At 56.3% G+C, this 113,530-nt stretch carries 114 protein-coding genes, 2 tRNA genes, 1 other RNA gene and 1 other annotated feature (2 of these 118 cut by a window edge); of the genes, 63 read left to right on the forward strand and 54 right to left on the reverse strand.

Translation table 11 applies throughout. The features are described from left to right. A protein-coding gene (locus ACQUTD_RS08895) for an aldose epimerase family protein (protein ID WP_473274995.1) crosses the window boundary here: on the reverse strand, positions 1-193 show its beginning. Its footprint begins 692 nt before the window's first position; only the first 193 of its 885 coding nucleotides appear in the window; it begins with the start codon at positions 191-193; the stop codon falls past the left edge of the window. A gap of 83 nt (positions 194-276) precedes the next feature. Beyond that, complete coding sequence (gapA, locus tag ACQUTD_RS08900; RefSeq protein WP_072568225.1) at positions 277-1,272, reverse strand: glyceraldehyde-3-phosphate dehydrogenase; 996 nt, start codon at positions 1,270-1,272, stop codon at positions 277-279. Positions 1,273-1,613: 341 nt separating this feature from the next. Between gapA and msrB the strand changes: the two genes are divergently transcribed. Both msrB and ACQUTD_RS08910 read left to right on the forward strand, forming a co-directional pair. After that, positions 1,614-2,027, forward strand: coding sequence for a peptide-methionine (R)-S-oxide reductase MsrB (gene msrB, locus ACQUTD_RS08905; RefSeq protein ID WP_318364656.1), 414 nt, complete (start codon positions 1,614-1,616; stop codon positions 2,025-2,027). 42 nt (positions 2,028-2,069) lie between these two features. Continuing rightward, positions 2,070-2,348 (forward strand): YeaC family protein, encoded by a 279-nt coding sequence (locus tag ACQUTD_RS08910; RefSeq protein WP_072569434.1) that lies wholly within the window; start codon positions 2,070-2,072, stop codon positions 2,346-2,348. 50 nt (positions 2,349-2,398) lie between these two features. Here the strand turns inward: ACQUTD_RS08910 and chiD are convergent, their stop codons facing one another. The 4 genes from chiD to sppA form a co-directional block, all read right to left on the reverse strand. Beyond that, a complete protein-coding gene (chiD, locus tag ACQUTD_RS08915) occupies positions 2,399-3,652 on the reverse strand; it encodes a chitinase ChiD (RefSeq protein WP_473274835.1) in 1,254 nt (417 codons plus the stop codon). A gap of 165 nt (positions 3,653-3,817) precedes the next feature. After that, positions 3,818-4,456 carry a bifunctional nicotinamidase/pyrazinamidase gene (pncA, locus tag ACQUTD_RS08920; protein WP_473274834.1) on the reverse strand — a complete coding sequence of 213 codons (639 nt, stop codon included), beginning with the start codon at positions 4,454-4,456 and terminating at the stop codon, positions 3,818-3,820. Positions 4,457-4,466: 10 nt separating this feature from the next. Next, positions 4,467-5,483, reverse strand: a complete 1,017-nt coding sequence (gene ansA, locus ACQUTD_RS08925) for an asparaginase (RefSeq protein WP_318364682.1) — start codon at positions 5,481-5,483, stop codon at positions 4,467-4,469. Between the two features lie 55 nt (positions 5,484-5,538). Further along, positions 5,539-7,392, reverse strand: coding sequence for a signal peptide peptidase SppA (gene sppA / locus ACQUTD_RS08930; protein ID WP_318376680.1), 1,854 nt, complete (start codon positions 7,390-7,392; stop codon positions 5,539-5,541). A 163-nt stretch (positions 7,393-7,555) separates the two neighbouring features. Between sppA and ACQUTD_RS08935 the strand changes: the two genes are divergently transcribed. From ACQUTD_RS08935 to ACQUTD_RS08945, 3 genes are all read left to right on the forward strand, one after another. Then, entirely contained in the window at positions 7,556-8,107 is a 552-nt protein-coding gene (locus tag ACQUTD_RS08935) for an NAD(P)H nitroreductase (RefSeq protein WP_072568230.1), read from the forward strand. A 117-nt stretch (positions 8,108-8,224) separates the two neighbouring features. Continuing rightward, complete coding sequence (selD, locus tag ACQUTD_RS08940) at positions 8,225-9,268, forward strand: selenide, water dikinase SelD (RefSeq protein WP_318364663.1); 1,044 nt, start codon at positions 8,225-8,227, stop codon at positions 9,266-9,268. A 4-nt stretch (positions 9,269-9,272) separates the two neighbouring features. Further along, complete coding sequence (locus ACQUTD_RS08945) at positions 9,273-11,207, forward strand: DNA topoisomerase III (protein WP_473274832.1); 1,935 nt, start codon at positions 9,273-9,275, stop codon at positions 11,205-11,207. A gap of 210 nt (positions 11,208-11,417) precedes the next feature. On the opposite strand, the gene gdhA is transcribed toward ACQUTD_RS08945, so the two are convergent. Beyond that, complete coding sequence (gdhA, locus tag ACQUTD_RS08950) at positions 11,418-12,761, reverse strand: NADP-specific glutamate dehydrogenase (RefSeq protein WP_473274831.1); 1,344 nt, start codon at positions 12,759-12,761, stop codon at positions 11,418-11,420. A gap of 236 nt (positions 12,762-12,997) precedes the next feature. On the opposite strand from gdhA, the gene ACQUTD_RS08955 reads away from it, so the two are divergent. Then, on the forward strand, positions 12,998-13,282 hold the full coding sequence (locus ACQUTD_RS08955; protein WP_072568235.1) for a DUF1496 domain-containing protein: 285 nt from the start codon (positions 12,998-13,000) through the stop codon (positions 13,280-13,282). Between the two features lie 3 nt (positions 13,283-13,285). Here the strand turns inward: ACQUTD_RS08955 and xthA are convergent, their stop codons facing one another. Next, a complete protein-coding gene (gene xthA, locus ACQUTD_RS08960; protein ID WP_473274993.1) occupies positions 13,286-14,092 on the reverse strand; it encodes an exodeoxyribonuclease III in 807 nt (268 codons plus the stop codon). 444 nt (positions 14,093-14,536) lie between these two features. Here xthA and ACQUTD_RS08965 point away from each other — a divergent pair, with 444 nt between their 5' ends. From ACQUTD_RS08965 to ves, 7 genes are all read left to right on the forward strand, one after another. Continuing rightward, positions 14,537-15,757: a bifunctional succinylornithine transaminase/acetylornithine transaminase gene (locus ACQUTD_RS08965; RefSeq protein WP_473274830.1), complete on the forward strand. Its 1,221-nt coding sequence runs from the start codon at positions 14,537-14,539 to the stop codon at positions 15,755-15,757. Then, positions 15,754-16,788, forward strand: a complete 1,035-nt coding sequence (astA, locus tag ACQUTD_RS08970) for an arginine N-succinyltransferase (RefSeq protein ID WP_473274829.1) — start codon at positions 15,754-15,756, stop codon at positions 16,786-16,788. The genes ACQUTD_RS08965 and astA overlap by 4 nt, the downstream gene beginning before the upstream one ends. Further along, the gene (gene astD, locus ACQUTD_RS08975) at positions 16,785-18,263 is read left to right on the forward strand and encodes a succinylglutamate-semialdehyde dehydrogenase (RefSeq protein ID WP_473274828.1); all 1,479 of its coding nucleotides are present in this window, start codon (positions 16,785-16,787) and stop codon (positions 18,261-18,263) included. Before astA ends, astD begins: the two co-directional genes overlap by 4 nt. Next, positions 18,260-19,585: an N-succinylarginine dihydrolase gene (gene astB, locus ACQUTD_RS08980; RefSeq protein ID WP_473274827.1), complete on the forward strand. Its 1,326-nt coding sequence runs from the start codon at positions 18,260-18,262 to the stop codon at positions 19,583-19,585. Before astD ends, astB begins: the two co-directional genes overlap by 4 nt. Positions 19,586-19,594: 9 nt before the next feature. Next, positions 19,595-20,563, forward strand: coding sequence for a succinylglutamate desuccinylase (gene astE, locus ACQUTD_RS08985; RefSeq protein ID WP_473274826.1), 969 nt, complete (start codon positions 19,595-19,597; stop codon positions 20,561-20,563). Between the two features lie 333 nt (positions 20,564-20,896). Next, on the forward strand, positions 20,897-21,379 hold the full coding sequence (gene spy / locus ACQUTD_RS08990) for an ATP-independent periplasmic protein-refolding chaperone Spy (protein ID WP_072568242.1): 483 nt from the start codon (positions 20,897-20,899) through the stop codon (positions 21,377-21,379). A gap of 305 nt (positions 21,380-21,684) precedes the next feature. Continuing rightward, positions 21,685-22,242, forward strand: coding sequence for an environmental stress-induced protein Ves (gene ves / locus ACQUTD_RS08995; RefSeq protein WP_072568243.1), 558 nt, complete (start codon positions 21,685-21,687; stop codon positions 22,240-22,242). A gap of 28 nt (positions 22,243-22,270) precedes the next feature. On the opposite strand, the gene cho is transcribed toward ves, so the two are convergent. Together cho and nadE are read right to left on the reverse strand one after the other, a co-directional pair. Continuing rightward, positions 22,271-23,146, reverse strand: coding sequence for an excinuclease Cho (gene cho, locus ACQUTD_RS09000; RefSeq protein WP_072568244.1), 876 nt, complete (start codon positions 23,144-23,146; stop codon positions 22,271-22,273). Between the two features lie 184 nt (positions 23,147-23,330). Beyond that, on the reverse strand, positions 23,331-24,158 hold the full coding sequence (gene nadE / locus ACQUTD_RS09005) for an ammonia-dependent NAD(+) synthetase (RefSeq protein WP_318364674.1): 828 nt from the start codon (positions 24,156-24,158) through the stop codon (positions 23,331-23,333). Positions 24,159-24,414: 256 nt separating this feature from the next. Between nadE and osmE the strand changes: the two genes are divergently transcribed. The 7 genes from osmE to chbG all read left to right on the forward strand — a co-directional run bounded on the left by osmE (position 24,415) and on the right by chbG (position 30,225). Continuing rightward, positions 24,415-24,756 (forward strand): osmotically-inducible lipoprotein OsmE, encoded by a 342-nt coding sequence (gene osmE, locus ACQUTD_RS09010; RefSeq protein ID WP_318376694.1) that lies wholly within the window; start codon positions 24,415-24,417, stop codon positions 24,754-24,756. A gap of 289 nt (positions 24,757-25,045) precedes the next feature. Beyond that, positions 25,046-25,363 (forward strand): PTS sugar transporter subunit IIB, encoded by a 318-nt coding sequence (locus tag ACQUTD_RS09015; RefSeq protein WP_318364675.1) that lies wholly within the window; start codon positions 25,046-25,048, stop codon positions 25,361-25,363. Between the two features lie 80 nt (positions 25,364-25,443). After that, complete coding sequence (gene chbC / locus ACQUTD_RS09020; protein ID WP_473274825.1) at positions 25,444-26,802, forward strand: PTS N,N'-diacetylchitobiose transporter subunit IIC; 1,359 nt, start codon at positions 25,444-25,446, stop codon at positions 26,800-26,802. A gap of 55 nt (positions 26,803-26,857) precedes the next feature. After that, on the forward strand, positions 26,858-27,205 hold the full coding sequence (gene chbA, locus ACQUTD_RS09025) for a PTS N,N'-diacetylchitobiose transporter subunit IIA (RefSeq protein ID WP_072568249.1): 348 nt from the start codon (positions 26,858-26,860) through the stop codon (positions 27,203-27,205). A 15-nt stretch (positions 27,206-27,220) separates the two neighbouring features. Beyond that, positions 27,221-28,060 (forward strand): transcriptional regulator ChbR, encoded by an 840-nt coding sequence (gene chbR, locus ACQUTD_RS09030; RefSeq protein ID WP_099458763.1) that lies wholly within the window; start codon positions 27,221-27,223, stop codon positions 28,058-28,060. A 45-nt stretch (positions 28,061-28,105) separates the two neighbouring features. Beyond that, complete coding sequence (locus ACQUTD_RS09035) at positions 28,106-29,452, forward strand: 6-phospho-beta-glucosidase (protein ID WP_318376696.1); 1,347 nt, start codon at positions 28,106-28,108, stop codon at positions 29,450-29,452. Positions 29,453-29,463: 11 nt separating this feature from the next. Further along, the gene (chbG, locus tag ACQUTD_RS09040; protein WP_473274824.1) at positions 29,464-30,225 is read left to right on the forward strand and encodes a chitin disaccharide deacetylase; all 762 of its coding nucleotides are present in this window, start codon (positions 29,464-29,466) and stop codon (positions 30,223-30,225) included. Between the two features lie 160 nt (positions 30,226-30,385). Here the strand turns inward: chbG and katE are convergent, their stop codons facing one another. After that, positions 30,386-32,644, reverse strand: coding sequence for a catalase HPII (katE, locus tag ACQUTD_RS09045; protein ID WP_318364680.1), 2,259 nt, complete (start codon positions 32,642-32,644; stop codon positions 30,386-30,388). A 228-nt stretch (positions 32,645-32,872) separates the two neighbouring features. On the opposite strand from katE, the gene cedA reads away from it, so the two are divergent. Further along, positions 32,873-33,115, forward strand: coding sequence for a cell division activator CedA (gene cedA / locus ACQUTD_RS09050; RefSeq protein WP_072568253.1), 243 nt, complete (start codon positions 32,873-32,875; stop codon positions 33,113-33,115). A gap of 19 nt (positions 33,116-33,134) precedes the next feature. On the opposite strand, the gene ACQUTD_RS09055 is transcribed toward cedA, so the two are convergent. The 4 genes from ACQUTD_RS09055 to hxpB all read right to left on the reverse strand — a co-directional run bounded on the left by ACQUTD_RS09055 (position 33,135) and on the right by hxpB (position 36,924). Continuing rightward, a complete protein-coding gene (locus tag ACQUTD_RS09055; protein ID WP_473274823.1) occupies positions 33,135-34,526 on the reverse strand; it encodes a cation:dicarboxylate symporter family transporter in 1,392 nt (463 codons plus the stop codon). 131 nt (positions 34,527-34,657) lie between these two features. Continuing rightward, the gene (locus ACQUTD_RS09060; protein ID WP_072568255.1) at positions 34,658-35,248 is read right to left on the reverse strand and encodes a metal-dependent hydrolase; all 591 of its coding nucleotides are present in this window, start codon (positions 35,246-35,248) and stop codon (positions 34,658-34,660) included. A gap of 95 nt (positions 35,249-35,343) precedes the next feature. Further along, positions 35,344-36,105 carry a 2-dehydro-3-deoxy-D-gluconate 5-dehydrogenase KduD gene (kduD, locus tag ACQUTD_RS09065; RefSeq protein ID WP_473274991.1) on the reverse strand — a complete coding sequence of 254 codons (762 nt, stop codon included), beginning with the start codon at positions 36,103-36,105 and terminating at the stop codon, positions 35,344-35,346. A 150-nt stretch (positions 36,106-36,255) separates the two neighbouring features. Continuing rightward, complete coding sequence (gene hxpB, locus ACQUTD_RS09070; RefSeq protein WP_473274820.1) at positions 36,256-36,924, reverse strand: hexitol phosphatase HxpB; 669 nt, start codon at positions 36,922-36,924, stop codon at positions 36,256-36,258. A gap of 137 nt (positions 36,925-37,061) precedes the next feature. Here hxpB and ACQUTD_RS09075 point away from each other — a divergent pair, with 137 nt between their 5' ends. Next, the gene (locus ACQUTD_RS09075) at positions 37,062-37,598 is read left to right on the forward strand and encodes a YniB family protein (protein ID WP_473274819.1); all 537 of its coding nucleotides are present in this window, start codon (positions 37,062-37,064) and stop codon (positions 37,596-37,598) included. Between the two features lie 122 nt (positions 37,599-37,720). Here the strand turns inward: ACQUTD_RS09075 and ACQUTD_RS09080 are convergent, their stop codons facing one another. From ACQUTD_RS09080 to pfkB, 3 genes are all read right to left on the reverse strand, one after another. Then, positions 37,721-38,581: a fructosamine kinase family protein gene (locus tag ACQUTD_RS09080; protein ID WP_473274818.1), complete on the reverse strand. Its 861-nt coding sequence runs from the start codon at positions 38,579-38,581 to the stop codon at positions 37,721-37,723. 105 nt (positions 38,582-38,686) lie between these two features. Then, complete coding sequence (gene ghoS, locus ACQUTD_RS09085) at positions 38,687-38,986, reverse strand: type V toxin-antitoxin system endoribonuclease antitoxin GhoS (protein ID WP_473274817.1); 300 nt, start codon at positions 38,984-38,986, stop codon at positions 38,687-38,689. A 109-nt stretch (positions 38,987-39,095) separates the two neighbouring features. Continuing rightward, positions 39,096-40,028 (reverse strand): 6-phosphofructokinase II, encoded by a 933-nt coding sequence (gene pfkB / locus ACQUTD_RS09090; protein WP_072568261.1) that lies wholly within the window; start codon positions 40,026-40,028, stop codon positions 39,096-39,098. Between the two features lie 292 nt (positions 40,029-40,320). Between pfkB and ACQUTD_RS09095 the strand changes: the two genes are divergently transcribed. Together ACQUTD_RS09095 and ACQUTD_RS09100 are read left to right on the forward strand one after the other, a co-directional pair. Continuing rightward, complete coding sequence (locus ACQUTD_RS09095; RefSeq protein ID WP_072568262.1) at positions 40,321-41,079, forward strand: DUF481 domain-containing protein; 759 nt, start codon at positions 40,321-40,323, stop codon at positions 41,077-41,079. 273 nt (positions 41,080-41,352) lie between these two features. Beyond that, entirely contained in the window at positions 41,353-41,586 is a 234-nt protein-coding gene (locus tag ACQUTD_RS09100) for a hypothetical protein (RefSeq protein ID WP_318363115.1), read from the forward strand. 71 nt (positions 41,587-41,657) lie between these two features. Here ACQUTD_RS09100 and ACQUTD_RS09105 read toward each other — a convergent pair whose 3' ends face one another. Further along, positions 41,658-43,109 carry a flagellin N-terminal helical domain-containing protein gene (locus ACQUTD_RS09105; protein WP_473274816.1) on the reverse strand — a complete coding sequence of 484 codons (1,452 nt, stop codon included), beginning with the start codon at positions 43,107-43,109 and terminating at the stop codon, positions 41,658-41,660. A 303-nt stretch (positions 43,110-43,412) separates the two neighbouring features. On the opposite strand from ACQUTD_RS09105, the gene fumD reads away from it, so the two are divergent. From fumD to selO, 15 genes are all read left to right on the forward strand, one after another. After that, positions 43,413-43,628, forward strand: coding sequence for a fumarate hydratase FumD (gene fumD, locus ACQUTD_RS09110; RefSeq protein ID WP_072568265.1), 216 nt, complete (start codon positions 43,413-43,415; stop codon positions 43,626-43,628). Positions 43,629-43,841: 213 nt separating this feature from the next. After that, positions 43,842-45,770 carry a threonine--tRNA ligase gene (thrS, locus tag ACQUTD_RS09115; protein ID WP_318363113.1) on the forward strand — a complete coding sequence of 643 codons (1,929 nt, stop codon included), beginning with the start codon at positions 43,842-43,844 and terminating at the stop codon, positions 45,768-45,770. 3 nt (positions 45,771-45,773) lie between these two features. Next, the gene (gene infC, locus ACQUTD_RS09120) at positions 45,774-46,316 is read left to right on the forward strand and encodes a translation initiation factor IF-3 (protein WP_072568267.1); all 543 of its coding nucleotides are present in this window, start codon (positions 45,774-45,776) and stop codon (positions 46,314-46,316) included. Between the two features lie 91 nt (positions 46,317-46,407). Beyond that, positions 46,408-46,605 (forward strand): 50S ribosomal protein L35, encoded by a 198-nt coding sequence (gene rpmI, locus ACQUTD_RS09125; RefSeq protein ID WP_001124225.1) that lies wholly within the window; start codon positions 46,408-46,410, stop codon positions 46,603-46,605. A 46-nt stretch (positions 46,606-46,651) separates the two neighbouring features. Next, a complete protein-coding gene (gene rplT, locus ACQUTD_RS09130; protein WP_045442118.1) occupies positions 46,652-47,008 on the forward strand; it encodes a 50S ribosomal protein L20 in 357 nt (118 codons plus the stop codon). Positions 47,009-47,126: 118 nt separating this feature from the next. Next, positions 47,127-47,250: a sequence feature (Phe leader region), on the forward strand. Continuing rightward, complete coding sequence (pheM, locus tag ACQUTD_RS09135) at positions 47,132-47,176, forward strand: pheST operon leader peptide PheM (RefSeq protein ID WP_001386830.1); 45 nt, start codon at positions 47,132-47,134, stop codon at positions 47,174-47,176. It overlaps the preceding feature by 45 nt. Before the next feature lie 63 nt (positions 47,251-47,313). Then, entirely contained in the window at positions 47,314-48,297 is a 984-nt protein-coding gene (gene pheS / locus ACQUTD_RS09140) for a phenylalanine--tRNA ligase subunit alpha (protein ID WP_072568269.1), read from the forward strand. 14 nt (positions 48,298-48,311) lie between these two features. Beyond that, complete coding sequence (gene pheT, locus ACQUTD_RS09145) at positions 48,312-50,699, forward strand: phenylalanine--tRNA ligase subunit beta (RefSeq protein WP_473274809.1); 2,388 nt, start codon at positions 48,312-48,314, stop codon at positions 50,697-50,699. A 4-nt stretch (positions 50,700-50,703) separates the two neighbouring features. Further along, positions 50,704-51,003 carry an integration host factor subunit alpha gene (gene ihfA / locus ACQUTD_RS09150; RefSeq protein ID WP_006820203.1) on the forward strand — a complete coding sequence of 100 codons (300 nt, stop codon included), beginning with the start codon at positions 50,704-50,706 and terminating at the stop codon, positions 51,001-51,003. A gap of 101 nt (positions 51,004-51,104) precedes the next feature. Further along, positions 51,105-52,085 carry a vitamin B12 ABC transporter permease BtuC gene (gene btuC, locus ACQUTD_RS09155; protein WP_473274807.1) on the forward strand — a complete coding sequence of 327 codons (981 nt, stop codon included), beginning with the start codon at positions 51,105-51,107 and terminating at the stop codon, positions 52,083-52,085. Between the two features lie 36 nt (positions 52,086-52,121). Continuing rightward, complete coding sequence (locus ACQUTD_RS09160; protein ID WP_072568272.1) at positions 52,122-52,673, forward strand: glutathione peroxidase; 552 nt, start codon at positions 52,122-52,124, stop codon at positions 52,671-52,673. Next, positions 52,673-53,422: a vitamin B12 ABC transporter ATP-binding protein BtuD gene (btuD, locus tag ACQUTD_RS09165; RefSeq protein ID WP_473274804.1), complete on the forward strand. Its 750-nt coding sequence runs from the start codon at positions 52,673-52,675 to the stop codon at positions 53,420-53,422. Before ACQUTD_RS09160 ends, btuD begins: the two co-directional genes overlap by 1 nt. Positions 53,423-53,499: 77 nt before the next feature. Further along, positions 53,500-53,964, forward strand: coding sequence for an NlpC/P60 family protein (locus ACQUTD_RS09170; protein ID WP_473274802.1), 465 nt, complete (start codon positions 53,500-53,502; stop codon positions 53,962-53,964). Positions 53,965-54,287: 323 nt separating this feature from the next. Continuing rightward, entirely contained in the window at positions 54,288-55,001 is a 714-nt protein-coding gene (locus tag ACQUTD_RS09175) for an EAL domain-containing protein (protein ID WP_473274799.1), read from the forward strand. Between the two features lie 61 nt (positions 55,002-55,062). After that, on the forward strand, positions 55,063-56,505 hold the full coding sequence (selO, locus tag ACQUTD_RS09180) for a protein adenylyltransferase SelO (RefSeq protein ID WP_473274795.1): 1,443 nt from the start codon (positions 55,063-55,065) through the stop codon (positions 56,503-56,505). A gap of 178 nt (positions 56,506-56,683) precedes the next feature. Here the strand turns inward: selO and aroH are convergent, their stop codons facing one another. After that, on the reverse strand, positions 56,684-57,730 hold the full coding sequence (gene aroH, locus ACQUTD_RS09185; protein ID WP_473274794.1) for a 3-deoxy-7-phosphoheptulonate synthase AroH: 1,047 nt from the start codon (positions 57,728-57,730) through the stop codon (positions 56,684-56,686). A 177-nt stretch (positions 57,731-57,907) separates the two neighbouring features. Continuing rightward, positions 57,908-58,741, reverse strand: a complete 834-nt coding sequence (gene ppsR, locus ACQUTD_RS09190) for a posphoenolpyruvate synthetase regulatory kinase/phosphorylase PpsR (RefSeq protein WP_072568278.1) — start codon at positions 58,739-58,741, stop codon at positions 57,908-57,910. 333 nt (positions 58,742-59,074) lie between these two features. On the opposite strand from ppsR, the gene ppsA reads away from it, so the two are divergent. Further along, positions 59,075-61,453 (forward strand): phosphoenolpyruvate synthase, encoded by a 2,379-nt coding sequence (gene ppsA, locus ACQUTD_RS09195; RefSeq protein ID WP_473274792.1) that lies wholly within the window; start codon positions 59,075-59,077, stop codon positions 61,451-61,453. A gap of 64 nt (positions 61,454-61,517) precedes the next feature. Here the strand turns inward: ppsA and rprA are convergent. Further along, an RNA gene (rprA, locus tag ACQUTD_RS09200) (antisense sRNA RprA) lies at positions 61,518-61,625 on the reverse strand. A 180-nt stretch (positions 61,626-61,805) separates the two neighbouring features. Next, complete coding sequence (gene ydiK, locus ACQUTD_RS09205; protein ID WP_473274791.1) at positions 61,806-62,909, reverse strand: AI-2E family transporter YdiK; 1,104 nt, start codon at positions 62,907-62,909, stop codon at positions 61,806-61,808. Between the two features lie 201 nt (positions 62,910-63,110). On the opposite strand from ydiK, the gene ydiJ reads away from it, so the two are divergent. From ydiJ to ldtE, 10 genes are all read left to right on the forward strand, one after another. Continuing rightward, complete coding sequence (ydiJ, locus tag ACQUTD_RS09210) at positions 63,111-66,167, forward strand: D-2-hydroxyglutarate dehydrogenase YdiJ (protein ID WP_473274790.1); 3,057 nt, start codon at positions 63,111-63,113, stop codon at positions 66,165-66,167. Continuing rightward, positions 66,164-66,574 (forward strand): 1,4-dihydroxy-2-naphthoyl-CoA hydrolase, encoded by a 411-nt coding sequence (menI, locus tag ACQUTD_RS09215; RefSeq protein ID WP_072568281.1) that lies wholly within the window; start codon positions 66,164-66,166, stop codon positions 66,572-66,574. The genes ydiJ and menI overlap by 4 nt, the downstream gene beginning before the upstream one ends. Positions 66,575-66,775: 201 nt before the next feature. Beyond that, a complete protein-coding gene (lpxP, locus tag ACQUTD_RS09220) occupies positions 66,776-67,690 on the forward strand; it encodes a kdo(2)-lipid IV(A) palmitoleoyltransferase (RefSeq protein WP_318363102.1) in 915 nt (304 codons plus the stop codon). Between the two features lie 881 nt (positions 67,691-68,571). Then, positions 68,572-68,940 carry a Fe-S cluster assembly scaffold SufA gene (gene sufA, locus ACQUTD_RS09225; RefSeq protein ID WP_318363101.1) on the forward strand — a complete coding sequence of 123 codons (369 nt, stop codon included), beginning with the start codon at positions 68,572-68,574 and terminating at the stop codon, positions 68,938-68,940. Between the two features lie 8 nt (positions 68,941-68,948). Beyond that, complete coding sequence (gene sufB, locus ACQUTD_RS09230) at positions 68,949-70,433, forward strand: Fe-S cluster assembly protein SufB (protein ID WP_072568284.1); 1,485 nt, start codon at positions 68,949-68,951, stop codon at positions 70,431-70,433. 9 nt (positions 70,434-70,442) lie between these two features. After that, the gene (gene sufC, locus ACQUTD_RS09235) at positions 70,443-71,189 is read left to right on the forward strand and encodes a Fe-S cluster assembly ATPase SufC (RefSeq protein ID WP_473274786.1); all 747 of its coding nucleotides are present in this window, start codon (positions 70,443-70,445) and stop codon (positions 71,187-71,189) included. Further along, positions 71,164-72,435, forward strand: coding sequence for a Fe-S cluster assembly protein SufD (gene sufD, locus ACQUTD_RS09240; RefSeq protein ID WP_473274785.1), 1,272 nt, complete (start codon positions 71,164-71,166; stop codon positions 72,433-72,435). Before sufC ends, sufD begins: the two co-directional genes overlap by 26 nt. Beyond that, the gene (gene sufS, locus ACQUTD_RS09245) at positions 72,432-73,652 is read left to right on the forward strand and encodes a cysteine desulfurase SufS (protein ID WP_473274784.1); all 1,221 of its coding nucleotides are present in this window, start codon (positions 72,432-72,434) and stop codon (positions 73,650-73,652) included. The genes sufD and sufS overlap by 4 nt, the downstream gene beginning before the upstream one ends. Before the next feature lie 12 nt (positions 73,653-73,664). Then, positions 73,665-74,081: a cysteine desulfuration protein SufE gene (gene sufE, locus ACQUTD_RS09250; protein ID WP_473274783.1), complete on the forward strand. Its 417-nt coding sequence runs from the start codon at positions 73,665-73,667 to the stop codon at positions 74,079-74,081. A gap of 99 nt (positions 74,082-74,180) precedes the next feature. Next, entirely contained in the window at positions 74,181-75,188 is a 1,008-nt protein-coding gene (gene ldtE, locus ACQUTD_RS09255; RefSeq protein WP_473274781.1) for a L,D-transpeptidase LdtE, read from the forward strand. Positions 75,189-75,251: 63 nt separating this feature from the next. On the opposite strand, the gene ACQUTD_RS09260 is transcribed toward ldtE, so the two are convergent. The 9 genes from ACQUTD_RS09260 to mdtK all read right to left on the reverse strand — a co-directional run bounded on the left by ACQUTD_RS09260 (position 75,252) and on the right by mdtK (position 82,294). Next, positions 75,252-75,488, reverse strand: a complete 237-nt coding sequence (locus tag ACQUTD_RS09260) for a major outer membrane lipoprotein (RefSeq protein ID WP_007374746.1) — start codon at positions 75,486-75,488, stop codon at positions 75,252-75,254. A gap of 308 nt (positions 75,489-75,796) precedes the next feature. Continuing rightward, complete coding sequence (gene pykF / locus ACQUTD_RS09265) at positions 75,797-77,209, reverse strand: pyruvate kinase PykF (RefSeq protein WP_072568290.1); 1,413 nt, start codon at positions 77,207-77,209, stop codon at positions 75,797-75,799. A gap of 7 nt (positions 77,210-77,216) precedes the next feature. Continuing rightward, complete coding sequence (ynhH, locus tag ACQUTD_RS09270) at positions 77,217-77,450, reverse strand: protein YnhH (protein WP_473274777.1); 234 nt, start codon at positions 77,448-77,450, stop codon at positions 77,217-77,219. Between the two features lie 173 nt (positions 77,451-77,623). After that, entirely contained in the window at positions 77,624-78,802 is a 1,179-nt protein-coding gene (locus ACQUTD_RS09275) for an MFS transporter (RefSeq protein WP_318373252.1), read from the reverse strand. An 18-nt stretch (positions 78,803-78,820) separates the two neighbouring features. After that, positions 78,821-79,612: an inositol monophosphatase family protein gene (locus ACQUTD_RS09280; protein WP_473274775.1), complete on the reverse strand. Its 792-nt coding sequence runs from the start codon at positions 79,610-79,612 to the stop codon at positions 78,821-78,823. Positions 79,613-79,729: 117 nt separating this feature from the next. After that, entirely contained in the window at positions 79,730-80,503 is a 774-nt protein-coding gene (locus tag ACQUTD_RS09285) for a DeoR family transcriptional regulator (RefSeq protein WP_473274773.1), read from the reverse strand. Positions 80,504-80,601: 98 nt separating this feature from the next. Next, a tRNA-Val gene (locus ACQUTD_RS09290) sits at positions 80,602-80,678 on the reverse strand. 15 nt (positions 80,679-80,693) lie between these two features. Further along, positions 80,694-80,770 (reverse strand) — tRNA-Val (locus tag ACQUTD_RS09295). Between the two features lie 150 nt (positions 80,771-80,920). After that, positions 80,921-82,294, reverse strand: coding sequence for an MdtK family multidrug efflux MATE transporter (gene mdtK / locus ACQUTD_RS09300; RefSeq protein WP_072568294.1), 1,374 nt, complete (start codon positions 82,292-82,294; stop codon positions 80,921-80,923). A gap of 223 nt (positions 82,295-82,517) precedes the next feature. Between mdtK and ACQUTD_RS09305 the strand changes: the two genes are divergently transcribed. After that, positions 82,518-83,150, forward strand: coding sequence for a riboflavin synthase subunit alpha (locus ACQUTD_RS09305; protein ID WP_318363092.1), 633 nt, complete (start codon positions 82,518-82,520; stop codon positions 83,148-83,150). Positions 83,151-83,186: 36 nt separating this feature from the next. Here the strand turns inward: ACQUTD_RS09305 and cfa are convergent, their stop codons facing one another. After that, the gene (gene cfa / locus ACQUTD_RS09310) at positions 83,187-84,335 is read right to left on the reverse strand and encodes a cyclopropane fatty acyl phospholipid synthase (RefSeq protein WP_318363091.1); all 1,149 of its coding nucleotides are present in this window, start codon (positions 84,333-84,335) and stop codon (positions 83,187-83,189) included. Positions 84,336-84,635: 300 nt separating this feature from the next. Beyond that, entirely contained in the window at positions 84,636-85,820 is a 1,185-nt protein-coding gene (punC, locus tag ACQUTD_RS09315; RefSeq protein ID WP_473274772.1) for a purine nucleoside transporter PunC, read from the reverse strand. Positions 85,821-85,933: 113 nt separating this feature from the next. Between punC and punR the strand changes: the two genes are divergently transcribed. Beyond that, the gene (gene punR, locus ACQUTD_RS09320; RefSeq protein WP_473274771.1) at positions 85,934-86,845 is read left to right on the forward strand and encodes a DNA-binding transcriptional activator PunR; all 912 of its coding nucleotides are present in this window, start codon (positions 85,934-85,936) and stop codon (positions 86,843-86,845) included. Between the two features lie 16 nt (positions 86,846-86,861). Here punR and purR read toward each other — a convergent pair whose 3' ends face one another. Next, entirely contained in the window at positions 86,862-87,887 is a 1,026-nt protein-coding gene (gene purR, locus ACQUTD_RS09325) for an HTH-type transcriptional repressor PurR (protein ID WP_072568299.1), read from the reverse strand. 294 nt (positions 87,888-88,181) lie between these two features. On the opposite strand from purR, the gene cydH reads away from it, so the two are divergent. Together cydH and ACQUTD_RS09335 are read left to right on the forward strand one after the other, a co-directional pair. After that, the gene (gene cydH, locus ACQUTD_RS09330) at positions 88,182-88,274 is read left to right on the forward strand and encodes a cytochrome bd-I oxidase subunit CydH (protein WP_199775924.1); all 93 of its coding nucleotides are present in this window, start codon (positions 88,182-88,184) and stop codon (positions 88,272-88,274) included. A 172-nt stretch (positions 88,275-88,446) separates the two neighbouring features. Beyond that, a complete protein-coding gene (locus ACQUTD_RS09335) occupies positions 88,447-89,613 on the forward strand; it encodes an MFS transporter (RefSeq protein WP_473274768.1) in 1,167 nt (388 codons plus the stop codon). A gap of 54 nt (positions 89,614-89,667) precedes the next feature. Here the strand turns inward: ACQUTD_RS09335 and ACQUTD_RS09340 are convergent, their stop codons facing one another. Beyond that, positions 89,668-90,510 (reverse strand): NlpC/P60 family protein, encoded by an 843-nt coding sequence (locus tag ACQUTD_RS09340; RefSeq protein ID WP_473274767.1) that lies wholly within the window; start codon positions 90,508-90,510, stop codon positions 89,668-89,670. A gap of 328 nt (positions 90,511-90,838) precedes the next feature. On the opposite strand from ACQUTD_RS09340, the gene grxD reads away from it, so the two are divergent. Then, positions 90,839-91,186: a monothiol glutaredoxin 4 gene (gene grxD / locus ACQUTD_RS09345; protein WP_072568302.1), complete on the forward strand. Its 348-nt coding sequence runs from the start codon at positions 90,839-90,841 to the stop codon at positions 91,184-91,186. A gap of 36 nt (positions 91,187-91,222) precedes the next feature. On the opposite strand, the gene rnt is transcribed toward grxD, so the two are convergent. The 4 genes from rnt to ACQUTD_RS09365 all read right to left on the reverse strand — a co-directional run bounded on the left by rnt (position 91,223) and on the right by ACQUTD_RS09365 (position 94,222). Further along, a complete protein-coding gene (rnt, locus tag ACQUTD_RS09350; RefSeq protein ID WP_072568303.1) occupies positions 91,223-91,879 on the reverse strand; it encodes a ribonuclease T in 657 nt (218 codons plus the stop codon). 100 nt (positions 91,880-91,979) lie between these two features. Beyond that, positions 91,980-92,387 (reverse strand): lactoylglutathione lyase, encoded by a 408-nt coding sequence (gloA, locus tag ACQUTD_RS09355; protein WP_072568304.1) that lies wholly within the window; start codon positions 92,385-92,387, stop codon positions 91,980-91,982. An 87-nt stretch (positions 92,388-92,474) separates the two neighbouring features. Further along, complete coding sequence (gene nemA, locus ACQUTD_RS09360) at positions 92,475-93,569, reverse strand: alkene reductase (RefSeq protein WP_321987381.1); 1,095 nt, start codon at positions 93,567-93,569, stop codon at positions 92,475-92,477. Between the two features lie 53 nt (positions 93,570-93,622). Further along, entirely contained in the window at positions 93,623-94,222 is a 600-nt protein-coding gene (locus tag ACQUTD_RS09365; protein WP_318376297.1) for a TetR/AcrR family transcriptional regulator, read from the reverse strand. Positions 94,223-94,320: 98 nt separating this feature from the next. Between ACQUTD_RS09365 and ACQUTD_RS09370 the strand changes: the two genes are divergently transcribed. The 3 genes from ACQUTD_RS09370 (at position 94,321) to sodC (ending at position 96,108) form a co-directional block, all read left to right on the forward strand. Beyond that, complete coding sequence (locus ACQUTD_RS09370) at positions 94,321-94,560, forward strand: DUF1289 domain-containing protein (protein WP_318373261.1); 240 nt, start codon at positions 94,321-94,323, stop codon at positions 94,558-94,560. A gap of 49 nt (positions 94,561-94,609) precedes the next feature. Beyond that, positions 94,610-95,506, forward strand: coding sequence for an aldo/keto reductase (locus tag ACQUTD_RS09375; protein WP_473274764.1), 897 nt, complete (start codon positions 94,610-94,612; stop codon positions 95,504-95,506). Positions 95,507-95,586: 80 nt separating this feature from the next. Then, positions 95,587-96,108 carry a superoxide dismutase [Cu-Zn] SodC gene (sodC, locus tag ACQUTD_RS09380; RefSeq protein ID WP_473274760.1) on the forward strand — a complete coding sequence of 174 codons (522 nt, stop codon included), beginning with the start codon at positions 95,587-95,589 and terminating at the stop codon, positions 96,106-96,108. On the opposite strand, the gene ACQUTD_RS09385 is transcribed toward sodC, so the two are convergent. From ACQUTD_RS09385 to ACQUTD_RS09395, 3 genes are read right to left on the reverse strand one after another with little or no spacing between them, the layout of a single operon-like run. After that, positions 96,101-98,113: an FUSC family protein gene (locus ACQUTD_RS09385; RefSeq protein WP_473274757.1), complete on the reverse strand. Its 2,013-nt coding sequence runs from the start codon at positions 98,111-98,113 to the stop codon at positions 96,101-96,103. The two genes, sodC and ACQUTD_RS09385, sit on opposite strands and share 8 nt — an antisense overlap. A gap of 2 nt (positions 98,114-98,115) precedes the next feature. Continuing rightward, a complete protein-coding gene (locus ACQUTD_RS09390; RefSeq protein ID WP_473274755.1) occupies positions 98,116-98,967 on the reverse strand; it encodes an efflux RND transporter periplasmic adaptor subunit in 852 nt (283 codons plus the stop codon). Next, positions 98,964-99,209: a DUF1656 domain-containing protein gene (locus ACQUTD_RS09395; RefSeq protein WP_072568312.1), complete on the reverse strand. Its 246-nt coding sequence runs from the start codon at positions 99,207-99,209 to the stop codon at positions 98,964-98,966. Before ACQUTD_RS09395 ends, ACQUTD_RS09390 begins: the two co-directional genes overlap by 4 nt. 193 nt (positions 99,210-99,402) lie before the next feature. Here ACQUTD_RS09395 and slyA point away from each other — a divergent pair, with 193 nt between their 5' ends. Next, positions 99,403-99,843 (forward strand): transcriptional regulator SlyA, encoded by a 441-nt coding sequence (gene slyA, locus ACQUTD_RS09400; RefSeq protein ID WP_072568313.1) that lies wholly within the window; start codon positions 99,403-99,405, stop codon positions 99,841-99,843. A 51-nt stretch (positions 99,844-99,894) separates the two neighbouring features. Here slyA and slyB read toward each other — a convergent pair whose 3' ends face one another. Beyond that, entirely contained in the window at positions 99,895-100,362 is a 468-nt protein-coding gene (slyB, locus tag ACQUTD_RS09405) for an outer membrane lipoprotein SlyB (RefSeq protein WP_072568314.1), read from the reverse strand. 278 nt (positions 100,363-100,640) lie between these two features. Here slyB and anmK point away from each other — a divergent pair, with 278 nt between their 5' ends. The 4 genes from anmK to tyrS all read left to right on the forward strand — a co-directional run bounded on the left by anmK (position 100,641) and on the right by tyrS (position 104,313). Further along, positions 100,641-101,774, forward strand: coding sequence for an anhydro-N-acetylmuramic acid kinase (gene anmK / locus ACQUTD_RS09410; protein WP_318363082.1), 1,134 nt, complete (start codon positions 100,641-100,643; stop codon positions 101,772-101,774). Positions 101,775-101,877: 103 nt separating this feature from the next. Beyond that, a complete protein-coding gene (gene mliC / locus ACQUTD_RS09415; protein WP_318363081.1) occupies positions 101,878-102,201 on the forward strand; it encodes a C-type lysozyme inhibitor in 324 nt (107 codons plus the stop codon). Between the two features lie 56 nt (positions 102,202-102,257). Further along, the gene (gene pdxH / locus ACQUTD_RS09420) at positions 102,258-102,914 is read left to right on the forward strand and encodes a pyridoxamine 5'-phosphate oxidase (protein ID WP_473274753.1); all 657 of its coding nucleotides are present in this window, start codon (positions 102,258-102,260) and stop codon (positions 102,912-102,914) included. 124 nt (positions 102,915-103,038) lie between these two features. After that, complete coding sequence (gene tyrS / locus ACQUTD_RS09425; protein ID WP_473274752.1) at positions 103,039-104,313, forward strand: tyrosine--tRNA ligase; 1,275 nt, start codon at positions 103,039-103,041, stop codon at positions 104,311-104,313. A gap of 84 nt (positions 104,314-104,397) precedes the next feature. Here tyrS and gstA read toward each other — a convergent pair whose 3' ends face one another. From gstA to ACQUTD_RS09475, 10 genes are all read right to left on the reverse strand, one after another. Then, a complete protein-coding gene (gene gstA / locus ACQUTD_RS09430; protein ID WP_473274750.1) occupies positions 104,398-105,000 on the reverse strand; it encodes a glutathione transferase GstA in 603 nt (200 codons plus the stop codon). A 99-nt stretch (positions 105,001-105,099) separates the two neighbouring features. Next, a complete protein-coding gene (dtpA, locus tag ACQUTD_RS09435; protein WP_473274749.1) occupies positions 105,100-106,602 on the reverse strand; it encodes a dipeptide/tripeptide permease DtpA in 1,503 nt (500 codons plus the stop codon). A 519-nt stretch (positions 106,603-107,121) separates the two neighbouring features. Continuing rightward, the gene (gene nth / locus ACQUTD_RS09440) at positions 107,122-107,757 is read right to left on the reverse strand and encodes an endonuclease III (RefSeq protein ID WP_318373269.1); all 636 of its coding nucleotides are present in this window, start codon (positions 107,755-107,757) and stop codon (positions 107,122-107,124) included. Then, a complete protein-coding gene (locus ACQUTD_RS09445; RefSeq protein WP_473274748.1) occupies positions 107,757-108,455 on the reverse strand; it encodes an electron transport complex subunit RsxE in 699 nt (232 codons plus the stop codon). Before ACQUTD_RS09445 ends, nth begins: the two co-directional genes overlap by 1 nt. A gap of 3 nt (positions 108,456-108,458) precedes the next feature. After that, positions 108,459-109,079 carry an electron transport complex subunit RsxG gene (rsxG, locus tag ACQUTD_RS09450; protein ID WP_473274747.1) on the reverse strand — a complete coding sequence of 207 codons (621 nt, stop codon included), beginning with the start codon at positions 109,077-109,079 and terminating at the stop codon, positions 108,459-108,461. Positions 109,080-109,088: 9 nt separating this feature from the next. Then, positions 109,089-110,141 carry an electron transport complex subunit RsxD gene (gene rsxD / locus ACQUTD_RS09455; protein WP_321987389.1) on the reverse strand — a complete coding sequence of 351 codons (1,053 nt, stop codon included), beginning with the start codon at positions 110,139-110,141 and terminating at the stop codon, positions 109,089-109,091. Next, positions 110,142-112,211 (reverse strand): electron transport complex subunit RsxC, encoded by a 2,070-nt coding sequence (gene rsxC, locus ACQUTD_RS09460; protein WP_473274746.1) that lies wholly within the window; start codon positions 112,209-112,211, stop codon positions 110,142-110,144. Further along, a complete protein-coding gene (rsxB, locus tag ACQUTD_RS09465) occupies positions 112,204-112,782 on the reverse strand; it encodes an electron transport complex subunit RsxB (RefSeq protein WP_473274745.1) in 579 nt (192 codons plus the stop codon). The genes rsxC and rsxB overlap by 8 nt, the downstream gene beginning before the upstream one ends. Further along, positions 112,782-113,363 (reverse strand): electron transport complex subunit RsxA, encoded by a 582-nt coding sequence (gene rsxA, locus ACQUTD_RS09470; protein WP_072568327.1) that lies wholly within the window; start codon positions 113,361-113,363, stop codon positions 112,782-112,784. Before rsxA ends, rsxB begins: the two co-directional genes overlap by 1 nt. A 75-nt stretch (positions 113,364-113,438) precedes the next feature. Further along, on the reverse strand, positions 113,439-113,530 hold the end of the coding sequence (locus ACQUTD_RS09475; protein ID WP_473274743.1) for a DUF2569 family protein. The gene runs 349 nt beyond the window's last position; only the last 92 of its 441 coding nucleotides appear in the window; the start codon falls outside the window, past its right edge — the gene reads right to left on this strand; the stop codon is at positions 113,439-113,441.

A 113,530-nucleotide genomic window follows, 5' to 3' on the forward strand; every position in this document is an offset into this window, starting at 1 on the left:
TAGTATCGCTCAGCCACAGTACTTCTTCAGCGCCAGCGGGTTTCCAGGAGAGCAGATGCGCGCCCTGCAGGGCAAAGGAGGCTTTCACCTGCGGGTGATCGACAACAATGAGGTCCAGATCGTCCAGCACGCGGCGGGAAAGGGCGGTGGTGAACTGGTCAACGACCGGAAGAGCAAAAATTTTAGTAATCATCATGATATTCCTCAATCCTCTGTCTTCAATGCAAAAAAAAGAGCGACCGAAGTCGCTCTTTTGGATCAGATTCTCATCTCAACTTATTTGGAGATGTGAGCGATCAGGTCCAGAACTTTGTTGGAGTAGCCAGTTTCGTTGTCGTACCAGGAAACCAGTTTCACGAAGTTGTCGTTCAGTGCGATACCTGCTTTAGCATCGAACACGGAAGTGCACACTTCGCCGTTGAAGTCGGTAGAAACAACGTCGTCTTCGGTGTAACCCAGAACGCCTTTCATTTCGCCTTCAGAAGCGGCTTTGATGGCTTTCTTGATTTCTTCGTAAGAGGCTGCTTTTTCCAGACGAACGGTCAGGTCAACAACAGATACGTTCGGAGTCGGAACGCGGAACGCCATACCAGTCAGTTTGCCGTTCAGTTCCGGCAGTACTTTACCTACAGCTTTAGCTGCGCCGGTAGAGGACGGGATGATGTTCTGTGCTGCGCCGCGGCCGCCGCGCCAGTCTTTGTGAGACGGGCCGTCAACGGTTTTCTGAGTAGCGGTGGTCGCGTGAACGGTGGTCATCAGACCTTCAACGATACCGAAGTTGTCGTTGATAACTTTTGCCAGCGGAGCCAGGCAGTTGGTGGTGCAGGATGCGTTAGAAACGATGTCCTGGCCTTCGTATTTGTCAAAGTTAGCACCACGAACGAACATCGGGGTGTTGTCTTTGGAAGGACCAGTCAGAACCACTTTTTTCGCGCCAGCGGTGATGTGCTTACGAGCAGTTTCGTCGGTCAGGAAGATACCGGTAGCTTCAGCAACAACGTCAACGCCGATTTCGCCCCATTTCAGGTTAGCCGGGTCTTTTTCAGCGGTAACACGGATGGTTTTGCCGTTAACAACCAGGTGGCCGTCTTTGACTTCAACGGTGCCGTTGAAACGACCGTGTGTTGAGTCATATTTCAGCATGTACGCCATGTACTCAGCGTCCAGGAGATCGTTGATGCCAACGATTTCGATGTCAGAACGTTCCTGCGCAGCACGGAAAACAATGCGACCGATACGGCCAAAACCGTTGATACCTACTTTGATAGTCATATATTCCACCAGCTATTTGTTAGTGAATAAAAGGTTGGCTGTAAAATTACAAAAACCTTACGCAGCGTCAAGCGGAATCGTGTCAATCATTGCGACAAATCAATCCTGTGCACAACCTTTGCGCGACTGAGTCGCCTCACTTTTCCAATGGGCTGCTACCCACATGGGGCCGCCGGCTGGAATTTTAAAGGCCATGCAAGATAAATATGTGAATCAGATCACAATTACCTGGCTGCGATTTCGCAACGTCTAAGTTTAGAACAAAAGTCGACGCCTGCCTGTTAATGTTTTGTTAGAATCAAAGAAAAGATGTGAATGTACTCAACGCGAGAAGTAAGCATATGGCTAATGAACCCTCTCAGGACGACCTGAAAAAAAACCTCACTGAAATGCAGTTCTATGTCACGCAAAACCATGGCACAGAACCGCCTTTCACCGGTCGTCTGCTGCACAACAAACGCGATGGCGTATACCACTGTTTAATCTGCGATGCGCCGCTGTTTAACGCTCAGAGCAAATACGATTCCGGCTGCGGCTGGCCGAGCTTTTATGAACCGGTCAGCGATGAGGCCATCAAATACCTGAATGACTACTCCCACGGTATGCAGCGCACCGAGATCCGCTGTGGCAATTGCGATGCGCATCTGGGACATGTTTTCCCGGACGGCCCGCAGCCAACCGGCGAGCGTTTTTGCGTGAATTCAGCCTCCCTGAGCTTCACCGATGACGACAGCGGCGAGCAGATCAAGGGTTAAAGAATCGATTCAGCAAATTATTCCATGCGGAGACAAGAAATCGTGAATGTGGATGAGCTTGTTAACAGTTTAACGCCGGAAGTGTACCAGCGTCTGGTCACGGCGGTTGAGCTGGGCAAATGGCCCGACGGCGTGGCGCTGACACCGGAGCAAAAAGAGAACAGCCTGCAACTGGTGATGCTCTGGCAGGCGCGCCATAACACCGACGCCCAGCATATGACCATCGATACGAACGGTCAGATGGTGATGAAAAGTAAGCAGCAGCTGAAAGAAGAGTTTGGCATTACGCCAAAATCCATTGCCACGCTGAAAGTGAATTAACAACTCTTTGTAACAGGCCGGGAAGCGCGCTTACCCGGCCTTTCAATGTTTTATGGTTTACTGACCAGCGATTCAGCCAGCTGTTTCGCTAACTGGTTATTATCATCCGCGCCATACTCCCAGAACATCGCCCCGGCCAGTCCTTTTTTCTTGATGTAATCCGCCTTGATTGCCACTGAGCGCGGGTTTTCGTAACTCAGCGCAAAGAGCGCTTTTCCATCGGCAGATTTCACCGACAGCCAGGGGACGTTTGCCCTTTCATCCCAGCGTTCAGTAAAGCGCTTCTGGGGATCGTTAAGCAGTATCTTCACAATATCGTTATATTTTACGTAGGTATCCTTTTTCAGATCGAATCCCAGCGTGTTGAACAGCATCACTTCCCGTTCGCCAAAGTAAGGCTGTGTGACGGGATTTTTCTGCGCATCCGGCTTGCTCCAGTCGATGCCGGGCTCGATAGCGCGTTTCGGGACACGGCCATAAAATCCAATGCCCAGATTCATCTGCTTCGCCTTCACGCCTGCTGCCAGATAATTGTTTACCACAAAATCGACGCTGTATTTATCCGCGGCGGCAACGGTCGGCCAGGCCGTGGAGTCATACAGATTGGCATTGAAATACTGGGTGCCGTAGGCCATGTCGTAGGTCATCAGATTGATGTAATCCAGCACCGGCGCAACGGCTTTCATATCCACCCAGCTTTTCGGGCTTTCGGCGTTCGCGCCGACGGCGATAGTCACCAGCTTTTTATCGCCCAAAGCGGCCCGGAGTTCTTTAAGTAACGCAGTGAAGTTATCCCGGTCGGCAGGCTGGCTGTCCACCAGCCCCCAGGCACCGTTGACCGGATACTCCCAATCCAGATCGATACCATCCAGTCCGTAGCGTACGACGATATCCTGCGCTGAATGGATGAACACCGCGCGGGCCTGCGGTGTCGCGGCGACAGCGGAAAATCCATGTGCGCCCCAGCCACCCACGGATAGCAGCACTTTCAGCTCAGGATTTTGTTTGCGCAGGGTGGGAATCAACGCCAGATCGGCGGCGACTTTTGGGGAGAGCCAAATCTGATGCCGCTTAGAGGGATCTTTTAACGCGTCGTTAGTTTCGCCTTTTTCGTCGTTATAGATCAGGCCAAATGAGTAATTCAGGTGAGTAATCTGACGAACATCCAGGGTGTTTATATCTCCGCCAGGCCCGGCGGTAACATCTCCACCGCCGTTAAAATAACCGACCGACATTAGAGAACTGGCGGAGGCGAGCGGGGCGCAGAGCAGGGGTAAGGCTGCCAGCAAAGGCAATAGTTTCATGGTGGTTCCTCTTTGACAAAAAATAAAGCCAGGCAAAAGCATGGCGAAAAAACAACCCGCATAGCCTGGCATAGTCGTTGCGCTGATACTGCGAAGAACTTCACTTTATGTCGTTGAAGGGGAACAAAAAGAACGGGTATTGATGATCAATACCCGCGTGGATCGTTAAGCGTGGGTTTCCACCCAGTCTGCCAGCGTATAGAGCGTCGCGCCCGCCGCCGCCATCTCCATAAACGCATGCGCGCTGTCCTGGGCATGGAGATTCACGCCGCGGCAGCCATCGGTAATGACATCCACGCTGTAGCCCAGCGTCAGCGCGTCCAGCACGGTGAACTTCACGCAGTAATCCGTTGCCAGACCCAGCACGATAAGCTCGTTAACGTCATGATGGCGCAGCCAGTCGTCAAGCTGCGTTTTATGTCGGTGGCCGTTGTCAAAGAAAGCGCTGTAGCTGTCAATCGCCGTGTTTTCGCCTTTATGAAACAGCGCATCGATGGCCTTCGCGTTTAACAGCGGATGCAGCGCCGCCCCTTCGGTGTTCTGGACGCAGTGATCCGGCCAGAAGGTCTGCGGCAGCCCGTCCAGTAATCCTTCAGAATACGGCTCGACATGCTGCTGGCTGGCAAAACTGCCGTGATCCGCAGGGTGCCAGTCCTGGCTTGCCACCACCGCGTCGCCGCGCGCTTTGCACCAGTCGATCATGGCGTTCGCAATATCTACCGTACTGTCGCCTTCGGCGACCGCCAGCGCGCCACCGGCGCAAAAATCGTTCTGAATATCCACTAACAGTAATGCCCGGGCCATAGTCTGCTCCTTATTCGTCCGGCGTCAGCTCGCCGCGCAAATTGACGGCCATCGCTTTGCGGATGGCCTGCACATCCAGATCCTGACTTAACAGATAGTGCAGTTTAGTCAGCGTTGCTTCCACCGTCATATCTGCGCCGCCAATCACGCCCGCGTGCGCCAGCGCATTACCCGTAGCGTAACCGCCCATATTCACTTTGCCGGACATGCACTGGGTCAGGTTGATCACCACAATGCCGCGCTCGCTGGCTGCCTGTAGCTCTTTCAGAAACTCGCCGTTTTGCGGCGCGTTGCCCACGCCGTAAGAGCGCAGGATCAGCGCCTTCACCGGCTGGCGCAGGAAGTTACGCACCACGTCGGCAGAAATGCCCGGATAGATAGTGACCACGCCAATTGGCTGCGGGGTGATAGGATGCACAATCAGCTCCCCATCGCCATGGGGCGCAGGGGGCGTGCCGAGACGGCGAATGTGGATCCCGGCTTCCAGCAGCGGTTGCAGATTAGGCGAGGCGAAGGCATCGAAGCCATCCGCATGGGCCTTGGTGGTACGGTTGCCGCGGAACAGACGATTGTTGAAGAACAGCGTCACCTCGTTAATCGGGTAGTTCGCCGCAATGTACAGGGAATTGAGCAGGTTGATCTGCCCGTCCGAGCGCAGCTCCGCCAGCGGAATTTGTGACCCTGTCACAATCACCGGCTTGCCGAGGTTTTCCAGCATAAACGACAGCGCCGAGGCGGTGAACGCCATGGTGTCGGTGCCGTGCAGAATGACAAAACCATCGTAGCGATCGTAATTCGATTTAATATCTTCCGCGATATGCTGCCAGTCCTGCGGCGTCATGTCGGAAGAGTCCATCAGCGGATGGTATTCATGAATGGTGAAGTCGGGCATCTCCTGGCGGTGAAACTCCGGCATCAGCGCCAGCTGGCGTTGCAGGTGCCCGGAAACCGGAATGTAGCCCTGCTCGGAGCGCTGCATGCCGATAGTACCGCCGGTATAGGCGACGTAAATCGATTTCTTTTGCATGGTGTTCTGTTTCATAGCCATAAAAAAATCCCCTCATGGCTGAGGGGATGGATTATCAGCGAACGTTAGCGCAGGTCAGGCAAAACGCATAGCGGTTTTGCGGATCGTTAAAGGCCGCCAGCTTATCGCTTTCCGCTTTCACTGCACCGGCGACCGGTGCCAGCGGCGCGGGCAGATAAGCCTGTAACGCCGACGGCATCGCCGCGCGGACGCTGGCGGACATGCTGGTGATCACCTGATCAAAGAAGGTCGGCTCATCCTGATAGTAATCAATGTGCCACTGCTTGAGCTTCGCCAGTTCAGCCGCTTTCGCCACCGCATCGTCGAAATCGCCCAGCGCGTCCACCAGCCCGTTCGCTTTCGCGTCCTGACCGGTCCAGACGTGGCCCTGAGCAATCTGGTCGATCTGCTCCGGCGTCTTGTTACGCGACTGGGACACAATCGACAGGAAGCGCTTATAGCCGCTCTCAATGCTCAGCTGGATCATCTGCTGCACTTCCGGCGGCAGGGCTTTGGTCGCCGCCACGTCCGCCAGCGGCGAGGTCGCCACGCCATCGGTGTGCACGCCCACGTAATCGAGGCTGTTTTCAAAGGTGTTGATCACCCCGAAGATGCCAATCGAGCCGGTGAGGGTGCTCGGGTTCGCCACAATGTAGTTAGCCGGCGTTGAGATCCAGTAACCGCCGGACGCCGCCATGCCGCCCATGGAGACCACCACCGGCTTACCGGCGGCTTTCGCTGCGGCAAGTTCAGCACGGATCACCTCGGAGGCGCTGACGCTTCCGCCAGGGCTGTTCACACGCAGCACGATAGCTTTCACTTTCGGATCGAGACGCGCATCGCGGATCTGCGACGCGGTGGTGTCGCCGCCGACGTTACCCGGGGTTTCTTCCCCGTCCATGATCGCGCCGTTAGCGAAGATCACCGCCACGCTGTCGCCGTTTTCGCTCGGTTTTTTCAGCGCATAATCGTAGTAACTGATGGCGCTGTAATTCTTGTCGGCATCGCTCCAGCCAAACTGTTTGCTGAGCGCTTTTTCGACTTCTGCGCTGGACGCCAGCTGATCCACCAGTTTGTTATCGAGCGCATACTTTGCCGTATCGCCACCCACTTTGGTCAGCCCCTCCAGCATCGCCTGCGCGCCAGGGAAGATCTGCTGCGCCGGTACCTGACGGTTGGCGGCAATGGTGTTCAGGTAGTTCTGCCACAGCTCGCCAACCCAGCGGCTGTCCGCCTCGCGCGCGGCAGGGGACATATCGTCGCGGATAAACGGCTCGACGGCGGATTTATAGGTGCCGACGCGGAAAACATGCGTGGAGACCTTCAGCTTTTCCAGCAGCGATTTGTAGTACAGCCCGTTAGTGGCAAAGCCATGCAGATCCACCACGCCCTGCGGCGACAGGAAAATCTTGTTGGCGAAGCTGGCCAGATAATACTGACCCTGGCTGAAGTTATCGCCCACGGCATAGACAGGTTTACCGCTGTCGCGGAATTCGCGCAGCGCTTTACCGATATACTGCATCGACGGCTGATCGGCACCGGCGAAGTTTTTCAGATCCATCACGATACCGGTGATATTGCGATCCTCTTTCGCCTGGCGAATGGTTTCGACGATATCAAACAGCGAGTTTTCCTGTAAGCGATCGGAACTGGCGCCAAACAGCTGACGGCCCAGCACGCCCAGTTTACTGCTGCTGGAAGGCTTATCCACCACCACGCCTGCGATATCCAGCAACAACGCGCCACGGTTGCTGTGCTCGGCATTGCTGCTCTTTACCTGCATCCAGATGCCCACGCACACAACCACTAAAAAGATAAAGAAAAGGTTGAGCACCAGTTCACGGACGAAATTGAGCAGTCGCCATGTCCATTTAAAAAAACCAGCAATGAAACGCCAAAGGGTTCGCATGTATTCTTCCTGTCCTGATTAACAACCCCCGCTACCCTGAGCGGAATGTGCGGTTATCCTAATTACCCGGCGGCAACTTGTCAGCAAGATCCGCCGCCGTCGCTGTAACAAAATCTCCTGTCGTGTTAATTTTATGCATAAATTTGATGACAGGAGTTAACTAATGGATGCACTTGAACTGCTCGTTAACCGTCGTAGCGCCTCCCGCCTCACCGAACCGGCCCCGGCGGGCGATCAGCTGAAAAGTATTTTACAGGCAGGTATGCGCGCCCCGGATCATGGCACGCTGCAGCCGTGGCGCTTCTTTGTCATTGAGGGAGAAGGGCGCGAGCGCTTCAGCCAGTTGCTGGAGAAAGGCGCCATTGCCGCGGGGCTGGATGAAAAGGGCATTGAAAAAGCCCGCTCCGGGCCGTTCCGCGCGCCGATGATTATTGCCGTGGTCGCCAAATGCGAAGATCATCCTAAAGTGCCCCACTGGGAACAGCTGGTTTCCGCTGGCTGTGCGGTGATGGCGATGCAAATGGCGGCGCTGGCGCAGGGCTTTAACGGTATCTGGCGCAGCGGTCCGATGACCGACAGCCCGGTGGTGCGCGAAGCGCTGGAATGCCGGGAACAGGATCATATCGTCGGTTTCCTCTACCTCGGCACGCCGCAGCTGAAAGCCTCCACCACCATCAGCCTGCCTGATACCACGCCGTTCGTGCGTTATTTCTGAGCCATCACCGCCAGACTGTCCGTATTGTGAGCGAAAGCCACGCAATTCGGACAGTCATACTTACCACTTATCCGATTGAGCGCTACCATAGCCGGATTGCAATGACAGGAGATGTCCATGAGCGAGCAAGCCATTCGTTTAACGCAGTACAGTCACGGAGCTGGTTGCGGTTGTAAGATTTCCCCCAAAGTGCTGGAAACCATTCTGCACAGCGATCGGGCAAAGTTTATCGATCCAAACCTGCTGGTCGGCAACGAAACCCGTGATGACGCCGCGGTTTACGATCTGGGCAACGGCACCAGCGTGATCAGCACTACCGACTTCTTTATGCCGATTGTCGACAACCCGTTCGACTTTGGACGTATCGCCGCGACCAACGCCATCAGCGACATTTTCGCCATGGGCGGCAAGCCGATTATGGCCATCGCCATTTTAGGCTGGCCGATAAACACCCTGGCCCCGGAGATCGCCCGTGATGTAATTGAGGGTGGGCGTTTTGCCTGCCAGCAGGCGGGCATTGCCCTGGCGGGCGGTCACTCCATCGACGCGCCGGAGCCGATTTTCGGCCTCGCCGTCACCGGCATCGTGCCAACGGAGCGCGTCAAGAAAAACAGCACCGCGAAGGCGGGCTGCAAACTCTATCTCACCAAACCGCTGGGCATTGGCGTGCTGACCACCGCCGAGAAAAAATCCCTGCTTAAACCGGAGCATGTCGGGCTGGCGACGGAAGTGATGTGCCGCATGAACCTCGCCGGTGCCGGATTTGCCAGCATTGAGGGCGTCAAAGCCATGACCGATGTCACCGGCTTCGGGCTGCTCGGCCACCTGAGCGAAATGTGCCAGGGCGCAGGCGTGCAGGCGCAGATCCGCTATCAGGACGTGCCGAAGCTGCCGGGCGTTGAAGAGTATATTGCCCAGGGCGCGGTGCCGGGCGGTACCGGGCGTAATTTCGCCAGCTACGGGCATCTGATGGGCGACATGCCGCAGGCCTGGCGCGATCTGCTGTGCGATCCGCAAACCTCCGGCGGTTTGCTGCTGGCGGTCACCCCGGACGCTGAAAGCCAGGTACAGGCGACCGCCGCCGAATACGGCATCACCCTGACCGCCATCGGCGAGCTGGTTGAAGCCCGCGCGGGCCGTCCTATGATTGAGATCCGTTAAGTCAATGCGGTTGTTTATTGCCGAAAAACCCAGTCTGGGCCGCGCCATTGCGGATGTGCTGCCAAAGCCGCACCGCAAGGGCGACGGCTACATTGAGTGCGGAAATGGCCAGGTGGTGACCTGGTGTATCGGTCACCTGCTGGAGCAGGCGCAGCCGGATGCCTATGACAGCCGTTATGCCCGCTGGAATCTCTCTGACTTGCCGATAGTGCCGGAAAAGTGGCAGCTGCAACCACGCGCCTCGGTGACAAAACAAATCAACGTCATCAAGCGGTTGCTGGCACAGGCCAGCGAAGTGATCCACGCCGGTGACCCGGATCGCGAAGGGCAGCTGCTGGTGGATGAGGTGCTGAACTATCTGGATCTGCCTGCGGAAAAGCGCCGCAACGTGCAGCGCTGCCTGATCAACGATCTCAACCCGCAGGCGGTGGAACGGGCCATTAACCGTCTGCGCGCCAACAGCGAATTTATCCCCTTAAGCTCGTCGGCGCTGGCCCGCTCCCGTGCCGACTGGCTGTATGGCATCAACATGACCCGCGCCTATACGCTGCTGGGGCAGAGCGCCGGTTATCAGGGCGTGCTGTCGGTGGGACGAGTACAGACGCCGGTGCTCGGGCTGGTGGTGCGACGTGACGAAGAGATCGAAAACTTCGTGGCGAAAGACTTTTTCGAGGTGAAGGCGCATATCGTCACCCCGAAAGAGGAACGCTATACCGCCACCTGGCAACCAAGCGAAGCCTGCGAGCCGTACCAGGATGAAGAAGGGCGGCTGCTGCACCGCAGCCTGGCCGATCATGTCGTAAAACGTATTACCGGCCAGCCCGCGCTGGTCACCAGCTATAACGACAAACGGGAGTCTGAGCCTGCGCCGCTGCCGTTCTCGCTCTCCACCCTGCAGATTGAAGCGGCGAAGCGCTTTGGCCTCAGCGCGCAGAACGTACTGGATATTTGTCAGAAGCTTTATGAAACCCATAAGCTGATCACCTATCCGCGCTCTGACAGCCGCTACCTGCCGGAAGAGCATTTTGCCGGTCGCCAGGCGGTGATCAACGCCATCAGCGTACACAGCCCGTCGCTGCTGCCGCAACAGGCGGTGAATACCGACATCCGTAACCGCTGCTGGGATGATAAAAAAGTCGATGCGCACCACGCCATTATCCCGACTGTGCGCAGCAGTAAGGTGAACCTCACGGATAACGAAGAGAAGATCTACACTCTGGTGGCGCGTCAGTACCTGATGCAGTTCTGCCCGGACGCGGTCTTCCGCAAATGCACCATCGAACTCGACATCGCCAACGGTAAATTTATCGCCAAAGCGCGTTTTCTGGCGGAAGCGGGCTGGCGCGCCTTGCTGGGCAATAAAGAGCGCGACGAAGAGAATGACGGCACCCCGCTGCCGGTGGTCGCTAAAGACGATGAACTGCTGTGCGAGAAGGGCGAAGTGGTGGAGCGACAGACGCAGCCGCCACGGCATTTCACCGACGCCACGCTGCTGTCGGCGATGACCGGTATCGCGCGCTTTGTGCAGGATAAAGATCTGAAGAAGATCCTGCGCGCCACTGACGGGCTGGGCACCGAAGCCACCCGCGCGGGGATCATCGAACTGCTGTTTAAGCGCGGCTTCCTGGTGAAAAAAGGGCGTTATATCCACGCCAGCGACGCCGGACGGGCGTTAATCCACTCGCTGCCGGAGATGGCGGCGCGGCCGGATATGACTGCCCACTGGGAATCGGTGCTGACGCAAATCAGCGAAAAGCAGTGCCGGTATCAGGATTTTATGCAGCCGCTGGTGGGGACGCTGTATCAGCTGATCGATCAGGCCCGCAGCACGCCGGTGCGCCAGTTCAGAGGGCTTGCAGCGCCGGGCGGGGATAAGAAGAAAAGTTTTAAAGGGCGGGGGAAGAAAAAGCCGCCCGCAAGTCCGGCTCCGGCGGCGTAGCGCCGGTTGCCGGGTGGGTTGAAAAGTGCCGGGTGGCGGCTGCGCCTTACCCGGCCTACAAGGTAACCCCAGGCCCGGCAAGCGCAGCGCCGCCGGGCACCCGGATTCAGTCAGCTTGTAGGCCCGGCAAGCGCAGCGCCGCCGGGCATCCGGATTCAGTCAGCATGTAAGCCCGGCAAGCGCAGCGCCGCCGGGCATCACAACCGCAAATCAGACCACGCCCTGCGCCAGCATGGCGTCGGCGATCTTCACAAATCCGGCGATATTCGCGCCGCGCACGTAGTTGGTCTGCTTCTCATCACCGCCGTACTCCACGCAGGCATGGTGAATATCCAGCATGATATGGTGCAGACGCGCATCCACTTTTTCCGCTTTCCAGCTCAGGCGCGCGGCGTTCTGCGCCATCTCCAGCCCGGACGTCGCCACGCCGCCCGCATTCGCCGCTTTACCCGGCGCGAACAGCACGCCCGCTTCGAGGAATAGATCGGTGGCTTCGATGGTGGTCGGCATATTCGCGCCTTCCGCTACCGCTTTTACGCCATTGGCGATAAGCGTGCGGGCGGCGTCGACGTCCAGCTCGTTCTGGGTGGCGCACGGCAGGGCGATATCCGCTGGCACCGACCACGGCTGCTTGCCTTCCAGATACACCAGCCCGAACTCGCGGGCATAATCCGCCACGCGACCGTCGCGGCTGGCTTTGATTTCACACAGGCGCGCCAGTTTTTCCGCGTTAAAGCCCGCTTCGTCCACGACCGTGCCGCCGGAATCTGACGCGGTGATCACCCGCCCGCCCAGTTCCATCACTTTTTCAATAGTGTACTGCGCCACGTTGCCGGAGCCGGACACCGCCACGCGCTGCCCTTCGAAGGCCAGGCCGTGACGTTTTAACATCGCCTCGGTGAAATAGACCAGTCCGTAGCCGGTGGCTTCCGGGCGGATCAAACTGCCGCCGAACGACAGCCCTTTACCGGTAAACACACAGGCGCTGTTATTGGAGAGTTTTTTCATCATCCCCGCCATAAATCCCACTTCCCGACCGCCGACGCCAATATCACCGGCAGGCACATCGGTATCCGGCCCCAGATGGCGGTACAGCTCGGTCATCAGCGACTGGCAAAAACGCATCACTTCGCCTTCACTTTTGCCTTTCGGATCGAAATCGCTGCCGCCTTTACCGCCGCCCATCGGCAGGGTGGTAAGGGCATTTTTGAACGACTGCTCAAAGCCCAGGAATTTCAGGATCGATAAGTTCACCGACGGGTGAAAACGCATCCCGCCCTTATAAGGGCCGATGGAGGAGTTAAACTGCACACGCCATGCGCGATTGACCTGCACCTGGTTACGATCGTCCACCCACACCACGCGGAACTGGATCACACGTTCCGGCTCGACCAGACGTTCCAGTAACGACATCTGCCGGTAACGCGGGTTTTCTTCAATAAAGGGCCACAGCGTGGTCATGACTTCGCGCACCGCCTGGGCAAATTCTGTCTGATGCGGATCGCGTTGTTGAATACGGGTAAGGAAGGTTTCCAGAGAGCAAGACTGATCCATCGATATAACATCCTCTTATGTCAGTGGGCTTAGGATTTATTGTTGATTGTTTACAGATTGTTTGCGTTTTCGACTATAACACCGGAAAAGCGGCATCAGGCAAGCGATTAAGAAATATGCAGGGAAATTAATAATAGGCAGGAGGTCATAATTAAAAACGATGACCGTGCACGTTAAAGGTTCGGCGATCTTTTACCGTTATAGTTATTACCACCACCTAATCAGGAAAAAAAACGATGATCCGACACGCTTTATTAACCGCCAGCCTGCTGGCGCTGCTGACCGCGACGGCACAGGCAGAGGTGCGGTACAGTACCGGCGGCGTTGATGTGAACGTGCCGCCGGAAGTCTTCTCCTCCGGCGGGCAACGTCCGCAGCCCTGTAATCAGTGCTGCGTTTATCAGGATGAAAACTACTCGGAAGGGGCGGTGGTCAAAGCTGACGGCATTTTATTGCAGTGCCAGCGTGACGAACGCACGCTGAGCACTAATCCGCTGGTGTGGCGTCGTGTGAAGCCCTGACGCTTACAGATCGAAGCTCGCCCACACAGGCGCATGATCGGACGGTTTTTCCATACCGCGGATCTCGTAATCGATCCCGGTGTCGGTGCAGCGGGTTGCCAGCGCACTGCTTGCCAGCACCAGGTCGATACGCAGCCCGCGGTTATCGTCAAAACCTTTTGAACGGTAATCAAACCAGGAAAAACGATCCTGCGCGTCCGGATTGGCGGCGCGGAAGGTATCCACCAGCCCCCAGCCCTGCAAACGGGCCATCCACTCGCGCTCTTCCGGCAGGAACGAGCATTTACCCGCGCGCAGCCAGCGTTTGCGGCTGTCTTCGCCGATACCGATGTCCAGATCCGTCGGGCTGATGTTGACATCACCCATCACAAGCACCGGGCTGTCTTTGCTGATTTCGTTTTCCAGATAATCCTGCAGATCCTGATAAAACTTCGCTTTCGCCGGGAATTTGGTCGGATGGTCGCGGCTTTCCCCCTGCGGGAAATAGCCGTTGATCACCGTAATATTGCCGAGGGGAGACGCTAATTCCGCCATGATAATGCGACGCTGCGCTTCTTCGTCATCGCCCGGAAAACCGCGGCGCACGGACACCGGCGTGTCGCGGGTTAACAGCGCCACCCCGTAGTGACCTTTCTGACCGTGATAAAACACGTTGTAGCCCAGTTTCGCCACCTCTTCGAGAGGGAACATATCGTCATGGACCTTTGTCTCCTGTAAGCCAATCACGTCAGGCTGATGCTTATCAATGATCGCTTGCAGTTGATGAGGACGGGCGCGCAGGCCGTTGATATTAAAAGAGACAAATTTCATAGTCGCTGCCACTAGCAATAAAGAGTGCAGCGATGGTAGCAGAAAATGCCCGGCGTTACGCCCCGGCGCTGCGCTTTTCTGCGCATGGCTGCAACAGGCGTCGCCAATGGTGCTTACCATGCCCCGCTGCGGTGCATCCCGCCCTGAAAAGGGGCGCGGGGCGCGATCACCTTCCGCGTAAGATCACAATTCCAGAATTATATTTTAGCAATGCATAAAATTTCCTGCCGATCCGCCCGGCTTCGCTAATAGCGCAAAAATTATTCACTTTTTATGCAATAAAAGTGAATAGTGACAGATTGTAAGTTACTGATATTTAAAATCCTCCCCGCCGTTATGCAGTTTTATCGCTGGCTGGCACGAAGCGTGCAATCTACATTAGCAGCGCAAACACTCATAATTATTAACATATCAACAACCTTTCATTTACCGGATGAGGTCGCTATGTCCCACTCTATTACGCGTGAAAACTTTGATCACTGGATGCTGCCGGTTTACGCCCCGGCGTCTTTTATTCCGGTTCGCGGCGAGGGTTCCCGGCTGTGGGATCAGGAAGGGAAAGAGTATATCGATTTTGCCGGGGGTATTGCGGTGAATGCCCTTGGTCATGCGAACCCGGCGCTGTGCCGTGCGCTCAGCGAACAGGCGGCGAAGTTCTGGCACACCGGCAATGGCTACACTAACGAACCGGCGCTGCGGCTGGCAAAGCGTCTTATCGACGCCACCTTTGCTGACCGCGTGTTCTTCTGTAACTCCGGCGCGGAAGCCAACGAAGCGGCGCTGAAGCTGGCGCGTAAATATGCTCACGACCATGCAGGCCCACAGAAAAGCGGCATCGTGGCGTTCAAAAACGCCTTCCATGGCCGCACGCTCTTTACCGTCAGCGCAGGCGGGCAGCCAGCCTATTCAAAAGATTTTGCTCCGCTGCCGCCGGAGATCCGCCATGCGGAGTTTAACAATCTGGAATCGGCCCGCGAATTGATTAATGACGATACCTGCGCGGTGATCGTCGAGCCGATGCAGGGCGAAGGGGGCGTGGTACCTGCAGAAGCAGATTTCCTGAAAGGCCTTCGCGAGTTGTGCGATCGCCACCAGGCGCTGCTGATTTTTGATGAAGTGCAGACCGGCGTGGGACGTACCGGCGAGCTTTATGCCTATATGCATTACGGGGTGGAACCGGACGTGCTCACCACCGCCAAAGCGCTGGGCGGCGGCTTCCCCATCGGCGCGATGCTGACCCGCGACGCTTTTGCGGCTGTGATGGTGGTCGGCACCCACGGCACCACTTACGGCGGCAACCCGCTGGCGACGGCAGTGGCGGGTGAGGTGCTGGAAATTGTTAACACCCCGGCGACGCTGGACGGCGTGAAACAGCGCCATGAATGGTTTGTCGAACAGTTGCAGGCGATCAACACCCGCCATGCGCTGTTCAGGGAGATCCGCGGCCTCGGCCTGTTGATTGGCTGCGAGCTGGCGGCGGAACATGCCGGGAAAGCCAAACTCATCTCCCAGCTGGCGGCGGCAGAGGGTGTGATGGTGCTGATTGCAGGTGCTAACGTGCTGCGTTTTGCGCCTGCCCTGAACATCAGCGAAGAGGAAGTGCGTCACGGCCTGGAACGGCTGGCGCGCGCCTGTGAACGTTATCTGGCAGGAGAAAGCCTATGATGGTGATCCGCCCGATTGAGCGCAGCGATCTCCCGGCCCTGATGCAGCTGGCCGGTAAAACCGGCGGCGGGCTGACGTCGCTGCCGGCGGATAAAGCCACGCTCTCCGCGCGCATTGAGCGCGCACGCAAAACCTGGCAGGACGAGTTGCCGCCGGGTGAACAGGGTTACGTGTTCGTGCTGGAAGACACCCGGAGCGGCACTGTCGCCGGGATCTGCGCCATTGAAGTGGCGGTGGGGCTAAACGATCCCTGGTACAACTACCGCGTCGGCACCCAGGTGCACGCCTCCAAAGAGCTGAACGTCTACAACGCGTTGCCGACGCTGTTTCTCAGTAACGATCACACCGGCAGCAGCGAACTCTGCACGCTGTTCCTCGACGCCGACTGGCGTAAAGAGGGCAACGGCTATCTGCTGTCGAAATCGCGCTTTCTGTTTATGGCCGCTTTCCGCGATCGCTTTAACGAAAAAGTGGTGGCGGAGATGCGCGGGGTGATCGACGAAACGGGCTACTCGCCGTTCTGGGAAAGCCTCGGCAAACGCTTTTTCTCCATGCCATTCAGCCGCGCCGATCACCTGTGCGGCACCGGACAGAAAGCCTTTATCGCCGAGCTGATGCCCAAGCATCCTATCTATACCCATTTCCTGTCTGAAGAAGCGCAGGCGGTGATCGGCGAAGTGCATCCTCACACCGCCCCCGCCCGTGCGGTACTGGAAAAAGAGGGCTTCCGCTACCGTCACTATATCGACATCTTTGACGGCGGCCCGACGCTGGAATGCGACATCGATCGGGTGCGGGCAATCCGTAAAAGCCGTCTGGTGGAGGTGGCCGAAGGGCAGCCCGCGCCGGGCGAGTGGCCCGCCTGTCTGGTGGCTAACGAAAAGTACCAGCAATTCCGCGCCATGCTGGTGAATGCCGATCCCGATACCGAACGTCTGCTGCTGAGCGCCGCCCAGATGGACGCCCTGAAATGTCGCGCCGGGGAAAAGGTTCGCCTGGTCCGCCTGTGCGCAGAGGAGAAAACACAATGAATCTTTGGATAAATGGCGACTGGATCAGCGGTCAGGGCGAACAACGGGAAAAAACCGATCCGCTCACCCGTGAGACACTCTGGCAGGGGCGTGATGCTGACGCCGCGCAGGTGGCAGACGCCGGGCGCGCCGCACGCGCCGCGTTTCCGGCGTGGGCGCGTCAATCCTTCAGCGCACGACAGGAGATTGTCGAGAAATTCGCCGCGCTGCTGGATGCGAACAAAGCCAGCCTGACGACGGTGATCGCCCGGGAAACCGGCAAACCGCGCTGGGAAGCCGCCACCGAAATTACCGCCATGATCAACAAAATCGGCATCTCGGTGAAGGCGTATCACACCCGCACTGGCGAGCAGCACACCGCCATGCCGGACGGCGCCGCCACGCTGCGCCACCGTCCTCACGGCGTGCTGGCAGTATTCGGCCCCTACAACTTCCCCGGCCATCTGCCGAACGGGCATATCGTTCCGGCGTTGCTGGCCGGGAATACGGTGATCTTCAAACCCAGCGAGCTGACGCCCTGGAGCGGCGAAGCGGTGGTGAAACTGTGGCAGGAGGCGGGGCTGCCGCCGGGCGTGCTGAATCTGGTGCAGGGCGGGCGCGACACTGGCCAGGCGCTGAGCCAGCTTGCCGATCTCGACGGTCTGCTGTTTACCGGCAGCGCCAGCACCGGTTTTCATCTGCATCGTCAGCTTGGCGGTCAGCCGGAGAAGATCCTTGCGCTGGAGATGGGCGGCAATAATCCGCTGATAGTGGAAGATATTGATGATGTTGACGCCGCGGTGCACCTCACCATTCAGTCGGCCTTTATTACCGCCGGGCAGCGCTGCACCTGCGCGCGCCGTCTGCTGGTGAAACGCGGCGCGCAGGGCGATGCCTTTCTCGCCCGGCTGGTGGAGGTTGCCGGACGCATTATGCCCGGCGCCTGGGACGCGGATCCGCAGCCCTTTATCGGCGGGCTGATTTCCCCGCAGGCGGCAGAGGGCGTGTATACCGCCTGGCAGGCGCAGGAAGCGCGGGGCGGCAGAACGCTGCTGGCGCCGCGGCTGATCAAACCCGGCACTTCACTGCTGACGCCGGGCATTATCGAGCTGACCGGCGTGGCTGACGTGCCGGATGAAGAGGTCTTCGGTCCGCTGCTGGGCGTGTGGCGCTATGACGAGTTTGACGAGGCCATTCAGCTTGCTAATGCCACCCGTTACGGGCTGGCCTGCGGGCTGGTCACCCCGTCACGGGAGAAATTCGACCGGCTGTTGCTGGAGGCGCGCGCCGGGATCGTCAACTGGAATAAACCGCTGACCGGTGCCGCCAGCACCGCGCCTTTTGGTGGCGTGGGCGCGTCCGGCAACCATCGCCCGAGCGCCTGGTATGCGGCGGACTACTGCGCCTGGCCGATGGCCAGCCTTGAATCTCCGGCGCTGTCGCTGCCGGAGAGCCTCAGTCCGGGGCTGGATTTTGGTCGGGAGGAGACGCGATGAAAGCGCGCGAAGTCAATTTTGACGGCCTGGTGGGGCTGACGCACCATTACGCCGGTTTATCCTTTGGTAACGAAGCCTCCACTGCGCACCGTTTTCAGGTGTCGAATCCGAAACTGGCGGCCAAGCAGGGGCTGCTGAAGATGAAAGCGCTGGCGGATCTGGGCTTTCCGCAGGCGGTGATCCCGCCCCACGAGCGCCCGAATATTCCGGTGTTACGCCAGCTGGGGTTTACCGGCAGCGACGAGCAGGTGCTCGCCAGAGCCGCCGCGCAAACCCCGGAGCTGCTGTCGGCGGCCAGTTCCGCGTCGCCAATGTGGGTGGCAAACGCCGCCACTGTCTGCCCGTCGTCAGATGCCCTTGATGGCAAAGTCCATCTGACGGTGGCGAACCTGAACAATAAATTCCACCGCAGTACCGAAGCGCCCACCACCGAAGCGCTGCTGCGCGCCATCTTCCGGGATGAAGGGCGTTTCATGGTGCATGGCGCACTGCCGCAGGTGGCGCGTTTCGGCGACGAAGGGGCGGCGAACCATAACCGCTTCAGCCAGGCGTACGGCGAGCCGGGCGTGCAGCTTTTTGTTTATGGCCGGGAAGAAAACGGCCACGCCGCGCCTGAGCGTTATCCGGCGCGGCAAACGCTGGAAGCCAGCCAGGCGGTGGCGCGTCTCAATCAGGTGGATCCGGCGCGCGTCATCTTCGCCCAGCAAAACCCGACGGTGATCGATGAAGGGGTATTCCATAATGATGTCATCGCCGTGTCGAACGGTACGCTGCTGTTCTGCCATGAGCGCGCCTTTGTGCAGCAGCGCGGGCTGATGACCCGCCTGGCGGAACAGGTGCCGGGCTTTCAGGTTATCGAAGTGCCGCAGGCGCTGGTGTCGGTCAAAGAGGCGGTGAGCAGCTATCTGTTTAACAGCCAGTTACTGAGCCGCGACGACGGCAGTATGTTGCTGGTGGTGCCCCAGGAGTGTCGCGAGCAGGCGAACGTCTGGCGTTATCTGAATGACATGCTGGCGCAGGATAATCCGGTGAACGAACTGCGGGTATTCGATCTGCGCGAAAGCATGTCCAACGGCGGCGGCCCGGCCTGTCTGCGTTTGCGGGTGGTATTAAATGAGGCCGAACAGCAGGCGGTAAATCCGGCGGTTATGATGAATGACCGGCTGTTTGCCGCGCTGAACGACTGGGTGGACCGCTATTATCGTGACCGTCTCACCCAGGCCGATCTTGCCGATCCGCAGCTGCTGCGCGAAGGCCGCGAGGCGCTGGACAGGCTGACCCAGTTACTGGATCTGGGATCGGTCTATCCGTTCCAGCAATAAGGATCGACGATGGAGAATTTTCTTGCCCTGACACTGAGCGGCCGTGCGCCGGAAAATCCGTGGGGGCAAAACGACCAGCTCCGCTGGCACTGGCGGGCAGAGGGGATCCTTGAACTGGTCCCGCATCAGCCTACGGATAAATCGCTGGTGCTGTCGGCGGGCATTCACGGCAACGAAACCGCGCCGGTGGAGATGCTGGACAAACTGCTGACGGGGCTGATGCAGGGCGCTACGCCGCTGCGCTGGCGGATGCTGGTGATCCTCGGCAACCCGCCCGCGCTGCGGGCCGGAAAACGCTATCTGCACAGCGATCTGAACCGCATGTTCGGCGGACGCTGGCAGCAGTTTGCCCACAGTGTGGAAACCGTACGGGCGCTACAGCTGGAGCAGGCGATCAGCCGCTTTTATGCCGCGCAACCCGGCGACCTGCGCTGGCATCTGGATCTGCACACGGCTATTCGCGGCTCGCACCATCTGCGCTTTGGCGTAATGCCGCAGCGCGACACGCCCTGGGACGAGGATTTTCTGCGCTGGCTGGGTCAGGCCGGTCTGGAAGCGCTGGTATTTCACCAGTCGCCGGGCGGCACCTTTACCCACTACAGCTGCGAACGTTTTGGCGCGCTGGCATGTACGCTGGAACTGGGCAAGGCGCTACCCTTTGGCGAAAACGATCTGCGGCAGTTCGCCGTCACGCTTGACGCCATCGCAGCGTTGTCAGCGGATAAACCGGCCGCGGGCAATGATGTCGCGCCGCTGCGCTATCGGGTCGTTCAGCAACTCACCCGCCACAGCGCTGCTTTCCGGCTGCATATGTCCGGCGAGACGCTTAACTTCACGCCTTTTGCCGCCGGGACGCTGCTGGCAGAAGACGGCGAAACGCGTTATGTGGCGCAGGCCGCGACGGAATACGTGCTGTTTCCCAATCCACAGGTAGCCCTGGGACTACGCGCCGGGCTGATGCTGGAGCGGCTGCCCTGAGGCGCTGGCGATTATTTTTATCGGGATTAACGCTTTTCTGAAAAATATAAAAACCGATGATGTCAGGCGATACGGAATTATCTGACATCATTGCTTTATTATTATACGGCGCTCAGGTATCATTCTTCATAATCTCTTTCAAATCAGCATCCTGTATAATTCCTGTTGCAACTCTCCACGCTTTATCCTTATTTTCTTCATAATTGGCGATAATTTGTTTTTTACGCTTTCAATGCTTTACTGTTGCTCTGATTATTTGACGAAAAAGACCGTAAAGTGAATCTCGTCAACACGGCAATACGCCGCAAGAATAACTGAAAGAAGGAATACATTATGCGTAAATTGACCGCTCTGTTTGTTGCCTCTACCCTGGCGATGGGTGCTGCTAACCTGGCCCACGCCGCTGATACCACCGCTGCGCCGGCAGACAGCAAGCCGATGATGCACCATAAAGGCAAGCCGGGTATGCATCATGACATGATGTTTAAAGATCTGAACCTGACCGATGCACAGAAACAGCAGGTGCGTGACATCATGAAAAGCCAGCGCGACCAGATGAAGCGTCCGACCGTGGAAGAACGCCGCGCCACGCACGACATCATCGCCAGCGATACCTTCGATAAAGCCAAAGCCGAAGCGCAGATTGCGAAGATGGAAGAGCAGCACAAAGCCCGTATGCTGGCGCACATGGAAACCCAGAATAAGATTTACAACATCTTAACCCCGGAACAGAAAAAGCAGTTTAATGCCAATTTTGAGAAGCGTCTGACAGAACGTCCGGCGCCGGAAGGTAAAATGCCTGAATCCGCTGAATAACATAGCGCCCCTTATTAAGACCGCCGGACTTGTCCATAAACGCCTTCAGGCTGTGGACAAGCCCGGCGGTTTTTTCTTTTCTTCCCTCTTTGACCCCCGCCTGCGACAGGGTATGCTCTGATACCTTATTACGCGAAACTACCTTTTTATCAGGCTGTTAAAAAAATTCTTCCAGGATGCAGCGTCATTGCTAAGGCATTACCTGTCCGCTGCCGATAACCTGGTGGCAGGGTAAACAGATTATAACAATGTGGTGCGGCTTTCCGGCTGCGCAGGCGCGCGTGATGCGCCCTTCAGGAGTGGTGATGGAATATTTTGATATCCGCAAAATGGCGGTGAATCTGTGGCGCAACGGGGCGGGCGAAACACGGGAGATTTGTTGTTTTCCGGAAGCCACGCGGGATTTCCACTGGCGCGCCAGCATTGCGTCTCTTGCCGCTAACGGCGAGTTTCCGCAGTTTCAGGGGGTGGATCGCGTGATCACGCTGATCGAAGGCGGGGAAGTGACCCTCGACGGGGGAAATGCCTTTTGCCATACCCTGAAACGGCTGCAACCTTTCTCTTTTTCAGGTGAGCAGCCGATCAAGGTACAGCTGAACGACGGGCAGATGTCGATGGATTTCAATATCATGACCCGCCGCGATCGCTGCCAGGCGAAAGTACGCATCGCCGATCGCACCTTCACCACCTTCGGCTCGCGCGGCGGGGTGGTATTCGTACTCAGCGGCGCGTGGCAACTGGGTGATAAGCTGCTGACCGCGGATCAGGGGGCCAGCTGGCAGGAAGGTAGCCATACCCTGCGCTTACTGAAAGCGGAAGGGCAGCTGCTGTTCAGCGAAATCACCTGGCTGCCGGGGCATTAAACCTGCGCACCGGCAGACGCCTGCCGGTTCAGGGGGCGGTAAAGGGCAGCTCGTGAATATCCATGATCCCCGCCATCAGCGGCTTGCAGAGAATTTTATAGCCATCCTGATCGAAACCGGCAGGCGTTTTCAGCAGTGACGACGCTTCGTCCAGGGAATTGACCGAGCCCAGCCAGAACCAGTTGTGAATAATATGATACTGGGTCATTTCACCGCTGCTTTCCCGCAGCGCCACCGGGCCGCGCCACGGCCAGCACACCAGCTGCATGCGGGTCATGGCGTCACGCAGACGCTGATGGTGCGCCTCGACGCTCTCTTTCCCGCAACAGGCGCCCGCGCAGCGATTCAGCGCTGAACGGAAACAGGCGCGACCGCGACTGAGGGATTCCAGCCCGAGCAGGCCGTAGCAGAGTTTGTGCTCATCGGCGATAGATTGCAGGGTTTGCAGCGCGGCGTGTCGATTGGCAAACAGCCCGTACAGCCCCTGCTGCGAAGAAAAATCCACCTCTTTGGCGTAGATCACTTCTGGCTTGTCGCTGTCAAAGCGCAGGGAACAGAGCTGACGGTTGCGGCGCAGGCGTTTATTAAACAGCGGCTGCTGTTCTTTAATTAGCCTGGCTTCCAGCAATAACGCGCCTATCTCCCCGGCGGTAAGGATCCAGGTGATACGCCGCGACTGGCGCAGCATGGAGGCTTCGTCCGGGGTGCGCAAATGCGACAATACGCGGCTGCGAATATTAATGCTCTTGCCGATATACAGCGGCATGGTGTCGCTGTCGCCATGAAAGAAATAGACGCCGGGATGCTTAGGCAATGCCTCCAGCCACGGGCGCAGATGTTCGGGATATTCATAAATGGCCGCCGCTTCAAAATGCAGGCGCGGGGCTGATTGACGCCTTACCACACATAGACTCCTGATACTGTTTACTTATCCAGTGTAGCAGGCAAATCGTGGCGAAAAAAGAGGCGGCTTGCGCCGCCACAGAACACGTATTAATCACTTTTGTTCATTTGCCGGGTGGCGCTGCGCTAACCCGGCCTGTAAATCAGTCACTTGTAGGCCTGGCAAGCCTGCGCCGCCGGGCGTTTTAATGTTTCCAGAAGTCGTCAAAAACCGTCACCGGCAGGCGGCGTTTATGTTCGGTTTTCAGATACCAGCCTTCGATGGTACGCGCATGCGTCTCATCAATGGTTTTGCCTTCCAGATAATCGTCGATCATCTCATAGGTGACGCCAAGGGCGACTTCATCCGGCAGGGCAGGGCGATCGTCTTCCAGATCGGCGGTCGGGGCCTTTTTATACAGATGCTCCGGGCAGTTTAGCTGCGCCAGCAGCTGTTTTCCCTGACGTTTGTTCAGGCGGAACAGCGGATTGATATCGGTGCCGCCATCGCCGTATTTGGTGTAAAAGCCAGTCACGGCTTCCGCCGCATGGTCTGTACCCACGACCACGCCTTTGGTCATACCGGCAATGCTGTATTGCGCTTTCATACGCTCACGGGCTTTTTCGTTGCCGCGAATGAAATCGCTTAGTTCGATGCCCGCGTCGCGCAGCGCCTGCTCGCTCGCCAGCACCGCCGCTTTAATATTCACCACCAGCACGCGATCCGGCCCGATAAAGTTAATCGCATCCTGACAATCCTTTTCATCCGCCTGCACGCCGTGGGGCAAGCGTACCGCGATAAAGGCGTAGCTTTCGTCGCCGGTTTCCTGGCGCAGCTCGCTGATAGCCATCTGGCTGAGCTTACCGGCGAGCGTCGAATCCTGGCCGCCGCTGATGCCCAGCACCAGTGACTTCAGAAACGGATGGGCTTTAAGATAGGATTTCAAAAAATCCACGCTACGGCGAATTTCTTCTTCTGCATCGATGCGCGGCTTAACGCCCAGCGCCTGAATAATGTCTTGTTGCAGCGTCATGACAACACTCTCCGTCTGTCGCCCTTAAGGGCAGATGTTAAGTAGCAATCTTTTCAAATTAACCCGTTGTGGCTAAAACGACAAGGCGCGACGGCGCAGGGAGCGCAAAAACCCGCCTTTTGTCTGCCTCACTCTGTTTTATTAGATTTTTCTTAAAGTTAAGTCAGTGTCGTCATGAGGTTGAAAAAAGTTATTTTATATTCCAGGCTTAGATAACGCGCTGATACACAAGCGGATAACAAGAGGAAGGATCAATATGAACAAGAAACTCGCAGGAATTCTGGGTACCGCGGCCGTAATGACCATGCTGGCAGGTTGTACTGCTTACGATCGTACTAAAGATCAGGTTGCCACGCCGGTGGTTAAAGATGTTAAGAAAGGCATGAGCCGCGCGCAGGTAATGCAGGTTGCCGGTAAGCCTTCTTCTGAAGTGACCATGATCCACGCTCGTGGTACTTGCCAGACCTACATTCTGGGTCAACGTAATGGCAAAACAGAAACTTACTTTGTTGCCCTGGACGAAACCGGTCACGTGATGAACTCCGGTTATCAGACCTGTGCGGAATATGATACCGATCCGCAGGCACCGAAGTCCTGATCCCTTTAAGCCTGAGCAAATAAACAAACCGGCCACCGCGCCGGTTTCTTTTTGTCTCAAAATCTTATTTCTTGACGCGAATTATTTGCCGAATTGTGAAGGCTATCATCCTGCCAGGTCAATGAGAGACAATTCGGGTTAGCGACGGATTATCGCCCCCAGGCGGGATGCTGTATATTTTCTTCAACCAGAAACAAAAGTAACTCAAGGGTTCACGAGTTATCCCAGCCACCCACACAGGTCCCCATGCAGGCACACCTGTTGCGGTTGAAACGTAAGGAAGGTTGTGATGGAAAAGAAACACATCTATCTGTTCTGCTCGGCGGGCATGTCCACCTCGCTGCTGGTGTCCAAAATGCGCGCGCAGGCAGAGAAGTATGAGGTGCCGGTGATCATTGATGCATTTCCTGAAACCCTGGCCGGTGAAAAAGGACCCGAGGCCGATGTCGTGCTGTTAGGCCCGCAAATCGCCTATATGTTGCCTGAAATTCAACGCCTGTTACCGAATAAACCTGTCGAAGTGATTGATTCCATCCATTACGGCAAAGTGGATGGTCTGGCTGTACTGAAAACTGCTGTCGCCGCCATTAAAAAAGCAGCAAATTAATTTTATTTCTTTTCCCCGTCAAAGAGTTATTTCACTTACTTTCGCCGCAATAGTTTATTGCGGCTTTTAAGGACTTTTCTATGAGCAAAGCAATTGATTCGCTGGAGCAAATGCTGATCCCTTTTGCCGTAAGAATAGGAAAACAACCGCACGTCAATGCAATTAAAAACGGCTTTATCCGCTTAATGCCGTTAACCCTTGCAGGGGCGATGTTTGTATTAATTAACAACGTATTCTTAAGTTTTGGCGAAGGATCGTTTTTTTACTCTTTAGGTATTCGTCTGGATGCCTCAACCATTGAAACGCTGAATGGTTTTAAGGCCATCGGCGGTAATGTTTATAACGGCACTTTAGGCATCATGTCGCTGATGGCGCCGTTCTTTATTGGCATGGCGCTGGCCGAGGAGCGAAAAGTCGATCCGCTGGCCGCCGGGTTATTAGCGGTAGCCGCCTTTATGACGGTTACGCCTTATAGCGTCGGCGAAGCCTATGCCGTGGGCGCAAACTGGCTGGGCGGGGCCAATATTATTTCCGGTATTATTATCGGGCTGGTGGTGGCGGAGATGTTTACCTTTGTCATCCGCCGCAACTGGGTGATCCGTCTGCCGGACAGCGTCCCGGCGTCGGTGTCCCGCTCATTCTCCGCGCTGATCCCAGGCTTTCTGATCCTCTCGGTAATGGGCATTATCGGCTGGGCGCTCACCGCCTGGGGCACCAACTTCCACCAGGTCATTCTCGATTCCGTCTCAAAACCGCTTTCCGCGATGGGCGGCGTGGTTGGCTGGGCCTATGTGATTTTCAACTCCCTGTTATGGTTCTTCGGCGTGCACGGTTCGCTGGCGCTGACGGCGCTGGACAGCGGCATCATGACCCCCTGGGCGCTGGAAAACATGGCGATTTATCAGCAGTACGGCTCCGTTGACGCGGCGCTGGCGGCGGGTAAAACCTTCCACGTCTGGGCCAAGCCGATGCTCGACTCCTACGTGATGCTGGGCGGTTCGGGTGCCACCCTGGGGCTGATCATCGCCATCTTTATCGGTTCCCGCCGCGCGGATTACCGTCAGGTAGGTAAGCTGGCGCTGCCGTCCGGTATCTTCCAGATCAACGAACCAATCCTGTTCGGCCTGCCGATCATTATGAACCCGGTGATGTTCATTCCCTTCGTGCTGGTGCAACCGGTGCTGACCGGCATCATGCTGGCAGCCTATTACACGGGCATTATCCCGCCGGTGACGAACATCGCGCCCTGGACAATGCCGACCGGCCTCGGCGCCTTCTTTAACACTAACGGTAGCGTGGCAGCTCTGGTGCTGGCGCTGTTTAACCTCGGCGTCGCGACGCTGATTTACCTGCCGTTCGTCATGGTGGCCAACAAGGCGCAGGCGGCCATTGAGGAAGAAGAAAGCGAAGAAGATATCGCCAACGCCCTGAAATTTTAAGCCTGATGGCGCAGGCAGCGGTTAGCCTGCGCCGGACTGACATGAGGAAGATAAGATGTTTAATCTGGATGATGTTGTGGAAACCGAGCTTGCCACCGATGAACTGGAAGAAGTGGTGATGGGGCTTATCATTAACTCCGGGCAGGCGCGCAGTCTCGCTTATACTGCCCTGAAGCAGGCGAAAGCGGGCGATTTCGCGGCAGCGAAGGAAACCATGGCGCAGTCCCGTACCGCCCTTAACGAAGCGCATCGCGTGCAGACGCAGCTCATTGAAGGCGATCAGGGCGAGGGCCGGATGAAGGTCAGCCTGGTGCTGGTGCATGCGCAGGATCATCTGATGACCTCGATGCTGGCCCGCGAGCTGATTGCCGAATTGATTGAGCTGCACGAAAAAGTGCGCTAATACAGGAGCCAACGCATGATGCAGCCACAGGTGAACGCGATGGAAATCAAAACCGCACGGGAACAGCAGTTGTTCAATGGCCGGAACTTTCACGTCTTCATCTACAATAAAGTGGAGAGCATAAGCGGGCTGCACCAGCACGATTATTACGAATTCACCATCGTGCTGACCGGGCGCTACTATCAGGAGATCAACGGCAAACGCGTGCTGCTTGAGCGGGGCGATTTTGTGTTTATCCCGATGGGATCGCATCATCAGAGCTTCTATGAATTTGGCGCCACGCGCATTCTTAACGTCGGCGTCAGCAGACAGTTTTTTGAACAACACTATCTGCACCTGCTGCCGTTCTGCTTTGTGGCGTCGCAGGTGTATCACGTAAAAAGCGCATTTCTGACCTGGATTGAATCGGTGATCGCCTCGCTGAATTTCCGCGATAACGAGTTCAATGAATTTATCGAAGTGGTGACTTTTTATATCGTCAACCGGCTTCGTCACCACCGTGAAGAGGTGGTGCAGGGCGACATTCCGCAGTGGCTTAAAACCACCGTGGAAGAGATGCACGACAAAATGCAGTTTGGCGAAAACGCGCTGGAAAATATGGTGAAATTATCCGGTAAGACGCAGGAGTATTTAACCCGCGCCACCCAGCGCTATTACAGTAAAACCCCGATGCAGATCATCAATGAGATCCGCATTAATTTTGCCAAGAAACAGCTGGAAATCACTAATTACTCAGTCACTGATATTGCTTATGAGTCCGGTTACAGCAGTCCCGGTTTATTTATCAAGACGTTCAAGAAAGTGACGTCCTTTACGCCAGGCAGTTACCGGAAACACCTCACCGTTATTAACTGATTAAGGCACGCCTTTATTTTACGGTCAGTGCGTAAGAGAGATGTTATGAATAAAAAACTGAAAGTCGTCACCATCGGTGGCGGAAGCAGCTACACCCCTGAACTGGTCGACGGATTTATTAAACGTTATCACGAACTGCCGATAGACGAATTATGGCTGGTGGACGTGGAAGACGGCCAGGAAAAGCTGAATATTATTTATGACCTGTGCCAGCGCATGATCCAGAAAGCGGGCGTGCCGATGACGCTGCATAAAACGCTGGATCGCCGTGCGGCATTGCAGGACGCCAGTTTTGTCACCACCCAGCTGCGCGTCGGTCAGCTACAGGCGCGCGAGCTGGATGAACGTATTCCGTTAAGCCATGGCTATCTGGGGCAGGAGACCAACGGCGCGGGCGGTCTGTTCAAAGGGCTGCGTACCATTCCGGTGATTTTTGACATCATCCGCGATGTGGAAGAGATCTGCCCGGACGCCTGGGTGATCAACTTTACCAACCCGGCGGGCATGGTGACGGAAGCGGTCTATCGTCATACCGGCTTTAAGCGCTTTATCGGCGTGTGCAATATTCCCATCGGCATGAAGATGTTTATCCGCGATGTGCTGAGCCTCACCGATGAGGACGAACTGGGTATCGATCTGTTCGGCCTCAACCACATGGTGTTTATCAAGGACGTGCTGGTCAACGGCGAATCGCGCTTTGCGGAACTGCTGGACGGCGTGGCCTCCGGCAGATTAACGGCGAACTCAGTGAAAAACATCTTTGATCTGCCGTTCAGCGAAGGGCTGATCCGCTCGCTTAACCTGCTGCCATGCTCTTATCTGCTGTACTACTTCAAGCAGAAAGAGATGCTGGCCATTGAGATGGGCGAATTCTACAAAGGCGGCGTACGGGCGCAGGTGGTGCAGAAAGTCGAGAAACAGCTGTTTGACCTGTACAAGGATCCGGCGCTGGCGGTGAAACCGAAAGAGCTGGAGCAGCGCGGCGGCGCCTACTATTCCGACGCGGCCTGCGAGGTGATCAACGCTATTTATAACGACAAGCAGGCGGAGCACTACGTTAACGTGCCGCACCACGGGCATATTGATAATATCCCGGCGGACTGGGCCGTGGAGATGACCTGCATCCTCGGCCGGGATGGCGCGAAGCCGCATCCGCGCGTGACGCATTTTGACGACAAGGTGATGGGGCTGATCCATACCATCAAAGGCTTCGAAATCGCCGCCAGCCAGGCCGCGTTAAGCGGTGAGTTTAACGATGTGCTGCTGGCGTTAAATTTAAGCCCGTTGATCCACTCCGATAAGGACGCGGAAATCCTCGCCCGTGAACTGCTGCTGGCGCATCAGAAATGGCTGCCGCGCTTTGCAAAAACCATTGAAGGCTTTAAACGCTAAGGAGCCAGCCTGTGGAAAGGTTACTGATCGTCAATGCCGATGACTTTGGGCTGTGCAAAGGACAGAACTACGGCATCGTGGAGGCCTGCACACACGGCGTGGTCACGTCGACCACGGCGATGATGAATGCAGAGGCGGTGGAACATGCGGCGGCGCTCAGCCGCGCGCTTCCGCAGCTGGCGGTCGGCATGCATTTTGTGCTGACCCTCGGCAAACCGTTAAGCCCGATGCCGGGGCTGACGCGGGACGGCGTGCTGGGCAAATGGATTTGGGAGATGGCGGAGCAGGGCGAACTGCCGCTGGCGGAGATTGAGCGCGAGCTGGCGTGCCAGTATCAGCGCTTTATTGACTGCTTTGGCCGCAAACCGACGCATATTGACAGCCATCATCATGTGCATATGCTGCCGCCGATCTTCCCGCTGGTGGCCGCCTTTGCCGCGGATAAAGGCGTCGGGCTGCGTATTGACCGCGAGGTGGCGGCGCTTCACGGTCTGCCAGTGAACGCGGCGCGCAGCAGCGAAGGCTATTCCAGCGGCTTTTACGGCGAGGCGATATCGGAGGCGCTGTTTCTTGAGGTGCTGGATGCCTCCGGCGCGCGGGGCGAGCAGTCGCTGGAGATGATGAGCCATCCGGCCTTTGTCGACGACACGCTGCGCGCCAGCAGCTATTGCTGGCCACGTCTGAAAGAGCTGGAGGTGCTGACCTCGCCATCGCTGAAATATGCGATAGCGGAGAGGGGGTATCGGCTGGGATCCTGGCGGGATTTGCCTTAACAGGTTCATGCCCGGCGGCGCGAGGCTTGCCGGGCCTACGACACCTGCCGGGCACGGATAATGAACTGTAGGCCGGGTAAGCGCCAGCGCCACCCGGCATTTTTGTATCCCAGAACTGTAGGCCGGGTAAGCGTCAGCGCCACCCGGCACATTCTTTCCGCTACGCCGGGATCTTGCTGATTTTGCCCGCCCGCGACCAGACGCGGTGTCCCGCCAGCTGCATCAGGAAGTCATCCACCCACTCCTGCGTGACACTGTCACCTTCAGTAATGCCTTCCTCACCCTGCGCATCCACCCTCAGCACTGCTTTAAAGGCGCGCGCATCGCCGGCCAGCGCGATCGGCTTCAGGTGCTTATAGGCTTCCAGCAGATAATAGTTAGCGTCGCCATTGTCCAGCAGGCTGGCAGGATTCCCGCCTGGCACCAGCACGCCATCGACGGTCAGCGACGGTGAACCCGCAAAAGTCGCGGCAATCGGCACCTGCGAGCCATCATCCGCCGTCACTTCGCCCATACGCGAATAAAGCAGTTTAGCGTGCACGCCTTTTGCCTGTAAGCCCTGCAACAGGGTATACAACTGGCTGGCGGATACGGTGTCGTTCAGCAGCACCGCCACCACGCGGCCCTTCAGCGTGCCGTCAGGAATAGCGTACAGACTCAATGATGGATCCTTTTTCAGGCCGCTGACATCCTGCGGCGGCGCGATGTTGCGCTGATCGTCGGTCAGGGTGATCCCCAGGTTGTGCGCCACCGCCTGCGCCAGGGTAATGTCGATATGCGCCAGCTGATCCACCACCCGCTCGCGGATATAGGCCCGCGCCACTTTGCCCAGCTCGAAGCTGAAAGCCTCGATAATATGCTGCTGCTCATGAGGCGTCTGGCTCTGCCAGAACAGCCGCGGGTGCGCATAATACTCGCCAAAGGACGGGCTGCGCTCGCGGATCTTATGACCTTCGATACGCTCCTGATATGACTCAAATCCCCCGCGCTGCGGCGCAGGCGGCGTTTCCCGCGGCCAGTTATCGTTAATCGAGTTAGGCTCATAGTTTGCCGGATTGGTGTCGATATCCATGCGGTGCATGCCGTCGCGCTGGAAATTGTGATACGGGCAGGTAGGGCGGTTAATGGGGATTTCGTGGAAGTTCGGCCCGCCGAGACGGCTAATCTGCGTGTCGGTGTAGGAGAACAGCCGTCCCTGCAACAGCGGATCGTTGGTGAAATCCAGCCCCGGCACGATGTGTCCGGGATGGAACGCCACCTGTTCGTTTTCGCTGAAGAAATTGTCCGGGTTACGGTTAAGCACCATTTTGCCGACGCGCTGCACCGGCACCAGTTCTTCGGGGATCAGTTTGGTGGGATCGAGCAGGTCGAAATCAAATTTGAACTCGTCTTCTTCGGCAATCAGCTGTAGCCCCAGCTCGTATTCCGGGAAATCCCCGGCTTCGATGGCTTCCCACAGCTCACGGCGATGGAAATCCGGATCGCGGCCGGTCAGCTTTTGCGCTTCGTCCCATACCATAGACGCCTTACCCGCCAGCGGTTTCCAGTGGAAACGGACAAAGGTAGCTTTGCCGTCGGCGTTAATCAGGCGGAAGGTATGAATGCCAAAGCCTTCCATGGTGCGATAGCTACGCGGAATACCGCGATCGGACATCGCCCACATCACGTTATGCAGGGTTTCCGGTTGCAGCGAGACATAATCCCAGAAGGTATCATGGGCGCTTTGCCCCTGCGGGATCGCCCAGTGCGGCTCCGGTTTTACCGCATGCACAAAGTCCGGGAATTTATGCGCATCCTGAATAAAGAACACCGGCGTGTTGTTGCCCACCAGATCGAAAATCCCTTCGTCGGTATAAAACTTAGTGGCGAAACCGCGAATATCCCGCACGGTGTCAGCCGATCCTGCGCCACCCTGTACCGTGGAAAAACGTACAAACACCGGCGTGATTTTATCCGGGTCGGCGAGGAAGCTGGCTTTAGTAATGTCGCTTAACGAGCGGTAGGGCTGGAAATAGCCATGCGCCGCCGAGCCGCGGGCGTGCACGATGCGCTCGGGAATACGCTCATGGTCAAAATGGGTGATCTTTTCCCGCAGAATAAAATCTTCCAGCAGCGTTGGCCCGCGCTGACCCGCGCGCAGTGAATTCTGGTCATTGGCAATGCGCACACCCTGATTGGTGGTCAGCGGAAAATTTTCGCCGCCCTTACGGAAGCTTTCCAGCGCCTTGAGTTTTTCATTGGAGGTATCCGGCGCTTTCAGGCTGCCGGGGGCAGTAGGCTGCGCCCCGGGCGGAGTCGGTAACGGATCGGCCTGATGGGAGTTGTCTTCCGGGGCGAGTGAGTCCAGACCGGGACGGGCGGCGCGGTCATCGTGGACCGGGGCATGATGATTTTTGGGATGACTATCAGAATGCGACATGGAACAGGTCTCCTGTTTTTGCTGCGGGGTGTTGGCATTGAAACTGGCCGTTTTTACGTCAAATTCTTTCTAACTATAGAACAGCACACGATTTTTTACCCTGGTGCTTCGCAGATAAAAACCCCGCAGGGGCAGGGGAAAAACAGGCAGGGCGCGACGAGCAGGGGGAGTTTCAGCTATGATGGGAGTTGCCTGTTTGTGGAATATGTTTTTAGTGAATCCTGGCTTATGAAATCATTGCGTCAACAAAACCGTCGGATTATCAGCTATGTGCCACGTGTCGAGCCTGCCCCGCCTGACCATGCCTCTAAGGTCGAAGGTTTTCGCGATGTGTGGCTGTTACGCGGGAAATATGTCGCCTTCGTTTTAATCGCCGAGCGTTTTCGTCGTTCGCCGGTCTTCAGCGGGCCGGAAGCCGCCCAGCGCTGGGCCGAACAGATGCGGCAGGAAGGGGAAGTGGATCAGGATTGATACGTCGGGCGGTTAAAGCTTAACGATGCGCCAGTTCGGCGTTTTCTTCGCTGTTCAGAATGGTTTTGTCGGTCTGCTTCAGCCACTGGCTGGTGAGCGTACCGGCGGTCATTGAACCGCTAACGTTCAGTGCCGTACGACCCATATCGATCAGCGGCTCGACGGAGATCAGCAGCGCCACCAGCGTGACTGGCAGGCCCATGGCCGGCAGCACGATCAGCGCGGCGAATGTCGCGCCACCGCCCACACCGGCCACGCCCGCAGAGCTGAGGGTAACAATACCGACCAGGGTGGCGATCCACACCGGATCCAGCGGGTTAATGCCCACCGTCGGCGCAACCATCACCGCCAGCATCGCCGGGTACAATCCTGCACAGCCGTTCTGACCGATAGTCGCGCCAAAAGAGGCGGCAAAGCTGGCGATAGATTCCGGCACGCCCAGACGACGGGTCTGCGCTTCCACGTTCAGCGGAATGGACGCGGCGCTGGAGCGGCTGGTGAAGGCGAAGGTCAGTACGGGCCAGACTTTACGGAAGTATTTCATCGGGCTGATGCCGTTCGCACCCAGCAGAATACCATGCACCACAAACATGATCGCCAGACCAAGATAGGACGCCACCACAAAGCTGCCCAGTTTGATGATGTCCTGCAGGTTTGAACCTGCCACCACTTTGGTCATCAGCGCCAGTACACCGTACGGGGTCAGCTGCATCACCAGACGTACCAGCTTCATCACCCAGCTTTGCAGCGTGTCGATGGCGGTCAGCACACGCTGGCCTTTCGGGGCATCATCTTTCAGCAGCTTCAGCGCCGCCACACCGAGGAAGGCCGCGAAGATCACCACGCTGATAATGGAAGTCGGACTTGCGCCGGTCAGATCGGCAAACGGGTTTTTCGGCACGAACGACAGCAGCAGCTGCGGCACGGTCAGATCCGCCACTTTGCCGGCATAATTTGTCTGAATTGCCGCAAGACGCGCGCTTTCCGCGGTGCCCTGCACCAGACCTTCAGCCGTCAGACCAAACAGGTTGGTCACCAGCACGCCCACCAGCGCTGAAATCAGCGTGGTAAACAGCAGGGTGCCGATAGTCAGGAAGCTGATTTTACCCAGTTGCGAGGCGTTATGCAGACGCGCCACGGCGCTCAGGATAGAGGCGAATACCAGCGGCATCACGATCATTTGCAGTAACTGGACATAGCCATTACCGACGATATTGAACCACTGAATAGAATCTTTCAGCACCGGATTTTCGGCACCATAGATGGCCTGTAAGGCAAAACCAAAGACCACGCCGATCACCAGACCGACCAGCACTTTTTTAGCCAGGCTCCACTGTTTGTGGCGGGTTTGCGCCAGCAGGAACAGCAAAGCCACGAACACCACGATGTTCGCGATTAATGGAAAATTCATCCCCAATCTCCTGATGTGTTTTTATTTCAGCGTCAGTACACCTGTCTTGTTGGCGGAAGAGTAGCAGAAGTGTGATGTGGCGCTTATATCCAAATGGAATGGGTTATATTCAAACGCATAAATTCGTGGGTTTATTGACCGATCTGCTCATGAATAAAGCGGTTATACTGCATTTGCAGGGTATTGATCATCTGCGATGACCAGCGCACTGCACTGTTTTCCGTCATCGTCTGCGGCATAAACACCGCCCAGGTGAACAGCGCCATACAGAGCACGCGCTCAAGCTGATTGCCTTTCTGCGGCATCAGGATCGGCACGCGGAACCGCCAGCGGCACGGCCACAGTAAAGGCACGCCCGCAGGGGTCAGCATATCGGCGAGGATATGGCTCAGATAGCCGAGCACCAGCCCCTGTAGCGCATCGGCGGGCACCAGCCAGCTGTCGGGCACTTTCAGCATAAACAGCGTCAGGGCGATAAACACCGCCAGCAGGCTGTGCGTAAAGCCCCGGTGCCCGAAGGCACGGGCAATGGGTTTGGAGATCCATTTCAGCCGCTGACCGAGGAAAGATTTCGGGTGATCGATATCCGGCAGCAGACAGGTGAGGATGGCCGACGGGACAATATGCCACCAGTCCCCCTGCGCGAGCACAGGCGTCAGCTCGGCGTTTTTGGCAAACACCGCGCAGGCTATCGAAAAAAGAAGGTGGCCTTCCGCCGTCATGATTGCACTCGCTAAACTGTCGATGTATACAGTATAGGGTTTTTATACAGTAGGCGGAAGAGGTGACGGTGTAACTGTTTATCTCAATTGATGACTTAACGCGCAAGCCAGCCGCCGTCCACCGCCAGCGTATAGCCATTAATATAATCAGAGGCGCTGGACGCCAGGAATACCGCCGGGCCTTTCAGATCCTCAGGCGTCCCCCAGCGCGCAGCGGGAATACGGTTGATGATCTCTTCACTGCGCTGCGCATCTTCCCGTAATTGCTGAGTATTGTTAGTCGCCATATAACCCGGGGCAATGGCATTAACGTTAATATTATGCTTCGCCCATTCATTAGCCAGCAGGCGCGTCAGGCCGAGCACGCCGCTTTTCGAGGCGGTATAAGAGGGCACGCGGATACCGCCCTGGAAAGAGAGCATCGAGGCGATGTTAATGATTTTTCCGCCGCCGCCCTGGGCAATAAATTGTCGCGCCACCGCCTGACAGAGAAAAAAGGTGGCTTTCAGGTTAAGGTTAATGACGTCATCCCAGTCCTGCTCGCTGAAGTTCAGCGCATCCGCCCGGCGGATCGTGCCGGCATTATTGACCAGAATATCGAGGCGCCCCATCCGGCTTACCACTTCCTGCACCAGCGCATCATAAGACGCCTGCTGGCTCAGATCGGCCTGGATCGCCGTAAAACGACGTCCCAGCGCGGTCACTTTCTGTTCTGTTTCATGCGGATATTTGCGGTTAATGCCGACAATGTCACAGCCCGCTTCCGCCAGCCCCAGGCTCATCCCTTGTCCCAGCCCCGTGTCACAGCCGGTGACGATGGCAACTTTACCGCTTAAATTGAAGGCATCCAGTATCATACTCACCCCGATTGCTCTGATGTGTGCAGGCAGGCGCGCCTGATGGTGTTGAGCATAGAAGGAAGGGATTTGAAAAACAAATTAAAGTGAAATGATGTTTCAGTTTAATTGACGCGGGTAACAAAAGGGGGCCTGTTACCCGCAAAAAGCTTAACCGCGCAGGTGCGAAACGGTCAGCTCCGCCAGCGAGGACAGCTTCACATCGGCGAGGGCGTAACGGGGATCGCTCTGATTGGCTTCTTCCGGTACGACGATAGAGCGCATACGCGCGGCTTTCGAGGCAATCATACCGTTAACCGAATCTTCCAGCGCCACACAGGTGAGGGGATCGACTCCCAGCTTCGCGGCGCAATCCAGATAGACCTGCGGATGCGGCTTGCTGTAGGGCAGCGTCCCGGCAGAGGCGAGGGCATCGAAGTAATCGGTCAGCTCAAACATGGCGAGCACTTTTTCCAGCATGTGCAGCGGTGAAGCCGAGGCGAGGCCTATTTTCAACCCCTGCGCCTTACACAGCGTCAGTGCTTCACGCACGCCTGGCAGCAGCGGACGCTTTTCTTCCACCAGCGACAGCGAGCGGGCGATGATCCGTTCAGTCACTTCCCCGCGATCCGGGCCGTTCCACGGCTGCTGGGCATACCACAGATCCACCACCATATCGATGCGCAGACCGAGCGTATCGGGCAGTTCATTACGGCGGGTGATATCCACGCCCAGGCTTGCCATGACCTCCAGTTCAGCACGATCCCACAGGGGTTCTGAGTCGATGAGTAATCCGTCCATATCGAAAATAGCAGCAAGAATTTGACGCGGCGTAGACATTAAAACCTCTCCTTATTGGGGCGGGTATCAGGCCATTATGGCCTACTCCCTATGATAACGCCTCTAAAGAACAGGCGAAAATGAATATGAGCGGGTAAACTTAGGCGCAAATGGAACGTCTTTAACAAGGGGAATACATGACGTATCAACAAGCTGGACGCATTGCCGTGCTCAAACGTGTGATGGGGTGGGTTATTTTCATCCCGGCCTTTATTTCTACTCTGATCTCCGTACTGAAGTTTATGTACGAGCACAGCGAAAAGCAGCCCGGCATCAGCGCGGTGATGCAGGATTTCGCCCATGTGATGATCGAGATGATGCGTTTTAACACGCCGTTCCTGAATTTCTTCTGGTACAACTCGCCGCTGCCGGACTTTCATCAGCAGCTGAATATTGGCTTCTGGATCATTTACGCGCTGATTTTTATCGGCCTGGCGTTGCAGGCATCCGGCGCGCGCATGAGCCGTCAGGCTCGTTTTCTGCGGGAAAACGTTGAGGATATGACGATTCTGGAAAAAGCCAAAGGCGCAGAGGGGCTAAACCGCGAGCAAATTGAGGCGCGTATTGTGGTGCCTAATCATTCGATATTCCGCCAGTTTTTCACACTCTATATTCTGCCGGTGATCATTATCGTGCTCGGCTATCTGTTCTTTTCGCTGCTGGGTTTTCTTTAACGTTTCCGGCATTGCACCCGGCCTGCGTGTGATTTTTTGCGCCCGGCGGCGCGATGCTTGCCGGGCCTACGCTGTAATGTAGGCCGGGTAAGCGCAGCGCCACCCGGCGGTGGCGCTCACTGTTACGCCGCAAGGACACGATCCAGCGCTTTCTGCGCCGTTTCCAGATGCGGCCCGCCAAATAATATCGCCCGGTTAAACAGCGTATAAAGCTGATACAGCGGCTGCCGCTCCAGGAATCCTGCGGGGAGTGGCGATACGGACTGATAGCCGTCATAAATCTGCGGCGGTTGATCCGGATGCAGCGGCAGCATTGCCAGATCGCATTCCCGATCCCCCCAGTAACAGGCGGGATCGTAAATAAAGGGGCCGTCAGGACCAAGCGCGCAGTTGCCGGACCACAGATCGCCGTGCAGCAGCGCGGCCTGCGGCTGGTGCGACGCCAGACGCTGTTTTACATGCTCAACGATGGCGTCAATATTGCCGAACTCCAGCCCTTTTTCCGCGGCCAGCTCCAGCTGCCAGCCGATACGCTGTTCGGCAAAAAACGTCGACCAGCGGCGCTGCCAGGCGTTGGGCTGCGGCGTTGTGGAAAGATCGTTATCAAAGTCCAGCCCAAACTGCGGCTGATCGCTCCACTGGTGCAGACGGGCAAGCTGTTGTCCGAGCAAAAAAGCATTATGCGCATCCAGTGGGCGGGCAGGGAGATAATCCATCACCAGAAAGCAGTAATCACGATCGGCCCCCACCGCCCGGACAGCGGGAACACTGACGGTCTGACTACGGGAGAGCAGTTCAAGCTGATCGGCTTCCGCCGTGAAGATGGGCAACAGCTCGCGGCTATCGCATTTGACAAAAAAATCGTGTCCTGCATAACGGATATGCCAGGCGGCGTGGATTTCACCGCCCGGCAGTTCGTGACGTAACTCGATTTCACCCTCGCCAAAGGATTCACTCAACAGACGACTTATCGCTTGCCACATGATGTCTCTCCCCATGTTATCTGTCAGATCATAAGGTTAGCGCACTAATGCGGGACAAAATAAGAACTAACGCACACCTGAGCCGCCTGCTGTGTGCAATGGCACTTATTGTGCTTTTTGCTGCTCCGTTTGCCACGCTTCCCAGCGGGAAACGATAATTTCCGGCTGTTTATCCAGCGCGCTTTCCGCCAGAGCAGCGGACTGCGCTTTGACTTCCTCTTCACTCATGGCGGTGATCAGACCAAAAGTGTTGGTGCCGAGTTCATGTACCTTGCCATCATCGTCGGTCAGCGTCAGTAAAAATCCGGCGCGCGTGAAATGGTTATTCAGTTCGTTAATTTCACTCAGATTATCTTCGTGAAATTTGATCGTAACCACATAGCGCGTAATGTCACCACTGCTCATCGTTCACCTCGTTGTTATCCTGAAAGTTTTTTTAGCATAGTCGACGTGAGAAATTTGGCGACCACAGGGATGGATGATTTCCCCCGCCAGGCGGCAGGGGAAAGGGGTATTAATGACGAACCAGATAATCGTAGATTTTTTGCGTGTCCTCATGGCCGCACAGACGCGTACCCTGATTAATGGTCGCCGCGCTGCCTGCCGCCACGCCAAAACGCACCATTTCCGTTAAAGAAGCGCCTTCCGCCAGCTTCAGGGTCATGGCGCCGACCATGCTGTCACCGGCACCCACGGTGCTCTGGCTTTTCATCGGCGGCGGCACCACATGCACGCACTCGCTGCCGTCAACGCCCAGCGCGCCCTGAGGCCCCAGCGAAACCACCACGCGACGGACTTTGCCGCTGTTTACCAGCTCCTGCGCCGCTTTGCGCACGTCATCCGGCTGGGTGAGCGGGCGATTTACCAGCGCGCTCAGCTCTTTCTGGTTAGGCTTCACCAGTTCAATGTTGCCAATCTCCAGCGCGGCGGTCAGGGCATCGCCGGAGCTGTCGATAATGCAGCGGATACCCTGCTGCTGGGCGGCTTTAATCAACTGCACCCAGGCCTCCAGTTGCACGCCGGGGGGCAGGCTGCCGCTTAAAACCAGCAGCGCGCCGCTCTCAATAGCCAGCACTTTTTCTTCCAGTTTGCGGAATTCATCGGCGCTGAGCGCAGCGCCCGGCATCACAAATCGGTACTGCTCGCCGCTGGCCTCAACATGCACATGCAGGTTCTGACGGGTCCAGTCCTGGGTTTCAACGCTCTGTGTCGGGACGTTTTCATCTGCCAGCAGAGCGGTAAGATGTTCGCCGGTCGCGCCGCCGGCCGGGAAAATGGCCGTGGCTTTGCCGCCCAGATGGGTAATGGCGCGGGCAACGTTAATTCCGCCCCCGCCAGGCTCAAATACTGGTGCAGTACAACGGAGTTTACCTTCGGGATAAATTTGCGGCGTTAAGGTCGCGCTGTCCAGCGACGGGGCAAGCGTTAATGTATAGATGCGGGTCATCTTTACCTCCTTTTAGCGTGAATCTTTTAAGCCTGGCACCGTTCCGGCAGATAGCAACGTAAATAAACGTATGATTTATCTTGTGAAGTTGAATTTAATTTGCGTCAGGTTGATATACACTTAATGCCGGTTTGAGAGCTCTCTTATTCAAAAAATGAAATAAGAATTCATTGCTATGTTAATTGAGCCTTTTTATAATTTGTTACCTTTCTCAGGACGGTTACGCGTTGATCCTGATGTAAGTTTCCGGGACCGTGATGGTCTCTTTTTTTGTTGTACGGACTCTTTATAAATGAAGCTTTTAAAGACAGTACCCGCAGTTGTTATGCTTGCGGGAGGCGTGCTTGCGTCACTGAATGCTGCCGCAGATGATACCGTTTTTACTGTCATGGATGACCCCTCCACTGCACAGAAACCCTTTGAAGGTAATCTGAACGCAGGCTACCTGGCCCAGTCAGGTAACACCAAGAGTTCCTCGCTGACCGCTGACTCCACCCTGACCTGGTACGGCAATACCACGGCCTGGTCCCTGTGGGGCAATGCCAGCAACACCTCTTCGAATGACGAGCGCTCGTCTGAGAAATATGCGGTGGGCGGACGCTCGCGCTTCAACGTGACCGATGCGGATTACCTGTTTGGCCAGGCCAGCTGGTTGACCGACCGTTACAACGGTTATCGTCAGCGTGATATCCTCACCGCTGGTTATGGTCGCCAGTTCCTGAATGGGCCGGTGCACAGCCTGCGTTTTGAATTCGGTCCGGGCGTACGTTATGACGAGTACACCGACGGCGACAATAAAACACAGCCGCTGGGTTATGCGTCAGGGACTTATGCCTGGCAGATGACAGATAACACTAAGTTCACGCAGGGTGTTTCGGTATTTGGCGCTGATGATACGACGCTGAACTCTGAAACCGCGCTGAATGTGGCGATTAACGAACACTTTGGCCTGAAGGTGGCATATAACGTTACCTGGAACTCTGAGCCACCGGCCTCCGCGCCGGAGCACACCGATCGTCGTACGGTCGTGTCGTTAGGTTATAAGATGTAATTGATTTTGGGCCGAAATTTTCGGCCCGCTTTATATATTTCAGATTAATTAATGACGCGCTTAAAATCTCAATATGCGGTTTTAGCTTATTAAAAATTACGTTTCTCCATAATTTCTCCTCATTTATCTCTTCGGACACACATTCAATTTATTTGACAAGATTTGATAAATTATTCGACTGTTCAAAAGTGTGATCCAGCTCTAAACTTACTGTCATGGGTCAATAATGCCCAACCTGACGTACGGTATTAAGTTAAAAAGAGAAGAATCATTATGAAAACATTTAAAACTATCGCAGCAGCAGCGGTGCTTTCAGCCCTGTCCTTTGGCGTTTTCGCTGCTGACACCGCGTATACACCTGCCAGTGACACTACCAAACCCTCGGCTACTTTCCAGGCGAAAGATATCGAAGCCGGTTCTAACATTCAGCCAGGCGCACCGTCTACCGGCCGTTCCGCCGATGATGCTTTTAATGTTAAAACGCTGGTTGCCGGAGAGTGGTATTAATCCGCTTCCCGCTTTCGTTATTAACTTCGCTAATTACGATTAAAAAACCGGATGACGATGTACCGGTTTTTTTATGTCCGTAATAAGGTCAGCAAATTCTCCGGCAGCTGATTCGCAATCTTCAAAACCGCGTTCTGACTCTCCTGCAAAATCTGCGCTTTTATTTGCTTACTGGTTTCCAGCGCGTAGTCTGCATCCATAATACGACTCTGAGCCGTTTGGGTGGACAGCGTCTGTTGTGACAATACCGATTTGGCTGAATCAAAGCGGTTCATCCACGCCCCGTACTGCGCGCGATAGCCGCTTACCTTTGCCAGCGCGTTATCGAGCGCGCCCATAGCGCTACTGGCCGACTGCGCCGAACTCAGGCTGGTGTCGCGAATGCCCAGCGTTTTGGTGTCGGCTGGCGTGGCGGTCATGGTCATTGCCTGAATATCATCGCCAAAATTGGCGCTGGTGATCACCTCTATCGGGCCACTCTTTTTCGGCGGTGTGGCAGGGGTGATGGTCGGCGCAGGCAGATTTCCCCAGGTCAGGTTGCTGGTAAAGGAACCGCTGCCAACGATCACCACGATCAGGTCTTCACTGACGTTATCGATGGTCAGGCGCTCAAGGCGGTTGGTGCCATTCGAGCCGTCGTTGTACGCGCCTATGCCCCGGTCTTCATAACGATCGCCATCGCCACTGTAGGTGATGGTCATGCCGTTATAATTCAGCGTCGCGCTGCCGTTGAGGTTCCAGGCCGCGCCGCCTTCGATAAGCTGGCTGTCGTCATACGTTGCGCCGCTCTGAAAACCGTTGGCCGCGGTCAGCAATTTACTGTCGGCTTTCGCCGCATCGGTGATGCCGCGGCTGACCCAGGTATAATCCGGATCCGGCCCGGTAAAGGGCGTGCCCGCCAGATGCTTGCCATCACGGGTAAAAAGCTGAATGTCATCATCCAGACCGAGGGAGTCGATGGTCAGATTGATATTGGTCGAACCCGCGGGTAAATAAGCCAGCGGTACCACCCCTGAGCTAAAGGTATAATTGCTACCGGCAACGGGAAATTTACTGCTGATCGGCGCCACGTCGCCAATCAGGGCAGGGGGCAGTTCCGGGTTCGCCGTAGCCAGCGGGTATTTACCAAAAATTTCCGTTTGTTCGGAAAGATCGTTGATCCCGGCCAGAATACTTTCATATTCATTCTGGATGCTGCTCCGGTCGCTTTCCGAGAGTGTGTCATTAACGGACTGAATGGCCAGACTTTTAGCGCGGATCAAAAGATTTGCCACCGACCCGAGGCTTCCGTCTGCGGTTTGTGCGAGACTGGTCGCGTCATCCAGCCCACGGGAAATCACCGTGTCGGCATTAATGTTCGAGCGCATTCTGTTGGTAATAGCAAGCCCGGCCGCGTCATCCATGGCTGAATTGATGCGTAATCCTGACGACAGCCTGGCGATGGTTTGCGAAAGGAGCGATGTGGTGCTTTGCCTCGCAACCAGATTCAGCCCGGCGATCGCATTATGATTAATAGCTTGCATGTGCGTTTCTTAACGATTCTCTTGGCCCCGGATAACCAGGTCATCGGCAAAATACGCCATGACTTTAATGCAAATCTTCAGTATTGCTGGCGTTCTTCACAGGTATCCGGGCAAGAATAGGTCTAAAATTTCGACATACCAGACACTTAGCCGAAGCCAGCGGATTTTATGTAAAGCCGGAATTTACATAAGCACTGTGAATGAGTCGCCCGTAGCTTCACGCAATATTAAGGCTTAGCTTGACGCCATCGCTATTTTTCGTTGAGCTACAGCCGACCAGCACGATTAACTAAAGGGGTGAATGTGGGAAATCAGGCGAAAGACGACGAGTTATACCAGGAGATGTGCCGCGTAGTGGGTAAAGTGGTGCTGGAGATGCGCGATCTGGGCCAGGAGCCGAAGCATATCGTTATTGCTGGCGTATTACGTACCTCGCTTGCTAACCAGCGTATCGTCCGGTCTGAATTAACCAAAGTCGCCATGGAGGCGGTTATTAAAGCGTTGTCGAACACGGCCTGACCCGTATTTCCCCTGATCAGCCTTTAAACCAACGGCATAGACGTGTAGTATCAGGGGTGAGCTTATCCGCAGAGGATAAGGGTGCGGTTGTTAAACCCTGCACAGATTCCGCAGAGTGAAGCGGAAAGCCTTATCTAAACTGCTGATAATTATTAGAAAATAGTTTTGTATGTGATCTTTCGTGTGGGTCACCACTGCAAATAAGGATATAAAATGCCAGTTATTACCCTTCCTGACGGCAGTCAACGTCACTTCGATAAAGCCGTAAGCCCATTAGATGTCGCACTGGATATCGGTCCTGGTCTCGCGAAAGCGTGTATCGCCGGACGTGTTAATGGCGAGCTGGTCGATGCAACCGATCTAATAGAAAACGATGCGCAGCTGGCTATCATCACCGCAAAAGATGAAGATGGTCTGGAAATTATTCGTCACTCCTGTGCGCACCTGTTGGGTCATGCCATTAAGCAACTGTGGCCGAATACCAAAATGGCTATCGGTCCGGTTATCGATAATGGCTTCTATTATGATATTGACCTTGACCATACCCTGACGCAGGAAGATCTCGACGCGCTCGAAAAACGTATGCACGAGCTCGCCGAAACCAATTACGATGTCATCAAGAAAAAAGTCAGCTGGCACGAAGCGCGTGAAACCTTCGCGTCCCGCGGCGAGAGCTACAAAGTCTCTATCCTTGATGAAAACATTGCCCACGATGATAAGCCTGGCTTGTATCATCATCAGGAATACGTCGACATGTGCCGTGGTCCGCACGTGCCGAATATGCGTTTCTGCCATCACTTTAAACTGATGAAAACCGCGGGCGCGTACTGGCGTGGCGACAGCAACAATAAAATGTTGCAGCGTATCTACGGCACCGCATGGGCAGATAAAAAAGCGCTGAACGCCTATTTACAGCGTCTTGAAGAAGCCGCTAAACGCGATCACCGTAAAATCGGTAAACAGCTCGACCTGTATCATATGCAGGAAGAAGCGCCGGGTATGGTATTCTGGCATAACGATGGCTGGACTATTTTCCGTGAACTGGAAACTTTTGTACGTTCTAAACTGAAAGAGTACCAGTATCAGGAAGTGAAAGGCCCGTTCATGATGGACCGTGTGCTGTGGGAAAAAACCGGCCACTGGGACAACTATAAAGATGCGATGTTCACCACCTCCTCGGAGAACCGTGAATACTGCATCAAGCCGATGAACTGCCCGGGTCACGTGCAGATCTTCAATCAGGGTCTAAAATCTTACCGTGACCTGCCGCTGCGTATGGCAGAGTTTGGTAGTTGTCACCGTAATGAGCCGTCAGGCGCGTTACATGGACTGATGCGTGTACGTGGTTTCACTCAGGATGATGCCCATATCTTCTGTACAGAAGAGCAGGTGCGTGATGAAGTGAACGCCTGTATTCGTTTGGTCTACGATATGTACAGCACCTTTGGCTTCGAGAAGATCGTCGTCAAACTTTCCACTCGCCCCGAAAAACGTATCGGTAGCGATGAAATGTGGGATCGTGCTGAGGCGGATCTGGCAGTCGCGCTGGAAGAAAACAACATCCCGTTTGAATATCAGCTGGGTGAAGGCGCGTTCTACGGTCCGAAAATTGAATTTACCCTGTATGACTGCCTCGATCGTGCATGGCAGTGCGGTACGGTACAGCTGGACTTCTCCTTGCCGTCTCGTCTGAGCGCCTCTTATGTGGGCGAAAACAACGAGCGACAAGTTCCGGTAATGATTCACCGCGCGATCCTCGGTTCTCTGGAGCGCTTTATCGGCATCCTGACCGAAGAATTTGCGGGCTTCTTCCCGACCTGGCTTGCGCCAGTGCAGGTAGTGGTGATGAATATTACTGATTCTCAGGCTGAATATGTCAACGAATTGACCCGCAAACTGCAAAATGCCGGCATTCGCGTTAAAGCAGACTTGAGAAACGAGAAGATTGGCTTTAAAATCCGCGAGCACACTTTACGTCGTGTCCCTTATATGCTGGTTTGTGGCGATAAAGAGGTTGAAGCCGGCAAAGTCGCCGTGCGTACCCGTCGTGGTAAAGACCTGGGTAGCCTGGACGTAAATGACGTTATCGAGAAGCTGCAACAAGAGATTCGCAGCCGCAGTCTTCAACAACTGGAGGAATAAGGTATTAAAGGCGGAAAACGAGTTCAAACGGCGCGACCGAATCGCATCAATGGCGAGATTCGCGCCACAGAAGTTCGCTTAACAGGTCTGGAAGGCGAGCAGCTTGGTATTGTGAATTTGAGAGAAGCTCTGGAAAAAGCTGAAGAAGCCGGGGTCGATTTAGTAGAAATTAGCCCTAACGCCGAGCCGCCCGTTTGTCGTATAATGGATTACGGCAAGTTCCTCTATGAAAAAAGCAAATCTTCTAAGGAACAGAAGAAGAAGCAAAAAGTTATCCAGGTTAAGGAAATCAAATTCCGACCTGGTACAGATGAAGGTGACTATCAGGTAAAACTCCGCAGCCTGATTCGCTTTCTCGAAGAGGGTGACAAGGCCAAGATCACACTGCGTTTCCGCGGTCGTGAGATGGCCCACCAACAGATCGGTATGGAAGTGCTTAATCGCGTGAAAGAAGATCTGGGTGAACTGGCAGTGGTCGAATCCTTCCCTACGAAGATCGAAGGCCGCCAGATGATCATGGTGCTTGCTCCTAAGAAGAAACAGTAAGGCCATCAAGTAATCATTCCTGTGGGCCACGCTCACGGGACTGATTCGCCTTTGTTTCGTTTATTAACAATGCGAAGTGGAAGTTATTAAAATGCCAAAAATTAAGACCGTACGCGGTGCTGCTAAGCGCTTCAAAAAAACCGGTAAAGGTGGTTTTAAGCACAAGCACGCTAACCTGCGTCATATTCTGACCAAAAAAGCTACTAAGCGTAAACGTCACCTGCGCCCGAAAGCCATGGTTTCTAAAGGCGATCTGGGTCTGGTAATCGCGTGCCTTCCGTACGCATAAGTCGTTAACCTTTTAACTTTTTAAGAATAGATACAGGAGAGCACACATGGCTCGCGTAAAACGTGGTGTAGTTGCACGTGCACGTCACAAGAAAATTTTGAAACAAGCTAAAGGTTACTACGGTGCGCGTTCACGCGTATACCGCGTTGCCTTCCAGGCTGTTATCAAAGCAGGTCAGTACGCTTATCGTGACCGTCGTCAGAAAAAGCGTCAGTTCCGTCAACTGTGGATTGCGCGTATTAACGCAGCAGCACGTCAGAACGGTATTTCTTACAGCAAATTCATCAACGGCCTGAAAAAAGCCTCTGTTGAAATCGACCGTAAGATTCTGGCTGACATCGCTGTATTCGACAAAGTGGCATTCTCTGCCCTGGTCGAAAAAGCGAAAGCAGCTCTGGCATAAGCCAGTGAAGAGAGGGGGCTTAGCTCCCTCTTTTTTATTTGTAATACCGTCATTTTGTTGACAATTCGTCGTCCGGCCTTTTCAATAGGCAGTATCGGTTTTTCCACACAAGGTAACGCAAGCATGAATGCTGCTATTTTCCGCTTCTTTTTTTACTTTAGCACCTGAATCCGGGAGGCTAGCGCGTGAAAGAAGAAACGAAAAACAGCGCCAGAAAGCCTCCTGATGGAGGCTTTTTTTATGCCTGATTTTTAAAAATAAGAGACCACCATAACGGTGTCTGCACCGACATAATGAGGAAAACCATGTCACATCTCGCAGAGCTGGTTGCCAGCGCCAGGGCAGCCATTAACGAGGCTTCAGATATTGCTGCATTAGATAATGTGCGCGTTGAATATCTGGGTAAAAAAGGGCAACTGACCCTTCAGATGACCACCCTGCGTGAGTTGCCAGCTGAAGAACGTCCGGCAGCCGGTGCGGTGATCAACGAAGCCAAAGAGCAGGTTCAGCAGGCGCTGAACGCCCGCAAAGCCGATCTGGAAAACGCCGCGCTGAACGCCCGTCTGGCCGCGGAAACCATTGATGTGTCCCTGCCGGGACGCCGTACTGAAAACGGTGGGCTGCACCCGGTAACCCGTACCATCGATCGTATCGAAAGCTTCTTCGGCGAGCTTGGCTTTACCGTGGCCACCGGCCCGGAAATCGAAGACGATTACCATAACTTTGATGCCCTGAATATTCCGGGTCATCATCCGGCGCGCGCCGATCACGATACCTTCTGGTTCGATGCCACCCGCCTGCTGCGTACGCAGACTTCTGGCGTACAGATCCGCACCATGGCGAACCAGCAGCCGCCGATCCGTATTATCGCGCCAGGTCGTGTTTACCGTAACGATTACGACCAGACGCACACCCCAATGTTCCATCAGATGGAAGGCCTGATCGTTGATACCAACATCAGCTTCACCAACCTGAAAGGAACGCTGCACGACTTCCTGCGTAACTTCTTTGAAGAAGATCTGCAGATCCGCTTCCGTCCGTCCTATTTCCCGTTCACCGAACCGTCCGCGGAAGTGGATGTGATGGGTAAAAACGGCAAATGGCTGGAAGTGCTGGGCTGCGGCATGGTGCATCCAAACGTGCTGCGCAACGTCGGTATCGATCCGGAAGTCTATTCCGGCTTCGCCTTCGGCATGGGTATGGAACGTCTGACCATGCTGCGCTATGGCGTAACCGATTTACGTGCATTCTTCGAAAACGATCTGCGTTTCCTCAAACAGTTTAAATAAGGCAGGACAACATAATGAAATTCAGTGAACTGTGGTTACGCGAATGGGTTAATCCGGCGATCGACAGCGACGCGCTCTCCGATCAGATCACCAAGGCGGGTCTGGAAGTGGACGGCGTGGAGCCGGTCGCAGGCCGTTTTAACGGTGTGGTAGTGGGTGAAGTGATGGAGTGCGGTCAGCACCCGAACGCCGACAAACTGCGCGTCACCAAAGTCAACGTCGGCGGCGACCGCCTGCTTGATATCGTCTGCGGCGCGCCGAACTGCCGTCAGGGCCTGAAAGTGGCAGTGGCAACCGTTGGCGCTGTGCTGCCGGGCGATTTCAAAATCAAAGCGGCAAAACTGCGCGGCGAGCCGTCTGAAGGCATGCTCTGCTCCTTCTCGGAACTGGGTATTTCCGACGATCATAACGGCATTATCGAGCTGCCCGCCGATGCGCCCATTGGCACCGACCTGCGCGACTACCTGAAGCTTGACGATAACACCATCGAAATCAGCGTGACGCCAAACCGCGCCGATTGCCTCGGCATTATCGGCGTTGCCCGCGACGTGGCGGTGCTGAACCAGGCGCCGCTGATGGAGCCGGAAATCGCGCCCGTAGCCGCAACTATCAACGATACGCTGCCGATCGCCGTTGAAGCCGCCGATGCCTGCCCGCGTTATCTGGGCCGCGTCGTGAAAGGCATCAACGTCAGCGCGCCGACGCCGCTGTGGATGAAAGAGAAACTCCGCCGCTGCGGTATTCGTTCTGTCGATGCCGTGGTTGACGTGACCAACTATGTGCTGCTGGAACTCGGCCAGCCGATGCACGCCTTCGATCTGAACCGCATTGACGGCGGTATCGTGGTGCGCATGGCGAAAGAGGGCGAAACCCTGGTATTGCTGGACGGCAACGAAGCCAAACTCAATGCCGACACCCTGGTGATCGCCGACCACAGCAAGGCGCTGGCGATGGCCGGTATTTTCGGCGGCGAACACTCCGGCGTGAATGACCAGACCCAGGACGTACTGCTGGAATGCGCATTCTTCAGCCCGCTGTCCATTACCGGCCGCGCACGCCGTCACGGTCTGCATACCGATGCGTCCCACCGTTACGAGCGTGGCGTGGATCCGGCGCTGCAGTTCAAAGCCATGGAGCGCGCCACCCGTCTGCTGATCGACATCTGCGGCGGCAATGCCGGTCCGGTGATTGACGTGACCAATGACGCCGCGCTGCCGAAAGCGGCGACCATCACCCTGCGTCGCAGCAAACTGGATCGTCTGATTGGTCATCATATTGCCGATGAGCAGGTCAGCGACATCCTGCGCCGTCTGGGCTGTGAAGTCACCGAAGGTCAGGACCAGTGGCAGGCTGTGGCGCCGAGCTGGCGTTTCGATATCGCGATTGAAGAAGACCTGGTTGAAGAAGTCGCCCGTATTTACGGCTACAACAATATTCCGGACGAGCCGGTGCAGGCTGGCCTGATCATGGGTCAGCACCGCGAAGCGGATCTGTCGCTGAAGCGCGTGAAAACGCTGCTTATCGACAGAGGCTATCAGGAAGTCATTACCTACAGCTTCGTGGATCCTAAGGTGCAGCAACTGGTGCATCCGGGCGCGGAAGCGCTGATCCTGCCAAGCCCGATCTCCAGCGAAATGTCGGCCATGCGGTTGTCCCTGTGGACGGGCCTGCTGACAACCGTGGTCTATAACCAGAACCGTCAGCAGAACCGCGTGCGCATTTTTGAATCCGGCCTGCGTTTTGTGCCGGATACCACAGCGGATCTGGGTATCCGTCAGGATCTGATGCTGGCGGGCGTTATTTGTGGCAACCGTCACGATGAACACTGGAATCTGGCAAAAGAGAGCGTTGATTTCTATGATTTGAAAGGCGATCTGGAATCCGTGCTCGATCTGACCGGCAAACTGAACGAGATTCAGTTCCAGGCAGAGGCCAATCCGGCGTTGCATCCGGGCCAGGCTGCCGCGATTTATCTGAAAGGTGAACGCGTTGGTTTCATTGGTGTTGTGCATCCTGAACTGGAGCGCAAGCTGGATCTCAATGGTCGTACCATCGTGTTTGAGCTGGAGTGGAACAAGGTCGCAGACCGCGTGGTGCCTCAGGCGCAGGAGATTTCCCGCTTCCCGGCAAACCGCCGCGACATCGCTGTTGTGGTCGCTGAAAATGTACCCGCAGCAGATGTTTTGGCCGAATGTAAGAAAGTTGGCGTAAATCAGGTAGTTGGCGTAAACTTATTTGACGTGTACCGCGGCAAGGGTGTGGCGGAGGGCTATAAGAGCCTCGCTATCAGCCTGATCCTTCAGGATAACAGCCGTACACTCGAAGAAGAGGAGATTGCCGCTACCGTTGCCAGATGCGTAGAGGCATTAAAAGAGCGATTCCAGGCATCATTGAGGGATTGAACCTATGGCGCTAACAAAAGCTGAAATGTCAGAATATCTGTTTGATAAGCTTGGGCTTAGCAAACGGGATGCCAAAGAGCTTGTAGAGTTGTTTTTCGAAGAGATCCGTCGCGCTCTGGAAAACGGTGAACAGGTGAAACTCTCTGGCTTCGGTAATTTCGATTTGCGTGATAAGAATCAACGCCCGGGACGTAACCCGAAAACGGGCGAAGATATTCCCATTACAGCCCGGCGCGTGGTGACCTTCAGACCCGGCCAGAAGTTAAAAAGCCGCGTTGAAAACGCTTCGCCCAAAGCAGAGTAATCTGAACTAACCAAAAAGGCCGCCATCGCGGCCTTTTTTCTTTCCTCATTGCAATATCAGCATTAAAATCAAACACATCATTTCACCGTATCCCGGACATTATGCAGGCACTTGCCCGTCTTCAGCACCGTCGCGATCGCCGCAGACTGTGTATCCTCGCCCTGGTACTGCTTATCGCCTGCACCCTCAGCCTGTGCGCCGGGGACCAGTGGATCGCGCCCGACGCCTGGCTTAGCGACAGCGGTCGCCTGTTCGTCGGGCAAATTCGCCTGCCGCGAACCCTGGCGGTAATGCTGGTGGGCGGCGCGCTGGCGCTGTGCGGGGCCGTAATGCAGGCGCTGTTTGAAAACCCGCTGGCGGAGCCGGGGCTGCTGGGCGTGTCGAACGGGGCGGGCGTCGGGTTGATTGCCGCCGTGCTGCTCGGCCAGGGCATGCTGCCTGAATGGGCGCTGGGGCTGTGCGCCATCCTGGGGGCGCTGCTCATTACGCTGATCCTGTTGCGTTTTGCACGGCGTCATCTCTCCACCAGCCGACTGCTGCTGGCGGGGGTCGCGCTGGGCATTATCTGTAGCGCCCTCATGACATGGGCTATTTATTTTTCCACGTCCTTTGATTTACGCCAGCTGATGTACTGGATGATGGGCGGCTTTGGCGGCGTCGACTGGCAGCAGAGCTGGCTGATGCTGGCGCTGGTCCCGGTGATGGCGTGGGTATGCCTTCAGTCGCAGCCGCTTAACATGCTGGCGCTGGGGGAAATCTCCGCCCGCCAGCTGGGCTTGCCGCTGTGGCTGTGGCGCAACGTGCTGGTGGTCGCCACCGGCTGGATGGTCGGCGTGAGCGTGGCGCTGGCAGGCGCAATTGGCTTTATCGGCCTGGTTATTCCCCATATTCTGCGTCTGTGCGGTATGACCGACCATCGCGTGCTGCTGCCCGCCTGTGCGCTGGCAGGGGCGGCGGCGCTGCTGTTCGCCGATATTGTGGCGCGTCTGGCGCTCAGCGCGGCAGAGCTTCCCATCGGCGTTGTGACCGCCACGCTGGGCGCACCTGTATTTATCTGGCTATTATTAAAGGCCGGGCGCTAAGACCCGGCTATACGATCTGCAAACTAAGGGGATGTTATGCAACACGATATTTTACATACCGACGTGATCACCATTGATGGCGAACATACGACGCTCGAACAATACGCAGGCAAAGTGCTGCTGATCGTTAATGTCGCGTCTAAATGCGGCCTGACGTCGCAGTATGAACAACTGGAAAATATCCAGAAAGCCTGGAAAGACGCCGGATTAGTGGTGCTCGGTTTCCCGTGCAATCAGTTCCTCGGTCAGGAGCCGGGCAGCGAAGAAGAGATCAAAACCTTCTGCAGCACCACCTATGGCGTGACCTTCCCGATGTTCAGCAAAATCGACGTCAACGGCGAAAACCGTCACCCGCTGTATCAGAAACTGATTGCAGCCGCCCCAACCGCCGTTGCGCCGGAAGCGAGCGGTTTTCATGAGCGTCTGGCCAGTAAAGGCCGCGCGCCGCTGTATCCGGATGACATCCTGTGGAACTTCGAAAAATTCCTCATTGGTCGTGACGGCCAGGTGGTGCAGCGTTTCTCACCGGACATGACCCCGGAAGATCCGATTGTCATGGAAGCCATTAAGGCCGCGCTGGCGAAATAATGTCGGCGTTGATGCAATTACAGGATGTGGAGGCGCCGGGCCGACTCGGGCCGCTCAGCGGCGAGATCGGCAGGGGCGAGATCCTGCACCTGGTCGGCCCCAACGGTGCCGGTAAAAGCACGCTGCTGGCGCGTATGGCCGGGCTGACCCAGGGCAAGGGCAGGGTGATGTTTAACGACACATCCCTGGACGCCTGGCCCGCCACCTCCCTTGCCCGCCACCGCGCGTATCTTGCGCAGCAGCAGATGCCGCCGTTCTCCATGCCGGTATGGCATTTTCTGTCGTTGCATCAACCGCACAACCCGGACGCGGCGCTGTGCGAGTCAGTCGCCGCCGCGCTTGGCCTGAGCGATAAGCTTGGACGCGCCACCAGCCAGCTTTCCGGCGGTGAATGGCAGCGTGTGCGGCTGGCGGCCGTCATTTTGCAGATCCATCCGCAGGGAAATGCTGACGGGCAACTCTTGTTGCTGGATGAGCCGATGAACAGTCTCGACGTGGCACAGCAGGCTGCGCTGGACAGGCTGCTCAGCGCGATGTGTGCGGCGGGGGTGACGATTGTCATGAGCAGCCACGATCTTAATCATACGCTGCGCCACGCGCACCGTGCATGGCTTCTGCGCAGGGGGCAACTGGTCGCCGGTGGTACGCGTGACCAGGTGATGACGCCGGTCAATCTCGAAAAAGCTTATCAGATCCCGTTTCGCCGCCTGAACATTGAGGGACATAGCGTGCTGATTTCCGCCCGCTAAGTGAATGGCAACTTGCGCAGGACACGACACACAGGCTAAATTTCTGCTGAAATAATAAAGTAAAGGATGCGTCCGGTATGCGTTACTGGTTTTTACTCGCAGCAGCGTTGTTTCTGGCAGGGTGCAGCAGCCATCGCGCACCGCCGCCAAATCCCCGTCTTTCTGATTCGATCACCGTTATCGCCGGTCTTAACGATCAGCTCAGCAACTGGCGCGGCACGCCTTACCGCTATGGCGGCATGAGCCGTGGCGGCGTGGATTGTTCCGGCTTTGTACTGATGACCTTCAGAGATAAGTTCGATCTGCAACTGCCGCGCGAAACCCGCCAGCAGGCAAAGATTGGCACCGAAATCGACAAGGACGATTTGTTGCCAGGCGATCTGGTGTTTTTCAAAACGGGATCGGGTGAAAACGGTCTGCACGTCGGCATTTACGATAGCGACAATAAGTTTATTCATGCTTCCACCAGTCGGGGGGTGATGCGCTCATCGCTGGATAATATTTACTGGCGTAAAAACTTCTGGCAGGCCCGCCGCATATAAATGTCCCATTCACCCACCTGTTATGGTGGGTGAATATCTCCTTTCTCTTATTGTTTTTTTCTTAACCACTTATTCCGTCACGGATTACTCCTGGTAAATCATCCTAATTAATTAGCGTGTTAATATTTCTAAACTAATGTGTTAATGAAATTTTCGTTACTGGCTATTATAGTTTATTCGGGATAAGATTTGCTTTAGGGCAAAGGATGAACCGCAATTAAAAAGGAAAAAATGAAAGTATTTCGTCTTAACCCCCCAGGGTTGAATGGTATTAAAACCTTTGTTAGCGAGCCGGGAAACACCCTAATCATGGGACTGGCGATATGATCCTGACGCTTGAAAGCACATGGCGCACCGAGCTGTTATTACAGCCCGCCCGTAGCGCGCAGGGCAAACTTGAAGGCCTGCAGATTATCGTCATTCTTAATGGCGTGGATGGGCACATCCATACGTCTGCCGGACAGTTACTGGCGCAACTCCCCGCACAGACAGCCCTGACGCTGTTCTCAGAACAGCTGGCGTTGCTCGAATCCTGTAAGCTCTTTTTTATCCAGCACAGCATTCCGGCATGGATTAATATAACGCCAGTGATTGCCGGGGCGCTTTTAAGCGATGCTGAACTGGCGGCGAGCGTGGAGCGTTTTCCATTTCTGGGATTTTCTATTAATGAGAATTATCCCGATTTGAATAAAGGGGCTGCGCATCCACAACTTTCTGCGCTCGCGGAACGTTATTCCCTGATGCTGGAAAATTTCGGCGCAGGAAAAAGTTCCACCCGGGCGGTATTTGATGGACTGTTTAAACAGGTGGTTCTGGATAAAAACTTTGTCCATCATCGATTAACCTCTCGCTCCTTCGAACCCTTTATGCGTGCCGTGGTTAGCCAGGTAAAACCTTATTGTCAGTCGATTATCATCGACGGCATTGATAATGAATTTTCCCGCCAGCGTGTTTTACCTTTTCATTTCTCAGCGATGATGGGGGCGTTATGGCCGCCGGTGACGGTGGCTGACCTGACCACGCTTGTGCAGGGATAACCCTGAGGTTATCCCGTGTTTAACCTCCGCATTACCCACTACACTTAATGCAGGAGGAAACATGACCCTTTCTTTTACTACCCACTGGCGCGATGAGCTGCCGGAGTTTTACACCGCACTACAACCCACGCCGCTACAAAATGCGCGCCTGGTCTGGCATAACGAACCCCTTGCCGAAACGCTCGGTATTCCTGCCTCGCTGTTCAATACTACGCAAGGCGCGGGCGTATGGGGCGGCGAGGCGCTGCTGCCTGGCATGTCACCGCTGGCGCAGGTCTACAGCGGCCACCAGTTTGGCGTGTGGGCGGGTCAGCTTGGCGACGGGCGCGGCATTCTGCTCGGCGAACAGTTGCTGGCTGATGGCACCACCCGCGACTGGCATCTGAAAGGCGCAGGTCTGACGCCGTATTCACGAATGGGTGACGGTCGCGCCGTGCTGCGCTCCACTATCCGGGAAAGTCTGGCGTCTGAGGCCATGCACTATCTGGGGATACCCACCACGCGTGCGCTGTCGATCGTCACCAGCGACACGCCGGTGCGCCGGGAAACCGTTGAGCAGGGGGCGATGATGATCCGTATCGCGCAAAGTCACGTGCGCTTCGGGCATTTTGAACATTTTTACTACCGTCGCGAACCGGAAAAAGTGCAGAAGCTGGCGGATTTCGTTATTCGGCATTACTGGCCGCAGCTGCAGGATGAGGCGGATAAGTATGCCCTGTGGTTTAACGATGTGGTGAGCCGGACGGCGTCGCTGATTGCGCGCTGGCAGGCCGTCGGCTTCGCTCATGGGGTGATGAACACCGATAACATGTCGATTCTCGGCCTGACCATTGATTATGGCCCCTACGGTTTCCTCGACGATTACCAGCCGGGTTATATCTGTAACCATTCCGATTATCAGGGCCGCTATCGTTTTGATAATCAGCCTGGGGTGGGGTTGTGGAATCTGCAAAAACTGGCGCAGACGCTGTCGCCGTTTATCGCGGTGGAAGTCCTTAATCAGGCGCTGGAAAACTATCAGCAGGTGCTGCTGCGGGAATATGGCGCTTTAATGCGCAGTAAACTGGGCTTCACGACAGAACAGAAGGGCGATAACGAGATACTGAACCGGCTGTTCGCTCTGATGGCAAGGGAGGGCAGCGACTACACCCGTACCTTCCGTATGCTCAGTCAGACGGAGCAGCAGAGCGCCAGCTCGCCGCTGCGCGATGAATTTATAGATCGGGCCGGGTTTGATGCCTGGTTTGTGGATTATCGTGCGCGTCTGCAACAGGAAGGCGTTGATGACGTGACGCGGCAGGGGCAGATGCAGGCGGTGAACCCGGCGATGGTGCTGCGTAACTGGCTGGCCCAGCGCGCCATCGAACAGGCGGAGCAGGGTGACATGGCGGAGCTTGAGCGTTTGCATATTGCACTGCGCACGCCCTTTGCGGACCGCAGTGACGATTACGTCAGCCGCCCGCCGGACTGGGGTAAGCGTCTGGAAGTGAGCTGCTCGAGCTAAGCGATTTGCGCCGGGTGGCGGCTTCGCCTTACCCGGCCTACATGATGAGCGCGGTGTAATGCGATGCATTGCCGGGTGGCGGCATTCGCCTTACCCGGCCTACATTCTGGATTCACTGTGGTATCGACAGTTGTAGGCCCGGCAAGCGTAGCGCCGCCGGGCATCCATGGAACCGCCCTCAGAACCGGCTGTCCACGGCGCTGGCGAGCATTTCCAGCAGCCTTTCGCTGTCGTCCCAGCCCAGACATGGATCGGTGATCGACTGCCCGTACACCAGCGGCTGTCCGGCGACGATTTTCTGCGTGCCTTCTGCTATAAAGCTTTCCGCCATGATCCCGGCGATAGCCGTCGATCCGGCGCGGATCTGCTGGCAAATGTCTTCACACACCTCCAGCTGACGGCGATGCTGCTTCTGGCAGTTGCCGTGGCTGAAATCCACCACCAGCTGCTCCGGCAGGCTGAACTCGCGCAGCGTGTCGCAGGCTTTCGCCAGGTCTTCCGCCCGATAGTTCGGCTGTTTGCCGCCGCGCATAATAATGTGCCCGTACGGATTACCGCTGGTCTGGTAAATAGTCATCTGGCCTGTTTTATCCGGCGAGAGGAACATATGGCTGGCGCGCGAGGCGCGGATGGCGTCCACCGCGATAAGCGTATTGCCGTCGGTGCCGTTTTTGAAGCCCACCGGACAGGAGAGCGCCGACGCCATTTCCCGGTGGATCTGGCTTTCGGTGGTACGCGCGCCGATAGCGCCCCAGCTGATGAGATCGGCAATAAACTGCCCGGTCACCATATCCAGGAACTCGGTGGCGGTAGGCACCCCCAGCTCATTCACCTGCAACAGCAGTTTACGCGCCAGTTCGATGCCGTGATTCACGCGATAGCTGCCGTTAAGATCCGGATCGGAGATCAGCCCTTTCCAGCCCACCACGGTGCGCGGCTTTTCAAAATAGGTGCGCATGACGATTTCCAGCCGGTGCTGGTACTTCTCACGCAGCGCCTGTAAACGACGGGCGTAGTCCATCGCGGCGTCGAGATCGTGAATGGAGCAGGGGCCGACAATCACCAGCAGGCGGCGATCCGTCCCGTTAAGGATTTTCTCAATGCGACGCCGTGAGGCCGTGACGTGTTCCGCCACGCTTGCGGAGACAGGATAGCGTTGCGCCAGTTCAGCCGGCGTGACCAGGCTGTCTATGCGCGCAGTACGCAGTTCATCGGTTTTATTCATTACATTTCTCAGAAATTTGTGGCTTCAGCGGCAGGTCTGCCGGGAAGTGATGGGCATCACGATAAACCAATCCCGTGGTATTTCAAGTGCGGGCGTGATACGCATCACAATCCAAAAGGTAATGATAACGAAATTTTAACCGATGTACTAGCTTGCTAGTGCACGGGAGTGCGCCGGTTAATACATGCGGCGGTTCAGCTTCATCATGTCGAGTATTTTGGTGGCGATCTCCTCCACGGAGAAATTGGTGCTGTTCAGAAAAGGGATCTGGTTTTTCCGGTACAGCGCTTCCACTTCCGCCACTTCCATGCGGCACTGACGCAGCGAGGCGTAGCGACTGTTTTCCCGCCGCTCTTCACGGATAGCGGCGAGGCGCTCGGCGTTGATGGTCAGCCCGAAAAGTTTATGCTGCAACGGCTTAAGCGCAGCGGGCAGCACCAGGTTATCCATATCGTCGGCGATAAAGGGATAGTTGGCGGCGCGCACGCCGAACTGCATCGCCAGATAGAGACTGGTGGGAGTTTTACCGCAGCGCGACACGCCCAGCAAAATGACCTGCGCCTGATCGAGATTACGCATCGAAATGCCGTCATCGTGCGCCAGCGTATAATCGATGGCGGCGATACGCGCATCGTACTTAATCAGATTGCCGGGATTAAGCCCGTGAGTGCGGTGCGCAACGGGGGTGGGATCGAGCTTGAGCTCCTGCTGTAAGGGCGCGACCAGCGCCTGTACGATGTCCTGACAGAACCCTTCGCTTTGCATAATGATGTTGCGCACTTCTGGCAGCACAATGGAGTAAAACACCAGCGGACGGATCCCGGTCTGCTGATAGAGCGCGTCGATCTGCTCTTTCACCGCCTTCGCGCGGCTTTCGTTTTCCACAAAGGGCAGGGTGATGCTGTTGATGGCGACCGGAAACTGCGACATCACCGCATGCCCCAGCACCTCGGCGGTGATTGCCGTTCCGTCAGAAATATAAAAAACATGCCTGTCTACAGAATTATCCATTTAAGCCGCCCTGAAATAATCGTAATTGCATAAAAGCATAAATTAAAATCACCAGGATGCGTAGTCAGTAGTCGGCAATTCTAAAAAATGAAATGGTGTTTTTATTTTTAATGAAAAGTGCATTTCATTTTTCAATGCTGAGCACAGTGCGCGCCAGTTCTCATGAATTCAGATGATTCAGTTACTTACCGCTAATCGGGAAACAGTCCGAAAAAGCAGAAATAAAATTTGCTTGAACGATTCACCGTTTTTTTCAGCCGAATAAGTATGCCAGGATAATTGCGTTATAAGGTCTTTCTTAAACCCGTTCATATATCACAAAAGGATTGTTCGATGTCCAACAATGGCTCGTCACCGCTGGTGCTTTGGTATAACCAACTCGGCATGAATGATGTAGACAGAGTTGGAGGCAAAAATGCCTCCCTGGGTGAAATGATCACCAATCTGTCCGGTATGGGTGTTTCCGTACCGAACGGATTCGCCACCACCGCTGATGCCTTTAATCTGTTTCTTGATCAAAGCGGCGTGAACCAACGTATCTATGATCTGCTGGATAAAACGGATATTGATGACGTGGGCGAACTGGCGAAAGCAGGCGCGCAAATTCGGGCGTGGATCATCGACACACCTTTCCAGCCGGAACTGGAACAGGCCATTCACGAGGCCTATAACCAGCTGTCTGCTGACGACGCAGAGGCCTCCTTTGCGGTGCGCTCTTCCGCCACCGCAGAAGACATGCCGGATGCCTCTTTTGCCGGTCAGCAGGAAACCTTCCTTAACGTGCAGGGCTACGATGCCGTGCTGGTGGCGGTGAAGCATGTCTTTGCCTCACTGTTTAACGACCGCGCCATTTCTTACCGCGTGCATCAGGGCTATGACCACCGTGGCGTGGCGCTGTCGGCAGGCGTGCAGCGGATGGTGCGTTCCGATCTAGCGTCCTCCGGCGTTATGTTCTCCATTGATACGGAATCCGGCTTCGATCAGGTGGTGTTTATCACTTCCGCATGGGGACTCGGTGAGATGGTGGTGCAGGGCGCGGTCAACCCTGACGAATTTTACGTGCACAAACCGACGCTGGAAGCCGGGCGTCCGTCCATCGTCCGCCGCACCATGGGCTCGAAAAAAATCCGCATGATCTATGCCCCGACCCAGGAGCACGGCAAGCAGGTGCGCATTGAAGATGTGCCGGAAGCTGACCGCGACATCTTCTCGCTGACCGATGAAGAAGTGCAGGAGCTGGCGAAACAGGCGGTGCAGATCGAGAAACACTACGGTCGTCCGATGGATATTGAATGGGCGAAAGACGGTCATACCGGCAAACTCTTTATCGTGCAGGCGCGTCCGGAAACCGTGCGTTCACGCGGTCAGGTCATGGAGCGTTATACCCTGCATGACCAGGGCAAAATCATCGCTGAAGGGCGTGCAATTGGCCACCGCATTGGCGCGGGTCCGGTAAAAGTGATCCACGACATCAGCGAGATGAACCGAATTGAGCCAGGGGACGTGCTGGTCACCGACATGACCGACCCGGACTGGGAGCCGATCATGAAAAAAGCGGCGGCAATCGTCACCAACCGTGGCGGACGCACCTGTCACGCGGCGATCATCGCCCGTGAACTGGGCATTCCGGCGGTGGTGGGCTGCGGCGATGCCACCGAGCGCATGAAGGATGACGAAAAAGTCACCGTTTCCTGCGCCGAAGGTGATACCGGTTACGTCTATGCCGAGATGCTCGATTTCAGCGTGAAAAGCTCCAGCGTCGACACCATGCCGGATCTGCCTCTGAAAATCATGATGAACGTCGGCAACCCGGATCGCGCTTTTGACTTCGCCTGCCTGCCCAATGAAGGCGTGGGTCTTGCGCGCCTGGAATTCATCATCAACCGTATGATCGGCGTGCATCCACGCGCGCTGCTGGAGTTTGACGATCAGGACCCGGCGCTGCAAAAAGAGATCCGTGCGCTGATGAAAGGTTACGATTCGCCGAAAGACTTTTACGTTGGACGTCTGAGCGAAGGCATCGCAACCCTGGGGGCAGCGTTTTACCCGAAACGCGTGATTGTGCGTCTGTCTGATTTTAAATCGAACGAATACGCCAACCTGGTGGGCGGCGAGCGTTACGAGCCGGAAGAAGAAAACCCGATGCTTGGCTTCCGTGGCGCGGGGCGTTACGTGGCCGACAGCTTCCGCGACTGCTTCGCGCTGGAGTGCGACGCGGTGAAATACGTACGTAACGAAATGGGCCTGACCAACGTCGAGATCATGATCCCCTTTGTGCGCACCGTGGCGCAGGCGAAAGCGGTCATTGAGGAGCTGGAGCGTCAGGGGCTTAAGCGCGGCGAAAACGGGCTGAAAGTGATCATGATGTGCGAAATCCCGTCCAACGCCCTGCTGGCAGAGCAGTTCCTCGAGTATTTCGACGGGTTCTCTATCGGCTCTAATGATATGACGCAGCTGGCGCTGGGCCTCGACCGCGATTCCGGCGTGGTTTCTGAACTCTTTGACGAGCGTAACGACGCGGTAAAAGCGCTGCTTTCCATGGCGATCCGCGCGGCGAAGAAACAGGGTAAATACGTGGGCATCTGCGGCCAGGGGCCGTCCGATCATGAAGATTTTGCCGCCTGGCTGATGGAGGAGGGAATTGACAGTCTTTCTCTGAATCCGGATACCGTGGTACAAACCTGGCTAAGTCTTGCCGAGCTAAAAAAATAATTAACCTGCCATCGTCCCCGGAATTATCCGGGGATTTTTTTATCTTAAAAACGCCATTTTCAGGATAAAAAAAAGCCCATCGTGGGAGATGGGCAAAGACTACACACAGCAATTCGTTGTTTCACTCAGGGGATTTCCATGCTTATAAATCAATGCGTTGATTTATAACCGTGCCCTAATAGTAGGCATGACGAATTTTTGCGTCGATCAGATTCGTCTCAATAGTTAAATAAGCGTAAAGAATTTGCGACAGATAAACGCCATGGCATGGGGAAAGTACCAGGAATATTCGCAGACGTAGTGGGAATTGATTAGCAGCACTTAATTATCGGCGGGTTTCCCCGCCGAAAGATTATTTTTTATTCGCCTGTATGTCTTCGACAGGATGCGCCGGGACGTCTGCCGGTGCGGGCACTTCTTTTACCCAGGCATCAAACAGACGCCAGCTCACCGCCAGCAGCACCGGGCCGATAAACAGGCCAATCATGCCAAAGGCGATAAGCCCGCCGATAACGCCGGATAAAATCAGGATCAGCGGCAGGTCTGCGCCCATACGGATCAGCACCGGACGGATAACGTTATCCAGCGTACCCACCACGCAGCTCCACACCAGCAGCACCGTGCCCCAGGTGGTGTCGCCGCTCCAGTAGAGCCAGATAATCGCCGGGATTAACACCGGCAGCGGGCCAAGCTGGATAAGGCACGACAGGATCATCACCACGGTGAACAGCGTGGCATAAGGCACGCCCGCCACGGCAAGGCCGATGCCGCCCAGGATCGCCTGCACCAGCGCGGTGACCACCACCCCCAGCGCGACCGCACGTATCGCCTGTGCCGCCAGCAGCACCGCCGCGTCGCCACGGCTGGAGGCCAGCCGGGTGGCGAAATGACGGATACCGCGCGCCACCTGCTCGCCGCGCCAGTACAGCAGGGCGCTGAACAGCAGCATCAGCACACAGTGCATCAGGAAGCGGCCAATATGCGCCGCCTGGCCGACAAACCAGGTGGTGGTGGTGCCGATATAGGGGCGCACTTTCGCCATGATGGCGCTGCCGCCCATATCCAGCAGGTTATGCCATCCGGTATAAAGCTTATCGCCCACCAGCGGAACACTGTTCAGCCAGGCCAGATCGGGTAAGGTCATATCGCCTGCGGTAATGGCGTGGATCACCGGGCCGCTGCCGTCCACCAGACTGTTCACCAGCAGCGCAATGGGGATCACAAAGACAAGGATCAGGAACAGCGTCATCACCAGCACCGCCAGCGAGCGGCGGCCCAGCAAACGGCGTTGCAGGCGTAAAAAAAGCGGCCAGGTGGCGATCACAATGGTGCCCGCCCAGGCGAAACCCAGTACAAACGGCCATACGATCCACAAACAGGCGATAATCATCAGCGCTAAAAACAGCACCGACAGCAAGATTTGCGGTACATCCCTGGCCTGTCGAAAATTAACCATATTTTTCTTCATCCTGTTGGTGCGCCGGAAGCTGGCGCAAAAAAATGTATTTCAGAATCTGCGAAATATCAGCGATTTCAGACAGCGAATTCTGCCTGTAATTCTGCCGCGCGTATAAGAAAAAAATGTGATACAACGATAAACGCGCAATGCAAACGATTAAATACTCACAACTCTAACAGTCAGGCAGGGTCAACAGTAATGATCCCACAGATTTCTCAGGCACCCGGCGTCGTTCAGCTGGTGCTGAATTTTTTACAGGCACTGGAGCAACAAGGTTTTACCGGAGACACCGCCACCAGTTATGCCGATCGGCTGACGATGGCGACCGATAACAGCATCTATCAACTCCTCCCTGATGCCGTGGTCTTCCCCCGATCAACCGCCGACGTCACGCTGATTGCGCGTATTGCCGCCGAACCGCGTTTCGAATCGCTGATCTTTACCCCGCGTGGCGGCGGCACCGGCACAAACGGCCAGGCGCTGAACGCCGGTATTGTGGTCGATATGTCGCGCTATATGAACCGCATCCTGGAAATCAACCCCGAAGAGGGCTGGGTGCGCGTCGAAGCCGGGGTAATTAAGGACCAGCTTAACCAGTATCTGAAACCTTACGGCTATTTCTTTGCGCCGGAACTCTCCACCAGTAACCGCGCCACGCTGGGCGGAATGATCAACACCGATGCATCCGGACAGGGATCGCTGGTGTACGGCAAAACCTCGGATCATACGCTGGGCGTGCGGGCGGTGCTGATGGGCGGCGATATTCTGGACACGCAGCCGGTATCGCTGGAGCTGGCAGAAACCCTCGGCGAGGTGCAGACCGCCATTGGCCGCATCTACAAAGCCGTTTATGAAAGCTGCCGGGATAACCGCCAGTTGATCATTGATAAATTTCCAAAACTGAACCGCTTCCTGACCGGCTACGATTTGCGTCACGTCTTTAACGACGAGATGACCCGTTTTGATTTAACCCGCATCCTGACCGGCTCCGAAGGCACGCTGGCGTTTATTACCGAAGCGCGGCTGGATATTACGCCATTGCCGAAAGTGCGCCGTCTGGTAAACATCAAATACGACTCCTTCAACTCAGCGCTGCGCAATGCGCCTTTTATGGTGGAAGCGCGGGCGCTGTCGGTGGAAACCGTCGACTCAAAAGTGCTCAATCTGGCGCGGGAAGATATCGTCTGGCATTCGGTGCATGAATTGATCACCGATGTGCCGGATAAAGAGATGCTCGGCCTGAACATTGCTGAGTTCGCCGGTGACGACGAAGCCCTGATCGACGGCCAGGTCAGCGATCTCTGTCAGCGGCTGGACAGCCTGATCGCCACAGAGCAGGGCGGGGTGATTGGCTGGCAGGTGTGCGGCGATCTGGCAGGCATTGAGCGCATCTATGCCATGCGTAAAAAAGCCGTCGGCCTGCTCGGTAACGCAAAGGGCGCGGCCAAGCCGATCCCCTTTGCGGAAGATACCTGCGTGCCGCCGGAGCATCTGGCGGATTACATCGTCGAATTCCGCGCGCTGCTGGACAGCCACGGCCTGAGCTACGGCATGTTCGGACATGTGGATGCCGGTGTACTGCACGTGCGTCCGGCGCTGGACATGTGCGATCCGCAGCAGGAGATGTTGATGAAGCAGATCTCCGACGAGGTCGTAGCGCTGACCGCGAAATACGGCGGCCTGCTGTGGGGCGAGCATGGCAAAGGCTTCCGCGCCGAATACAGCCCGGCGTTTTTTGGCGAACAGCTGTTCGGCGAACTGCGCAAAATCAAAGCGGCCTTTGATCCCCATAACCGCCTGAACCCGGGAAAAATCTGTCCGCCTGCGGGCGTTGACGCGCCCATGATGCAGGTGGACGCGGTAAAACGCGGCACTTTTGATCGCCAGATCCCCATTGCCGTACGTGCTTCCTGGCGCGGCGCGATGGAGTGTAACGGTAACGGTCTGTGCTTTAACTTTGATGTCAAAAGCCCGATGTGCCCGTCAATGAAGATCACCAGCAACCGTATTCATTCGCCGAAAGGCCGCGCCACCCTGGTGCGTGAATGGCTGCGTCTGCTGGCGGATCGCGGCGTCGATCCGCTGAAGCTGGAAAAAGAGCTGGTGGAAAGTCGCGTCAGCCTGCGGACGCTGATTGAACGTACCCGCAACAGCTGGCATGCGCGCAAGGGTGAATATGATTTTTCTCATGAAGTGAAAGAGGCGATGTCCGGCTGTCTGGCCTGTAAAGCCTGCTCGACCCAGTGTCCGATTAAAATCGATGTGCCGGAGTTCCGCTCCCGCTTCCTGCAACTGTATCACACCCGCTATCTGCGCCCGCTGCGCGATCACCTGGTCGCCTCGGTGGAAAGCTATGCGCCGCTGATGGCCCGCGCGCCTAAGACCTTCAACTTCTTCCTGCGCCAGCCCTGGCTGCGCACGCTGTCGGAAAAACGCATCGGCATGGTGGATTTGCCGCTCCTGTCGGTGCCGTCGCTGCAACAGCAGCTGGTGGGGCACCGCACCGCCAATATGACGCTGGAAAATCTGGAACAGTTAAGCGACGAACAAAAAGCCCGCACGGTGCTGGTGGTGCAGGATCCCTTTACCAGCTATTACGATGCGCAGGTGGTGAGCGATTTTGTGCGCCTGGCAGAAAAACTGGGCTACCAGCCGGTGATCCTGCCGTTCTCGCCAAACGGCAAAGCGCAGCATATTAAAGGCTTCCTGACGCGCTTTGCGAAAACAGCGCAGAAAACCTCCGACTTCCTGACGCGCATTGCGCAACTGGGGATGCCGATGGTGGGGGTCGATCCGGCGCTGGTGCTCTGCTATCGCGATGAATATAAACAAACGCTGGGTGACAAACGCGGCGAGTTTAACGTGCAGCTGGTGCATGAGTGGCTGCCGGCGGTGCTGGAGAACGTCGAGCCGCGTGTGGTCAGCGGCGAGGCCTGGTATCTGTTCGGTCACTGCACCGAAGTCACCGCGCTGCCGGGCACGCCGGGGCAGTGGGCATCGATCTTTGCCCGTTTCGGCGCGAAGCTGGAAAACATCAGCGTCGGCTGCTGCGGTATGGCGGGCACCTACGGCCATGAAGTGAAAAATCACGCCAGTTCGCTGGGGATTTATGAGCTGTCGTGGCATCAGGCGATGCAACGCCTGCCACGTAATCGCTGTCTGGCGACCGGCTATTCCTGCCGGAGTCAGGTCAAGCGTATTGAGGGCAGCGGGGTACGCCATCCGTTACAGGCTTTACTGGAGATAATAGGATGATCTGGAAACGTGAAGCGACGCTGGAGGCGTTAAACGCCATGAGCGAAGGGAATATGGTCGGGCTGCTGGATATACGGTTTGAGCGTATCACTGCTGACAGTCTGGAGGCAACGATGCCGGTGGACAGCCGCACGCATCAGCCATTCGGCCTGCTGCACGGCGGCGCCTCTGTAGTGCTGGCGGAAACGCTTGGCTCGGTGGCGGGCTATCTGTGCAGCGAGGGCGAACAAAATGTGGTGGGGCTGGAAGTGAACGCCAACCATATCCGCGCGGTGCGCAGCGGCCGTGTGCGCGGCGTCTGCACCGCTCTGCATACGGGGGGACGTCATCAGGTCTGGCAGATCCACATTTATGATGAACAGAACCGTCTGTGCTGCGCCTCCCGCCTCACCACCGCCATTATCTGATCCTCAGGGCGGCTGTTAACGCAGCCGTCCGCACCATTCGATTCATCGCGTGATAATTTCGTAGTGTGATATAGTGCGCAATATTGAATCTCTGGGTGTCATTGTTGTCCAACCCAGAGACGGTAACGCATATAAGCCTGGAAATAAGAATCGTGGTTTCCTTGCGCGCTACTTAATGTGTGTTTTTCAGGTAATCTTGTAATGCGTACTTCCTTAAAGCTCTCTTTTCTTCACCCACGCCACTGGTTTACATGGTTTGGTCTTGGCGTTCTCTGGCTGCTGGTGCAGTTACCCTATCCACTGATCGCTCGTCTCGGCACCTCGCTCGGTACGCTGGCGCGTCCCTTTCTGAAACGCCGTGAAAGCATCGCCCGCCGCAATCTGGAACTCTGTTTTCCGCAGATGGATCCGCTGGTGCGCGAAGTCTTAATCGAAAATAATTTCCGCTCGCTGGGCATGGGTCTGCTGGAAACAGGCATGGCCTGGTTCTGGCCGGACGAGCGCGTGCGTCGCTGGTTTGATGTTGAGGGTTATCAGCATCTGCAGGATGCGCAGGCAAAACAGAAAGGCGTGATGGTTATCGGCGTGCATTTTATGTCGCTGGAGCTGGGCGGTCGGGTGATGGGCCTGTGCCAGCCAATGATGGCGACCTATCGTCCGCACAATAATCCGCTGATGGAGTGGGTGCAGACCCGCGGGCGGATGCGTTCCAATAAATCGATGATCGACCGCCGTAACCTGAAAGGGCTGGTCAACGCGTTGAAAAAGGGCGAAGCCGTATGGTTTGCCCCGGACCAGGATTATGGCCGCAAGGGCAGCACCTTCGCGCCGTTCTTTGACGTTAACGCCGCCACCACCAACGGTACCTATGTGCTGTCGCGTCTGTCCGGCTCTGTGATGTTGACGGTGACTATGGTGCGCAAGCCTGACCGTTCAGGATATTCATTATTTATCGGCCCCGAGCTGACCGATTATCCAAAAGAAAATGAATTCGAAGCCGCAAGCTACATGAACAGGGTGGTCGAGCGTGAGATTTTACGCGCTCCCGACCAGTACCTGTGGGTGCACCGCCGCTTCAAAACCCGCCCGATGGGCGAGTCTTCACTGTATCGTTAAGCTTCGCTGTACGCCTGCCTTCCCCGGCAGGCGCTGACCCTTTTATTTTACCGTTACGATAACTTATTGATTTTTCGATGAGTGATTTGCTACATGTAAAAAAGGGTATTTTATGAGAAAGGAGTGCTTTAACTCAAAAATACAATGGGTTGGCGTGATACTATTGCTGTTCACTGCCGTACAGGCAGCTTAGAAAAATTCACTATTTAGGTGTGGCTTTATTTTTAAGTGCACTGCCGTGCAGGCAGCTTAGAAACACAGGAGCCAACCAAATGACCTCAATCCTCTGTGCACTGCCGTGCAGGCAGCTTAGAAAAGCAGCGTCTTACCACACCCCATTTCGCCGTTATGCACTGCCGTACAGGCAGCTTAGAAATGCTGCGCTTTATTGGATACGACAAAGTGCAAGTGCACTGCCGTACAGGCAGCCTCAAAATAAAGCCCGTGCAATCACATCACCGTAATAGTTCCGCAGCTACAAAAAGCCCAGGCCCAATTTTGTCGGGTGGCGCTTCGCTTACCCGACCTACCGCAACTGATCTGGCCTACAATGACAAACTGCGTCCCTGGCACGCTGTCCGCATCATTTGTCACGTTTATATTACAGAATTGTTATAAAATCCTATCTGATAAATAGGCATTGCCTATGCATGTTTCATTTCTCCAAGGTGTGTTAAAGACCACCGCTTAAAAATATTTTATATTCAAATGGTTAGTTATCGCAGACCTTTCCGGTTAACCCGGTTGTGAGGGTCTATGCTTAATAGAACTGTGCAAAAAGAGCGCTTCAGGGAATAACCCTTTGGAATAGAGGTTGAAGTGATAATCATTATCACTAACATAGCGTTATGCCCTATGGCGCAATCACGTGAGGTAGACCTATGGAATTGCAAGCAGGAACCTTCGACCCCAACGATCCCGGTTGGCAGGGCCTGACATTAACGCCAGCCGCCGCGAAGCATATCCGCGCGCTGGTGGAAAAGCAGCCAGAGCTGCTCGGCGTACGTCTGGGTATCAAACAGACCGGTTGTGCCGGTTTTGGTTATGTTCTTGATACGGTTTCCGATCCGGTGGCAGACGATCTGCTGTTCGAGTTCGACGGCGCGCGTCTCTACGTGCCGCTTCAGGCGATGCCCTTTATTGACGGCACCGAAGTGGACTATGTGCGCGAAGGACTGAATCAGATTTTCAAATTCAATAACCCGAAAGCGCAGCACGAATGCGGCTGCGGCGAAAGCTTTGGGGTATAGGCGGTACTATGTCTCGTAATACTGAAGCGACTGACGATGTCAAAACCTGGTCCGGCCCGCTGAATTACAAAGAGGGCTTCTTCACCCGGTTACAGACGGACGAAATGGCTCACGGCATCAATGAAGATGTCGTGCGGGCGATCTCGGCCAAACGCAACGAACCTGAATGGATGCTGGAGTTCCGCCTGAAGGCCTATCATGCCTGGCTGGAAATGGAAGAACCGCACTGGCTTAAAGCCCATTACGACAAGCTGGATTACCAGGATTACAGCTACTACTCCGCGCCATCCTGCGGCAACTGCGACGACACCTGCGCCTCGCAGCCGGGCGCGGTACAGCAAACCGGCGCCGGCAGCTATCTGACCGACGAAGTGGAAGAAGCTTTTAATCAGCTGGGCGTACCGGTGCGTGAAGGGCGCGAAGTGGCGATGGACGCCATTTTTGACTCGGTCTCCGTGGCCACCACCTACCGTGAAAAGCTCGCTGAGCACGGCGTGATCTTCAGCTCCTTTGGGGAAGCGATCCACGATCATCCGGAGCTGGTGCAGAAGTATCTCGGCACCGTGGTGCCGTCGAACGATAACTTCTTTGCGGCGCTCAATGCGGCGGTCGCCTCGGACGGCACCTTTATCTACATCCCGAAAGGGGTGCGCTGTCCGATGGAGCTGTCCACCTATTTCCGTATCAACGCGGAAAAAACCGGTCAGTTCGAGCGCACCATTTTGATCGCCGATGAAGGCAGCTATGTCAGCTATATCGAAGGCTGCTCCGCGCCGGTGCGCGACAGCTACCAGCTGCATGCGGCGGTGGTGGAAGTGATCATCCACAAAGATGCGGAAGTGAAATACTCCACCGTGCAGAACTGGTTCCCCGGCGATAACAATACCGGCGGTATTCTGAACTTCGTCACCAAGCGTGCGCTGTGTGAAGGCGAAAACAGCAAAATGTCCTGGACGCAGTCGGAAACCGGGTCGGCCATCACCTGGAAATACCCGAGCTGCATTCTGCGCGGCGACAACTCCATCGGCGAGTTCTATTCGGTGGCGCTGACCAGCGGGCATCAGCAGGCGGATACCGGCACCAAGATGATCCACATCGGCAAGAACACCCGTTCGACCATTATCTCGAAAGGGATCTCCGCCGGGAAAAGTCAGAACAGCTATCGCGGGCTGGTAAAAATCATGCCGACCGCCACTAACGCGCGTAACTTTACCCAGTGTGACTCGATGCTGATTGGCCCGGACTGCGGCGCTCACACCTTCCCGTATGTGGAATGCCGTAATAACAGCGCGCAGCTGGAGCACGAAGCCACCACCTCGCGTATCGGCGAAGATCAGCTGTTCTACTGCCTGCAACGCGGCATCAGCGAAGAAGATGCGATCTCGATGATCGTCAACGGCTTCTGTAAGGATGTTTTCTCCGAGCTGCCGCTGGAGTTTGCCGTTGAAGCCCAGAAATTACTCGCCATCAGCCTTGAGCACAGCGTCGGTTAAGGAAATTACATGTTAAGCATTAAAGATTTGCAGGTTGCCGTTGAAGATAAAGAGATCCTGCGCGGTCTGAACCTGGAAGTGCGTCCTGGTGAAGTGCACGCCATTATGGGGCCAAACGGCTCCGGGAAAAGTACGCTCTCAGCCACCCTTGCCGGGCGCGAAGATTATGAAGTGACCGGTGGTTCAGTGCAGTTCCACGGCAAAGATCTGCTGGAGCTGTCGCCGGAAGAGCGCGCGGGCGAAGGCATCTTTATGGCGTTCCAGTATCCGGTGGAAATCCCCGGCGTCAGTAACCAGTTCTTCCTGCAAACCGCGCTCAACGCCGTGCGCAAATATCGTGGGCTGGATGAGCTGGATCGCTTTGACTTCCAGGATCTGATGGAAGAGAAAATCAAGCTGCTGAAAATGCCTGAAGATCTGCTGACGCGCTCGGTTAACGTCGGTTTCTCCGGCGGCGAGAAAAAGCGTAACGACATTCTGCAAATGGCGGTGCTGGAGCCGGAACTGTGCATTCTCGATGAAACGGACTCCGGTCTGGATATCGATGCGCTGAAAATCGTTGCCGAAGGGGTGAACTCTCTGCGCGACGAAAAGCGCGCCTTTATCATCGTCACGCACTACCAGCGCATTCTGGATTACATCAAGCCCGACTTTGTGCACGTGCTGTACCAGGGCCGCATTGTGAAATCCGGTGATTTTACGCTGGTGAAACAACTGGAGGAGCAGGGCTATGGCTGGCTTACCGAACAGCAGTAACGCGCTGCAACAGTGGCATCATCTGTTTGAAACCGAGGGCAGCGCGCGTTCGGAACAGGCGCAGCAGCATCTGCAACAGGTGCTGCGTTTAGGGCTGCCGACGCGTAAGCACGAAAACTGGAAATACACGCCGCTGGAAGGGCTGCTCAGCAGCCACTTTGTCAGCACGCAGACCCGGTTATCCGCCGCACAGCGTGACGCGCTGGCTCTGCCGGTGGACGCGGTGCGACTGGTGTTTGTCGACGGGCGCTTTGACGCCGAACTCAGCGACAGTACCGAAAACAGCGGCTTTGTGGTCAGCATTAACGACGAGCGCGCGGCGCTGCCCGCGCCGGTACAGCCGGAAGTGTTTCTGCATCTGACCGAAAGCCTGGCGCACAGCGTGACCCATATCCGCGTGGCGCGCAACCAGCGTCCGGCGAAGCCGCTGCTGCTGATGCATATCACCCAGGGGCTGGCGGGCGAGGAGATGAACACCGCCCACTATCGTCATCATCTGGATCTGGAGCAGGGCGCAGAGGCGACGGTCTATGAGCATTACGTCAGCCTGAACGATCAGCGGCATTTTACCGGCTCGCGTCTGACCATGAACGTGGCGGCCAATGCGCAGCTGCATCACGCGAAGCTGGCGTTTGAAAATGCGCAGAGCTACCACTTTGCGCATAACGACATTCTGCTGGCCGCCGATGCCGCCGCGCATAGCCATAGTTTTCTGCTCGGCGGGGCGGTGCTGCGTCATAACACCAGCATGGCGCTGAACGGCGAAAACACCACGCTGCGCGTGAACAGCCTGGTGATGCCGGTGAACAGTGAAGTGTGCGACACCCGTACCTGGCTTGCCCATAACAAGGGCTACTGCAACAGCCGTCAGCTGCACAAAACCATCGTCTCTGACAAAGGCCGGGCCGTATTCAACGGGCTGATTAACGTGGCGCAGCATGCCATCAAAACCGACGGGCAGATGACCAACAACAATCTGCTGCTTGGCCGTCTGTCGGAAGTGGATACCAAACCGCAGCTTGAAATTTACGCCGATGACGTAAAATGCAGCCACGGCGCGACCATTGGCCGCATCGACGATGAACAAATGTTTTACCTGCGCTCGCGCGGCATTGATGAGAAGGCCGCGCAGCAAATGATCATCTACGCCTTTGCCGCTGAACTGACGGAAGCCATCAGCGACGAGGCGCTCAGGCATGAGGTGCTGTCCCGTATCGGTCAGCGCCTGCCAGGGGGCATCGCATGAGTTTTTCCGTTGAGCGCGTAAGGGCGGATTTTCCGGTTCTGACGCGTGAAGTGAATGGCCAGCCGCTGGCGTATCTCGACAGTGCCGCCAGCGCACAAAAACCCAATCAGGTGATTGATGCCGAAGCGGAGTTTTACCGTCACGGTTACGCTGCCGTGCACCGCGGCATTCATACCCTGAGTGCCGAAGCCACCCAGCGCATGGAAAACGTGCGTACGCTGGCGTCGCGGTTTATCAACGCCCGTACGCCGGAAGAGCTGGTTTTCGTGCGCGGTACCACCGAGGGCATCAACCTCGTCGCCAACAGCTGGGGCAACAGCAACGTGGCGGCGGGTGACAACATCATCATCACCGCCATGGAGCATCACGCCAATATCGTGCCCTGGCAGATGCTGTGTGAACGCACCGGCGCTGAACTGCGCGTGATCCCGATTAATCAGGACGGCACCCTGCAACTGGACGCCCTTGCCGGGCTGCTCGATGACCGCACGCGGCTGGTGGCGGTGACGCACGTCTCCAACGTGCTCGGCACCGAGAATCCGCTGGCGGCGATCATCGCACAGGCGCATCAACAGGGCGCAAAAGTGCTGGTGGACGGCGCGCAGGCGGTGATGCATCACGCGGTGGATGTGCAGGGGCTGGACTGCGATTTTTACGTCTTCTCCGCCCATAAACTGTATGGTCCGACCGGTATCGGCATTCTTTATGTGAAAGAGGCGATCCTGCAGGCGATGCCGCCGTGGGAAGGGGGCGGGGCGATGATCGCCACCGTCAGCCTGACGGAAGGCACCACCTGGGCGAAAGCGCCGTGGCGCTTCGAGGCGGGCACGCCGAATACCGGGGCGATTATCGGTTTTGGTGCCGCTATTGAGTACGTCACTGCGCTGGGACTGGACGCCATTGCCGAACACGAACGCGGACTGATGCGTTATGCGCTTAACGCGCTGGCGGAGGTCCCGGATCTGACGCTTTACGGCCCGGCGGATCGTCTGGGGGTTATCGCCTTTAATCTGGGGAAACATCACGCCTATGACGTGGGCAGTTTTCTCGATAATTACGGCGTCGCGGTGCGTACCGGACATCACTGCGCGATGCCGCTGATGGCGTTTTACAATGTGCCGGCCATGTGCCGCGCGTCGCTGGTGATGTACAACACGCAAGAAGAAGTGGATCGTCTGGTAGCCGGACTGAAACGCATTCATCAGTTATTAGGCTGACAGGGGGACGAGATGGCCGCTTTACCCGATAAAGAAAAACTGTTGCGCAACTTTACCCGTTGCGCCAACTGGGAAGAGAAGTATCTCTACATCATTGAACTGGGCCAGCGCCTGCCGGAACTGGCAGCGGAGGCGCACAGCCCGGAAAATGTTATTCAGGGCTGCCAGAGTCAGGTATGGATCGTCATGCAGCGCCGGGATGATGGCGTGATTGAACTCCAGGGCGATAGCGATGCTGCCATCGTCAAGGGGCTGATTGCGGTGGTGTTTATTCTGTATCAGCAGATGACCGCGCAGGATATCGTCGCCTTTGACGTGCGCCCGTGGTTTGAAAAGATGTCTCTCGCCCAGCATTTAACGCCTTCCCGCTCGCAGGGTCTGGAAGCAATGATCCGCGCAATACGTACGAAAGCAGCAAACATTAGCTAAACTCAAAAGACAGCGACTATCCTGTTATGCGGGGCAGATTTCTGCCTCGCTGGTTTATCAGCCTTCTGGCGCACTGCCAGTGATTACAGGAGTTTAAGCATGAAGCGCGCGTCTCTAATAACATTAAGCCTTATCGGCGCTTACAGCGTCATTCAGAGTGCCTGGGCGGCCGATTATCCATTACCGCCGGCGGGCAGTCGTCTCATCGGTCAGAATCAGACTTATGTCGTGCAACCTCAGGATCGTAATTTGCAGGCCATCGGCCGTCATTTTGACACCGGCGCGATGCTGCTTGTCGAAGCCAACGATACCATGGCGCCGGTACCCGCCCCGGGCACTACCCTGACCATTCCGACGCAGATGCTGCTGCCGGACAGCCCGCGGGAGGGGATCATCGTCAACCTGGCGGAGCTGCGTCTCTATTTTTATCCGCCGGGAAAAGACATTGTACAGGTCTTCCCGATTGGTATCGGTCAACAGGGGCTGGAAACGCCCGTCGCCGAGACGCGCGTCAGCCAGAAGATCCCCAATCCTACCTGGACGCCGCCTGCGGGCATACGCGCGCGTTCTAAAGCGAAGGGCATTGAGTTGCCCGCCGTGGTGCCAGCAGGCCCTTATAACCCTCTGGGGCGCTATGCGCTGCGTCTGGGGCTGGGCAACGGCGAATATCTCATTCACGGCACCAACGCTCAGGACAGCGTAGGCCTGCGCGTCAGCTCCGGCTGCATTCGTATGGGCGCGCCGGATATCGAAGCGCTGTTCTCCCAGGTAAACACCGGGACGCCGGTGCGCATCATCAACGAACCGGTTAAATACTCTGTTGAGCCGGATGGCCGCCACTATATCGAAGTGCACCGCCCGCTGGCCTCCACCCTTGAGGAGAACACCCAGACGGTGCCGATCACGCTGACCGCCACCTTCGGCGATTTTATTCGTCAGGCGGGCGGGGATCAGACGGCGATTGATAAGGCGATGGTGCGCCGTGCCGGTTACCCGGTGGCGATCCCTGCCGCAAAGAACGCGCAGGCAAACCCGACAGCCGTACTGTCAGCAAAGAATGGTGATCCGGCGGTGGCGAACGAGAACGGGAAAGTGATGACGCAGTAACGGAAGGTAAATCGCAGGCAAAAAAAATGGCGCACAATGTGCGCCATTTTATTACAGGAACTCTTACTTACGGTAAGAGTGAGCCTGGTTGTCCAGACGCTGGTTAGCGCGAGCTGCGTCGTCTTTAGCAGCCTGAACGTCAGAACGGATTGCGTTCACGTCGTTGCTCAGCTGGTCAACTTTAGCGTTCAGAGTCTGAACGTCAGAAGACAGCTGATCGATTTTAGCATTGCTGGAGCAACCAGCCAGCAGAGTAGAACCCAGGATTACCGCGCCCAGTACCAGTTTAGTACGATTCATTATTAATACCCTCTAGATTGAGTTAATCTCCATGTAGCGTTACAAGTATTACACAAACTTTTTTATATTGAGAATATTTTTTTGTTGGGAATACCCTTAAATTTGACTGTTCGCTCAAAGAAACACCGACTTTGCGGGCGCACAGAAAAAAACTGTGTGAAAACAGACCGCTTTCATCGGATTCATCTTAGAAAAAAGTCAGTTAAATAGTGCATTTCGATTTGCACTTATTGAAAATCGTTATTGGATGAATAAAAAAAAGCGCCACAAGGGCGCTTTTTTAATCAGATTAATTTGTACGGCAATTATTACAGCACGTGCACAGAAGCAGTATTGGTTGTGCCGCTTGGAACCAGCGCGCCGGAAACCATTACCACAACTTCACCTTTCTGAGCCAGGCCGCTTTCCAGCGCCACTTCTTTACCCAGACGGTAGAAATCGTCCGTGGAGGAGATCTCTTTCACCAGCTGCGCGGTAACGCCTTTGCTGAGCACCAGCTGACGGGCGGTAACTTCGTTAGTGGTCAGCGCCAGGATGGTGGCATCCGGGAAGTATTTACGGATAGCGCGCGCAGATTTACCGCCCTGGGTCGCCACCACGATCAGCGGAGCAGCCAGTTTTTCGGCAGTTTCAACGGCACCACGGCACACGGCTTCGGTGATGCGCAGTTTACGGCTGTCGTTGGTGAACTCCAGACGGCTGGTCATCACGCGGTCAGTACGCTCGCAGATGGTCGCCATGATGGAGACGGCTTCCAGCGGGTATTTACCCTTGGCAGACTCACCAGACAGCATTACGGCATCGGTACCGTCCAGGATGGCGTTAGCCACATCGCCTGCTTCCGCACGGGTCGGACGCGGGTTTTTGATCATGGAATCCAGCATCTGGGTCGCGGTGATCACCACTTTACGGGCGCGGATACATTTTTCGATCATCATCTTCTGCGCGAAGATCACTTCTTCAACCGGGATCTCAACGCCCAGGTCGCCACGCGCAACCATGATGCCGTCAGAGGCTTCGAGGATTTCGTCGAAGTTGTTCAGGCCTTCCTGGTTTTCGATTTTGGAGATGATCTGGATGTGCTCGCCGCCGTGCGCTTTCAGGTGCTCACGGATTTCCACCACGTCAGAACGCTTACGGATAAAGGATGCTGCAACGAAGTCAACGCCTTGCTCGCAGCCAAAGATCAGGTCCTGTTTGTCTTTTTCTGCCAGCGCAGGCAGGGCGATGGAAACGCCCGGCAGGTTAACGCCTTTGTTCTCGCCCAGGTCGCCGTTGTTCAGCACTTTACAGATAACTTTGTTGCCTTCGATGGCGGTCACTTCCATACCGATCAGACCATCGTCAACCAGTACGGTGTTGCCAACGGACAGGTCATTGGTGAAGCCTTCGTAAGTGACAGCAACGATATCGCTGTTACCCACAACGGTTTTGTCCGTGGTGAAAGTGAAGGTCTGACCTGCTTTCAGGGAGACGTCATTACCGCCTTCCAGCTTGATGGTACGGATTTCCGGACCTTTGGTGTCCAGCAGGATGGCGGCTTTCTTGCCGGTTTTGCTCATCACGTTGCGCAAGTTTTTGATGCGCTGACCGTGTTCAGCATAGTCGCCGTGAGAGAAGTTCAGACGCATCACGTTCATGCCGGCGTCCAGCATTTTGGTCAGCATCTCTTCTGATTCGGTTTTTGGGCCGATTGTGCAAACAATTTTGGTCTTTTTCATGACAGTCTTAGTCTTTAAGTTGAGAAGGATATGGAAATAACGCTCCGGGGGCGCACCGCCGCGGAGTCAAACCGGTGTTGCGAAAGTTTTGCGATGTCACGTCATAAGAATAGGTGACATCAAAAAAAGCGTGCAGAGGAATATGTGCTTGTGTATCAGCCCAGGGGGGAATGAGTCGCTGTGATAGTTGAATATTACAGTTCAATGAGCTGAAACCATTCAAGAGTCTATTGGCGCGCATTATACGATGAAAAACAGTCAAAAGGAAAATGAAAACAGCGTTTCAAAATGCATCTGTGCAGATTCACAACGAAGTGTTATCAAGGTGTTAAGTAAAGACAGAAATAATTTCAGGCACTTAATAAAATTAACAGGCCCGACGGGGTAAAACCCGATGGGCCTGTTGCTCTCGTCTTATACTTTAACCAGCCTTGAGACCAGCGCCACGCCCACCATTGCGATGGCCACCACCACAAAGGCAGCGCTCAGGCTGCTGTGATGCGCAATCCCGCCGATACTTGCCGGGCCCGCCAGCACGCCCATGTAGCCGAGCGTAGTGACGGCAGGCACCGCCAGCACCTGCGGCATGGCTGTCTGACGTCCGATTGCTGAAAACATCACTGGCACGATGTTTGCGCAACCCAGGCCGATCAGCGCGTAACCCGTCAGCGACAGCGCCCAGGCATCAGACGCCACCGTCAATAACAGGCCAGCGGCGGCCAGCAGCGCGCCGACAAAGACCACCGGCTGCTGGCCGAGACGGGCGACAACGCGGTCGCCGGTTAACCGCCCCAGCGTCATGGTGGCGGCGAAGCAGGCAAAACCCAGCCCGCCGCGCGCTTCCGGCAGCCCGCGGTATTCGGTGAGGAACACCGCGCTCCAGTCCAGCACCGCCCCTTCCGCCAGAAACACCACGAAGCAGATACCGCCAAGCAGCAGCACGATACCGTGCGGCACCGCAAAGGCCGGACCTTCCTGCGGATTCGCGTAGCTGAGAAAACCGCGCACGCACACCAGCAGTAACGCTATCACAATAAGGGTGGTGGCAAGACTGGCCGCCTGGGCGGAAAGCCCCAGCGACATCATGCCGCTCATCGCACCGGCACCGGCAATCCCTCCCACGCTGTAAAAGCCGTGAAAACCGGACATCAGCGGACGGGGAGACGCTTTTTCGACAATGATCGCCTGTACGTTCATCGCGCAGTCAGTAGTGCCGATACCAATACCGAACAGCAGCAGCGCCAGCGCCAGCAGTCGCGCATCCTGGGTTATCGCCAGCAGCGGCAGAATGGCGCAGAAAATCAGCACCGACACCACCATCACCCGACGACAGCCAAAGCGGGCGGTCAGCGCGCCGGTAAGCGGCATAGCCACCAGCGCGCCGCCGCCGAGGCACAGCAGCAGCAGGCCTAACGTGCCGTCGCTGACGCCGGTATTGTACTTGGCGAAGGGCACCAGTGCCGCCCAGGCCGCGGTGGCAAAGCCCGCCATAAAGAAGACAATGCGCGTCGCCCGCTGCTCGTTTCTGCCGGGCAGTGCGCGCGACGCACCACCGGTAGCGGGTAATTCCAGGGCTGCGTTTTTATTGCTCATAGACATCCTGTAAAACCATCAGCTGTTAAGAATTTTCAGCGCTTCGTCATGCAGACGCGAGCAGCCGGACGCCAGAATACGGCCACCGGCTTCCGGGCGATCGCCCGACAGCGTGGTGACCACGCCGCCCGCCTGTTCGACGATCGGAACGAAGGCCACAATATCGTAAGGTTGCAGCGCATATTCCAGACAAAGATCGATTTGACCGGCTGCCAGCATCGCCATCGCATAGCACTCCCCGCCGTAGCGGGTCATCAGGGTCGCGCTGTGCAGCGCCGCAAAGTTCACGTCCGGGGTGTGGCCAATCGGCTCCGGCGAGGTGGTATGCAAAATCGCCTGATTAAGCGACAGTCCTTTGCGGGTGGTCATGACACCGCTGCCCTGCGGACCGCTGCGCCAGGCCTGTTTCCCGTCCGCCCAGAAGCGTTCGCCGGTAAAGGGCTGGCCCATCATGCCCAGCTGACCGCGACCTTCCACCGTCAGGCCGATCAGCGTGCCCCACACCGGCAGACCGCACAGAAACGGGCGGGTGCCGTCCACCGGATCCAGCACCCATTGCAGCGGGCCGTCGCCGGTCGTCCCAAACTCTTCGCCCATGATGGCATGGGAAGGGTAGCGTTCATTGATAATGGCGCGCATCACGCGCTCGGCTTCACGATCGGCGTCAGTTACCGGATCAAAGCGAAAGCTCTCTTTGGGTTTGGAGCCGACATGCAGATTTAAGCCGGAACGAAAACGCGGCAGCGTCTCTTTATCGGCGGCATCGGCCAGTTCATGGAGGAAATCGACATCGGGCAGGGAATGGTTCATGTTTCGATCCTTTTAAGCGTGAACAACGGCAAGGCGCAGAGTATTTTTCTGCTTGTTTGTGCTCGATTATGCGCGATTGTGTGCAAGAGTACAAACGGCCCTGCGCATTATTTTTGTTCAGCTGGCGAGGATCACGTCCAGTTTTTTACTGCGCAGCGCTTTCAGCGCCTGTTCGCTCACGGCGTCATCGATCACCAGCGTCGTGATCTCTTCGCTGGTGGCGACCTGATAACGGGCAAGAGTAGCGATTTTATCGGCGGTCAGGGTGACGATGATGTCGCTGCTGCGCGTCACCAGACATTTTTTGAATTCGGCATCGTCATACTCAAACACCGTCACGCCTTCGTCCGCGTCAAAAGCGCAGGCGCCAAGCAGACACTGATCGAAAAACATTTTTTCGATGTGGCGCAGGGTATCAATACCGGTCGCGCCGCCCGTCTCTTTATTGATCCGCCCGCCGGGAAAGATGATTTCCACCGCCTCATGGTGCATCAATTCAGCGGCGATTAACGGGGAATTGGTGACGGCGGTAAGGATAATACCGGGAGGCAACTGGCGGGCGATGGCGAGATTAGTCGTCCCGGCATCAAAAAAAACGCAGCTTTCGGGTTTGATCAGCGACACCGCGCGGCGGGCGAGCTGTTCTTTTTTATCGCTGTTAAGGTTTTCGCGTTTTAGAAAATTACCGGAAGGGGGAAGCACGCTGACCGCGCCGCCATAAACACGCTTGCACAGGCCAAGACTGGCCAGCTCTTTCAGGTCGCGGCGGATGGTATGCTCAGAAACGTTAAGCTCCGGCGCAAGCTGGGCGCACACGACTTTGCCGTTGAGGGCTAAAAGCTGCTTTATTTTTTCCTGGCGCTGCTCGGGAAATTCGGCGTAATCAAACATAGTGGCCCACTGAAATTATCACAGGTACGCATAAGCGAGCATGATGGGATAAAGCAGTCAGGGAGTCAAACAGGAAGAAAAGGGAGAGTATTGCTGAATGGTGCGTCCGAGTGGACTCGAACCACCGACCCCCACCATGTCAAGGTGGTGCTCTAACCAACTGAGCTACGGACGCACTGTACAGAAAGAATGGTGCGTTCAATTGGACTCGAACCAACGACCCCCACCATGTCAAGGTGGTGCTCTAACCAACTGAGCTATGAACGCATTGTTGTGCTGACAACGGGGACGAATATTAGCGGCAGGGCGCGGCTGTGGCAAGCGGAAAAAAGCAATTTTCATTCTGATTTCACGCGATTGCGGAACAACTGCGCAAAATGTTGAGAAAGTAGCCGCCCTCAGGCGGCCACACTGTACTTAACGCGCCGCGCGGGCGAGGATCACGCCCGAAGGCTGACGTTGCAGGTAACGCATGCGCAGCATCATCAGGATGGCCGCCGAGGTCAGGCCGATGATAAAGCCCATCCAGAAACCGGCAGGGCCCATGCGATCCACCACCAGATCGGTTAGCGCCAGTACATAGCCGCTCGGCAATCCGAGCACCCAGTAGGCGGTAAAGGTAATAAAGAAGATGGAGCGCGTATCTTTATAGCCACGCAGAATACCGCTGCCGACCACCTGGATGGAATCGGAAAGCTGATACACCGCCGCCATCAGCATTAACTGCGAGGCTAGATGCACCACTTCCGGATTGTCGTTATACAGCAGGGCAATATCTTCCCGCAGCGCGACGGTGAAGATCGCGGTGACGACCGCCATGCAGACGCCTACCGCCAGCCCGGTTCGCGCGGCGGTTTGCGCATCCAGCGTCGAGCCCTGGCCCAGGCGATAACCCACGCGAATGGTGACCGCTGCCGCCAGCGACATCGGCAGGACGAACATCAGCGAGCTGAAGTTAAGGGCGATCTGGTGCCCGGCCACATCGACAATGCCAAGGGGCGACACCAGCAGCGCCACCACGGCGAACAGCGTCACCTCAAAGAACAGCGCGAGGGCGATGGGCAGCCCCAGTTGCGCCAGGCGCAGCAGCACGGCGGGATCCGGTTTGCCAAAACGCATATCGTTACGGATGTCGCGCATGGAGCGCGCGCGCTTAATGTAGGAGACCATGCAGACGAACATCATCCAGTACACCGTTGCCGTCGCCACGCCGCAGCCGACGCCGCCCATCTCAGGCATACCGAAATGACCATAAATCAGCACATAGTTGATGGGGATATTCACCAGCAGGCCGAGAAAACCAAACACCATGCCGGGCTTGGTTTTCGCCAGCCCTTCACACTGGTTACGCGCCACCTGGAAGAACAGATAGCCAGGCGCGCCCCACAGCAGGGCGCGCAGATAGCGCACCGCTTTGTCCGCCAGTTCGGGATCGATATTGTGCATCGCATGAATGATATGACCCGCGTTCCACAGCACGATCATGATCAGCACCGACACGCCGCCCGCCAGCCAGAAACCCTGGCGTACCTGGTGGGCAATACGGTCGCGGCGGCCGGAGCCGTTCAGTTGCGCAACCGTCGGCGTCAGCGCCAGCAGCAGCCCATGACCAAAAAGAATGGCGGGCAGCCAGATAGAGGTACCAATAGCCACCGCCGCCATGTCGGTGGCGCTGTAGCCGCCCGCCATCACGGTATCGACGAAACCCATCGCGGTCTGGGCGATTTGCGCAATGATCACCGGGATTGCCAGTGCTAATAACTGACGCGCTTCAAGAAAGTACTTCTGCACGTGAACACCTGTTGAATTGTAGTTATATGAAAAACTGAATAGCCGCCGTTACTGGCAGCAAAAGATTTGCAGGAGAAATAACCAGTACATTGTAGCGGGGAAATGCGATTAATCCAGAGAAAAAACAGCGTAATAAGTGCCGAGACTGGCAACCTCATTTTTCACCTGTTATTGTGCTGGTATAAACTCGGTTAACCGAATTAATGATACAGGAGCACCAGGCATGTTTACCGGTATTGTACAGGGCACGGCAAAAGTGGTGTCCATTGATGAGAAACCCAATTTCCGCACGCACGTCGTGGCGCTGCCAGACACCATGCTGGATGGTCTGGAGACGGGCGCGTCCGTGGCGCACAACGGTTGCTGCCTGACCGTAACGGAAATTAACGGCAACCTTATCAGTTTCGACTTAATGAAAGAGACGCTGCGTATTACCAATCTCGGTGAATTAGCCCCCGGCGATTATGTGAATGTTGAGCGTGCGGCAAAATTCAGCGATGAAATTGGCGGACATTTAATGTCAGGTCATATTATCACTACCGCGGAAGTGGTTAAGATCCTGGCGTCAGAAAATAATCGTCAGATCTGGTTTAAAGTCCAGGATCCGACGCTGATGAAGTATATTCTTTATAAAGGATTTATCGGTATTGACGGTATTAGCCTGACGGTAGGCGAGGTGACGCCGACGCGCTTTTGCGTGCACCTGATCCCGGAAACGCTGGAGCGCACCACGCTCAGCAGCAAAAAACTGGGCAGCCGCGTCAATATCGAAATCGATCCCCAGACCCAGGCGGTGGTGGACACCGTCGAACGCGTAATGGCGGCCCGGGTGGTGGTGGTTGAGCGCGACGAGTAAATTCCACAAAAAACCCCGGCAAGCCGGGGTTTTTTATCAACGCGCCACACGCAGGCCGTTTTCCACGCCCCGGCTGAACACCACCTGCCAGAGCTGAATATCCCGCGCGCGGAACGCCCCCGCACAGGCATTGAGATAGTAGCTGAACATCCTTCTGAAACGATCAGAATAATTGCCGGCAATCTCCGGCCAGGCGGCCTGAAAACGGCTGTGCCAGGCCATCAGCGTTTTATCATAATCCGAACCGAAGTTATGCCAGTCTTCCATCACAAAATGCGGCTCGCTGGCGGTGGCGATCTGCCGCACCGACGGCAGGCAGCCGTTAGGGAAGATGTACTTATTGATCCAGGGATCGACGTGGTGGTCGGTTTTATTCGAGCCGATAGTGTGCAGTAAAAACAGGCCGTCAGGTTTCAGATTGCGATCGACAACCTCAAAATAGGTGGCGTAGTTTTTAGGACCAACGTGTTCGAACATGCCGACAGAGACGATGCGGTCAAACTGCTCGTTAAGATCGCGATAATCCTGGAGCAAAATAGTCACATCGAGATCCTGACAGCGTTCCTGCGCCATTTTTTGCTGTTCCGCAGAAATCGTCACGCCCACCACGCTGACGTCATAGTGCTGCGCCATGTACTGCGCAAGCCCACCCCAGCCACAGCCGATGTCGAGCACACGCATTCCGGGCTGGAGCTGTAGCTTTTCGCAAATCAGTTTTAGCTTGGCAAGCTGGGCGTCTGCCAGCGTCGTGGCATCCTTCCAGTAGGCGCAAGAGTATTGCATTTGCGGATCCAGCATGCGGCTGAACAGATCATTACCCAAATCGTAATGCTCTTTGCCGACGATCCATGCCCGGCGCTTGCTCTGCAAATTAAATAATCTGGCGCCCGCTATACGCAGTGTATCTTTGAGATGGTGCGGGAGCTGGTTTTCAAGACCGGCACGCAGGACGTTGTTGAAGAAAATGTCCAGCCGTTCGCAATCCCACCAGCCGTCCATATAACTTTCACCCAGCCCCAGCGATCCTTCCTGCAGCACGCGTTTAAAAAAATGAGGATTTTTGACCTGAATATCTGCCGGGGACGAACCGTTGATTGTGATCCCCGCCCGGCCAAGCAGTTCGCTTACGATACGAAACCAGTCATCATCCCGTATGTTAACGTCTTCTATGCACGATGAACTCATAGCTTCTCCATCACCTGTATGTGATCAGAACCTTCAAACAGCGTAGTCGCTTTTTAGGGTTTGTGAGAAATCTCACGGAATGGTCCGCGAGCCAGAAATCCGACGTAGAACAGAGGAAGGGAGATTACCCTTGCCGAAAAGGCCATCCGTGGTGAGAGAGGCGTCATCCTGCGCCTGTTACTGCATAATATTTATCGTAATTATATGTGCCGGAAATGAGTATAGGCCTCAGATCCGGCAGATACAATAGTAAATTCTTAGCAACCTAATCACTGGTTTGTAACATAGTTGCCCGGTGAACTATGCAGAGGCGGTTTCAGCATCCGCGTCTGTTACACCATGACGCTGCATCCGGTAACCGGCAGCGGCCAGTAATACGGTGATCAGCATTACGCTGGTGGTGGTCAACAGCGGCGTGCCGATAAGCGCGGACACCACCAGACTGGCAAGGAAACAGAGCCCCAGTTGCAGGGTATTTTGCAGCGCCGCCGCACGTCCGGTCGCCTGCGGGAACGGGCGCAGCGCCTGGGCCACCACAATGGGATAAATGGCGCCGTTCGCCATTGCCATCACGCAGAAGGGCACCAGCAGCGCAGTGAGGGATTGACCCGCCACCAGCCCGGCTATCCAGGTACCCGCCACGCTCAGACCGTAGAACACCAGCAGCCACGGCAGTAACTTTTTACCCTGCCACTTTTGCAGCGCTGCGCGGCATCCATAGCCGCCGATCAGAAAGGCGATGGTTTGCGGCACATAGCTCAGGCCAATGGCCGCCGGGCCGTAGCCCATTTCGCTGAGGATAAAGGGCGAGCCGGTCAGCCAGGCGAAGAAGCTGGCGGAGCAGGCGGCGTAGATCAGCACGTTACCGCGGTAATCCCGGGAACGGAGCAGGGTGGCAAAGGTCAGCGGCACGTCGCTGCTGGTGGTTTTTTTTACCACCGGCTTCAGGCGCAGCGCGGGCAGCATCAGCACCAGCGTAATGACAAACAGCGTCATAAAAATCATTTGCCAGGAAAAATGCGCGAGGATCCAGCTGCCCAGCAGCGGCGCAAGGGCCGGAGAGAGACCCACCAGCGGCATAATGGTGGCGAAGATACGATTAGTGCGGTGTGCCGGATAGTGATCCGTCACCAGCGCCTGCCAGGTGACGGCGGCGGCGCAGACGCCGATCGCCTGGATAAAACGCAGCACCAGCAGCCAGGTGGCGTCGCGCACCCACAGCATGCCCAGACAGCCGACGGCAAAGAGCGCCAGACCGCTTAACAGCACCGGGCGGCGACCATAAGTATCGGACAGCGGACCCCACGCCAGTTGCGCAACCGCAAATCCGGCTAAAAACAGACTCAGGCTGGCGCTGACAGCAGCCGCCGGGGTTTGAAGATCATTCTGAATAACGGCGAAGGCGGGTAAATACATATCTGTAGCCAGAAAGCCCAGTACGCTTAACCCCGCCAGCCAGACTAAAAATCCTTTTCCAGGTTTCATGTCACGTTCTCTTGTTTTGGCAGGTGAGCAGAGCGGCAGAGTGTAGGGAGTGCAATGACGGTTGTGAAACGCTAATATTTGCACATTGCATTCAAAAAATTTGCAGGCAGAACATGTGGTCAGAATATTCACTGGAAGTGGTTGATGCGGTGGCACGAACCGGCAGCTTCAGCGCCGCCGCGCAGGAACTCCACCGGGTCCCATCGGCGGTGAGCTATACGGTGCGGCAGCTGGAAGAGTGGCTGGCGGTGCCACTGTTCGAGCGCCGTCACCGTGACGTGGTGCTTACTCCCGCCGGACGCTGGTTTTTAAAGGAAGGGCGATCTGTTATCAAAAAAATGCAGATCACCCGTCAGCAGTGTCAGCAGATCGCCAACGGCTGGCGGGGGCAGTTATCCATCGCGGTGGACAATATCGTTAAGCCCGAACGTAGCAGGCAAATGATCGTCGATTTCTACCGCCACTTTCAGGATGTGGAGCTGATCGTCTTTCAGGAAGTATTCAACGGCGTGTGGGACGCGCTGGCGGATGGCCGCGTGGAACTGGCGATTGGCGCGACCCAGGCGGTGCCGGTGGGCGGGCGCTACGCCTTCCGGGATATGGGGAAATTGAGCTGGAAGTGCGTGGTATCCCGTGAACACCCGCTGGCGGCGATGGACGGGCCGCTGAGCGATGACACCTTGCGCAACTGGCCGTCGCTGGTGCGCGAGGACACCTCCCGCTCGCTGCCCAAGCGTATTACCTGGCTGCTGGATAACCAGCGGCGCATCATCGCGCCCGATTGGGAATCCTCGGCGGCCTGTTTGTCGGCGGGATTGTGTATCGGCATGGTACCGGCGCATTTTGCCAGGCCCTGGCTTGATCGCGGAGAGTGGGTGGCGCTGCCGCTTGAAAATCCCTTCCCGGATGCCGCCTGTTGCCTGACGTGGCAGCAAAAGGATAATTCGCCCGCCTTAAGCTGGCTGCTGGATTATTTAGGAGACAGCGAGACGCTGAATAAAGAGTGGTTGCGGGAGCCAGAGTGACTGGCTCCCGGCAGGCTTAGCGGCGATAGTCGCGGAACGGGCCGTCGGCGACCGAGCGGCGTTCGATGAGACGCGGGTGCACCTCAATGGATTGCGACTCTTCACGCTTGCTGACGATCCTGTCCATCAGCATATTGAAGGCCGTTTCGCCCAGCGAGTCTTTCGGCTGGTGAATGGTGGTCAGCGCCGGGGTGAAGAAACGGGCGTTGCGCACGTTGTCATAACCAATCAGCGACACGTCCTGCGGCACGCGCAGACCCATTTCATCAGCCCCGCAGAGCGCGCCCATCGCCATCACGTCGCCGCCGCAGAAGACTGCGGTCGGACGATGCGGCTGGGAGAGGATCTGCTGCATGGCGCGGTAGCCGGATTCCGGCTCAAAGTCGCCCTGCACGATCCAGTTTTCCGGCACCTTAATCAGCGCTTCTTCCATCGCTTTCATAAAGCCCGCCAGACGGCCCGCGCCGGTGTTACGCTCAAGCGGGCCCGGAATGACGCCGATTTCACGGTGGCCGCGTTCGATCAGATACCGGCCCGCCATATAGCCGCCTTCAAAGGCGTTATCGATCACCGAATCGGTAAAGTCCGCTTTCGCTTCGCCCCAGTCCATCACCACCATCGGGATATGACGGTACTCTTCCAGCATGCGCAACAGCGGGTCCGGGTATTCAGAACACATCACCATCAGGCCGTCGACGCGCTTTTGCGCCATCATCGACAGATAAGCGCGCTGCTTTTCAAGATTGTTCCAGGCGTTGCCGAGGATCAGGGTATAGCCCTTCTGGAAGCAGTTTTTCTCAACAGCTTCAATGATTTCGGCAAAGTAGGGCGCTTCGCTGCTGGTCGCCAGCAAGCCAATCGACTTGGTATGGTTAACCTTCAGACTGCGCGCCACCGCGCTCGGGGAATAATGCAGCTCTTTGATAGCTGCCCACACCGCGTTGCGCGTTTCTTCCGCAACAAAACGGGTTTTGTTAATAACATGTGATACGGTTGTAGTGGAAACGTTTGCGCGTTTCGCTACATCTTTAATTGTTGCCATTAGATCTCACTCCAGACCATATCTTAAGCTCCTGATACTGCTACAGGTAAACGTTTGCCTTAAAAAACCCTTCGCGCAACATTTTCAGGTTGCGATACGCCGGGAAAACAACACAGGACGTCAGGAGGGGTCAGTGGCCGGTACGCGAATAAATTTAGCGTGGAATTCTGGCTGATCTTGATGAAAAGGGGAAGCCTAAAAATGGTTATCAATCTAAAACAGAGAAGATTTTTGCGTTTAACTGTGCAAAAATGAGCAATCTCACTTTTTGTGGGGGTTAACAAAGGAGAAAAAATGATGGATAGCAATCTGAAGTATTCGCTGTTTACTACCGTAATCGTGCTCAGCCTGATCGTTGCTGGCGCAATGACTGCCGCTTTTAATTGATCCAGAGCAGGGAGAGCGCTCTCCCTCTCTTTTTCATTCCCGCCGATTGTTATCAAATTTGCAATAATCTTTTGTCACTTCATTAACTTCTGTTTTTTTGTGATTAATGTCATGCTTTTGACTTCACCGCGAGGCGCTCTGTACGCCATCGCATTACTGGAGTCATGTAATAATGAAGATAAATTTTCCCCTGCTGTCACTGGCAATCGGGGCTTTTGGGATAGGTACAACTGAATTTTCACCCATGGGATTGCTGCCGGTAATCGCCCGTGGCGTTGACGTCTCGATCCCTGCCGCCGGCATGCTGATCAGCGCCTATGCGATCGGCGTGATGGTGGGCGCCCCCCTGATGACGCTGCTGCTGTCGCACCGCGCCCGCCGTAACGCGCTGATCTTCCTGATGGCGATTTTCACCCTCGGTAATGTACTGTCGGCCATTGCACCGGATTACACCACGCTGCTGCTGTCGCGCATTATCACCAGTCTTAACCACGGCGCCTTCTTTGGCCTGGGGTCAGTGGTGGCCGCAAGCGTGGTACCGAAACATAAACAGGCCAGCGCCGTGGCGACCATGTTTATGGGACTGACCATCGCCAATATCGGCGGCGTTCCTGCGGCCACCTGGCTTGGGGAAACCATCGGCTGGCGGATGTCCTTCCTCGCCACCGCAGGTCTTGGCGTGGTGTCGATGTTAAGCCTGTTCTTCTCCCTGCCGAAGGGCAGCGCGGGCGTGCGTCCGGATGTGCGCCAGGAGCTGGCGGTGCTGATGCGCCCGCAGGTTTTATCGGCGCTGCTGACCACCGTGCTGGGCGCCGGGGCGATGTTCACTCTCTATACCTACATCTCGCCGGTGTTGCAGGAGCTTAATCACGCGACGCCGTTCTTTGTCACCGCGATGCTGGTGCTGATCGGCGTGGGCTTCTCGCTGGGCAATTACCTGGGCGGTAAGTTTGCCGATCGTTCCGTCAGCGGCACGCTGAAAGGCTTTCTGTTGCTGCTGATGGTGATCATGCTGGCGATCCCGCTGCTGGTGAAAAGCGATATCGGCGCGGCCGTGGCGATGGTGGTGTGGGGTGCCGCAACGTTCGCGGTGGTGCCGCCATTGCAGATGCGCGTGATGCGTGTCGCTCATGAAGCGCCGGGGCTGTCTTCGTCCGTGAATATCGGCGCTTTTAACCTCGGCAATGCGCTGGGCGCGGCGGCAGGCGGCGCGGTGATCTCCGCAGGATTAGGCTACGCCGTCGTGCCGGTGATGGGCGCTGTTATTGCGGCGCTCGCGCTGCTGCTGGTGCTGTTTTCCGGTCGCGCCGATGCCCGCCGGGAATGCGTGGCGAACTGATCGTTACTGAGTAAAAAAGAAAAACACCCTGCGCAGTCCGGCAGGGTGTTTTTTTTAGCGGACGTTTTTCGGCGTCATCACCCGGCGCGCGCCCACATAATGACGCTGCCAGTAATCTTCGCTAAGGGAAGTGATTTGAATATCCTGACCACTGCGCGGCGACTGGATGAATTTGCCATTGCCAACGTAGACGCCCACGTGATCGGCGGTGCCGCGACCCTGCGTGCGGAAGAACACCAGATCGCCCCGTTCCAGCTCGCCCGGGTTGACCGGCGAGGCATCACGCAGGTGATACATTTCATTGGCGGTGCGCGGGATGCGGAACTTCACCAGATCTTTATAGGCGTAATACACCAGCCCGCTGCAATCGAAGCCGGTACGCGGCGAGGTGCCGCCCCAGTGATAGGGTTTGCCGATCTGATTCATTAATGTCGATAACGCCGCCGTCTGGGCCTTTTTAATGCGCACTTTATGCGCGTCTGCCAGGGTAACCGGCTTGCTGCTTTTCACTTTCACGCAGTGCTGCTTGCGGCCTTTGCGGGTGGTGCACTTTTCCGTAAAGGTAACGGCGGCAATTTTCCCCGGGCTGGATTTGCTTTTGCGTGAGGCGAGGCTGCTGGTTTTAGTACCGGATGAGACGCGTTTTGTTCTGCTGGAGGTTTTTTGACTGGCGGATCTGCTGGATGCTTTTTTAGCTATTTTTTTACTGCTGCCACTGCTTTTCTTTGTTGTCTTTTGGGTCGTGCTTTGCTTCTTACGGTCGCTGGTTTTCGCCAGATGCGTTTTTTGCACGGCAGAGGGCCGCGCCTGTTCAGACGCCTGGCTTAATGGCGCAAACGTCAGCGAAGCAAAAACCAAAGCACAGAGCGTGATCGAGACTTTATTTATCCGCGCCACTGAGCAATCCCCTGATTCGGGCAGGCATGAAATCATGCGTGCGTGTGATTTTCAAAACTCGTCGATTCTAAAGCATAAAATGCTAAAAAGGTAAGAGCCTTTTTGCATCCTTGCGCTGTTTCGTTAACAAGCGCAAAAAAAAGCAGCAATTCAGGGAAGGAAACGGTTAAGGCATGAGCGAATCGTTTCGCGCAAACTGATATTCTTAAGGCATCTTTATCCGACAGACGATAATATAACGCGTGGTGAACAAAATGTTATTTTCCGTGGGTTGTCTGAACCGCTACAATAAGACGACTGTCGTAGAAGAAGTTAAGGAAGCAAGACAATGAGCGAGACCATCGAAAAAATCCAGCGTCAAATCGCTGAAAACCCGATCCTGCTGTACATGAAAGGTTCCCCTAAGCTGCCAAGCTGCGGCTTCTCTGCCCAGGCAGTTCAGGCGCTTTCCGCCTGTGGCGAACGCTTTGCTTATGTAGATATTCTGCAGAACCCGGACATCCGCGCCGAGCTGCCGAAATACGCCAACTGGCCGACCTTCCCGCAGCTGTGGGTGGATGGCGAGCTGGTAGGCGGCTGCGACATCATCATTGAGATGTACCAGCGCGGAGAACTTCAGCCGCTGATCAAAGAAACCGCTGCGAAGTACAAAACCGAAGAGCCGGGCGCTGAATAAGCGCAGGCAATAAAAAAGCACCCTAGGGTGCTTTTTTTATGGCTGATTTTCGTCGCCAGGCATCGCCATCGGCCAGCCGCCCAGCCGCTTCCAGCGGTTAACGATCTCGCAGAACAGCAGTGCTGTTTGCTCAGTATCGTAGAGGGCAGAGTGGGCCTGGGTGCTGTCGAAATCCAGCCCCGCGGCGGCGCAGGCTTTGGAAAGTACCGTCTGTCCCAGCGCCAGACCGCTCAGTGAGGCGGTGTCAAAGGTGACAAACGGATGGAAGGGGTTGCGTTTCAGCGAGGCGCGCGCGGCGGCGGCCATCATAAAGCTGTGATCGAAGGTCGCATTGTGGGCCACCATGATCGCGCGGCTACAGCCGCTGTCTTTAATGCCTTTGCGCACCATTTTGAAAATCGCATGCAGCGCATCGTGCTCACTGATCGCCCCGCGCAGCGGGTTAGCAGGATCGATACCGTTGAACGCCAGCGCTTCAGGCTGCAGATTTGCCCCTTCGAACGGCTCAACGTGAAAATGCAGCGTGCTGTCCGGCATCAGCCAGCCCTCATCGTCCATTTTTAAGGTAATGGCGGCAACTTCGAGCAGCGCATCGGTTTTGGCGTTAAACCCGGCGGTTTCCACATCAATAACAACAGGGTAAAAACCACGAAAACGGCCGCACAGACCGGTGAGTTGAGCGTTATCGGACATCAGGATCTCTTAAGACGGAAAATTGCAGCGCGCATTATGACAAATTTTACGCAAGGATTATACCGCGCAGAAAGAACGGGCGCGGCGCGCCCGTGGGGGATCAGTTGCCCAGACCGCGACCAGCGTCTTTGGCTTCGATCAGTTCGATTTTATAACCGTCCGGATCTTCAACGAAGGCGATAACCGTGGTGCCGCCTTTAACCGGGCCAGCTTCACGGGTGACATTGCCGCCATTCTGACGGATACGTTCGCAAGCTTCAGCAGCGTTATCCACTTCCAGCGCGATATGACCGTAAGCGGTGCCCAGCTCATAGCTGTCGACGCCCCAGTTATAGGTCAGTTCGATAACCGCTTCGTCGCTTTCCGGGCCGTAGCCCACAAAGGCCAGCGAGTATTTGTATTCGGTATTTTCACTGGTACGCAGCAGCGTCATGCCCAGCACGTTGGTGTAGAAGTCGATGGAGCGTTGCAGATCGCCAACACGCAGCATGGTGTGAAGTAAGCGCATAATATCCTCTTAATCAGTTGTTTTGCGTTCCGGTCGTAAAGCTTTATGCAGTATAGCGGCGGAGTGTCGCCGCTATCAATCAACGGATCACAGAGTAGGGTAGTCGGTGTAACCTTCCGCGCCGCCGCCGTAGAAGCTTTCCGGGCGCTGCGGGTTCAGTTCCGCTTTGCGTTCCAGGCGCTCAACCAGATCCGGGTTGGCGATATAGTCACGACCAAAGGCCACCGCATCGATAAGCCCTTTGCCGATCAGATCTTCGGCTTTCTCCGGCGTGTAAGCCCCGGCGCCGATAATCGGGCCGTGGAAACGGGCGCGCACTTTTTCACGGAAGGCTTCGGTATAAGGCGCGCCGCCCGCCCAGTCCGGCTCAGACATGTGCAGGTAAGCGATGCCGCGACGGGCCAGCTCTTCGATCAGGTACAGCGCATCGGCTTCTTCGTTAGGGCCATTGTCGGTGTTCTGGAAGGTACCGATTGGCGAGACGCGAATACCAATGCGATCTGCGCCCCACTCGTTACAGACCGCATCCACCACTTCCAGCACCAGACGGGCGCGGTTTTCCACGCTGCCGCCGTACTCATCGGTACGCTGGTTAGCGGAAGGGGACAGGAACTGGTGCAGCAGGTAACCGTGGGCGGCATGCAGTTCGACCAGATCAAAACCGGCTTCGCGGGCGTTGGCGACAGCCTGGCGGAAATCGTTCACGATGCCCGGAATTTCATCGATTTCCAGCGCGCGCGGCACGGAGGTTTCTTCGCGGATGGCGTTGCCATTGGCATCACGCAGGGAAGTACGGGTACCCGCTGCGATGGCAGAGGGCGCGACCGGCGCCTGACCGCCCGGTTGCAGGCTGGTGTGGGAGATACGACCGGTGTGCCACAGCTGTACGGCCATATGGCCATTTTCAGCGTGCACGCCAGCGGTGATTTTTTTCCATGCGGCAATCTGCTCCGGGCTGTGCAGCCCCGGCGCGCCCGCATAGCCTTTTGCCTGGGCGGAAATCTGCGTCGCTTCGCTGATGATAAGACCGGCGCTGGCGCGCTGGCGGTAATATTCGCCCATCAGCGGGGTCGGAATGTCACCTGGCTCAATGCTGCGCAGGCGCGTCAACGGAGCCATAAATACACGGTTCGGTACGGTAATGGCACCCACTTTCAACGGGGTAAATAACGACTTAGACATAACTGCTCCTGAATAGACCGGTCGACTAGTAAAAGTAGAAATAAAAACGCCTGTTATTGTGCAGGCGCTGCGATAACAAATCGGGCATGCGCCAGCGCGCTTTCCAGCGGCACGGCGCTGCGTGACATCTTGGCCTGTAAATTAGCGCCCAGCCACAGAGAGTAGAGCACCTGAGCCTGCATCTGCGCATCGCCGGGGAAATCGAGGCTGCGCTCACCGCGGCCTTTTTCCAGCGCATCCGCAATCAGGGCGATCACCTGGGTTGCGCCATTATTCATGGCGGTGCGCATATCCTCTGACAGATCGCACACTTCCGCAGACAGCTTCACCGTCAGACAACCGCTGATAATGCCCTGCTGACGAAACTGCTCCAGCGTATATTCATAATAGGCCAGCACGCGGTCACGGTAATTACCTTCACTGCTGGCAAAATGCTGCGCCAGCCGCGCATGGTAATTTGCGTAATGACGCTCCAGCAGCGCGACGCCGAAGGCTTCTTTCGAGCGGAAATAGTGATAAAACGAACCCTTGGGCACTTCCGCCGTTTTCAGCAGTTCGCTTAATCCCATGCCGGTGAAGCCACGGTGCATACATAACTGCTCGCCGGTGGCCAGCAGATGTTCGCGGGTATCATGTTCAGTGTGTCTGTTCATGACGTCACTGTAATAGACCGTTCGGTCTAATGCAAGACGATTTGCGAAATGCTCCGGTGGCGTCTTCAATGTAATAAACCCTAAACCGGAGGCCGGGCGTGGCAGAGCAACTTGAGTTTTTCCCGATCCAGAGTCCGTGTCGGGGCATTTGTCAGACGGACGAGCGCGGATTTTGCCGCGGCTGCATGCGAACGCGGGACGAACGTTTTAACTGGCAAAACATGAGTGATACGCAAAAGCAGACGGTGTTGCGCCTGTGCCGCCAGCGTCTGCTGCGTAAATTACGCGCAAACAAACCGGATGCGCCGGAGGAACCGCAACAACCTTCACTTTTTTAATCGTGCATATGCGTATACTCAGAGCACATTAATTAAAGAGGAAGCGGTTATGGTTCAGCGTATTACCCTTGCGCCGCAAGGCCCGGAATTTTCACGTTTCGTAATGGGTTACTGGCGTCTGATGGACTGGAATATGTCTGCGCGCCAGCTGGTGAGCTTCATTGAAGAACATCTCGATCTGGGCGTGACCACTGTCGATCACGCCGATATTTATGGCGGTTATCAGTGCGAAGCGGCCTTTGGTGAAGCCTTAAAGCTGGCCCCGCATCTGCGCGCCCGCATGGAAGTGGTGTCCAAGTGCGGCATCGCCACCACCGCCCGCGCGGAAAATGCGCTCGGTCATTACATCACCGATAAAAGTCATATCATCGCCAGCGCCGAACAGTCGCTGCGCGATCTGGCTGTCGATCATCTTGATTTGCTGCTGATCCACCGCCCGGATCCGCTGATGGATGCGGATGACGTGGCGGAAGGCTTCCTGCATCTGCACCAGAGCGGCAAAGTGCGTCATTTCGGCGTGTCAAACTTTACCCCGGCGCAGTTCGCGCTGTTGCAGTCCCGTCTGCCGTTTACCCTCGCCACCAACCAGGTCGAGATTTCACCGGTGCATCAGCCGCTGATCCTTGACGGCACCCTCGACCAGCTCCAGCAACTGCGCGTGCGCCCGATGGCGTGGTCCTGCCTCGGCGGCGGTCGTCTGTTTAATGACGACGCTTTCCAGCCGCTGCGGGATGAACTGGCGCAGATCGCTCAGGAAGTGAATGCCGCCAGCATTGAGCAGGTGGTCTATGCGTGGGTTCTGCGTCTGCCGTCACAGCCGCTGCCGATTATCGGCTCCGGTAAAATTGAGCGCGTACGGGCGGCTATTGAGGCGGAAAACATCCAGCTCAGCCGCCAGCAGTGGTTCCGTATCCGCAAAGCCGCGCTGGGCTACGACGTTCCCTGATCACGGAATAACCTGACTTTCCAGTGAGATCCTTACCCCTGGTTTACACTTCAGGGGTAAATCTGATCAAGGGAGGTTATATGAAGCGTTTTTGTCTCGCGATGCTGGCTCTGTCCGTCTGCGCTGGCGCGCAGGCTGCCAGCCAGGAAGTTACGATGAACCTCGTCACCTCCGGGGGCATCGGGCAGTCCATTGGTACAGTTAAAATCAGTGAAACCGATAAAGGGCTGGAATTTGCCCCCAATCTTAAAGCCCTGCCGCCCGGCGAGCACGGTTTCCATGTGCATGCCAAAGGCTCCTGCGAACCGGCCATAAAAGACGGTAAAGCAGTGGCGGCAGAAGCCGCAGGCGGCCACCTCGATCCGCACGACACCGGCAAGCATGAAGGCCCCGAAGGTGAAGGGCATACCGGCGATCTGCCGGTGCTGGTGGTCAACAATGACGGTAAGGCCACCGACGCGGTGGTGGCGCCACGGCTGAAAAAACTTGATGAAGTGAAAGACAAAGCGCTGATGATCCACGTTGGCGGCGATAATATGTCCGACTCGCCGGAGCCTCTGGGCGGTGGCGGAGCCCGTTACGCCTGTGGTGTCATCAAGTAATCTCTGCAGGTACCACGCCTGCTACCGGGGCCTGTTCAAGTTGCAGGAGCGCGCAATAGAGCCGCCAGACAATGGAGGCCAGTTCCCGGGCAGCAGGCTGGTGATGCCGGGCCAGCGTATCGCAGATGCGCTGTAGCTCCTCCAGCGTTATCCCCAGCGAAACATGCCGCACGCCTTTTTCACTCATCACGCCGCGCAGCAGCGCAAGACAGCGATCCCGCACCCGCGACAACGGATCGGAGCGGGTTTCCCAGTCGCGCAACTGCCACACCACATGCGTACAGTTGAGCAGCACCACCCCCCAGCGCAACAGCCAGCGCCTGGACTGCGCGTCTTTACTCTGGCTGAGCTGGCTGACGTGATGATAAACCAGCGACTCGAACTCACTTTCGCGGTAGCGCGGCCGACGGCTCAGCTGATCGATAAACCGCAGGCGCAGGGCGCGAATATGACGATGGCTTTTACGGGCATCCGATCCGGGACGCAGCACCGCGAATGCCAGCCACGCCATGCCCACGCCGAGTAATTTCCCCAGATCGTCATTCAGAAAATCCGCGAAGTCATACACCGGGGGATTGGTGACGGAAATAAACGATCCCATAAAGACAATCAATTGCCCCCACAGACCGGCGTATTTCGCCATTTGCAGCTTCAGCAGTTGCATGGTGGTCAGCAGCGGAAACAGAAAAAGTAAAAACTGCCAAAGCTCCGAAATTTGCACCATCAGGCCAAACTTCACCGCAAAGCTGAACAGCGACAGTAAAAGCAGCGTGCGCATCAGCAACGTCAGGGAGCTGAAAGGCGAGGCAACGGCGGAATAGAGCACGCAGCTGATGGCCGCCAGCGTCAGCGCCGGGGCGCCAGCCTCCCACTGCGCGCCGATGGCCCATGCGCCGATGGCGATCAGGGTGGCGAAGGTACGCAGTCCGCTCCATAACGCTTCCAGATTATCGGTATGACGGGCCAGCGCTGGCGCACGCGGCACGGCGAAAGCGGTGACGGGGCGGGCATGTTCCAGCCGCTGGATCCAGCGACTGCTGGCTAAGTGCAAGCGGCAAAAATAGCGCAGCCTGTCCCAGAAGGCGCGGTGGCGGTAATCGGCATCATCCCGCGGTGCCAGCGGGGCGATAATGCGCGCCACGGCATAAAAATCCGCATCCGGACGCCCGAGGGTGGCGAGTAGCTGTTCCAGCAGCGGTCGGGTGGCGGCCGGTGCGTCGGGCCAGTTCAGCAGCAGACGCCGCAGACTTGAGATCACGCTGGTCATGCGTAGCTGTTGATGAAGCAAATAGTTGAGCAGGGCGTTTTGCTGGCGAAAGCGGTAGTGGCTCCAGAACGCCTGAATGCGCAGCAGGTTGAGGGTGAGGATCTGGCCGATGACATTTTCATGGGCGGCGCGAATGGCGTCGCTGGTGTCCGGCTGCCAGAGTAAGGCGGCGTGTTCCAGCAGGCGGGCTTGCCTGTTTTTCAGCGCGCTGAGCAGCGCCGTACCATCCGGGGCGCTCGGCAGGATCATCATCATCATGCCCCCCGACAGGATCCCCACGATCACCTCGCAGACCCGCGACTGGGCGATGTCCCACAGCTCGCCGGTTTCGCTGATATTGATCACCGGGAAGGCGATGATCGCCGCGGTATACCCCGCCAGCTGAAAGGCATAGGCCACGTTATTGCTGTAGTGCGCGCAGGCCCAGGTGCAGTAGCCGATCCAGCCCGCCATGGCGAATAAAAACAGCCATGGATCGTTAAGGGTATGACCGGCGATCAGCAGCGCGGCCACGGCCCCGAGCAGGCTTCCGGCGATACGGCCAAGACTTTTGCTGATCACCCCGCCGACGGTAGGAAAGCTGACGACCGCCGCAGAGGTCATCGCCCAGTAAGGTTCGTCGAGATTAAGCGTATAGGCGACGCTGAGCGCCAGACACATGGCGATACCATTGCGCAGGGCATAGCGCCACTGCGCACGGGAGGCCTTAAACCACGGCAGCGCCTGAAGCAGCCGCACAGTCAGCGTCCGATTGCCACGGTACAGGTGGTGCCGGACACCAGCGTCAGGCCCTGCGGCGGCGCATCGAATTCAATGCGCACCGGCACCCGCTGGGCCAGTCGTACCCAGGGCACGTTCGGTTTCACGTCGGCCACCAGACCGCTGTCGCTCTCCACGCTCTGATCGGAGATAGCGCGACCAATACTGGATACGTGACCCTGTAACTTTTGATCGCTGCTGTAGAGCACCACGCTGGCGGGCATTCCCTCGCGGATATGGCGAAGTTTGGTCTCTTCGAAATAGCCGATGACATAAAACGAGTGGCTGTCCACTACCGCGAATACCGGCTGTCCGGCGGTGGCGTAATTACCCACGCGGGCGGAAAGATTGGTCACCCAGCCGTCAACCGGCGAGGTGACCGTCGTTTGCTGTTGCTGCCATTGCGCCTGCGCAAGCTCGGCCTGCGCCGCCGCGACGTCAGCCTGCATGGCTTTGACATTGATATTGGCGGTATCCAGATCTTCGGCGGAAATATAGTTATGAGGCAGATGTCGGCGGCGGCTGGCTTCGTTATTGGCTTTTGCCAGTTCCGTTTTTGCGCGAGCCAGTTGCGCTTCGGCGTTTAAAATGGCGATGCGATAGGGCGTTTCGTCGATGCGGAACAGCACCTCGCCGGCATGCACAAACTGATTATCCCGCACGTTCAGCGTCGTGATGCTGCCGGACACCTGCGGCGTAACGCTGACCTGTTCGGCGCGGATCTTGCCGTCCCGCGTCCAGGGCGACTGCATGTAATAATTCCACAGCCAGATCCCGGCAATGATGGCGAGGGCAAGCACCAGCAGCGTGGAGAAATATTTTAAGGTTTTCATAACGACGTCCACGCAATCAACAGGGCCTGAGCCAGTGCCACCGAAATTACGAATAAAGAGAGATCCATCAGCAGCGGATGCCAGATATCACCGGCATAGATCCAGCCGCGCAGCAGGCGATGGGCGATCAGCCAGAGAAAGAAACCAAGCGCGACGGCATAAAACAACGGCGGGAAATAAACGGATGCGCCGACAATCAGATCCTGGAGGGGCAGGCCAGAGGTGATGAATCTGAGCGTCACGGGCAGGGATCCTGTGCAAAGTGAAGGGGTAAACCCGGGTTATACAAAAAAGTAACAATAGCGTCTGGTTAACAAGCTTTTAAAAACAACAATATAGGAAAATACGTTAAAGCTTTACATTTGTTTTACCAATATAAATGCTGCACACTATTCTAAAATCAGTATAATAACTTAGCAAGCTAATTATAAGGAGATGAAATTGGAATCGCCATTAGGTTCTGATCTGGCACGTTTAGTGCGCATCTGGCGTGCTTTAATTGACCATCGCCTCAAACCTCTGGAATTAACGCAGACTCACTGGGTAACGCTGCATAATATTCACCAGTTACCTCCCGAGCAGTCGCAAATTCAACTGGCAAAAGCGATCGGCATTGAACAGCCTTCGCTGGTGCGTACGCTGGATCAGCTGGAAGACAAAGGGCTTATATCCCGTCAGACCTGCGCCAGTGACCGTCGTGCAAAACGTATCAAGCTCACAGAGAAAGCCACTCCCATTATAGATGAAATGGAAACGGTGATCAGAAAGACTCGCGGTGAAATACTGTCGGGGATTTCGGAAGAAGAATTGACGCAGCTTATCAGTCTTATCGCCCGGCTTGAGCAAAATATTATTGAATTACATACGCGTGATTAATGATAAAAGCCCTGCATAGCAGGGCTTTTTTATTACCTGGCAGCGTATGAATTAACGCGGAGACGCCGTTACCTGGCCGCCGTTGGTTGCCAGAGCGACACGCTGGCCTGGCGAGAAGCGGGAATTACCCTGTTTCTGCACCACGATAATGCTGTTGCCGTCGTCTTTTCGGATTTCCAGCTCAACGCCCTGGGTTTTATTCATGGAACCCTGCACGCCCTGTCCCGCCACGCCACCAGCGACCGCGCCCGCCGCTGTAGCCAGTGAACGACCTGTGCCGCCGCCGACGGTGTTACCCAGGAAACCACCCAGCACCGCGCCGCCTAACGCGCCGATAACGTTAGAATCATCGCCGCCCTGGATCTGTACCGGACGTACGTTTACCACGGTACCGTAGGTCACACTCTGCACCTGCTTGGCTTCGGATGCCGTATAAACGTCTCCTGAAAGGCTATCGTTGTTCACGCAACCTGCAAGAGTGAAACCAATCAGCGAAACGGCCATTACACGTAACATCATTTATGAATCTCCTGTCCAACAAGAAACGCTCAGGTGAGCATCCGTATAACTAAATTATATGGCATTTAGCCATTGAGGACACAACTTCTGCCAGCTCGCGGTAAATATTGTACCTTTGGCCCGCTTAACTTCGTCTAAACGAAACAAGTGTAACGTCAAATATCGCCTGGCGATAACGGCTATACACAAAAAGACATAAGACTTCATAGTATTAGCCGTCACTTTATGGTGGAGTGTTATGTCTGTTAACTTTTATCCGCACGCAAACAGGAAGGCGTATGAAATCAGGTCGCTACATTGGCGTTATGTCGGGAACCAGCCTGGACGGGGTGGACGTGGTCCTTGCGGCCATTGATGACCGGATGGTGGCGCAGCAGGCGAGCCTGACCTGGCCTATTCCCGTTCCGCTTAAGCAGGCGATCCTGAACATCTGCCAGGGGCAGCAGCTTACGCTGTCGCAGTTCGGGCAGCTGGATACGCAGCTCGGCAAACTCTTTGCAGAGGCGGTGCAGGCACTGATGGTCCGGGAGCAGCTGCGCCCGGAAGATGTGGTGGCGATTGGCTGTCACGGACAAACCGTGTGGCACGAGCCGCAAGGCGAAGCGCCGCATACGCTGCAAATCGGTGACAACAATCAGATCGTCGCCCGTACCGGCGTGACCGTCGTGGGCGATTTTCGCCGCCGGGATATGGCGCTGGGCGGGCAGGGCGCGCCGCTGGTGCCCGCCTTTCATCACGCGTTGCTCGCGCATCCCACAGAACGCCGCATGGTGCTGAACATTGGCGGCATCGCCAATCTCTCGTTGCTGTTTCCGGGGCAGCCGGTGCGCGGTTACGACACCGGGCCGGGCAATATGCTGATGGATGCCTGGATCTGGCGGCAAAAAGGTAAGCCCTATGATAAAGACGCACAGTGGGCCAGCGCAGGCAATGTGATCCTGCCATTGCTGCAAAATATGCAACGCGATGCCTATTTTTCCGCCCCCGCGCCGAAAAGCACCGGGCGGGAGTATTTCAACTACGGCTGGCTGGAACGCCACCTGGCGCATTTCCCCGGCGTGGCTGGCGCTGATGTGCAGGCCACACTGGTCGAGCTGACGGCGATAACTATTGCCGAACAGGTACAACTGAGCGGTGGCGCAGAGCGGTTGCTGGTGTGCGGCGGCGGCGGTCGTAATCCGCTGCTGATGGCGCGGCTGGCCGCGCTGCTGCCGGGTATTGAAGTCTCCACCACTGATGAAGCAGGGATCAGCGGTGACGACATGGAGGCGCTGGCCTTCGCCTGGCTGGCATGGCGCACCGTGGCGGGCTTACCGGGCAATCTGCCGTCGGTGACCGGCGCGTCCGCCGCCAGCGTACTGGGGGCGATATTCCCGGCGAATCCCCGCCATCCACCCCGCACGCGGGCATAATCAGAGTTTCCTGACTCCCCGGCACGCCTCTGGCCGGTAGACTGGTGCGGTAAAGCGAGAGGGTGCAGCCCTCTCAGACCGGGAAAGTCTATGGGACAGGTGAATGAAAAAACTGTTAATCGCATGTGTGCCAGTGCTGCTGGCAGGATGTAGTACCTATAACCAGTTTGTCGATCGCATGAACACCGATACGCTGGAATATCAGTGTGAAGAAAAACCGCTGACCGTGAAGCTGAATCATCCCCGCCAGGAAGTGAGTTTTGTGCTGGATAATAAACCGCTCGTCCTGACGCAGGGCCTGTCAGCCTCCGGCGCGCGTTATACCGATGGGATCTATGTGTTCTGGTCGAAGGGCGACAGCGCCACCGTGTATCATCGCGATCGCGTGGTACTGGAGAACTGCCAGCTACAAAACCCGCAACGTTGAGATTTCCAGCCGGGCGGCGCACAATAGCGCCACCCGATCACAACGTAGCGAATGCCATGTCAGACCACGATGAACTGCAACATATCGCGCATCTGCGCCGTGAATACACCAAAGGCGGTTTACGCCGCAACGATCTCCCCGCTGAACCGATAGCGCTGTTTGAGCGCTGGCTGGGCCAGGCCTGCGAAGCAAAACTGGCCGATCCCACCGCCATGGTGGTAGCCACCGTCGATGAAAACGGGCAGCCTTACCAGCGCATTGTGTTGCTGAAACACTATGACGAAAAAGGCTTCGTGTTTTATACCAACCTCAGCAGCCGCAAGGCGCAGCATATCGAACGCAATCCCCGCGTAAACTTACTTTTTCCCTGGCATATGCTTGAGCGTCAGGTGATGGTCACCGGCAAAGCCGAACGCCTGTCGACGCTGGAAGTGGTGAAATATTTCCACAGCCGCCCCCGCGACAGTCAGATCGGCGCCTGGGTTTCGCAGCAGTCCACCCGCATTTCCGCCCGCGGCATTCTCGAAAGCAAGTTTCTGGAACTGAAGCAAAAATTTCAGCAGGGAGAAGTGCCGCTGCCGAGCTTCTGGGGCGGTTTCCGCATCAGCATCGAGCAGATGGAATTCTGGCAGGGCGGCGCGCATCGTCTGCATGATCGTTTTTTATACCAGCGGGAAAATGACGCCTGGAAAATTGACCGTCTCGCGCCCTGATCGCTAAAAATGTTGTGTTAAGCGCTGGTGCTCCTGTTTCCGGCGCTTTATTCTATGTCTCTTTTCGTAACTGGCGAAAGGCCGTGTACCGGCAGAGGTGCAGTCGTTTTAAATGGAGAATTTGATGGCAAGCAGTAACTTGATTAAACAATTGCAAGAGCGGGGCCTGGTCGCTCAGGTGACGGATGAAGAGGCGTTAGCCTCGCTGCTGGCGCAAGGTCCGATCGCGCTGTATTGCGGCTTCGATCCTACCGCTGACAGCTTGCATTTGGGGCATCTGGTTCCTTTGTTATGCCTGAAACGGTTCCAGCAGGCCGGGCATAAGCCAGTCGCGCTGGTGGGCGGGGCAACGGGTCTGATTGGCGATCCGAGCTTCAAAGCCGCCGAGCGTAAACTCAATACCGAAGACACCGTACAGGAGTGGGTGGATAAAATCCGCCGCCAGGTTGCGCCTTTCCTCGATTTCGACTGCGGCGACAATTCCGCTATCGCGGCGAACAACTATGACTGGTTTGGCAACATGAACGTGCTGACCTTCCTGCGCGATATCGGTAAACACTTCTCTGTTAACCAGATGATTAACAAAGAAGCGGTGAAACAGCGTCTGAACCGCGACGACCAGGGCATCTCCTTCACCGAGTTTTCCTACAACCTGTTGCAGGGCTACGACTTCGCCTGTCTGAACAAACTGCACAATGTTTCGCTGCAAATCGGCGGCTCTGACCAGTGGGGCAACATCACCTCCGGTATCGATCTGACGCGTCGTATGCATCAGAAACAGGTATTCGGTCTGACCGTTCCGCTGATCACCAAAGCTGACGGCACCAAATTCGGTAAAACCGAAGGCGGCGCGGTATGGCTCGATCCGAAGAAAACCAGCCCGTACAAATTCTACCAGTTCTGGATCAACACTGCCGACGCCGATGTCTATCGCTTCCTGAAATTCTTCACCTTTATGGATCTGGAAGAGATCAACGCGCTGGAAGAAGAAGACAAGAACAGCGGTAAAGCGCCGCGCGCCCAGTATGTGCTGGCCGATCAGGTGACGCGTCTGGTGCACGGCGAAGAAGGGCTGGAAGCGGCAAAACGCATCACCGCCAGCCTGTTTAACGGCACCCTGAGCGATCTGAGCGAAGCCGATTTCGAACAGCTGGCGCAGGATGGCGTGCCGATGGTTGAGATGGAAAAGGGCGCGGATCTGATGCAGGCGCTGGTGGATTCCGATCTGCAGCCGTCCCGCGGTCAGGCGCGTAAAACCATCGCCTCTAACGCCATTACCATTAACGGTGAAAAACAGGCCGATCCGGAATATACCTTCACCGACAGCGATCGTCTGTTTGGACGTTACACGCTGCTGCGTCGTGGTAAGAAAAACTACTGTCTGGTGTGCTGGAAGTAAGTCTCAGACGTTAAAAAGGGAGTGAGAAATCACTCCCTTTTTTATTTGCAGACCGGGTAAGCGCAGCACTTACCCGGCGAAATGTTATAAACCTTCTGCCGCCTGCGCGGCGATCACGCTCTCACGCGCCGCCACACGCGCCACAAAGGCGTCGATGTTGCTCAGGTTACCCATTTCCAGTTTCACCGCGCGCGCCCAGCGCAGCACGTTATAGAGATAGGCATCGGCAATGGTGAAATGATCGCCCGCGATAAATTCCCGTGACGCCAGCTCGCCGTTTACGAAGCTCAATTTCTTCTCCAGCAACGCACGCGCCACTGGTTTGTACTCGTCCGGCGTATCCGGGCGGAACAGCGGCGTAAAGCCTTTGTGCAGTTCGGTGGCGATATAGTTCAGCCACTCCAGCGTTTTATAACGCGACAAATCGCTTGTCGGGGCCAGCAGATTTTTCTGCGGCGCGCTGTCCGCCAGATACTGCATGATCACGACGGATTCGGTGATCAGCGTGCCGTCGTCCAGCTGCAGCGCCGGCACCTGGCCTTTCGGGTTAATGGCGAGGTAATCGCTGCCGTCGCCGAGGCGTTTGGTCATCAGATCGACCGCTTCCAGCGTAAAATCCTTACCCGTTTCACGCAGAATAATATGTGGGGCAAGTGAGCAGGCGCCCGGTTTATAGAACAATTTCATCGATCACTCCTGTTGTTATAGAAACTCAAGTGTACGTTAAACCTCAAAAAAAAACCGCTGACACTATGCCAGCGGTTTAATTTGCGTTTCCCGAAGCAATTACGCTTTCGCGATTTCCGGGGCGTCAGTTTTTACATCATCCTGCGCCATACGGTTCAGTTTCGGCGCCATCAGCACCATCAGCGCAGCCATGATTGCGGTGGCGATACCAATTTTCAGGAACACGCTGCCGTAGACGTTCAGGGACATCAGCGGATCGGTCACCCCTTCCGGGATCGCCATCAGGTTAGCCACATAACCGGCGATCAGGTTCGCACCGGCGGTGGTCAGGAACCAGCTACCCATGATGAAGCCCATCAGACGTTGCGGCACCAACTGCGCCACCATTGCCAGACCCAGACCGGAAATCATCAGCTCACCGATACTCTGGAAGGCGTAGCTCATGATCAGCCAGTTAACGGAAACAATACCCGCATCGGTAGCGAATTTGGTACCCAGCGGCAGGATCAGGAAGGCCGCGGAGCACAGCACCATACCAATGGCGAACTTGTGCGGCATCGGCAGGTTGTCGCCCATCTTGTTATAGATGGCCGCAAGGATCGGGCTGCCAATGATGATCCAGAACGGGTTCAGCGCCTGGAACTGCTCTGGCTCGAAATTGATACCCAGAATGGCATGCTCAACGTTACGGATAGCGAAGAAGTTCAGCGAGGTCGGCATCTGGCTGTACAGCACGAAGAACACAATCGCCTGCAACATCAGAATGAAGGCGACGATCATTTTACGACGTGCCGCACCCTGCATGGAGAAGGTTTCTTTCGCGAAGATAACGATAATGCCCAGCGCGACTACGCCCAGCACCATACGAGCGATGCCCTGGTTGTGCAGCAGCCAGGTGGCGATGGTCACCAGTACAACGATACCGACGATGGTCAGCAGCAGGCTACCCACACGCAGCGGTTCAAAATCTGGTTTAGAGCCATACTGTTTCACCCAGCGCTGGCAGAACGCGAAGTTCACCACGGTGATCAGCATACCCACCACGCTCAGGGCAAAAGCCACGCTCCAGCCGAACTTCGCGGCAAGCCACGGGGTCGCCAGCATGGAGAAGAAGGAGCCGATATTTACCGCCATGTAATACATGGTGAAAGCGCCGTCCAGACGTGGATCGTCTTTGGCGTAGCAGGTGGAGAGCAGGGAAGACGGGTTCGCCTTAAACAGGCCATTACCCACCGCAATGGTCGCCATACCCATATAAACCACCGCCGCGTCGTGACCGGACCATGCCACCAGGGCATAACCAATCGCCAGCACAATCGCGCCGAGCATAATCACACGCTTGGTACCCAGCACTTTGTCGCCCAGCCAGCCACCGATGGCAACCAGACCGTACACGAGGGCGCTGAAGGAAGAGAACAGCGTAATGGAATCAGATTCGGACATACCCAGTTGTTTCACCAGGTAGACGGCCATGATGCCTTGCAGACCGTAGAAGCCGAAGCGTTCCCATAATTCGATAGAGAAGATCAGATAAAACGCTTTCGGTTGTTTGAACGCGTTCATACTTACGTTATCTGCTGGTTTTTTGTTTGCAGTCGACACATATACCTCTTTTTTTACAACCCATATTAACGGGGGTGTTCAGTGCGCCATGTCCAGAGATCATCGCGCTTATAGTTATAGTGGGAGGGGAAAACGGCAGGTAATGTTCCCTATCCGGGGCTTCCAGGCAATACCTTTGTAATAGTCTGTTACATATAAACAGGGCGGGATAAAACTCGGAGCGGCTAAATGTTATTTAGCGTTAAATTTCACAATGGAATAAAACATAGTTTTTTACTCTGCGAAGGGGGCAGTGGTAGCGGGATATGGCGATATATTCTGCCATCTGGTAAAAAACTTAGCGAATTAGTCCAGTATTACAGAATTGACTGGTTTTATCTGTTGCTGGTTGAAAAAAAGCCTCTTTGATACAAGGCGTAACTTTGCCGAAAAATACAATATTTTAACAAACTGAAAAAAATGCATCCGGCGGAGTGGGTGGTAGTAATTTTTTGCGCTAAAAAAACATTCAGGCGCACTCCGATGGAATAAGCGCCTGCGGATCCGCTAAGCGCGTAGCTACTCGTAGACTTTTTCTTTGTATTCGCAGAGGTCTTCAATCAGGCAGGAACCGCAGCGAGGCTTGCGGGCAATACAGGTATAGCGGCCATGCAGGATCAGCCAGTGATGACAGTCCACTTTAAACTCAGCTGGCACCACCTTCAGCAGGCTTTCTTCAACTTGCTCTACGTTCTTGCCGGGCGCGAAACGCGTACGATTGCAGACCCGGAAAATATGCGTATCGACGGCAATGGTCGGCCAGCCGAAAGCGGTGTTCAGCACCACGTTCGCGGTTTTACGTCCGACGCCCGGCAGTGCTTCCAGCGCGGCGCGATCTTCCGGCACTTCGCCGCCGTGCAGATCGATCAGCATGCGGCAGGTTTTGATAACGTTTTCCGCCTTGCTGTTAAACAGGCCGATGGTCTTGATGTACGACTTTACCCCCTCGACGCCCAACTCCAGCATCGCCTGCGGCGTATTCGCCACCGGGTAGAGTCTGGCGGTGGCTTTATTGACGCTGACATCGGTGGCCTGCGCCGACAGCAAAACCGCAATCAGCAGCTCAAAGGGGGAGCTGAAGTTAAGCTCGGTAGTCGGATGCGGATTGTTATCCCGCAGGCGGGTCAGGATTTCCCTTCGTTTAACGTTGTTCATTATGCCTTCTCTGGCGTTACGTCCAGCACCGCGTCGGAGGTTGCCACCGCCGCCGCGCGACGTTTTTTACTGCGTTCATCAATCAGGTATTTCACCGCCAGCATCATGCCGAGGCCAATAAAAGCGCCGGGGGGCAGCATCGCCAGCAGGAAAGGGGAATCGGTGTGGAAGACTTCAATGCGCAGCGCCTTGGCCCAGCCACCCAGCAGCGCATCCGCGCCGTCAAACAGGGTGCCGTTACCGAGGATTTCACGCATCGATCCCAGCACAAACATCGCGCCGGTTGCGCCCATGCCGATGGCAAAGCCGTCCAGAGCCGACAGCGCCGGGCCTTTCTTCGCCGCAAAAGCTTCTGCCCGACCCACCACGATACAGTTGGTGACGATCAGCGGAATAAAGATCCCCAGCGACTGGTACAGGCCAAACGCATAGGCGTTGATCAGCATCTGCACCACGCTCACCACAGAGGCGATAATCATCACGTAAATGGGAATACGGATCTCCGACGGCGTCCAGCGGCGCAGGGCGGAAATGGACAGGTTAGTCAGCGTCAGCACCAGGGTGGTGGCCAGCCCCAGTCCCAGCGCGTTGGTGGCGGTAGAGGTCACCGCCAGCAGCGGACACATCCCCAGCAGTTGCACCAGCGCGGAGTTGTTTTTCCACAACCCCTGAACAATAACCTCTTTGACTTCGCTCATGGTTTACTCTCCACAGGCCGGTAATTGGTTAAGACGGGCAGGCAGCGATTGTGCGTAGATCCCCGCCCGTTTGACGGCGTTCACCACCGCGCGCGGCGTAATGGTCGCGCCGGTAAACTGATCGATATCCCCGCCGTCCTTTTTCACTGCCCAGTGCACGCTGTCCTGCGGATCGATTTTGCGGCCTGCAAAGGTCAGGATCCAGTCGGAAATGCGCAGCTCAATTTTGTCCCCCAGTCCCGGGGTTTCATGATGTTCGGTGACGCGCGCCCCGGTCACCGTACCGGAAAAATCCGCGCCGACCAGCAACTGGATCGCACCGGAATAGCCGTCCGGCGCGGTGGCTTCAATGACGGCCGCCACCGGCGTGTCGTCTTTTCGGGCAATATAGACGCGATGCTCGCCTTTGCCCAGCTCTGGCGCAGTAACAAAATAGCAGCTCTGGCTGAGATCGTTATCATAAAGCGACGCGGGCACCACCTGATCGAACAGCGCTTTCTGTTGCAGCGCCGCCTGATCGTCAATGGTCGATTTAGTCAGCTGGTTAATCGCGGCGGTCATGCCGGTACAGCAGGCGGCAAAGATCGCCAGCGTCACACCGTGTTTTTGCATGGTCTTTAACATGGTGCGTCCTTAGCGGTGACCGTACACGCGCGGGCGCGTGTAGTAATCGATTAACGGAACGGTGATATTCGCCAGCAGTACGGCAAAGGCCACGCCGTCGGGATAGCCGCCGAAGCTGCGGATCAACCACACCAGCAGACCCGCCAGCGCGCCAAAAATCAGACGGCCTTTATTGGTGGTCGACGCGGTCACCGGATCGGTGAGAATAAAGAACGCGCCCAGCATGGTGGCCCCGGAGAACAGATGCAGCGTCGGGGATGCCAGGCTGTCCGGCGACAGCAGCCAGCCAAGGGTGGAGCAGAAGGCCAGCATGGCGATAAAACTGACCGGGATATGCCAGCGGATGGTTTTCTGCCACAGCAGGAACACCCCGCCCGCCAGATAAGCCAGGTTTACCCACTGCCAGCCCGCGCCTGCCAGCACGCCGCTGTAAATCGGGTAGCTCAGGATCTCGTCAACTTTATGTCCGGCATGCAGAGACGTTTTAAAGGTATCCAGCGGCGTCGCCTGGCTGATGCCGTCAACGCCCATGCGCAGGGTATCCATATTGCCGCCGCTGGCGGTATGGCCGGAGAAGATCACCTGCAGCGCATCCATAAAGCCGGGAACGGTGGCGGCAATGTCATGCGGCGGCAGCCAGCTGGTCATCTGCACCGGGAAAGAGATCAACAACACCACGTAGCCGACCATCGCCGGGTTAAAGGGATTATGCCCGAGGCCGCCGTAAAGTTGCTTGGCGATGATCACCGCGAACACCGTGCCCAGCACCACCATCCACCAGGGGGCAAAAGAGGGAATACTGATCGCCAGCAGCAGGCCGGTTAACAGCGCAGAGTTATCCGCAAGGATCATTTTGATGTTCTGCTTGCGTAATTTCAGCACCAGCGCTTCGGCGGCCAGCGCGCTGACGCCAGCCAGTATAATTTGTATCAGCGTACCCCAGCCGAAAAACCAGCTTTGCACGGCAATGCCCGGCAGGGCCGCCAGCAATACCAGCATCATGATGCGTGACGTCTGGCGCTGGTTATGGGTATAAGGGGAGCTTGCGATTCGAAAAACCATTTAATCCTCGTTAACGGCCTGTTGTGCGGCTTTCTTAGCCTGAACTCTGGCGATCGCCGCAGCGACGGCCGCTTTACGCGGATCGTCATTGGCCGCCGGAGTATCGGTGACCGGCTGCTGGGCTTTACGTGCTTTGGCGCGGGCAATAGCCGCTTCCACCGCGGCTTTGCGCGGATCGATGACCTCTTCCGGCGCGGGTGGAATTTTCGGCGGTGGCGCTTCTGCCGCCTGCTGCTGCGCTTTACGGGCTTTGGCGCGGGCGATAGCTGCTTCCACCGCCGCTTTACGGGGATCAACATCGCCAACAGGTTCAGGAGTCGCTGCCGGCTCTGGGGCTTCGGCGGTCTGCTGCGCTTTACGCGCTTTAGCGCGGGCAATGGCCGCTTCTACCGCGGCTTTACGCGGATCGGCGTCCGGCGCGTTAACGGCCGCAGCCTGTTGTGCTTTCTCTGCCTGACGGGCGCGCGCTTCGGCTTTGCGGGCTTCACGGGCGGCGATTACCTCGCTGTTATCCGGTACGGCGCCTGCCTGCACCACCACCGGCTGGGTGGCGTTCTGTTTTTTCTCACGCACGCGGGCAAGCGCCGCGTCGATGGCAGCCTGATCTTTCGCCGCAGGCTGTACCGCCGCCTGTTTGTGGCGGGCGAGACGCGCCTCTTTTTCACGCTCAAGACGCGCCTGACGCGCTTCAAAGCGCATCTTCGCTTCCGCGGCACGTTTTTCTTCCTGCGCGATGGCGTAGATTTCGGCTTTTTCCTGACGGAAATACTGCACCAGCGGAATATTGCTCGGACACACCCAGGCACAGGCGCCGCACTCGATGCAGTCGGAGAGGTTATGCGCGGTGGCTTTGTCGTGCTGCTGGCCTTTACTGAACCAGTAGAGCTGCTGCGGCAGCAAATCGGCAGGACAGGCGTCCGCACAGGCGCTGCAACGGATACAGCCTTTCTCTTCCTGCGGCTCGCCCATTTCAGTGGTGGACGGTGCCAGTAGGCAGTTAGTGATTTTCACCACCGGCACGTCCAGCCACGGCAGAGTAAAGCCCATTAGTGGACCGCCCATGATGACCATCTGCTCGCCACTGGGACAAAAACCTGCGGCGTCAAGCAGATGACGGATCGGCGTGCCCAGACGCGCCCAGACGTTGCCCGGCTGTTTTACCGCTTCACCGGTCAGCGTCACCACGCGTTCGGTCAGGGGTTCGCCATCCACCACGGCGCGTTTTACCGCATAGGCGGTGCCGACGTTCTGCATCAGCACGCCGATATCGGACGAACGTCCGCCGTGCGGCACCTGTTTGCCGGTGAGGATCTGTGTCAGCTGTTTCGCGCCGCCCGACGGGTATTTGGTCGGGATGACGCGCAGCGTAATGTCGTGCGATCCTGCCAGCACCGCCCGCAGCATGGATATCGCCTGGGGTTTGTTATCTTCAATGCCAATCAGCACCTGGCGCGGCTGCAAAATATGCGCAAGGATGCGAATGCCTTCCACCACCTGCGCCGCGCAATCCTGAATCAGACGGTCATCGGCGGTGATGTACGGCTCGCACTCGGCGGCGTTGATGATCAGCGTGTCGATTTTATCGCCGCCGCCATGCAGTTTGTTGCCGGTCGGGAAGCCCGCGCCGCCAAGACCAGCGACGCCCGCCTGGTGAATACGCTCAATCAGCGCCTCGCGGCTGCGGGAGCGGTAATCACTCCAGCCGTCGCGCTCGATCCATTGATCCTCGCCGTCGGCGTCAATAAGCACGCTCAGTTCCGCCAGGCCAGACGGATGCGCCGTGGAGTGGGGGGCAATGGCCACCACCACGCCGGAGGTTGGCGCATGTACCGGCAGCATACGGCCGCGCCCGCGGGTCAGCGGCTGACCGCGCAATACGCGATCGCCTGCACGCACGCACAGCTCACCCTCAGCGCCGATGTGCTGCTTGAGAGGAATGACAAAACGTGAGGCCAGCGGCAGCTGACGCAGCGGCGTGCCGTTGGACTGGGTCTTCATTTCCGGCGGATGAATACCGCCGTGGAAGTCCCACAGTTTATCTTTTCGGAAAGCCGAGAATAACTTAAGCATGTTGTTCCACAGAAATGATGCGCACCGGGATCGTCTGCAAATCCCATTTCCAGCTGTCAGGGGTAGCGGCCACCGGACGCAGCTCAATGCACTGTGTCGGGCAGGGATCGACGCACAGATTACAGCCGGTGCACAGGTCGCTCATCACCGTATGCATGGCGCGCGTCGCGCCGACGATGGCATCGACCGGGCAGGCCTGAATGCATTTGGTACAGCCAATACAGTTAGGTTCGTCGATCACCGCCAGCATACGCACCGGCTCGGCCGCGACCTCTTCGTCGCCCACCGGCTGCGGATCCACATTTAGCAGCGTGGCGATTTTAAGCATCACGGCTTCGCCGCCAGGGGCGCAGCGGTTAATTTTTTCACCCTGCACGCCCACCGCCTCAGCATAAGGGCGGCAGCCAGGGTAGCCGCACTGACCGCACTGGCTCTGCGGCAGCAGTTCGTCAATGCGTTCGACAACGGGATCGTCCTCTACCGCGAAACGGCGGGAGGCGTAACCGAGAATGACGCCAAAGATCAGCCCGAGAACGCTCAGGGCGGCAATGGCAATCCAGATCGCGCTCATTACAACTTCACCAGACCACTAAAGCCCATAAAGGCCAGAGACATTAAACCTGCGGTGATCAGCGCAATGGCGTTACCGCGGAAGGGGGCCGGCACATCCGCCACCACCAGACGCTCACGGATCGCCGCAAACAGCACCATCACCAGTGAAAAGCCCACCGCCGCGGCAAAGCCGTACAGCGCGGACTGCATAAAATTGTGCCCAAGGTTGATATTGAGCAACGCCACGCCCAGCACCGCGCAATTGGTAGTGATAAGCGGCAGAAAAATGCCCAGCAGGCGATAGAGCGCCGGGCTGGTTTTACGTACTACCATCTCCGTAAACTGCACCACCACGGCGATGATCAGAATAAAGGCCAGGGTACGCAGATAGATCAGATCCAGCGGAATAAGCACCCAGGTGTCGATGATCCATGCGCACACGGAGGCCATCGTCATGACAAAGGTGGTTGCCAGTCCCATCCCCATGGCGGATTCCAGTTTTTTGGACACCCCCATAAACGGGCAGAGGCCAAGAAACTTCACCAGCACAAAGTTATTGACCAGAACGGTTCCGACAAACAGCAATAAGTAATCAGTCATTATTCGCCCTGAAAGAATAAACCGCCCATTATCGGATAATCCGCAACGGGCGACAACAGCATAACTGTAGGGTTATTACGGGTTAACAAAGGTCTTTTTGACCCTGCCGGAGCGCTTAAAATAGGGCACCAGCAACGCCGCCGCCATCAGCGGAAACAGCAGCTGGC

Source organism: Enterobacter sp. K510 (genome assembly GCF_055804875.1).

Excerpts from the sequence above, each read along its gene's own strand:
- gapA (WP_072568225.1), bottom strand. The coding sequence starts at position 1,272 with ATGACTATCAAAGTAGGTATCAACGGTTTTGGCCGTATCGGTCGCATT.
- msrB (WP_318364656.1), top strand. The coding sequence starts at position 1,614 with ATGGCTAATGAACCCTCTCAGGACGACCTGAAAAAAAACCTCACTGAA.
- chiD (WP_473274835.1), bottom strand. The coding sequence starts at position 3,652 with ATGAAACTATTGCCTTTGCTGGCAGCCTTACCCCTGCTCTGCGCCCCG.
- pncA (WP_473274834.1), bottom strand. The coding sequence starts at position 4,456 with ATGGCCCGGGCATTACTGTTAGTGGATATTCAGAACGATTTTTGCGCC.
- ansA (WP_318364682.1), bottom strand. The coding sequence starts at position 5,483 with ATGCAAAAGAAATCGATTTACGTCGCCTATACCGGCGGTACTATCGGC.
- sppA (WP_318376680.1), bottom strand. The coding sequence starts at position 7,392 with ATGCGAACCCTTTGGCGTTTCATTGCTGGTTTTTTTAAATGGACATGG.
- ACQUTD_RS08935 (WP_072568230.1), top strand. The coding sequence starts at position 7,556 with ATGGATGCACTTGAACTGCTCGTTAACCGTCGTAGCGCCTCCCGCCTC.
- selD (WP_318364663.1), top strand. The coding sequence starts at position 8,225 with ATGAGCGAGCAAGCCATTCGTTTAACGCAGTACAGTCACGGAGCTGGT.
- ACQUTD_RS08945 (WP_473274832.1), top strand. The coding sequence starts at position 9,273 with ATGCGGTTGTTTATTGCCGAAAAACCCAGTCTGGGCCGCGCCATTGCG.
- gdhA (WP_473274831.1), bottom strand. The coding sequence starts at position 12,761 with ATGGATCAGTCTTGCTCTCTGGAAACCTTCCTTACCCGTATTCAACAA.
- ACQUTD_RS08955 (WP_072568235.1), top strand. The coding sequence starts at position 12,998 with ATGATCCGACACGCTTTATTAACCGCCAGCCTGCTGGCGCTGCTGACC.
- xthA (WP_473274993.1), bottom strand. The coding sequence starts at position 14,092 with ATGAAATTTGTCTCTTTTAATATCAACGGCCTGCGCGCCCGTCCTCAT.
- ACQUTD_RS08965 (WP_473274830.1), top strand. The coding sequence starts at position 14,537 with ATGTCCCACTCTATTACGCGTGAAAACTTTGATCACTGGATGCTGCCG.
- astA (WP_473274829.1), top strand. The coding sequence starts at position 15,754 with ATGATGGTGATCCGCCCGATTGAGCGCAGCGATCTCCCGGCCCTGATG.
- astD (WP_473274828.1), top strand. The coding sequence starts at position 16,785 with ATGAATCTTTGGATAAATGGCGACTGGATCAGCGGTCAGGGCGAACAA.
- astB (WP_473274827.1), top strand. The coding sequence starts at position 18,260 with ATGAAAGCGCGCGAAGTCAATTTTGACGGCCTGGTGGGGCTGACGCAC.
- astE (WP_473274826.1), top strand. The coding sequence starts at position 19,595 with ATGGAGAATTTTCTTGCCCTGACACTGAGCGGCCGTGCGCCGGAAAAT.
- spy (WP_072568242.1), top strand. The coding sequence starts at position 20,897 with ATGCGTAAATTGACCGCTCTGTTTGTTGCCTCTACCCTGGCGATGGGT.
- ves (WP_072568243.1), top strand. The coding sequence starts at position 21,685 with ATGGAATATTTTGATATCCGCAAAATGGCGGTGAATCTGTGGCGCAAC.
- nadE (WP_318364674.1), bottom strand. The coding sequence starts at position 24,158 with ATGACGCTGCAACAAGACATTATTCAGGCGCTGGGCGTTAAGCCGCGC.
- osmE (WP_318376694.1), top strand. The coding sequence starts at position 24,415 with ATGAACAAGAAACTCGCAGGAATTCTGGGTACCGCGGCCGTAATGACC.
- ACQUTD_RS09015 (WP_318364675.1), top strand. The coding sequence starts at position 25,046 with ATGGAAAAGAAACACATCTATCTGTTCTGCTCGGCGGGCATGTCCACC.
- chbC (WP_473274825.1), top strand. The coding sequence starts at position 25,444 with ATGAGCAAAGCAATTGATTCGCTGGAGCAAATGCTGATCCCTTTTGCC.
- chbA (WP_072568249.1), top strand. The coding sequence starts at position 26,858 with ATGTTTAATCTGGATGATGTTGTGGAAACCGAGCTTGCCACCGATGAA.
- chbR (WP_099458763.1), top strand. The coding sequence starts at position 27,221 with ATGATGCAGCCACAGGTGAACGCGATGGAAATCAAAACCGCACGGGAA.
- ACQUTD_RS09035 (WP_318376696.1), top strand. The coding sequence starts at position 28,106 with ATGAATAAAAAACTGAAAGTCGTCACCATCGGTGGCGGAAGCAGCTAC.
- katE (WP_318364680.1), bottom strand. The coding sequence starts at position 32,644 with ATGTCGCATTCTGATAGTCATCCCAAAAATCATCATGCCCCGGTCCAC.
- cedA (WP_072568253.1), top strand. The coding sequence starts at position 32,873 with ATGAAATCATTGCGTCAACAAAACCGTCGGATTATCAGCTATGTGCCA.
- ACQUTD_RS09055 (WP_473274823.1), bottom strand. The coding sequence starts at position 34,526 with ATGAATTTTCCATTAATCGCGAACATCGTGGTGTTCGTGGCTTTGCTG.
- ACQUTD_RS09060 (WP_072568255.1), bottom strand. The coding sequence starts at position 35,248 with ATGACGGCGGAAGGCCACCTTCTTTTTTCGATAGCCTGCGCGGTGTTT.
- kduD (WP_473274991.1), bottom strand. The coding sequence starts at position 36,105 with ATGATACTGGATGCCTTCAATTTAAGCGGTAAAGTTGCCATCGTCACC.
- hxpB (WP_473274820.1), bottom strand. The coding sequence starts at position 36,924 with ATGTCTACGCCGCGTCAAATTCTTGCTGCTATTTTCGATATGGACGGA.
- ACQUTD_RS09075 (WP_473274819.1), top strand. The coding sequence starts at position 37,062 with ATGACGTATCAACAAGCTGGACGCATTGCCGTGCTCAAACGTGTGATG.
- ACQUTD_RS09080 (WP_473274818.1), bottom strand. The coding sequence starts at position 38,581 with ATGTGGCAAGCGATAAGTCGTCTGTTGAGTGAATCCTTTGGCGAGGGT.
- ghoS (WP_473274817.1), bottom strand. The coding sequence starts at position 38,986 with ATGAGCAGTGGTGACATTACGCGCTATGTGGTTACGATCAAATTTCAC.
- pfkB (WP_072568261.1), bottom strand. The coding sequence starts at position 40,028 with ATGACCCGCATCTATACATTAACGCTTGCCCCGTCGCTGGACAGCGCG.
- ACQUTD_RS09095 (WP_072568262.1), top strand. The coding sequence starts at position 40,321 with ATGAAGCTTTTAAAGACAGTACCCGCAGTTGTTATGCTTGCGGGAGGC.
- ACQUTD_RS09100 (WP_318363115.1), top strand. The coding sequence starts at position 41,353 with ATGAAAACATTTAAAACTATCGCAGCAGCAGCGGTGCTTTCAGCCCTG.
- ACQUTD_RS09105 (WP_473274816.1), bottom strand. The coding sequence starts at position 43,109 with ATGCAAGCTATTAATCATAATGCGATCGCCGGGCTGAATCTGGTTGCG.
- thrS (WP_318363113.1), top strand. The coding sequence starts at position 43,842 with ATGCCAGTTATTACCCTTCCTGACGGCAGTCAACGTCACTTCGATAAA.
- rpmI (WP_001124225.1), top strand. The coding sequence starts at position 46,408 with ATGCCAAAAATTAAGACCGTACGCGGTGCTGCTAAGCGCTTCAAAAAA.
- rplT (WP_045442118.1), top strand. The coding sequence starts at position 46,652 with ATGGCTCGCGTAAAACGTGGTGTAGTTGCACGTGCACGTCACAAGAAA.
- pheS (WP_072568269.1), top strand. The coding sequence starts at position 47,314 with ATGTCACATCTCGCAGAGCTGGTTGCCAGCGCCAGGGCAGCCATTAAC.
- pheT (WP_473274809.1), top strand. The coding sequence starts at position 48,312 with ATGAAATTCAGTGAACTGTGGTTACGCGAATGGGTTAATCCGGCGATC.
- ihfA (WP_006820203.1), top strand. The coding sequence starts at position 50,704 with ATGGCGCTAACAAAAGCTGAAATGTCAGAATATCTGTTTGATAAGCTT.
- btuC (WP_473274807.1), top strand. The coding sequence starts at position 51,105 with ATGCAGGCACTTGCCCGTCTTCAGCACCGTCGCGATCGCCGCAGACTG.
- ACQUTD_RS09160 (WP_072568272.1), top strand. The coding sequence starts at position 52,122 with ATGCAACACGATATTTTACATACCGACGTGATCACCATTGATGGCGAA.
- btuD (WP_473274804.1), top strand. The coding sequence starts at position 52,673 with ATGTCGGCGTTGATGCAATTACAGGATGTGGAGGCGCCGGGCCGACTC.
- ACQUTD_RS09170 (WP_473274802.1), top strand. The coding sequence starts at position 53,500 with ATGCGTTACTGGTTTTTACTCGCAGCAGCGTTGTTTCTGGCAGGGTGC.
- ACQUTD_RS09175 (WP_473274799.1), top strand. The coding sequence starts at position 54,288 with ATGATCCTGACGCTTGAAAGCACATGGCGCACCGAGCTGTTATTACAG.
- selO (WP_473274795.1), top strand. The coding sequence starts at position 55,063 with ATGACCCTTTCTTTTACTACCCACTGGCGCGATGAGCTGCCGGAGTTT.
- aroH (WP_473274794.1), bottom strand. The coding sequence starts at position 57,730 with ATGAATAAAACCGATGAACTGCGTACTGCGCGCATAGACAGCCTGGTC.
- ppsR (WP_072568278.1), bottom strand. The coding sequence starts at position 58,741 with ATGGATAATTCTGTAGACAGGCATGTTTTTTATATTTCTGACGGAACG.
- ppsA (WP_473274792.1), top strand. The coding sequence starts at position 59,075 with ATGTCCAACAATGGCTCGTCACCGCTGGTGCTTTGGTATAACCAACTC.
- ydiK (WP_473274791.1), bottom strand. The coding sequence starts at position 62,909 with ATGGTTAATTTTCGACAGGCCAGGGATGTACCGCAAATCTTGCTGTCG.
- ydiJ (WP_473274790.1), top strand. The coding sequence starts at position 63,111 with ATGATCCCACAGATTTCTCAGGCACCCGGCGTCGTTCAGCTGGTGCTG.
- menI (WP_072568281.1), top strand. The coding sequence starts at position 66,164 with ATGATCTGGAAACGTGAAGCGACGCTGGAGGCGTTAAACGCCATGAGC.
- lpxP (WP_318363102.1), top strand. The coding sequence starts at position 66,776 with ATGCGTACTTCCTTAAAGCTCTCTTTTCTTCACCCACGCCACTGGTTT.
- sufA (WP_318363101.1), top strand. The coding sequence starts at position 68,572 with ATGGAATTGCAAGCAGGAACCTTCGACCCCAACGATCCCGGTTGGCAG.
- sufB (WP_072568284.1), top strand. The coding sequence starts at position 68,949 with ATGTCTCGTAATACTGAAGCGACTGACGATGTCAAAACCTGGTCCGGC.
- sufC (WP_473274786.1), top strand. The coding sequence starts at position 70,443 with ATGTTAAGCATTAAAGATTTGCAGGTTGCCGTTGAAGATAAAGAGATC.
- sufD (WP_473274785.1), top strand. The coding sequence starts at position 71,164 with ATGGCTGGCTTACCGAACAGCAGTAACGCGCTGCAACAGTGGCATCAT.
- sufS (WP_473274784.1), top strand. The coding sequence starts at position 72,432 with ATGAGTTTTTCCGTTGAGCGCGTAAGGGCGGATTTTCCGGTTCTGACG.
- sufE (WP_473274783.1), top strand. The coding sequence starts at position 73,665 with ATGGCCGCTTTACCCGATAAAGAAAAACTGTTGCGCAACTTTACCCGT.
- ldtE (WP_473274781.1), top strand. The coding sequence starts at position 74,181 with ATGAAGCGCGCGTCTCTAATAACATTAAGCCTTATCGGCGCTTACAGC.
- ACQUTD_RS09260 (WP_007374746.1), bottom strand. The coding sequence starts at position 75,488 with ATGAATCGTACTAAACTGGTACTGGGCGCGGTAATCCTGGGTTCTACT.
- pykF (WP_072568290.1), bottom strand. The coding sequence starts at position 77,209 with ATGAAAAAGACCAAAATTGTTTGCACAATCGGCCCAAAAACCGAATCA.
- ynhH (WP_473274777.1), bottom strand. The coding sequence starts at position 77,450 with ATGCGCGCCAATAGACTCTTGAATGGTTTCAGCTCATTGAACTGTAAT.
- ACQUTD_RS09275 (WP_318373252.1), bottom strand. The coding sequence starts at position 78,802 with ATGAGCAATAAAAACGCAGCCCTGGAATTACCCGCTACCGGTGGTGCG.
- ACQUTD_RS09280 (WP_473274775.1), bottom strand. The coding sequence starts at position 79,612 with ATGAACCATTCCCTGCCCGATGTCGATTTCCTCCATGAACTGGCCGAT.
- ACQUTD_RS09285 (WP_473274773.1), bottom strand. The coding sequence starts at position 80,503 with ATGTTTGATTACGCCGAATTTCCCGAGCAGCGCCAGGAAAAAATAAAG.
- ACQUTD_RS09305 (WP_318363092.1), top strand. The coding sequence starts at position 82,518 with ATGTTTACCGGTATTGTACAGGGCACGGCAAAAGTGGTGTCCATTGAT.
- cfa (WP_318363091.1), bottom strand. The coding sequence starts at position 84,335 with ATGAGTTCATCGTGCATAGAAGACGTTAACATACGGGATGATGACTGG.
- punC (WP_473274772.1), bottom strand. The coding sequence starts at position 85,820 with ATGAAACCTGGAAAAGGATTTTTAGTCTGGCTGGCGGGGTTAAGCGTA.
- punR (WP_473274771.1), top strand. The coding sequence starts at position 85,934 with ATGTGGTCAGAATATTCACTGGAAGTGGTTGATGCGGTGGCACGAACC.
- purR (WP_072568299.1), bottom strand. The coding sequence starts at position 87,887 with ATGGCAACAATTAAAGATGTAGCGAAACGCGCAAACGTTTCCACTACA.
- cydH (WP_199775924.1), top strand. The coding sequence starts at position 88,182 with ATGATGGATAGCAATCTGAAGTATTCGCTGTTTACTACCGTAATCGTG.
- ACQUTD_RS09335 (WP_473274768.1), top strand. The coding sequence starts at position 88,447 with ATGAAGATAAATTTTCCCCTGCTGTCACTGGCAATCGGGGCTTTTGGG.
- grxD (WP_072568302.1), top strand. The coding sequence starts at position 90,839 with ATGAGCGAGACCATCGAAAAAATCCAGCGTCAAATCGCTGAAAACCCG.
- rnt (WP_072568303.1), bottom strand. The coding sequence starts at position 91,879 with ATGTCCGATAACGCTCAACTCACCGGTCTGTGCGGCCGTTTTCGTGGT.
- gloA (WP_072568304.1), bottom strand. The coding sequence starts at position 92,387 with ATGCGCTTACTTCACACCATGCTGCGTGTTGGCGATCTGCAACGCTCC.
- nemA (WP_321987381.1), bottom strand. The coding sequence starts at position 93,569 with ATGTCTAAGTCGTTATTTACCCCGTTGAAAGTGGGTGCCATTACCGTA.
- ACQUTD_RS09365 (WP_318376297.1), bottom strand. The coding sequence starts at position 94,222 with ATGAACAGACACACTGAACATGATACCCGCGAACATCTGCTGGCCACC.
- ACQUTD_RS09375 (WP_473274764.1), top strand. The coding sequence starts at position 94,610 with ATGGTTCAGCGTATTACCCTTGCGCCGCAAGGCCCGGAATTTTCACGT.
- sodC (WP_473274760.1), top strand. The coding sequence starts at position 95,587 with ATGAAGCGTTTTTGTCTCGCGATGCTGGCTCTGTCCGTCTGCGCTGGC.
- ACQUTD_RS09390 (WP_473274755.1), bottom strand. The coding sequence starts at position 98,967 with ATGAAAACCTTAAAATATTTCTCCACGCTGCTGGTGCTTGCCCTCGCC.
- slyA (WP_072568313.1), top strand. The coding sequence starts at position 99,403 with ATGAAATTGGAATCGCCATTAGGTTCTGATCTGGCACGTTTAGTGCGC.
- slyB (WP_072568314.1), bottom strand. The coding sequence starts at position 100,362 with ATGATGTTACGTGTAATGGCCGTTTCGCTGATTGGTTTCACTCTTGCA.
- anmK (WP_318363082.1), top strand. The coding sequence starts at position 100,641 with ATGAAATCAGGTCGCTACATTGGCGTTATGTCGGGAACCAGCCTGGAC.
- mliC (WP_318363081.1), top strand. The coding sequence starts at position 101,878 with ATGAAAAAACTGTTAATCGCATGTGTGCCAGTGCTGCTGGCAGGATGT.
- pdxH (WP_473274753.1), top strand. The coding sequence starts at position 102,258 with ATGTCAGACCACGATGAACTGCAACATATCGCGCATCTGCGCCGTGAA.
- tyrS (WP_473274752.1), top strand. The coding sequence starts at position 103,039 with ATGGCAAGCAGTAACTTGATTAAACAATTGCAAGAGCGGGGCCTGGTC.
- gstA (WP_473274750.1), bottom strand. The coding sequence starts at position 105,000 with ATGAAATTGTTCTATAAACCGGGCGCCTGCTCACTTGCCCCACATATT.
- nth (WP_318373269.1), bottom strand. The coding sequence starts at position 107,757 with ATGAACAACGTTAAACGAAGGGAAATCCTGACCCGCCTGCGGGATAAC.
- ACQUTD_RS09445 (WP_473274748.1), bottom strand. The coding sequence starts at position 108,455 with ATGAGCGAAGTCAAAGAGGTTATTGTTCAGGGGTTGTGGAAAAACAAC.
- rsxG (WP_473274747.1), bottom strand. The coding sequence starts at position 109,079 with ATGTTAAAGACCATGCAAAAACACGGTGTGACGCTGGCGATCTTTGCC.
- rsxD (WP_321987389.1), bottom strand. The coding sequence starts at position 110,141 with ATGGTTTTTCGAATCGCAAGCTCCCCTTATACCCATAACCAGCGCCAG.
- rsxC (WP_473274746.1), bottom strand. The coding sequence starts at position 112,211 with ATGCTTAAGTTATTCTCGGCTTTCCGAAAAGATAAACTGTGGGACTTC.
- rsxB (WP_473274745.1), bottom strand. The coding sequence starts at position 112,782 with ATGAGCGCGATCTGGATTGCCATTGCCGCCCTGAGCGTTCTCGGGCTG.
- rsxA (WP_072568327.1), bottom strand. The coding sequence starts at position 113,363 with ATGACTGATTACTTATTGCTGTTTGTCGGAACCGTTCTGGTCAATAAC.